Genomic DNA, 103,176 nt, shown 5'->3' on the forward strand with positions numbered 1-103,176 from the left:
TGGGTGTAAAACCTTTACTCTAAAACAAAGAGGCGTCCCACAGCCATTTCCATGGCTAGGGGCGCCCCTTTTTCATAAAATCTCAAGTCTTATAAAAAATCTGTCATTCAAAATCCTTACTGATAGTTTACTTCTTCTGCAAAGTAAATCTCCTTCAAACGATCCTTTACGCGCTGAATTTCATCTGCTGTTAACGGAGCTGTAGGATGCAGCTTAAAGTTCCTTCCAGTGACATAGCTTACATCCGTGTTCTTATCCAGATTGTATGCCATCTTCGGAATTGGACTTCGGGTATAGTCAGTAAAGTCAATAATGGACCATGCCGCATCTCCATCCTCCTTGGATAAAATAATCCGCTGTGAGGCGTTTTCAGTCCACAAGTAACGCAGATTGGCTGGTGAATTATTGGAGTCCATAACTGCCTTAAAGCCTGAGCCTCTAAACATGAGCGAAAACTCCGTATGATCATTACTCAATCCAGCTACCGATTCATAAATCTGTTTCAGCCCGTCCACGCCCACAATCTCAACCTCACGGTCAACAGGGAAGTGATTCACAAAGTTCTCCCATATTTGAGACATGTTATGGTTTTTGGCAAGCCAGTTGACATCCAAAATAATGGACATGTAGTTTACTGTATTCAAACGTTGATACGGGTTATCTAAATACTGCTGCGCTATATACAGTTGTGGTGCCGCATCCGTTTCGGTCACATATGGATCGCCCGGATGGAGAGTCCAGCGTGAGGAATCTTTGGTATAACGTGATCCAATCGGATCAATCGTAATCGAGTTCATAAATACGATACCGCTATTATTTGTAAGTCCCTGTGCCGGAACAATCGGATTATCCTTATGGGACCAGTAAGGCATCAAAGGTGAACCCTCACCATACATGTTGTTCACATTATACTGTGTAGCCGACCATCCCATCGCTGAGGTGATCTTAAAATGTTCCTTAAGCCATTGGGCCTGCTCAGGATTCACCGTAAAGCCAGTCAATGATTTAGGCAGATACTTCCGATATTGGTCTGTATCCATGCTTTCAAACACCGAAGGTGATCCTAACGAACCAGATTGGTGCAGCTCATTGAGTGCATTATAACGATACATATACAACCACTCGTTCATCTGTGCTTCCCATTCAGGGAGACCAAACAGATTATTCGGATACCCATCCAAAATCCCGACTTCATCGCCATACTGATCCACATATTCCAAAACCTTTTTAAGCTGCGGACGATTTGATTCCACAAAAATAAATCTATTTTCCATGGCCCACGTCACTTTTACGTTGGGACCAAAGTGATCCATCAGCAATTGACGTGACTGCTCAATTTGCTCTATCGTGGTCGTACTGCCCGCATCTTTTCCCTGCAGCATCATGGAAATAGCAAAATATTGCTTTTTGCGTGCTCCTGGTACTACAGTTAACTCGGCATCGGATATGAAGTGAATTCCCTGAGAGGGTGATTCAACCTCAATCTTGAATGGAATGACAGAGTTCAATGCAGGTATCAGATGCAGATTGGCAATATGTCCATCCTCGTCAAATATCCCTCTGGAATCCTCAATCCGAAGCTTCAAGTCTGACGGCAATAGACCGGACGGTATGACCTCTCCCTTTGCATTTTGAAATACATAGGGCATGCTCCAGGCATTAGGGTCTAGAGTCGCCCCCTGTGAAATGGAGTACGTCGCCAAGTATACGGACCTGATTACACTCGGTTCCTCTACCGGAGGAGTCTTCCCTTTCACGATCAGCTTGGTCTGTGCTTTAAGCACCTGATGGGGTTTAGCAATGATGACTTCCATTTCTACAGGAATGTAATCATCAGCAGCAGGTATATTTTCGGAATGCGCAATTTTCCCATGTTCATCAAATACACCTAATGTATCACTAAATGTGTAAGTAACACTTGTGACGCTAACATCGGGAATGCTTACCAAGTGCCCTTTATTGTAGAGATCAAAGGACAGCTGATACGAAGGATACGTTTCTGGTTGATTTACCAACTCGGGCGCCTTGATTACGACCTCATCCACTAGAAAATCCGAAGAATGGTCCGGTGGTTCTGACGGAGTCACTGGTGGTTTGAGCCCAGGATCTGGTCGTACAACTGGCGGTTCCGGGTTCGGCTGTGTAGGTGTTACCGGAGATACCGGTGGATCGGGCCTTGGACTGTGGCTTTTAGGCTCTTCGATTTCCGGATTCGCACGCTGGTGACTAATTTCTGGCGCCAGGTCGACCACGATCTTCTTCGCATCCGGTGGACTGGCTGGCTGATTCGTCGTTGCAGTTCCATTTCCTAATGACTCCAGCAAACGCTTGGCACGTTCTCTTAGACCGTCGCCACCTAGCCATATCCGATATGCTACCAGTGTAGCATCCTGCCGTCTCACAGACTCTTTGGGATGGAAATAATGGTTCGTGTCCCCCTCGATCAGCTCCAAACGTTCCATCAGCCATACGCTTGTTTGTGCATAGGCTGATACATCAGACTGATCCACAAAACTGGATTTATCGGAAGCACGAGTATCTTCAGTAACACCGAAATACCTGGCATACCACACTGCCATATCCTGACGAGTCATATTGTGTTTTGCACCGAATAACTGATCACTAATTCCTTTGGTAATGTTCTCTGCTTGCAAGGTCTGCACATAGGGTAGAGCCCATGGTGACACATCACTAAAAGGAGCAACGCTTTTGTTAACCGAAGTTCGCTTTAACGTTTTAGCGAAAATACTCGCCCACTCCTGTCGCGAAATAAAATGTACAGGTCGAAAACTACCATCCTGATAACCCGTAACATACCCTTGAGCAGCCATGGCTTCAATTGCATCAGCTGCGTAGGAATGTTCAATATCGTTAAAGGTCCTGTTTGCAAAAACAGGCACAGTATGTATACAGAACAACCAAACAGCCAGTATAGCAGCGATGTACTGCCTAATTTGTTTTAACTTTTTTTCACATTTCATATTATTTTGGATTCTTGCACCTCCTTTACAATATAGCATCAGGTTACTTGCACCTGGACTTCTGTGTGAATTTTGAAAATTATTTCTTTTGTTTTCAAACGGATTTCATTTCAATTAACACCAAACTGTATATACTTGAATTATCGGAATAATATCCCTAGGATTGAATAAAGACAGCAAAAAAAGTAGTTTTAGATTACGGTTCCATCCGTAAAATTGTCATTATTTTAAAGGCATATATCCCGATCTTTTAAAATGGTTTTCATTGGGAATTAACATTTACAGCATTTTTTCAATATTTAATTTCCTAATGCAAGCATCACAATAAAAAAGATAACATCATGTATAAAGCACCCTACACAATGTTATCTCTTCTTTTGTTTTTATTGGCTATCTCCATCAGCTGTTGATTCTTTGTTGCCAGCACCCTTAAAAACATAATAATAACCTTCTGAAATCCCATCTTGCGGATAAGCTGTAGGATCTTCGCTGGTTACTTGACCTACAAGCTCCCGATTGTTAAACGTGTGAGGACCTTCTTCTATTAACGATTCAGCAGACATCCCACTGATAAGTCTTACGGTACTGGACCAGAATGTAACTAAATATATATCGTTAGCATTAAATTGAAAGCGTCCTTCACTGGGTGTCCCCTCATAAAACAGCTCAGACAAAGAAGCCGCTTCTGACCCTCTCATAAAAATTTGAATATCACTAGTTCCATTCCATCTATGAGGAATTCCGCCTCTAGGATTTATATACTCTACAACCTCAGGCTCTTGATCGCGAAGAAAATCAGTAACTGTAAATTTGTACACATCATCCGTTATACTCTCGGTTACAACTCCAGTTGTTTTCCCCGTTTTATAGCCGCTGAAATCTCCATACACATTTGGGGTTTGGCTTAAAGCTGCAAAAAACCTTTCCTGATCCATATATTCGACTCTTCCAGGTACTGTAGTCAATCTATATGTCTTGACCTCAGTGCCCTTGTACTTATCCCAAGTATATTCTGTAGCTGCATAAGATACTCCACCGTTCCAGCCCACAGATGCCACCAGGAGAATACCTATCATCAATAATAATGGCCATTTTTTCAACAACATACCCTCAACCTCTTTCTCCAAATACACTCAAATCATTATTAGCATTATAGCTTTTCAATAATTCTATTAACAGTTAAATATTAGAAAAATATAAATTCAAACATAAACACTTGGACATGAAACGTATGCGCATTCTCTCTTGTAGCTTAGTCTGCAGTATTGCTCACAGTAGCATCATATTGGCCTGTCTCGTATTGTCCAAATTGGTGGACTAATTAGCGCCACACACAGTCGGATGGTTCTTCGCTTATCCAGTACCATCTCGCCTCCAACTTATGTATTTATTTGAAGTCCCACGGTCTAACCTTTAAAATATATAATGTACTAGGCGTTATATAGGATGGGGGAACTTATCTATGTTCAAGAAAATGGATATATACCGAATCCTCACTTTAATATTTGCTGTAGTTGTTATGATCTCTTCCTTTTTATCACTCGCATACCCAGACACCTACGAGGACTTATACAAAGTCTCACAATTTTTTTTAGCGTTTATGTTTTTATTTTCGGGAATTACAGAGTTTAAGGCCAATCGTAAGAGTGTAGCAATAATAAACTTCTCAGTTTTCGTTCTCACTTTTTTTGTATCTATATTTACACTTGTAGTGCGAACAGGATAACCACACGGTTCTATACCTCAGTAACAACCCTTCCGTAACCCCTCCCTCGTCATATAAAAGAAAAGCCGAGCGAACTCAGGATCATCTGAATTGCGCTCGGCAAGTGTTACATATTTAGCAATCTTTTAGTTTTCCTCTAATTCTTCAATTCTCTGCCGCGTTCCTATGCCAAAGACAAAATATCCAATAATGACGATCGCCATAAATGTTGCTCCGACAATCAACGACAAGCGTGTGTCTGGATTAAACCACATTCCAACGATCACCAGCAACAAAAAGACAATAGTGATGTAATTACTGATCGGAAAAAAACGAGACTTAAAGGTGTGATCCTTCATTTCGTCCTTCCACTTTTTCCTGAATTTAAATTGACTGATGGCTAATGCAAACCACGGTACCATGCCTGGAAGAACACTGGCGCTGTAAATATACAGAAACAGTTTGGAATCAGGCATTAAATAGTTAAATAACACCCCTACCAGCAGCAAGGAGATGGTCGTTATTATACTATTTCTAGGGACGCCGCTTGGAGAAACTTTCCCAAAGAACTTAGGAGCTTGTCCGTTCTTAGCCAATGTATATAACATTCTGCCCGCACTGTAAATACCACTGTTACAACCAGACATCGCAGCTGTAAGTACAACAAAGTTAATGATACCCGCAGCAGCCACAATTCCTACCTTGGCAAAAGTCAGAACAAATGGGCTACCGATCTCGCCTATTTGGTTCCAAGGATAAATCGTAACAATGACAAAGATTGCACCCACGTAGAAAATCAAAATACGCCAAATGATGTTTTTAATGGCTTTTCGCAGTGTCATCTTCGGATTTTCAGCTTCACCTGCCGTAATACCCACCATCTCTATCCCTTGGTAAGCCGCTGTTACAATGCAGAGTGCAAATAGGAACCCTTTCAAACCACCTGCAAAGAAGCCTCCCTGGCTGTACAGATTGGATAGCCCTATCGGTTGTCCACCGTTACCGAGTCCAAAGAAGATCATCCCCGTACCAACTACTAGCATGAAGATAATGGCGACAATTTTAATCATCGCAAACCAAAACTCAAACTCTCCATAAAATTTCACAGCCGCCAAATTGGCCAATGCAATAATAATTACACCTGCCAAAGCCGGCAACCATTGCGGGATATCTGGGAACCAGTAGCCCACATATACCCCAATCGCAGTGACTTCTGCCATCCCTACGGTAACCCATAAAAACCAATAGCTCCAGGCGGTCAAGAAACCGGCTAAAGGGCTGATATATTTATGAGCAAATGTAGCGAATGAGCCTGTCACCGGTTCAAGAATCAGCATTTCCCCCATGATCCGCATGACAAAAAACATAATAATCCCCGCTAAGAGATATGCCAACAGCACTGAGGGACCTGCCCATTTTATCGTACTTGCCGACCCCATAAACAAACCGACGCCAATCGTACCTCCAAGCGCAATCAACTCAACGTGCCGTGGCTTTAGCCCTCTCGTTAATTGTTTCGATTCCAAAAGAACGCTCCCCTTCGTATATGTTCATCATCAAACGCTAATGATCCGGAAAACTGTCCCCAAACATTATTAATTTTTCAGACTGACGTGGTCGTGAGTGAACGACTACAAAGTAGTTCCACGATTCGTAAATATACAAGGAAACCACGTCCTATTTACCGTCCAAACCTTACTGTTTCTAAGACCGAGTCCGTAGCATTAGATGCATTGTATGACAAAAAACGCCTAAATACAACTGCTAATTAGCAGACATTTTTAGGCATGAAATGGAAAGGAAGGCTATTCATATTTTCTGAACAATGGTCAATTTAATGCAATGCATTAGAGTGCTAAACATACATATTTCTTCAATGATAAATATCACGATATTAAGCCTATTTGAAATCTGTATTCATACAGCGAAAAACATGAAATCCGAATGAAAGAGCAACATTTCAAACATTACCTTGTGATATAACTAGGCATGAATTCCAAACAAGGAGATGAAGATCAGGGTTTTGAACCACTTATTCAGTGATGAATATGTATTCATTTGAGATTTTTTATAAAATTTTTTTGATCCTTGGTAAACATATAGCCACGTCGTTCGTAGAACCTGTGAGCCTGTATCCTACTTGGATGAGATAACAGTTTGATCCCGGAAAATCCATGGGACTTCCCCCACTGTTCAAGACGCTCAATCAACATGCTACCTACACCTTGATTTCTATACTTTTCTTTAACAACAAATCCTAGTACATTTACCAAAGATTCAGAAAAAAGTAATTCATGTGGGCTTCCATGAATATATCCTAACACCTCGTTATTTTCTTCATAAACAAAGATCACATCTTTTGATTTTTTTATAATCATTTCAATCTTCTCTTTTACTTTTTCTTCAGGAAATAGATATAGATTGGGGTTAAAATCTTGGTTCAACAAATAAATATCATGATAATCAGAGACTCTAATTTCCCTAACATTTTTTTCTTTCACTTTTAAAATGCCTCCTTTTTTCACCATACGAGACTTTATGTTGAATCATTAATCCTCGCAATCATACCCGTTAAAACACTTCAGCATCTCGATGAACGCTTCAAGTTTAGAATCCTCCCATGTTGAAATACGTTGATAAAACTCTTTTTCTTTTTCTTTTAAAGCTTCCAAGGCTTTTTCACGACCATTGGCTGTCAGGGATATCAACACTCCCCGACGATCCTCAGGATGAGTTTCACTTTTTACATAATTCAAGTGTTTAAGCTGAGTAACAAGACGGCTGACAGAGCTTCGATCCATAGCGGTGGATTCCGCCAAAAATGTAGCGCTTGCCGGACCGTATGACAGGAGACAACGTACAATCAGAAAAGCTGCAGGTTGTAATGATGGATCGAAAAGTGCCGCAGTTTTTACATTGAGTGCATGCGACGCGCTTATAAGTGCATTAAGTTGTTCACCAAGATTCAGTTCTAATTGCTCTCTTGTAGAATCTGGATGTTGAGTTTTATTATCCATATGTCTCCACCTTATTTGAATGAGTTCGAATATATATTTGACATATATCAATCAAAATACATATACTTGATATATATCAAATATATTTTCAACTTTGGTAAGTGTCAAGCAGAAGATCTACAGTATAAAGCATCCACAACCGTAAAGCGTAGACATGAATATGGATGTAATTGGATCAAGAATTTGGAGGATGATCTATATGTCGACATACCCGATTATTGTAATCACTGGTGCTACTAACGGTCTTGGACAATGGGTAGCAATTGAATTAGCCAAACGTGGGGCACATCTAGTCTTAACAGCCAGAAATGAAAAACGTGCTGAAACGACTAAAAATATTTTAAAAGATCTGGCGCCCAATACAAAGGTGGACTTTTTTTTCGGAGACCTGTCTCTTATGAAAGATGTCAAACGTATGGGGGATGAAATTAAAGCTAATTATCCAAAGATTGATGTATTAGTGAACAATGCTGGATTACATGGATTTGAACAGCGAATAACCTCAGAGGGTTTGGCAGAAATGATAGCCGTAAACTATCTTGCCCCGTGGCTTTTAACGCATACACTACTCAATTCACTCATGGAATCCACAAATGCTAGGATCGTCAATGTGGCTTCTGAAGCATCACGCAACCATGGTGAATTAAAATTACCGGAGGATTTAACAGATACATCTGCATTTACCGCAAGAGGTTCATCTAAAATATACGGAAAGACCAAGCTTCTTAATATCATGTTTACAGAAGAACTTGGACGTCAACTGGATGGAACTGGAATCGTAGTTAATGCACTTAATCCAGGCTTTAACGTTACCGGCCTTGGTCGCGAGTTAGGGTTTTCTTCGATACTTGCAAAAATATTGAACGCTTTGCATATCGGAGACCCACGGAAAGGAGCGGACATCATTATTCGTTTAGCAACAGAATCCCAATATCAAGAAGTGACAGGCGGATATTTTAATGTTGGTACTGGTAAGCCGATTGTGCCGACATATCCTGGTGGGAATACCAAGATGCAACACCTACTTTGGAGCACAACTACCGAATTGTTACGGCAAAAAGGCGTTATGGAATGAAATAGAATCTAAAATCGAACAATCTAGCCTCCAACGAATGGTTCATTTTGTAAACTAAATCTCTCTTTTAACCGATAAATACATATGTTGGTTCTGTACTTAAATATCTCCTCCCATCTTTACATATTCAAGTACAAACGCGTATTTTTCCTAAAAGGGGGCTTTCTATGAACTATCTAGACGGGCATATACTTAGCCTCAAAGCTAAAATGGTGGATCAGAAGACAGCTAATAACGATAATGTGAAATCCATCCCAGCTCAAACTCAGAAATCGGAACAGGACGGTTCCATGTTTGAAGAAACAAAGCTACTTCATATTGAAAATGATTATCTCACGTTGGAGCCCACTACAATCCTACACGGAGAGATTGGTTTTTACATTCCCAAGGCCTTTACTCCTATGCCAATGGAGCAAGCTATAATCAAATATCCTTCAGAGCATCGTCCAAAGGTCATTTATACCTCATCTGATGGGACGATCAATATCACTTTTAATCCTACAGATACCGCTCTGGAAGCGGAAGAACTGCCCGATTTTGTAGAGCAAATGGCGGATATTCTACGGTCTGTACAACCGATTCGCAACTGGTTAGGTACCGAAATGGTCACCAACTGTTCTGGACTTTCAGTTGGACAGATTCGTTTTGTGGCGGCGGGGATCGACGGTAATCTATACAACCAAATGCTGCTCTTCATCCACAAAGGACGAGTTGTCATAGGTTCCTTTAGCTGTCTGGAGGCAGATCTTGAAGTCTGGTTACCTGTAGCAGAATACTGGGTTCAATCCCTTTCCGTCCTTCCACCCTCCGCCTATTCTACAAATGAGAAAGGAATGATTACACCATGAGTCTGGGATACGATCAAATTCAAATTCACCCTTATGAACAAATTGATCTAGAAGAGCTCACCTTAACGAAAAAAGTTAACGAGCATACTCGGCTTTATTTTACAGGTGTTATCCCCGAAGACTTGCAAGACAGTTACGTGGAAACGACAGAAAAAAATACCATCATTGAAGTCAGCCAACAAGATGAATCTGGAGCAAGCAAGCCGCTATTTAGTGGGATTGCCCTCTCGGTCGAGGTAAAAGTCGTGCGAGGTGTGTACTATCTGGAGGTGGAGGCTATTTCCCATACGTACCGGATGGACATAAAGCAGCGTACTCGTTCTTTTCAATATACGAAAATGACGATTCCTCAAATGCTGGAGCACATTGGTAAGGACTATGAAGGGCTGGATGTGATCGACGGGGCTACTGGCGGAGAAGCCATCGGACGGCTTGCCATTCAGTATCAGGAGACAGACTGGGCGTTTTTAAGACGCATAGCCTCCCGTTATCATACGAGTCTGATGCCTGTAGCTCGTTTTGACAGTCCCAAATTTTATTTTGGTATTGAGGACAGCCCTGCACAGGCGATACTGGATCATACCCGTTATACCGTGCGTAAGCAATTGCTTCCTTTTCGTTATTTTCAGGAGAATGAACAGACCAAACTCAGTGAACATGATTTTATTTTTTATGAGGTAGAAACGGATGAGGTACTCGACTTGGGCGCTCAGTTGAATTTTCAGGGGCATAACCTGTATGTGATGGAAGCCTACACCGCCATGAGCCAAGGACTGCTGCGGCATCAGTATGTATTGGGTTCTTACCAGGGATTTCGGCAAAAAAGCTACTACCAGGATAAGCTGGCAGGAGCCTCATTAAGCGGTATTGTGCTGGACGTACGTCAGGATCAAGTGCGCATTCATTTGGATTGTGATGAACAACAGGACACAAACCAAGCACACTGGTTCAACTATTCTACCGTGTACAGTGGCGGTGGTCATACCGGTTGGTACGTCATGCCAGAAAAAGGCGATTCAGTTTCCCTCTATTTCCCCGGTAGTCGGGAAGAAGACGGCGTAGCAGGTAGTGCCGTGAGACGGGCAGATCGCAAGAGTACGCATAACCATTTTTCCAATCCGCAAATGAAAATATGGCGTACCCCGCATGGCAAGGAAATTCGGCTAGGACCGGATGAACTGGTCGTTACAGGTAAGGACGGCGCCATTTATATCAAACTGGACGATAAAGAAGGCATTCATATTGCGAGCAGCAAACAGGTGAATATTACGGCGGGAGGCAATCTCAGCCTATCTGCGGGGAAGACAATGAGCCTGTCCGCAGGTAGTCAGCTCCGTATGGATTGTAATGGCAGTCATATCGAATTAAGTGGGTCGGCAGACATGAAAGGCAGCGAAGTGAAGTCAAATTAAGGATGATTAGAAATGGAAAAGCAAACAGATGTGTTAGATCAGCAACAAACAGCTCTTCATCAGGCTTGGTCTTTCATCCGCAAAGAATGGGCGTTGAAATGTAAATCAACACAAACACAAAGATTACAGCATATAGTAGAACATTTTCGCGCCTTTTGTGAGCTGGTTCGGCAAAAACAACTCACAGGTCGTAAAGGTCATATTGGTTACATCACCTACTCTATGCTGCGCACCACATGGCTTGAACAGAAGCCCGTTTATCTTGTTGAAGCTTCGGATGCCTTATGGATGCTTGATGCTGAGCCCGTTCAGTTGGAGTACGATGCAAGTTGGATTTTTCTCTATTGGACTCAATTACGTGAACAGCTTGGGGCTGAAACTTTGAAGCAACAAGTCTCCCTTTCCGAACTTGAATTGGAACAGATCATGCTGGAAGCAGCGGGATATCTTCATACGATGATCGTTAGTCTGGTTCGTCAGGCTATGAAGCAAGCAGTCGCCCTACCAGAGTTTGAGACGTTGGATCGTGAAGAAGCTTTTGAGATTCGCGTCGGAGAGTATATAGATCATAGTGTCTCCGTGTACCGGGAAGATCGAAGACCTATGGATGCAAACATAATAAAGTCTTGGCTGGAGGAAAAAGAAGAATCGGCCTACAGCTACCAAGCACTGTCTCAAGTTCAACTGTCGGATGGAGATTACAGTTCCTTGGATTTTCGCTATACAGTCTTTCGCCAGATCGGGATGCAACAAAGTCGATTGCATCACTGTATCCTCGTAGGCACGGTATGGCAAGAAGCTCAGCTAGATGGAACCGACTTTTCGCACAGCCTGCTTCACGGAGCCGATTTTAGTGGCTGTTCCCTGCAAGAGGCTGTACTGGACGAAGTTTTAAGCAATAGCGAATATGGATCGGATGCTTGGCTGGATTGGGAACCGTTAGGATTGGATGGAGTGGATTTTACAAGAGCTAATTTACAGGGAGCTAGTTTTCAACATGCACAGCTTCAAGGAGCTACTTTCCAAGATGCCGCGCTGCAAAGAGCTTTATTTAACGGCGCGGATCTAACAGGTGCCTGCTTTGTAGGAGCTGATGTTACTGACGCTTCGTTTATAGGTGCACGTTTAGTAAAAGCTAATTTTACAGGAGCAAAACTACACCGGGCAATCTTTACAGATGACCAACTAAGCCAAGCTATTGGCCTTGCTGCTGTAGAAACGCCACTGGCTACACAGATAACAGATGCAGTGAGTAAAGGGGGGTGGATGTCATGAGGTATTACAGACTCATGGTGGACGAGCGCGTAAAGCATCGGGTGGAGACTGCGCCCCTAGCTCCCTTGCAGGTGGAAGATATCCTTTCGGGTCATACCATTCAGACAGAGGACACACCCCTATTTTTAGCAGTACATACAGATCCACGAACCGTATATCCGGATTTTCTGGAGTTCCCTTTGCCGCTGGTTTCAGACTCCATGAAAGCCCTGTTGGAAAAATACATGCCAGAGCTGGAATGGAAGGCCGCTATACTTACCGATTTTCAGCAAGCCAGGCAGGATGTGTACTGGGTACTGCGTCCACCTGTAGTGGATTGTCTTTCCTCACAAACCGAGTGGTATCCCGACCATACCTTAAAGCAACTGGTACTTAAGTACGGGAAAATCGAACCGTCTATATTTCGGATTGCCGGCTTGTTGGAAGCACATGTCTATATCAATCTCGCGGTAGCGGAAAGTCTGCTGCGTCGTCCATTTACAGGTGTTCGTGTGCAAAAAGTGGAGATGGCCACAAAGGAGGAATAAGCCGTATGGAAGAAGCAAGTGTGCAGCCTGGAACAGGTGCGAAAAAAAGCTATGTCGTGGCAGGTGCGATTTTAAGCTGTAGTTACGGTACACAGCCTACGCGTTTGAAGCGCCCTTTTAGCCACGGGGTGTATGTTAAAAATAAGGCACAGATGAATATTGGAGATTATGTACCTGGGGTGAACATAAAATCTTTTGGGAATTGCTCCAGTCCGCTGAATCCGGCTGTGCAAGCCAGTGAGATGGTCGATATTTATGGGGTGAAAAAGGCCCCGTGTATTCCTGTCCTTACGATGCCTTGGTTGAACGGAAAAAGCGACATGCGCATCGAAGGCCAGCCTGCTCTTACGCAGAACTGTACGCATCAATGTCTTTATTGCGGACACATACAGATCGAAAATGACGGTCAGGAGCTGGATTAATCAGTTGCAACCTACCCCTATAAAAACAAAATGCGCTGGTGAGAGAATGGCCATCTTCTCCACCAACGCATGATATAGGTTATCTTCAAATCGTTCGCTCCACATCAGGTACCACAAAAGGTTCGGTAAGGACAGGTGGATTCCTCAGGCAATGTAGAGTAAATTTCCTGTTCGGTAGAGTAAGCATAAGGGTTCGAAAGAACTTCAAGAAGCTTCTCCATCACACGGTAGTCTTCTCGTTCCACCGCAGCTTCTAGTGCTTCTTCTACCCGATGGTTGCGCGGAATGATTGCAGGATTACTGCTGCGCATCAGCTGACGCGAGGAGGCTTGTGATTCCTGCTGTCTGCCCAGCCTCGCCTGCCACTGCTCGTGCCACTGGGTGAATTCCGCAGTGCTGAACAGAACCGTATCTTCCAGCTGGTTCAAAGTTAGGGCACGGAAGGTATTGGTGTAGTCGGCACGATGCTTCTGCATGATACTCAGAAGCTCCTCAATAAGAGATTCATCCTCCTGCTCTTCGTTAAAGATCCCTAGCTTCGCCCGCATTCCTGCAAGCCAATGATGGTGAAACATTTTTACAAAATCTGAAATTGCATCCTCAGCCAGTGTGACAGCCTGCTCCCTGTTGTCATGCAGCAGTGGCAAGAGCGTCTCAGCAAATCTCGCGAGATTCCACGCAGCAATATGCGGCTGATTGGCATAAGCATAGCGTCCCTGCCTGTCGATGGAACTGAACACCGTCTCAGGATCATAGGTATCCATGAAGGCGCAAGGACCATAATCAATGGTTTCTCCGCTAAGGGTCATATTGTCGGTGTTCATCACCCCATGAATAAAACCAACTAGCTGCCATTTGGCAATCAGCTCGGCTTGACGCTTAATCACTTCCTGAAGCAGTGAAAGGTAACGATTTTCGTCATTGGCAACTTCCGGGTAGTGTCTTTCCAAGGTATAATCAGCCAGAGCACGGAGATCTTGGGACGTGCCCCATGCTGAGACGTATTGAAAGGTGCCGACGCGAAGATGACTGCCAGCCACACGGGTCAGAATGGCTCCGGGCTGCTCGGTTTCCCGGATGATCGACTCACCCGTGGATACCACCGCCAAGCTGCGGGTGGTAGCAATATCCAGCGCATGCATCGCCTCACTGATGATGTATTCGCGAAGCATCGGACCAAGTGCCGCCCGGCCGTCACCACCACGGGAGTATGGCGTTCTGCCTGAGCCCTTGAGCTGAATATCAACCCGTTCACCCAAGGGAGTGATCTGTTCGCCAAGCAGCAGTGCACGCCCGTCTCCTAACATGTTAAAATGCCCGAATTGATGCCCTGCGTAAGCTTGAGCAAGAGGTGCGGCTCCATCTGGAACCTGGTTACCGGCCATCTCCGCTACGCCATCATTGCTTTGCAGCGCCGTACCGTTCAACCCCAGTGATGCTGCCAACGGATGATTAAGAATGATCAGCTTGGGTGAGCGGACAGGAGTCAGGTTGAGCTTTGTAAACAATGATTCCGGCAAACGAGAATAACTGTTGTCGAAGTTCCACCCTATTTGATCTGCTATTTCTTTTTTCTCCGTCATAGTGTCTCCTTTTCTGCTGCGGTATCTTAGGTTTTCCCATTTTAGTTTTTACTTCTGCCCATTTATTATCCAATTATGAAACATCGAACATGCTTTTTTATTATAATCGATTATCAAACATTAATTGTATTTGAATACCGAACGGGTCTTCAATAATACCGTAGGCTTGGCTAAACACATTATTTGATAAAGGCACAATAGTTTTCACTCGATCATCCGTAATCAAGCTATTATAAAAACGTTTAATTTCTTCTAAATCAGCACTTTGAATACATAATGAAGTATTATTCCCTACTGTATATTCTTCACTGGGATTCATTGTATCTTCTGCTATCATAACTTTTGTTTTTCCGATGGATAAGACAGAATGAGAAATATAATTTTTATTTTCATCAGTAAGCTGTATGGAGCTGTCACGTTGGGCCATGTCTTGATAGGTAACAAGAAACAATTCCTCTGCGTTGAAGTGTTTTTTGTAGAAATGTATAGCTTCCTTTGCCTTTCCGTTCATGGATAAGAAAATAGCTACTTCCAGTGTTGTACTCATGGTATCAATCTCCTTTTATATGTGTAGATATCTTATGAATTTGATCTATTCCCTTGAACTTATTATCATATAAAAAGGTATCAAAATATGACACCTTTATAAGGAGATTTAGATGAAGAAATCAGAAAGATTAAATGATATGATCAGATACTTAAACAGTCGAGAGTTTTTTAATTTAAATGACCTAATGGATAAATACCATATCTCAAAAAGTACAGCTCTACGTGATATTAGTTCATTGGAACAATTAGGTATGCCTATTTTTTCGGAACATGGCAGACATGGACGATATGGTATCTTAAAAAATAGATTGTTATCCCCCATTATTTTTACGATGGATGAAGTGTATGCTCTGTACTTTGCAATGTTGACGTTAGAAGCTTATCAATCCACCCCCTTTCACTTAAGTGTTAATCAACTCAATGAAAAGTTTGAACACTGTCTTTCTAAAATACAAATAAACCAGATTCATAAAATGAAAAAGGTTCTACAATTTGAAATATATCAGCATAATCATGTTAGTCGCTATTTAGATAAAATTTTAACAAGCATTCTTAATGAGAGTATCTGTAAAGTTAAATATGTTAAAAATAATCAGAACAAAAGTTACTATGTTCAATTTTTCAAAATTTCCGCTAAGTTTGGTCAATGGTATGCTACTGGAATAGAGTTACATACGAATAAATATAGAGTTTTCAGATGTGATCGAATCACCTTTGTAGAAGAAGAGGAGAACAATTCTCGCTTTTCTATAGATGAACTCCTTAGTCGTTCATTAGAAATGTATCAATCTGAAAAGAGCATTGACTTTGAAGTCGAGATTGTAGAACAAGCCAAGGATATTTTTTATAAAGAACATTATCCTTCTATGAAAATAGAAAATGGTGATAAGACAGTCATTAAGGGATTTTATAATCCTGGAGAAGAGGAGTTTATCGCTAATTATTTTATGAGATATGGTCATTATGTACGATCAGTGAAGCCAGAATCTTTAAAACAGATTATTAAAGATAGATTTGAGCACCTCTTAAACCACTATCAAAAATTATAAGATCATCGAAGGTTTGTTCAAAATTCTCTCTCCATTTTAGCAAGGAAAAGAAGGCTCACGCTCCTTTTCCATGCTAACTATGACATTTGAATTATGGCTTCCGTTTGGCGATAACAGCATAGGATACCGTTCTTGTGAATCCAGTTGGATTCCATGCAGTAAAGAACCATCTGTCTTCCGCCGCAGAATAGTTATCGAGAAGATACCCTTGCTGATTTCCAGAGAAAATCCATGAACCGCTAATCAGATTGTAGTCGTTACCGTTAATCGTAGTGCTTCTAAAGCTATTTGGCGGAATAGTGACCGGAGAGAAGGTGAAACGTGCAAATCCATCTCCAAGTTGAGTTACACGAATGGCTTTTTTAAGATTCATAATCACGTGACTTCTTTTTTTTAGCTTTCTTCCCAACTTTGCTTCCGCATTTTTAATTTTCATTAAGGTTGCCTTTCTCAAAGAAATCATCTCCTTAATTGTTCTACTTATAGTTAATGATGGAGTAGATACTTTTGAATGGACAAAATCCCCGGTAAATTGGCTTGATTTTCTGGAGATGCTAAAACAAAAAGCCCTTCCTTAAAATAAAGGAGGGCTTGATACCGCTACTTCTCATATTTTCCGTTCCTATACCGATTTTGTTAAGCCGATATGGGTGATCATCGTGTCATACGGATCTAATTCCATGGTTTGTTTGCCATATTCCGTTTCAATCGTCGTTCTTTGAAGTTGATCGCTATTGTTAATAACAACCAATATTTTACTTTCTGGATAATAAGCACACTCTGTATATAGGTTATCTGTAATGTACTTCGTTTCATGTAACTCATTGCCTGCAAACCGAATTATATTCAGCAGCAACCTTGTGTTTTCCCAGCTGAATTCGAAAGAAGGAAGGTAGATCCCCTTTCCTTTACCAAAGGCATGAGTAGACAATGCTATCATACCACTCGTTTCCTCCACTACCGCAGCTAACCCATCAGTAAGATAAATGCTGTTCTTTGGCTTTATACTGGTTCCTTCAGGCACCAAACCATGCTCATCCCTAACCTCATAAGTCCATTTTCCATGACCTACCCTGGAGCCTGTATCCTCATCCAGACCGAGAACATGTGCCATTCTGAAAAAGCCGTCGTGGCCTTCGACCGCAGAGGGCTGGTTGATGCCAATAAAGGTACCACCCTCATAAACCCATTTCGTCAGTAAGTCCACACACTTGTTGTCATTCCAGTGCTCCCCACCACTCCATGCTGAACCAGCAGAGCCGGCATTGATCACTACATCACAATCCTGTAGAATTTCCTGACTGATATCTTCAAAATCAATGAATTGCACTTCAATCGGCAATCCGGATAAAGCTTCATTGACATGAATCAAATCATGCATATACGTTTCATGGAAATGGCCGGACAATGTCCACGATCTCAATTTTCCCCAGCTATGCAGAATAGCTACCTTCGTCTTGATGTGATAGGGTTTGCCTTCATGGTGCAGTTCTTTAATTTCTCTGAACTCATTGGCAATCTTTTCGATGTAATCGCAAAAATCCGGGTAAGGCTCTACAAGGTGCAAATATCCGCCCAATCCAATCCGGTCAATAGGCTCCCGCAGCAAGGCGCGCCGGATATTAATCCAATACTTTTTGGCATCCAGCGTGGGGTTTCCCCCTTCCATAAAGGTAGGAAGCCCGCCTAAGCCAACTGGAAATAAGTAAGGATGCAGCCGAATCTCATGCGTATTCACTTTTACACCTGAACAAAGCCTCGCCTCATAACCTGAGAATACACATTTAATCAATCCGTCAAATCCAAACTCTTGAAAACGGTCATTGTAAGGCTCCATGCCAACCCAACTGTCATCATAGAAAACATAGGCCAGCTTGTCGTGCCTATGCACAATGTCAATTAATTTCTTGCCAAATTCGATTACAAAATCATTGATAAATGCCATCCAATCCAGCTTGCGCTGCTCAGCCGGGATATGACTGACGCGGTATTTCCCGCCATTCACAAAATCCTCGGCAGTCATCGAATACCCGTATTTCTTGGCAAACAGATCAAGCGCTCTTGAACTTACCGTAAAATCGTATGAACCCCAGTCAGAGAACAGATGGCGATTGCGCTCATTACTGCCCCAGATCCAGGCGAAATTATAAAATAAGGAGGTAAACCGAACAACCGTGGTTTCCTTATGATGGAGACACCAATCTTCCATCCAATCCAGCAGATATTTTTGCGTTTCTGCATAGATGGGATCAATCTGCATCAAATGCTCTTTGTCCCAATGATTCGTTGTGTGATTGTACATGGAAATCTCTTCCCAGATCCGGTAGGCCATAAAGCTTACCGTGTATTTATGCCAAGGAACAATTCCGGTAATGACCACATTTCCGGATTCCCTTTCATAATTCCACTGTTCTCTTGGAACTTCCTCTCCGGTCGTTCTGTCAAAAACCTGCCAATAATTAAACGCCTCTTTGGAATCATTAACTTTGAATTGATCAGCAAAAAAATCCTCCATCAGATAGATGGATACATAATCTTGTACAGCTACCTTCGGATTTGTAATTAAAAAACACTGCTGCAGCTTATCCAGATGGTGGGACGCCCACTCATTATGATCTCTGATGATACAGATTGTCGAATATATGCCGTACCCAGCGTTAATAATCTCATCGGACAATTGCGTGCCGTCACTATCACGGATGACATCGGCACCCCACCGTTCAGCTAATTTCAGGGTCAGCGCCTCATAACCGGATTCTCCCGGTAGTGTAAAGGCCCCCGTGGTTTGTTTGGACAACTTGGTTCCCTCCTAATTCAACATATCAGACAGAAAGGCCAATGCCAGGCCTTGACCCCAGCCCTGAATCCAGTCTTTTGGAATATTGCGATACCCATCCCGATCTTTCATAACCGCTGTGCCGCCCGACACACCTAGTACCCGTCCGTCCTCGCTAATATGGTTCAAGATGCCCTCCAATGCCTTTTGCACGTATTTGGTATGCAGCGGATTGCCATTATTGATCATGGCCGCCGCGATTCCGCAAGATGCAGACACTTCTTCGTAGGACTCCTCGTCATCCAGTACCGTCCGCCACAGGCCGTTCTCCGTTTGAACCCCCTTCAGTGCCGCCAGTTGATCCCGAAGCGAACACTCCACGTCCATGCACTGCGGATATAAATACCAGTCTTTCAAATGAATTTTAACTTGCGACATGGTATATGCTCCCCAAGCATTCGCTCTCCCCCAGAAAAATCCGGACATATGGTCCTGCTTGACATTATTGTAGCCATGGTACCAGAAACCGCTACTAGGGTCTTGCAGGTATTTGATATGCCAGTAATATTGGTTTAAGGCGTCCTGGATCATTTCCTCATCCTTTAATTTGGTTCCTACACGGAGCAGAAAAAATGCCGCCATAAACAACGTATCCGCCCATGCCTGTTCTGGAAAATCATTAGCAACGGATACCGTATGCTGCAAAACATTGTCTCCAAACCTGAGAGCATGGTTCCGAATATAATCCACCTTGCTCATCACAATATCCCAATATTTCTGGTCCCCTGTTTCTTCATACAATGTGATCAGCATATGGCCCATAGCACATGTGTTTACCGTCCAGTGCGGCAGACCCAGATCGATATATTCATCCGCCCACTGCTTAAGCATATTCAAATAGTCTTTATTTCCTGTTTTTGTATAGGCCGTGGATACACCATAATAAGCCACACCGCAAGGCCAGTCCCACGTCAAATCCATCGCCATTGTTTTTCTGACGACTTTGTCGATAACTTTTAATATCTCTTCCTTGTCACAAATCAATTGAAGCATCTTTATTCCCCTCTCCTAGCGCACACGCCCCCAAAGGCGCTTAAGAGCTGTTTGTCGCCGTTTTGAAAACGCTTTACTTACTCCATTGTACGCAGTAAAATAGTCTCCATCTAAGCATATTCGCAACAAAACTGCGCAATTCTAATCATTTATGTATATCTGCTGGTTAAAATCAAATTCATGGGGGTATTGAATATGCCCAGAAAAAAGAAGCCCGTTATAGAATATCGGCACTACAGCTTGCCTATAAATTTCCCTGTCTTGCTATTAAGCGGTGAGCGTTGGAAGATTTCAGATATTAAAAGTGAGCATCTCCATTTCCATAACCATTTGGAGATTGGTATATGCTATTCAGATAGCGGCATCATGGAGATCAAAGGAGAATCTGTACCCTTCAAAGCGGGCGATGTGACCTTCATCCCCAGGTATCTTCCTCATACCACGTATAGTTCGCCAAATACAGCCAGTCTTTGGTCTTATATCTTTTTTTCGCCAGAGGACCTCTTTCAACATTCATTTAAAAGTGCTTACAGCAACTTCGAGCCGAATTTGTGGGTGGTGAAGGGAATGAACTGTATATTGAATAAGGAGCAACATCCCAAGGTTTATACACTTGCGACTTCAATCGTAGAGGAATTAAAGCAGCAGAATCCTTACTATCAGGAAAGTGCCTACGGCTTATTGCTATCCCTTTACATAGAACTCCTTAGAATTCATTCCAGGAATGAACTGTTGGCAGATCAAGAAACAGAGCATAGCCTGAAAAGCGATTTTGTTATTTCTCCGGTTCTGGAGTACATCACGAAAAACTATATGAACCCCATTACCATGGATTTTTTGGCCGATCTGTGCCATTTAAGTACAACTCATTTCCGAAGAAAATTCCATGAAATTATGGGGACGTCGCCTCTCGATTTCCTAAACAGCACCCGAATCGAAGAGGCTTGCAAGCAGTTAAAAAGCACGGAGGATTCTATTCTTTCGATCTCCGAACAAGTCGGTTTTCACTCCATTTCCAGCTTCAACCGTTGCTTTTCCAGGCTTATGGGAAAGCCTCCCAAAGAATGGCGTAAAGGGGCGCAATCCGAAGCCCAATCCGCAAAAGCGTCTATACTGGAGTTTACGGGGTGGGTTTAGCATTACAGCAGAAATAAACTTGATAAAACGAACTCAATATTCTGGATATCAAACTAGCCATTTTCTGCTTTATATGATTAATCACATTTTGCAATGGATCTAGAAAAAGCATAGAATTCAAATCTTTTAACAACTCCATTCCAGCAAGCCCCGTTGTATAGCCATCTTCGACCTTGAAAATTAATTTATGTAATAGCCAAGTGCCTAAAAATAAACGTAATGATGAAATCGGTGAATCTCACAATATGACAACAGATGTTATATTATACTTTGGTTGAAGTTAAACAAAGGAGATGGAGATGCTTATGATGAATCAAGAACCAAATCAGCAATTAGGCGAGATTATTGAGCAGTTCATACATTCATTTATAGCAGAAAATAATAACATTCGATCTCAAAAAGTAATCAACATTGCAGATGAGGATACGATAGCTCATTTAAGGGGAATTGGTTTTCCGAAAAAAGGAAGACAGATACAAGAGGTCGTCGATGAAATGAGGAAAAACGTCTATCCTCACCAAACCTTCATGCAACACCCTCGCTTTTTCGCATTGGTTCCTGGTCCAATGTCTCTTTACTCGTGGTTAGGAGATATCATGACCAGCGCCTATAATACCCATGCCGGAAGCTGGATGCTGAGTTCGAGCGCAAGCCTTTTAGAGGGGGAAATGATCCGGTGGATGTGTGACCAAGCAGGATATCCCAATACTGCTGGAGGCTTATTTCTGTCGGGCGGATCGCTGTCGAATTTGACCGCTTTAGCAGCTGCACGCAATGCAAAGTTATCCGAGCAGGAATATGCCATTGGAACTTCTTATGTTTCAGATCAAACTCATTCATCGGTCGCCAAAGGGTTACGCATCCTCGGATTCCGCAGTGATCAAATCAGGAAGGTTCCAAGTGATACAAATTTTCGTATGGATGTTTCAGCCTTAGAAAAAAAAATAATGGATGATCAAGCGGCTGGGATGAAGCCTTTTGCAATCATTGCCACGGCAGGCACAACCAATACGGGAAGCATTGACCCATTAAACGAAATTGCTGACCTATGTGAAAAACATAATATTTGGTTACACGTGGATGGAGCTTACGGTGCGTCGATTTTGGCTTCTTCGAAATATAAGCCCCTTTTGAGCGGAATATCGCGTTCAGATAGCATTACCTGGGATGCACACAAATGGCTAATGCAGACCTATTCCTGTAGCGTGGTTTTAGCCAAAGATAAGCAGCAACTCAAAAACTGCTTCAGCACACGCCCAGAATATTTGAAAGATGCCGAGACTGATGAAGAACATATTAATTATTGGGATCTGGGCCCTGAATTAACGCGGCCTGCTCGAAGTTTGAAACTATGGGTGACACTACAAGCTTTAGGAACTAATGCTGTCGGTGAAGCCATAGAGCATGGAGTTCAACTCGCAGAATGGGCTGAAGATGAAATCAAAAAACATAATCATTGGGAAATTGTATCCCCCGCTAAGTTAGCGATTGTTAATTTTCGATATGCGCCAACTGGATTATCTGAGCAAGAATTAGATTCACTGAATAGAAGGATCTCCCAAGAAATGACGACAAACGGATACGCCTCTGTGCTTACAACACAACTTAATGGAAAAACGGTTCTCCGAATCTGTGCAATTCACCCAGACACTACGGAACATGAGATAAGGAATACAATTCAGCTTTTATCGAATATAGCAAGATCATTAAATGAGAAAAAAGTTTTTTTATGATGTTCAATTGTGAAAATGAAATGCTACACTTTCTGTAAATAAACAAAAATGCTCAGCATCACGAAAATAAGAGGGGCACACCGCCCCTCTTTGCTGTTTTCCCAGACATCCAAATTATTTGCCATTGTGTAATGCAGTAACAATGAACAGCACCCAACCCTAAAGCATTTTTTTGAATGCAGAAACATATTCAAGTCGCTCTTAAACCCTCGTACATCAATGCTTCTTATCTCGATATATGACTATCACGCACTCCACATGTGTCGAGTGTTCAGTGAGGACAACCCTAACACGACGTGCCCCCATTAATGAAAGTTATTTATTTTCATAATGTACTACGTCGTAGTTCATAAAAATACTGCACAATGGGATGCTTTAACTTCATCTTCTCGGTCATGTTTAATATTCGCTTTTTTCCTACTCGTCTGTCCACTAAAGCTAGAATATTCAATAAGATATCATTACTCTCTAAGCTGTCCTCTATAGAAGTAGTTAAAAACTTATTAGCTACAACATTAAAATTAGACTTGCTTAATGAGGCCTGTGCTGACAAAAGCTCCTTTGCATGTTCTGATATTTTTCTACCTCTTGCAATTACTTGTAGACGATCCTCCGGAACATTCCCATTAGTATCTTTTCTGACCGTTTCAATTTCTTCATTGCTGATAGGAATTTGGATATTGGGATCATTCTTGATTTCCAACTCCGTCTGATACCATTTGATTGGACTAGTGATATCATTCATATTGAGTATGTTCTTCTTATCTACAGTTATATAACAAATTCCAGATTTATCAGGTAAATAACGGTAACTGGTCGCTCGGTATTCGACCCTTCCGTCTAACGCAGGACAAAGGAAACTCTCCAGTTGTTGCTTCAATTTACTCCAAGACATATATCCTCCTATGTTTTCAATGCCTACTAACAGCCCGTCCCCCACCTTGGCAATTTAATTTCCACGTTCCTCTACCTCATCATGATCCTTGCTTCCAAACTCATCAAGCAATGTACGCACTTCACTTGTTGATTTGGCGTTCATTAAGCTGTTTCTGAGTTCACTTGCCCCTCGGAATCCACGGACATATATTTTGAAGAAGCGGGCGAGAGGGCTGAACGAACGTGGCTCCTGCGCTGAATAATGATCATGGAGATCTAGATGAAGCCGCAGCAGTTCAAGCAATTCCTCACTGCTGTGTTCCTTCGGCTCCTTCTCAAACGCAAATGGATTCTGGAAAATACCACGCCCAATCATAATGCCATCCACTCCATATTGCTCAGCGAGCTTCAAGCCGGTCTGACGGTCCGGAATATCTCCGTTAATGGTCAGCAGTGTATCTGGTGCCACCTCATCACGAAGTTTCTTAATCTCCGGAATCAGTTCCCAGTGAGCGTCTACTTTGCTCATTTCCTCTCTTGTCCGCAGATGAATGGACAAATTCACAATGTCTTGTTTCAAAATATGGGTCAACCAGTCGCGCCATTCGTCTACGGCAGTGAAACCGAGCCTTGTTTTTACACTGACGGGCAGTCCCCCGGCTTTGGCGGCCTGAATGATATCCGCAGCGATTTCGGGACGGCAGATCAGGCCGCTTCCCTTCCCATTCTCGGCTACATTCGCTACAGGACAACCCATATTAATATCGATGCCTTTGAAGCCTTCTTTCGCCATACCGATGCTCATTTCACGGAAATATTCCGGCTTATCTCCCCAGATATGCGCCACCATGGGCTGTTCATCCTCTGTAAAAGTCAAACGCCCGCGTACACTTTTGTTCCCCTCCGGGTGACAATAACTCTCTGTATTCGCAAACTCCGTAAAAAACACATCCGGTCTGGCTGCTTCACTTACGACATGGCGAAACACAACATCCGTCACATCTTCCATCGGTGCCAGTATAAAAAAAGGTCGTGGTAAATCACGCCAAAAATTATTCGTCATATCAAAAACTCCTCTATAAATACCAGGACAAATCTTTGGTCCCAAAATGGTAAAGCTAACCTGCTCATGTCCTTGCTTCTTCTTCACATATAACATGTTTAAGCAACGTAGTTCAAACGGCAGTATATGTTAAGCATAGACATCTAAATGAGTATATCATACTCAATAGAGGAGTATACTCCCCAAAAGACTCGCAAAAAAAGGAAGAGCGTCGCCCCTTCTTGCCATCTTCTATACCGTACTGCGCTGCAGTTCATAGAAATACTGCACGGCATAACTTCCCCCAGCCTACGCCATTCCCAAGCGAATGGCTTAAAAAAAGAGCCGAGGAATAATATCCTTGACCCTTTTCGTCAATTTCTACACATGAATATCCAACATTTTCAGCTGTTCATTGATTTTGGCTTCAAGTTCCGCGATTTCTTGTTTATCTTGCTCTAGTAGCTTATTTACTTCATCAAGGTCAATAACTTGCTCTTCTTCAAACGTATCCACGTAGCGAGGAATATTTAAGTTAAACTCGTTTTCTTTGATTTCTTCAAGTGATGCCACGCGAGCATATTTATCAACATCTACACGATTTCGGTACGTTTCGATAATCTTATTGATGTTTTTATCAGTAAGTTTGTTTTGAATTTTACCTTTTTCAAATTCATTGCTTGCATCGATAAACAAGATATCTTTTGTTTTACGATTTTTCTTGAATACTAAAATCGTAGTTGGGATGGATACGCCGTAAAACAAGTTGTCAGGTAAGCCTATAACGGTATCAAGATAGTTTTTCTCAATGATCGTTTGGTGAATCGCACCTTCTGCTGCACCACGGAACAAGACACCATGCTATTTTAGATTTATTAAATCTTTCCGCCTACTCCTTTAAACTTATCTACAAAGGCAGAGATTTTCTGAAAAACGCTCTGCTTTTTTGTTAAATACTGAGGATTAAGAGGACTCATTTTAGGAAGAATTTCATTAAGCTCCGTTCCATTTTCACTAGCATATTCTTTTTTCAATGAATTTAAAATATATCTTTTTGCGGCCTCTTCACTAAGGCTTTCAGTAGTAATCAATTCTTCTGCTTCACGTTTTTGCTCCTTTTGAGCAAATGAGAAGAAGGCATCAATAATACTTGCTTTATCTTGAATATTATCCAAGTCTGTTTGATTAATAAAATCGATGATCAAACTTTCTTTCGCACGGTTCCCTACACTCGAACGAATTAAACGACGTACCTCTTCAACCAACGATTCTTTATCTTTTATTTTTTTGTTATTTTCAAAAATAAGTTCAAGAATATAATCTAAATTGATCTCTTGTGATTTTAGAAGATCTACTTCAAAGACAACCTCATCCCAATCAATAGAGGAATTGTCTTTTTGTTTTCCGTTTTTCTCACGACGAAGCCAATCACGAATATCATTATAGGATGAACGATAATCTTGAATCGTTCTTTCTTCTGGTACATTAATTTCTTGCATGGCAGCTATATCTTCATCACCCATATAGTGAGTAGATTTAAAATTTTCCAAAGCCTCAGAGTCATTGAGATCTACTGTTTGTAAAGCTTTTAGACTTGAAAACTCATCATAATTCTGCAAAATATTTTCAACACGCAAATATTCACCAAAAAGCTTGGCAAACTCTTTTTTATCTTTTTCAGTAGAAATATCTTCAACATCAGGAAAACGTTCTTGCAGCTCTTTTACTACGTCTACATAACCACGCCGGGCTTCCCCCGTTGCGATATCAGTAAACCCTTCCATATACTCTTTGTAGCTTTTTTCCAGCACTACATTTTTAGTGTTTGTATCCCCGAAAAGAGTAATAGCATCTATAGTGGCTTGTTCTAAATCTCTAAACGTAATGATATTTCCAAAGGTTTTAGTTGCATCATAGATACGATTTGTTCTCGAAAAGGCTTGCATCAAACCATGATACCTGAGATTTTTATCAACAAATAAAGTATTTAATGTAGGAGCATCGAACCCGGTTAAAAACATGCCTACAACAATCAATAAATCGATCTCTTTGTCTTTTACTCGTTTAGCAAGGTCACGATAATAATTTTGAAATTCCTTACTTTCAACGCCGTAATTGGTTTTAAACATAGCATTATAGTCTTTAATCGCTGAACTTAAAAACTCTTTTGCACTGCTATCCATTGCTGAAGGTTCAAATGTTTCATCTACAATTTCACCTATAGCATTTTGTTCTTCATTTGCAGCAAAGGAGAAGATTGTCGCAATCTTAAGAGGTTTACTGCTTTCCTTTTGCAACTTATTTAACGATTCATAGTAGAGTTTGGCTGCGGCAACACTACTCACAGCAAACATCGCATTAAATCCTTTTCCATTCGGATTTACACGATGGGTTTTTATTTTAAAATTATGAAGAATGTATTGAGAAATTTCTTTAATCCGTTCAGGATGTAGTAATGCTTGTTTGTTTTCTGCGGCCGATAGTTTTTTCTCGTCCTGTTCTTGTTCAATCGTTTTGAACATGGGACGTACATCGTTATAATCCACTTTGAACTTTAAAACTTTCTCATCTCGAATGGCATCCGTAATAACATAAGAGTGCAGCTCTCGACCAAAGACAGAAGCCGTCGTTCCAGAACCCAAAGCGTTTTGCGGAAAGATAGGCGTGCCGGTAAATCCAAATTGATAGAACTTCTTAAATTTTTTATTGATATTTTTTTGAGCTTCACCGAATTGTGATCGGTGAGCCTCGTCAAAAATAAATACCACTTGCTTATGATATATAGGTAAGTCTGTTTCGCTCTTAATTAGATTATTCAGTTTTTGAATCGTCGTCACAATGATTTTGTTATCTTCTTTTTCAATGTTACGCTTCAATCCAGCGGTATTTTCTGAACCGTTAACACTATCAGGAGAAAAACGCTGATACTCTTTGATCGTCTGAAAATCCAGGTCTTTGCGATCTACAACAAAAAATACTTTATCTATAAAATCCAGTTCAGTAGCCAAACGAGCTGCTTTAAAACTTGTAAGCGTCTTCCCTGAACCCGTTGTATGCCAAATATATCCGCCACTTTCAGTGGTTCTCCAATTTTTGGCTAAGTGTGAACTTTTAATTTTCCATAAAATTCTTTCTGTAGCCGCAATTTGATAAGGACGCATAATCAGTAGATTATCGCTTACATCAAAAACAGAATATTTCAGCAGTATACTCAATAAAGTATTTTTTTGAAAAAAGGTAGCGGTGAAATCTTTTAAATCTTTAATCAGGGTATTATCGGATCTCGCCCAATTCATCGTAAAATCAAAACTGTTTTTACCGCGTTTGGTCGTATTAGCAAAATAGCGGGTATCCGTCCCATTGGAAATTACGAAAATCTGTAAATATTTAAACAGAGAGTTTTCCGAATTAAAGCTCTCCTTACTATATCGATGAACCTGATTAAAAGCCTCACGTATAGCGATTCCGCGCTTTTTAAGCTCTATTTGTACCAAAGGCAAGCCATTGACTAAAATAGTTACATCATATCTATTGGCTTGTGTTCCTTTTTGTTCAAATTGGGAAATGACCTGCACTTTATTATTGGTGATATTCTTTTTGTCCACTAAATGAATATTTTGGATACGCCCGTCATCGAAAACAAAGTCGTAAATATAGTCGTTATGAATTTTACGGGTTTTATCGATATGGTTGTCGCTGGGTTTATCTAAAAACTGCTCGCAAAATCTTATCCATTCCGCTTCTGAAAATTGTACATTATTAAGTTCTTGTAGCTGCACTTGGATATTAGCAAGCATTTTTTCAGGAGTATTTAAGTTTGGGAGATATTTATAACCTTGATTGTCCAAATCTTGAATCAGTTCTCGTTCCAAATCAGCTTCTGTCTGATAATCAGCTCCTTGCTGATCGATCTTCGTATATTTATCTAGAACGATGAAGTTGTTTGATTCTACAATGGGTTTGAAATCGCTCATTCATTTCCCCCCTTAATTAATTTTTTAAACCTATATATCTCTTTAATTTCACTAATAAGATGCCTTAAAACATTCTTGTCATCATTTGTTAGCTCAACAATTTCTTCACCTGAATGCTTTGAATGACTGGATAAGTTTAGAATCCTTTTTTCATATGCAGTACGACTTCCTTCAACAGGTAATAACAAATCTCCCCAATCAGAATAACCTAAAAAAGTGGACATTTTCTCTAAAACATTTCGAAGAAAGTTAAAATGATATTTATATATTTGATTAGATTCAATAGCTTTATCGATTTCATTTATTAGAAAAAGATGATAAGAAAACGGCGAATCATTAGGCTGAGATATTAGTTCATAAGTGCCCTCTTCTTTCTTTTCTAACCTGTGCTTTTTAAAGTGTTTATTGTTGTTGTAACCTGTTTTTTTGTTAGAATTGTTAAATTCATTACAGAGTACATTATAAAAAAGAGGATTATGTGTAGTTATAATAAATTTAAGGTCTGATTCACTGTGTTTTATTAATTGTGCTAAATTTACTGCTAATTCAATCAAGTGGTTATCATCTAATGAACTTACAGGGTCATCTATAAATACATACTCCAGCTGATCAAACTGATTTGTTTCTCTATCACTTGGTTCGGCTACGTTTAATACAGCAATAACTTGTTTAAGTAGAGAATAAAAAACACACCATACAAAGTTACTCTCTTCACCTTTTGAAATTTTAATGTTATTTGAATGCTCTTCATTACCACGCTCATATGAAAAAGTTATTTCTGTAAAAGCTCCTACTGTTACATCTTTTCCATCCTTATCTGTAATAATATATTCTTCATTAAAACGTGGAGTTAATTTTTCGTCTGCATAATTTTGAAAATTTTCAATAATATTCCTGTCTTGTCCTTGCTCTTCAAATATCCATTTTGTAAAAGAATTCGGATAGATTTTCAGTTTTGGTTCAGTATCATTTTCTAGATCATTATCCCAATAAAATAAATCTTCCGTAAAGGCATTATAGTAAAGGAATTTTTTACCAAATGCCTCTAGTTCCTCAAACTCGGCCCCCCCCTCTACTTTCGGTGCAAATAACAATTTGAATTCCCGTGAAAGCCTTGTTTTACCCGTTCCATTAAAAGCATAAATCAGTTGAATTTTTTTAGTATTACCTTTTAATTGCTGTGCAATTTCAGTTAATGAAGCACCCATATTACTCCTCTACCTCCTCTTTTGGAAAGCTAAGAAGCATATTACGGTAATATTCGTATTGTTTCTGACGCAACTCTATTTCATGAGGCAAACCCTCAGTAATTGATGATGTCAAGGCATCGAATTTGTCTAAAATAGACACAATGCGTTGTTGCTCGGAAAGTGATGGAACAGGGATTTTTATTTTCTCAATTACTTCTCTTTTTTCTATATTAGTAATAGCTCCACCTGTACTACTAACTATTAGATTTGTAAAGCATTCAAGATAGTGTTTTATATACTTTATACTAACCTTTGATAAATCAAGTCTAAGTATTAATAACGCTTGGTTTATAACACCGATTTTATCTTGTTGTTTAATTATTGATATTTTACCAATAGTTCCTGAGCAACTTATTATTATATCGTTCGGTTGGACTGTAAATCTTTTCAAACTTTTTGCTCTATCATTATCAATAAAATATCTAAAATCTCGTTTATCATATATCGCATGCTGTTGCTCGTAAACAGGAACTCCTTCTGTAACAAAAAATTCTTTTTTCAACGCTGAACCAAATGGCCCACGAATATATCCTTTTGGTTTTAACACTTCCCCCAATGTCTTCCACTCAACTTCACCCTCTTCAAAAGTCAACAACTTATCACGGTAATAGATATATTGCTTTTTACGAGCTGTAAGCTCTGCTGTAAGCTCTGCTGTAAGCTCTGCTATACGCTCTGTGAAGCCGTCCAAAATACGGACTATTTCCTCTTGTACTTTAAGGGGTGGGATGGAGATTGGGTAATTTTTAACGATTTGTGCATTAATGTTCGTTTGTGAGCCAGAACCAAGTGATTTTATGTGATCATACTTGCTTGTAAGATAATGAAAAACATAGCGATAATCTGCGACTTTATCATCAAGTTGAATATTGGCACAAGCCTGGTTTGTAGCCAAAGGAATCTTATTAATACCTACTTTGCCAACTGTTGCCCCATACATTGCAATAATAACACAGTTTGCGGGAATCAATTTTGCACTGGAATTTTTCAAACCATAATCCGTAATTTTTACCCCAGTATCCCAAATTTCACAAAAATCAACTTCTTGAGTACGTAGCCAAGGAATCTCACCATTATAATATTCAGAAACACCCGTGCGGGGGGTTCCACCTGATGAAATCTTGACAGCCACCTCCCCCAACGTCTTCCACTCAACCTCAACCCCATCAAGCAATTTATCCATAAAATTCGGCTTAATCATGATTCGATCACCTCAATAATGTCATCAATTTCAGCACGTAGTTGGTCTATCTTTGCTACAGTCGTTTTTATTTGTGCATTCAGCTCATTTATATCAATGACTTCCCTAGTGTCTCTTGCTTTCACATAGGAGCTCACAGATAGATTGTAATCATTTTGAACGATTGCATCATAATCAACGGATTTTGCAACATAGTCAATATCTTCTTTACTGTCAAACAATTTTATAATTTGCTCAATATGTTCATCTGTAAGTATGTTATTATTGGTTTCTTTTTTATAGAAATCTACTCCACTTGCATCAATAAATTGAGTTTTATTATCGGTTTTATGCTTAGAAAGAACCAAGATATTAACCGCTATTGAAGTCCCGTAAAAAAGGTTAGGTGCTAATGAAATAACCGTTTCAACAAAGTTATTATCAATCAGATACTTTCTAATTTTTTGCTCTGCACCACCACGGTAAAAAATACCAGGAAAACAAACGATAGCAGCACGACCTTTACTTGAAAGGTAACTAAGCGTATGAAGTACAAAGGCAAAATCGGCTTTAGATTTTGGGGCTAATACGCCTGCAGGAGCAAATCTTTCATCATTAATAAGCGTAGGGTCATCACTACCAATCCAATTTACGGAATAAGGTGGATTAGATACAATGGCATCAAAAGGCTTTTCGTCACCAAAGTGAGGATCTAAAAGCGTATTTCCTAAAGCAATATTAAACTTATCGTAGTTTATATTGTGTAAAAACATATTCATACGTGCAAGGTTATAAGTTGTATGGTTAATCTCCTGTCCATAAAAACCATCTTCAATAATATGAGCATCAAACTGTTTTTTTGCTTGTAATAATAGTGAACCAGAACCAGCTGCCGGGTCATAAATTTTATTAATAGTTGCTTGCTTGTGTATCGCTAGTTGCGCAATAAGTTTAGACACAGACTGCGGTGTAAAGAACTCTCCTCCGGATTTACCCGCATTGGCAGCATAATTAGAGATCAAATACTCATAAGCATCTCCAAAAAGGTCGATATGATTGTCTTCAAATTTACCAAAATTAAGCCCTTCAACGCCTTTAATGACAGCAGCCAGACGACTATTTTTCTCTTTCACCGTATTCCCTAATCTATTGCTTGTCGTATCGAAATCAGCAAATAATCCTTTAATATCTAATTCGGAAGGATAACCGTTTGCCGAACTTTCTATAGAAGAAAATATAGTAGCTAAATCTGTATTCAAACTTTCATTTGTGTTGGCAGTTTTTGCAATATTAGCAAACAGCTGACTAGGATATATGAAATAACCTTTTGTTTTGATTGCATCCTCTTTAATTTCTTCAGTTATAATACTATCGTCAAGTTCTGCATAATTGATGCTTTCGTCGCCACCTTCAATATAACTAGAAAAATTCTCACTAATAAAACGATAAAAAAGAGTTCCCAAAACATATTGCTTAAAATCCCATCCGTCTACAGATCCACGAACATCATTGGCTATTTTCCAGATTTGAGATTGTAATCCTGCACGTTGTACTGCACTTGACATTTGTATACCTCCGATTTTTATAATGAGCACTCGCGAAACTCCGAAAGTCCAAGTTTGCTCTGTTTTTTCTGCTTTTCTTGACGCTTATCTTAATATTTTCTTCTTGTACATCTATTATCTCTTAGGTTCCCTAATTAGAATAGAGAATTCCATTCGAATTTATTATACCAAATGAAGCGAGATGTCTTCGGCCGTTCGATTGTGGGCTGCTAATGAGAGCCGTTGTGTACAGCTGCCATGGATCTGCGAAATGCTCCAAAAAACCTTGGACGCGGGATGCTACGTCCTACTGAATACGAGGCAGAACGCTTAGAAATTCGAATTGACAATAGCCCTGAATTCTTGAGCGGATGGAACGACTTGCAAAGAATAAGGGTGCAATACGAACAAATCCTACTAGCGACGACAAATTTGAATGCGTAATTCGAGTCGTTTCACAGCATTTTGGAGTACAACCTATTTCGCCGACGCGAGTATTCGTCATTGGATGACTAAATAAAGTTTTACAACCAACATGCATGCACGGCAAATTAAAACGAATAGCCCCTTATGCTTTAGCGAGTGGTTCATGACTTTACCTGAGTGCAAGGCATTTTAATGAAAAGCGTAAGTTAGAGCAAAACTGCCAACGCACGAGTTTAAGCGTAAAAGTCTTCAGTATTAAAGGCTAGCCGGTTGTACTTTCTTTTTTATTCAGCCGAGTGCAAAGCTCTTATAGAATTACCAGATATATGCGAATCCCTAATCTTGCTCATAAGTTCAATTTTTACTTATCAAAATACTAATCCAAGAAAAAAATAAGAATACAAAATTATACGCGTCCCCAATCCGTCCCCAACTCACCGATTCCCTTACTCCAACCCCCGCCGCTCCAACAAAGCCACAGCCTCCACATGAACCGTATGCGGAAACATATCTACGGGTTGCACTTCCACTGTACTATACCCGCCATCCTCTAATATCCTTAAATCCCGCGCCAGTGTGCTTGGATTACAGGATACATACACCACGCGTTCTGGCCTCATCTCCAGAATGGTGTCGAGCAGGCGTGGATCACAGCCCTTACGGGGCGGATCGACGACGATAACGTCGGCGGTGATGCCTTGCTCTTTCCATGCAGGAATGACGTCCTCGGACGCGCCTACCTCAAATTTCACATTGCGCATTTCGTTCAACAGCGCATTACTTCGTGCATCATCGATGGCTTCTTTGACGATCTCCACCCCGTACACCTGGTCCGCATGCTGAGCGAGGAACAAAGAGATCGTGCCGATGCCACAATACGCATCAATAACCGTTTCTTTGCCTGTGAGTCCAGCATATTCGACGGTTTTGCTATACAGCACTTCCGTTTGTACGGGATTCACCTGGTAAAAGGATCGCGCGGAAATCGCAAACTGTACGTTTCCAATGTAGTCGTAGATCACGTCACGACCCCACAGTACACGAGTCTCGTCGCCAAAAATAACGTTCGTTCGCTTCGTGTTCACATTCTGGCATATGCTTGCCACGTGTGGGATATGCTCACGGATACTGCCGATCCACGCATCTGCATGCGGAATATCTCGCCCATTCGTGACGAGGACCAGCATCATTTCACCTGTGCGAAAAGCGGTCTTCACAACGACATGGCGCAACAGCCCGCGTCCAGTTTCTTCATTATATGCGCTGATGCCCAGCATTCGGCCAATCTCTTTGACACGTGCGACAACTTCGTCGTTGCGCTCGTCCTGAATGAGACAGGTGTTCATATCCACAATTCGATGGCTACCACGTGCGTAGAAACCGCCCACAAGCCCGCCCTCGGTGACACCAATCGGCACCTGGGCCTTGTTGCGGTACCGCCACGGCTCACTCATACCGAGTGTAGGATGCACGACTACACCTTGTACACGCGACATGCGGTCTGCATTTCCATCCGCAGAGTCAGCCAAAACCTGTGCAGTATGCTCACTGGGCTCTGTAGCCACACTCAGCTTCCCGATACGCTCCAGCACATCCACCACGTGCTGCCGCTTCCAGCTAAGTTGCGCTTCGTAGCTCATATGCTGGATCTGGCAGCCACCGCATTGATCGTAGATGGCGCACGGAGCTGCGATCCGGTCAGGGCTAGCCTGCGCGATATCTAGCAGCTTGGCATACCCATACTGCTTTTTCGTTTTCAGCACCTTTACTCGAACCTTTTCACCCGGTAACGCACCTGGAACGAACAGCGTAAAACCCTCGACACGTCCTACGCCCTCACCATCGTGGTTCATGCCGATGATGTCAATCACGGCCTCATCATTCTTTTGCACAGGCAGATCGCTACGCTCTACACTAGACCGGTTACGATTGGAAGCTTCCTGACTTCGTCCACCGTTGGAAGAACGGCGAGTATCTCGTCCATTTTCCCTTTTCTTCTGAGCCACTTCATTCATATTTCCATTTTTATGTTTGATTTCGGCTTGAAGCAGCCCATTTCCAGCTCTAACTTGAGACTGCTCTGGTTCTCTCTCTCTTGTCGCCTTCATAGTCTTTTTGTGCTGATTTCCTTGAACAGGAGTTGCTGTTGCTGCATTCCGGCGGCTTTTTCCACGTCCGCTACGGTTATTCGTCATGATTGTCACTTCTTTCTGATCTTCTTTTTATGCGATATTTTCTTTCGGACGTCTAATTTGAACGGTTATCTAAACATACAAATATCAACTCGAAAATGCCGTTACTCCCCACGGAGAACGGCAAAAACCAATATGTTCACAAAAACAACTACCTACTCTTCATTCCATATACTATATTGCGGTTTCGCCCGGAAACAGAAGAATTCCCTACTTATTTCTCACCGGAAAACATTCAAATGATGAGGTAAATTCCGGAAAGTCGCTGGCAAAGTGCCCCCCAGTTCGCCATCCAGATTAAGCTGGACATAGCCGGGTGAGGTCACTTCCATGTAATCTGTTTTGAAATAAACAATCTTCTTGTCCTGCAAATGCTCACCACGCAGCGCAAGTGTTACCAATCGGATCATTTCCGCCAGATTGCATTTCCGTACAGCGATGACGTCGAGCAGTCCATCATCTATTGTCGCCCCAGGAGCAAGCTTTTCAAACCCGCCCACCGAATTCGTATTCGCAATCAGGAAGAGCATAAACTCGTCGTGAATCACTTCCTGACCCGATGCCTTGATGATCAGCTCCTGTGGAGCAAGGCTGACCATCTTCTCCATACCTTTAAAATAATATGCCAACTGGCCAATCATCGTTTTTAGCTTGCTCGGAACTTCATACGTAAGCTCGGTTAAAGTCCCCCCGCCTGCAATGTTGATAAAGTAGCGGTCGTTCGCTTTTCCGATATCCAGCGGCTTCGGATTTTGACGAATAACGAGGTCGCAATAATCCTCCCAGTGCTTGGGGATGCCCAGTGCTCTGGCGAAATCATTCGTCGTCCCCAGAGGAAACACACCTAGGGGCGGGCGGTTTTCTCTTTCAGCCATCCCATTAATGACCTCATACAATGTACCGTCGCCACCAGCGGCGATAATCATGTCATATCCACGCTCAATGGCCTCTATTGCGGCACGCGTTGCGTCCCCTTCACCCGTAGTTGCATGGCAAGAGGCTTCAATACCCCCTTCATCCAGGCGCTGCAAAACATCCGCAAGACGACGCTTCATTTCCTCACGCCCAGAGGTCGGATTATAGATTAATCTAGCTCTTTTCATTCCGTTACGCCACCCGTATATTTAATGATATTTATATTCACATAGCAGTTCATCACATTCAGTCTGTACAAAATATCATCATACTGGAAAAAGACCTCTTTTACAATAAAAGAAGCCAGACTTTGCCCAAATAAGGAAATTTAAGGCTAAGATGACGCTATAGCCGAACCAGACTACCTATGACTTGACCTTGCTTGCTTCTGCACACTTTGCAATAATTCACGAATTTGTCTATCCATCCAGCTTGTGAGCAAAGGATGCGGTAATAAAGGGTCTCCTGAATAACGGTATTCGAGTCCCTGCAAGCGTTTGGGAATCATACGACTTGTAAAATATCCCGAACTCAAAAATAGCGGTGCCACAATAACATCATGACCCCGCTCCTGATTCCAATACGCTGCCTTGTCGTACACACTCTCGGGATTTAGCAAAGCGTGGTCCGTGATGATACCGCTAACGCTTTGCACCGTACGGGCCAACGAAGAAATCCCCTGCTCCCAGCGCTGAAAAAAGCCGTTGTGCACACTGCCGTGACCTACGAGTAAAATAACCTCTCTCGCAGGGTCGGCTGATAGCGGGCGAACCTTGTCCCACACCATGCGGGCAACATCTTCTCCGTCATCCAGCGGGCTGCCAAAATGCACTTGCGCCTTCAGTCGAAACGGCTCCAAATCTGTTTCTTTTTCCGGCGCATCTTTGACACCCAGCGCATAGCTAATCTCATCTACATGCGTACTGCCTGATGACACAAACAAAGGTATAACCAATATATCTGTTACACCCAAAGCTTCCAAACGGTCAATACCATTTTGAATCAATCTTCCTTTAACCGTTTCCAAAAATGAAACCTCTATCGGCATTTCTTCCGACAAATGAAGCTTCGCAACTGCCTGATCCACCTGTTCCACCCAATATGGCTCCCTAGAGCCATGGCTGATTACCAGTATCCCAGGGCTCCGCATTAGCGTCCCAGACGTTCCAGAGTCATTTTGTACCCGTCATTACCATAGTTCAGACAACGTTTAACACGTGAAATGGTAGCTGTGCTGGCCCCCGTCTCTGCTTCAATCTGATTATATGTGCTGCCTTTGCCTAGCATACGGGCAACCTCTAGACGTTGGGAGAGGGATTGAATTTCATTAATCGTGCACAGATCATCAAAAAATACATAGCACTCTTCCAAATTTTTAAGAGTTAAAATAGCTTCGAACAATTGATCAATACTTTTATCATTAAGCTTTTTAAGCTGCATGGATTATCATCTCCCAAGGTTACGATCTCTCCTCATTGTACCCGAGGAATAGTCGGTTTTTCAAGCATTAACGGTTTCACGCATTACAGAACAACATTACATGACCATAGAAACGTACCGTACGAATGCCCAAATCCGCTTTTATACCTGATTTCGGGACACGCGCCTAAACCCACTGTGCGTTTGTAACATACAGTAGAGTATCAACCTGCAAAGGAATGTGATCTCATGCCTGGACACTACTATCATCGGAGGCCGCTACAGCGTTCCCTTTCCGATCCGTATAGTTCATCTCCTTATCCCGGACTCGATCCATACAACGAGGTTCCGCAAGCCGGTTCTTCCGGGCTGGTTCCTTACGAGGCGCCAGCGAGTATTACGGATTCTGCCGTGGTCACACCAGACCCGGTTCCAGCCAAAGGAGGACTACTTGGGGGTCTTGGCAACCTCGGTAATCTCAACGAAATCAAAGGCTTCATTGACCGTATGGGTGGCATTGATGGAATTGTTGCTACGGTCGGCAAGGTGCAGAAGGTTATGTCTAGTGTGCAGCAATTTGCTCCAATGGCGAAGCTGATTATGGGCTCGCTCCCAGCATTCGGCAAATCCGCGAACAAAAATTCTGCCACAGATATCACCGAGGAATTGGATGAATACACACCACCACGCCCACGCCGGAAAAAGACGCAGCGCAAAAGCACCACTACCCCGCGCAGACGTCCGCGCAAGCGCAAAAGAAAGTAGATTATACTATTTGAACCAGCCTCGGCGCATAAACCAGACCACCATTGCAACACTCAACAAAAACATGAAGAACAGTACGCCAAAATATCCATATTTCCAGTCCAACTCGGGCATATTCGAAAAATTCATACCATAAATTCCTGCAATCAGCGTCAAGGGCATAAAGACGGTCGTAATTACGGTCAGCGTCTTCATAATTGAATTCATGCGATTGGAATTGAGCGATATATAACTGTCCCTCAGGTCGGCTGTCATCTCGCGGTCGGCCTCCAGCATGTCTGTCAGCTTTAATAAATGATCATATATATCGGTAAAATAAGCCATATGATCTCCTTGGCCCTGCACATGCTGCGAATTCAAAACTCGGTACATCAGATCACGCATGGGTACGATGGTACGGCGTAGCTTGAGCAGCCTGCCACGCAGGTCAAACACCTGCTTCATTAATTCCTCTACGGATTCGCGACCGCCCAAGCCCTCCAGCTCGGCCAATTCATCCTCAATCATAAAAAGGCTCGGAAAATAGTTATCTACCAGCTTGTCCATCACCGTGTAGGCTGCAGACAACGGCCCTCGCGACCATATTTTACGTTCATTCGCATGCTGGACAATCCGCTCCCAGGCTTGATCCAGCTCCTCTAACTCATGATGGTGATATGTAACCAAAAAACGACTGCTAATAAACATATCCACTTCTTCCGCAGCTAACGTATCTACATCAAGCGCATGCACGACCAGAAACTGCACATCCTCGTAATAATCCAATTTGGGACGTTGCAGAACATGCATACAATCCTCCACAGCCAATGGGTGAAAATGAAAATAACTCGTCAGCAGCTCCGTCTCTCGATCTGTAGGCTCGCTAAAATCTACCCACATCCATATGTAATCCTCCATGACGATCTGATCCAATGGTTTTCCCACTGTTACCTGATGATCATGACCTATAGTCAATGTACGTATCACCGTACGTCCCCCTCGCTTACACTTCCGTCTGTTATGTTATTTATATTTTATATAAGCCAATTAACATTATACAAATCTCAAGTCCTGTATTCCTTTTAATAAAGAAAAGGATATCTCCGGGCCAACATGCCTCCCAAGATATCCTTATAAAATAATCAATTCATTATAAATTAAATCTTTTTTACAAATCCTGTGCTTGTCGCTTCATATCCTAATCGGCGATAAAAATGATGAGCATCCTGTCGCTCACTTCGATTACCACTGTTCAAAGCAATGGCAACCAACCCGTTCTCTTTACTCCAAGCTTCCGCTTCCTCATTTAACGCCTTCCCGATGCCTTTATTACGATGTTTTGAATCCATCACAAAAACGACGATACGCGCGTAATCTTCATTTCTTTCATAAAAGATGTCAGCATGTAGTCCAACCATCCCAACGACTTCCCCTTCATCTTCAGCCACCAGAGTATGGTAGTTAGGGTCAGAAGCGATACGATCATATCTCATCTTCATATCTTCTACAGTCGTAGGATAACCAAGCTCCTCCATTAGATAAGCCAAAGCCGGAATATCCTCATGATGAGCAGTCCTTATCTTCAAAAGCAAGCCCTCCACTTATGAAAATAAACATCAAAAATGAAAATCACTCGCGCCCTCTTCCCCTGCACCCACTCATTCAAAAGTGAGGCAGGCTCTTTGCACGAAAAGGGACTACTCAGCGAGCAGTAGCGTAGCGGTCCATTTGAATCTGTAGAAGCGGCAGCGTTCGCCTTTGCCTCTGAATTTTCACCTTATAAGGTCCTATACAATCCAAAAATTCAGGGGCAACAGCGATCGAAAGATCAAATGGAACGCGGAGCGGTCTCACACTACGTCCTCACCTGCACTCACGGCAAACCTTGCCCACTTACAATACTTTTTCTAAGAAACTAATGGTCCGCTCGTTTTTCGGATTACCAAATACCTCTTGTGGCGTTCCTTCTTCTACGATGTAACCACCGTCCATAAACACAACACGGTCGCTTACTTCGCGTGCAAAACCCATCTCATGCGTTACGATCATCATCGTCATGCCTTCACGCGCTAGATCTTTCATTACGCCCAGCACTTCGCCTACCATTTCAGGATCGAGCGCCGAGGTCGGCTCGTCGAACAGCATAATGTCTGGATTCATTGCCAGCGCACGTGCAATCGCCACACGCTGCTTCTGACCGCCGGAAAGCTGTCCTGGCAGTGCATCTGCCTTATCGGCCAAACCTACACGATCCAGCAGCTTCATAGCCGTTTCCCGGGCCTCTGCCTTGGACTGTTTCCCCAGTTCAGTCGGCGCGAACATAATGTTCTTGAGCACGGTCATATGCGGAAACAGATTAAAGTGTTGAAATACCATACCTATATTTTCACGGACTTTGTTAATGTCCACGTTTTTGTCACTCAAGTTGTAGTCATCGACAATGACCTCACCCGCGGTAATTTCTTCAAGCATGTTCATACAACGCAAAAACGTACTTTTCCCCGAACCAGAGGGGCCAATGACACATACAACCTCGCCTTCACGTACTTGCATGTCGATGCCCTTTAGCACTTGATTACTACCATAGCTTTTTTTCAGGTTTTTAACGATAATTTTACCCACGGCGAACTCTCCCTTCAAGACGGTTGGAAATTTTGGTCAGGACTGTAATGACGATAAGATACATCACCGCTACTACCAGCCAAATATCAAAGGATTGGAATGTCCGCGCAATAATGATCTTACCCGATTGGGTCAACTCGACCAGACCGATAACAGACAAAATGGACGTATCCTTCAACGTAATAACCAACTGATTGATAAACGACGGGATCATGATTTTCACAGCTTGTGGCAAAATGATTTTAAGCATAGCCGTCCGATAGGGTAGACCAAGCGAACGAGCTGCTTCCATTTGTCCCGGATCAATGGACTGAATACCACCACGGATAATCTCAGTTACATACGCACCCGCATTCAGGGATAACGTCAGTACAGCCGCAACAAAAAGCGGCATTTTGAAATCCAGTGCCTGTGGAATACCAAAGTAAATAAAGAAAGCAAGCACGATCAGCGGAATACCGCGGAATATATCGACGAATACAGTTGCAATACCACGGAACACCTTGTTATGGCTTACTTTCATAAAGCCAAACACCAACCCTAGGATAAAGGCTACGAGTAAAGATACAAGTGTGTACAGCAACGTATTTCCCATGCCCTTAATCAGCGAAGGCAGCGAAGCGGAAATCAGTCCCCAGCGGCTGGTCTCTACAGGCGCCACACCTTTGCCCGATTCGCCAAGGTATTTAGCCAAAATTTTATCGTATTCCCCGCTATTGCGCAGATTAACAAGCCCTGCATTAAATTTCTCCAGCAACTCCTGGTTCTTGCCTTGGTTAACAGCAAACCCGTAAGAAGCACCTTTTTCCTTATCTGTTACCAGCTTAAGGCCGTTATTTTGGTTTACACCGTATGCCAGTACCGGATAGTCATCAAAGCAGGCAACCGAATTACCTGTTTTAACTTCATCATACATTTGAGAAGAATCGTCGAACGGTACTGTAGTAAAGCCGTATTTGGCCTTAATCGATTCTGCGAATGTGTAACCTTCCGTTCCTGTTTTGACAGCGACACGCTGTCCTTTCAAGTCCTCATAGCGTTTAACCGTATCATTATCCTTGCGGACCGCCATGACGACGCCTGAATCAAAATAAGGCTCGGAAAAATCAAATTTCCGCTTACGTTCATCGGTAATACTCATCCCGGCAATGACACCATCCACTTGATTCGTTTCAAGGGCCTGCACTGCCGCGTTAAAGCCAAGAGGCTTAATCGTATATTCAAAATTCTGATCCTTGGCAATAGCTGCCAGCAAATCCATGTCGATTCCGACAAATTTACCATCTACATCTTCAAACTCAAAAGGCGCGAACGTTGTATCCGTGCCGATATCATACTTTGTTTTATTTTCTGCATGTGCCACTACACTGAAATTACCGGACAGGGCAACCACAAAAAACAAACAAATCATGAGTGCTATTAGTTTTCTAGATTTTTGCATAATTTCCTCCAGTCAGTTGAACGGTTCAAAGTTTTCTGTTTATTCTACAGGAGTTATTAAAAATTGACTACTTTGATGTCAGGTATTTTTGAAAAACATTTCATGGAACTATCTGGAGGTGTAAACTTTGAAAAAGCCGTTTTGCCCCAGAATGCCAATAAGCCCCTGCCGCAAAAAGCGGACGGAAGCTTATTGTGTATTCTATAGTGTGTACCTATTTTTCAAGAAATACTAATGAACTAGAAAAGAATTTTGAAAATCAATCCAGATAATAGCGCAGCAATCGGTATCGTTATAACCCAAGTAATAATAATTCGACCGGCCAGCGACCAACGCACAGCGGAAAAACGCTTCGCAGAACCCACACCCAAAATAGCCGAAGTAATGGCATGAGTGGTACTTACGGGCAAATGAAGCAATGTAGCTGTGAAAATAACAGAGGCTCCCGAAATGTCGGCTGCGAATCCGTTAATTGGCTCGATTTTAAAAATCTTGGTTCCCATCGTCTTGATGATTTTCCAGCCCCCGATAGACGTCCCCAGCGCCATGGCTGTTGCGGCTGAAATTTTCACCCACATGGGTACTTCCAAATGGTCCTGATACCCCGCCGAAACGAGTGCGAATGTAATAATCCCCATCGCCTTTTGAGCATCATTCGTACCATGCGTGAACGACTGAAGCGCTGCCGTAATGACCTGCATTGTACGAAACCCTTTGTTTACCGTATGCGGACTACGACGAGCGAAGATGTATTTTAAAATTATCATCACGATGTAACCGACAACAAAAGCAATCAACGGGGAGAAAATAAGTCCTTCGACAATCCCGATGAAGCCGCTCCAGTTTAATTTATCCGATCCCGCACCTACATACACCGCTCCAGCCAATGCACCAATTAGTGCATGAGAAGAGGATGAAGGAATACCGAACCACCAGGTTAAGAGGTTCCAGATAATCGCAGCGATCAGCGTCGCAATGACGATATCAATTCCATTCGTAAGCTTGGTTGGATCAGCGACACTTCCACCAATCGTCTTCGCAACGCCTGTAAACAATATTGCCCCGAGAAAGTTCATGACCGCAGCCATAATAATCGCACGTCGCGGGGTCAATGCACGGGTCGATACCGAAGTTGCAATCGCGTTCGCCGTATCATGAAAACCATTAATAAAATCAAATGCCAGAGCAAGAAAAATAACAATACCCAATACCAGTAAACTTGTATCCATGTAAAAGGACTCCCTTACGAGTTACGCATAATGATGGATTCCAGCATATTTGCAACATCCTCGCATGAATCCGTTGTCGTTTCAAGGCGTTCGTACAATTCTTTGCGTTTAATCAGTTCAATAGGGTCGGTTACAGTTGCAAACAGGTTTTTGATGCAAATACGCAATAATTCATCCCCCTGATTTTCCAAATCATTCAGGCGAATAGTGTATTCACGAATGGCCAGCAATTTTTTCTGTGAAAGCAAATGTACAGCTTTCTGAATTTCGTAAGCTGATTGACGCAGAATATCAGCGAACTGCACAATATACTCGTCCGGCTCCGTAATGTTGTACATATAAAAACGGGAAGCCGTCGCTTCAAGACCGTCCAACACATCATCCATGGTTGTTGTCAGTTCCATGATGTCGTCGCGTTCCAACGGCGTAATGAAGGTCTTGTTCAGCTCAGTAATAATCGTGTGTGTGTAATCATCACACTTATTTTCATACTTCTTCATTTCATTTGTAAACAAAGTCACATCCTGAAGATTTGAAGTATGTTGGGCAAAATAATCGGCTGCTTGCACGATCGTATCTGCCATATTTTCCAACGTCTCGAAGAATATATCCTTTTTCTTCAATCTCATAACGATTACCCCTTTACGAAAATATCCGCAACCTGTTTCGACTGCAATAGACAACCTTTGCTATCTTATCACACTCATCAATGTTTTTGTAATGTTTGTAAAAGCAAATTTCATGACATAGGTATACAGTGCCCGACATGGAAGGTCATTATCCGACAATTTTTTCCTAAAAAGGTGTATTTCGTTTTCTAATTTGCTGCTATGGTTACATGTTCCTTTAGTGAAGTATCTGCTGGTACCACATGTATATAGGATGTACCTGGCGTTAACGGGATTTCAACCCCATTTTTCATAAAACGAATCGCATCGCCTGGTGTATGCTGCCACTCAGCCTGTATTAACTGTCCTTGTTGAAACACCATGGCCTCTCCACTGCCGTCCAGCTCAACACTTAATCTGCCCACATCATCCAACGTTCGATGTCTAGCGCTCATTACAATAACATTGGCTGCTGAGAGCTGTTGGTTATTATTTTGATCCACATGTGACTTTTCGTTCACAAAACGCTTATATTGTTGATTCGCTGGATCATAGGTATAAGATACCCGATAGCTTTTAAGCAAAAACCGAATTTGCAAAGATGCTGCTGTCTCGTCCACCATAACTGGGGTTTCACCGGATTTAAGGTAAGAATATACTGGAACGTCCGTATGCTTGGCATACCCTTTACTATCGCTTCCTTTGCGCAGTCTGTTCATGTCTGTGTATAAATTATGTGGAGGACGACGATCTTTGCTTCGCCAGAAGTAAGCCCCTCCATTTGAAATCTCATCCAGATGTTCCTTCCGCTGCTGCTGTAAAATCGCATAGGCATCTGTGCTTCCCCCTGCGTGTATAGGCAACGCACCATAGGTTTCGCCCAGCTCAATCAAATACGGTCGAATGCTACGGACCGGTCCGATCTTTACATCTCCACCATGACTTTGGAAAAAAGCGACCAGACGGGTAATCCCGCCTTCTGCAAGAACTTCATATACCATGTCTGCCTGGCTAAGTCCTGCCTGTGGACGTGCAGCCGGAGCATTGTTAATCATGACAGCGAGCGGCCGCTCCAAAACAGGCTGCTCCACCGGAAGACCGGTAAGCGGAGCTGTAAATGCCGGAATAGACTGCTCCTTCGGCGGTTCAAGTGCCTCCTTCTCTGTTACTTGCTTGGTCGGTTGGGGAACGGAATCAGATTCACCCGTATTGGACATAGCAGTACAAGACATCAGCGTCATGCATAACAGAGCTGAGGCCATCACACGCAACCAATGATTTCGTTGGGAAATGGGCCCGGACAAGTTCATCCCTCCACTTAGTTATTTTTCTCATTATAAGCTTTATTTCCTGTTTTTGTCTTGATTGAAGCGTAACCACTCTATAGAATACTTATCTAAAGACATTAAAATTTAAAAAATATTCAGACTTTGTGATTTTTATCACAAATAACTGTAACTGAACCTACTACAATAAAGGTGTAGCAAAGATGATCATCCCCAACAAAATGAAATACAACCAACATTATAGATTAAGAAAGAGGAGTGGTTTGAATGTTTAACAGCTGGTTACGTGAAAACAAAGTCGCAATGTGGTTGCTGACTGTAGTACGGGTTTATCTAGGTTATGAATGGATGACCCACGGACTTGAAAAGCTGACAGGTGGATTCGATGCAGGCGGATTTATCTCGGGGGCCATTGCTAAAACAGGTGGAGACCATCCCGCTGTACAAGGCTGGTGGGGATCGTTCCTGGAAGCCTTTGCCCTGCCGAATGTAGGTTTGTTCAACGTCCTGATCCCATTGGGTGAGTTCTTGGTCGGGGTTGGCCTGCTTCTCGGTACATTGACTACACTGGCTGCTTTGATGGCTATGGTTATGAACTTCTCGTTCCTGTTCTCGGGTACAGTAAGCACCAATGCAATCTACCTGCTGTTTGAAATCTTCCTTGTAGTTGCTGGTGCAAATGCCGGAAGAATTGGCTTTGACCGTTGGGTACTGCCCTTCCTGCGTGGACTGTTTCGTAAAAATAAAGATACCTTTCCAGCGGACCCTAGTCGAAAAATAGCTTAAACTGGCTAAAAAAGAACGTGCCTTCTAATTAATCGAAGACGCAAAATACACAAAAGAACTTCCATTCCCACACACCATGTGGATTCGGAAGTTCTTTTTTTACATTTACGTATCACTTTCTTGACCAAAAGCCCAACAATTGAGACTTAACGAGCCAAGGACATACGATTGAAAAAGCTTACGAGCGGAGCGCTCATGATCCGCAGCCCCCATCGCATAAAACAAAGGTGAAAAATGCTCTATTCCATAAAAAGGTACCGCCTGTTTGGCATATGGAGCCTTCTTGTCATATTGGAATAGGTGACGCAAATTCCAGTCTTGAAGCTGCTGTGCAATCCAGTCATCATATTGAACGGCCCAATCGGCTGGCTCACTCGTCTGCTTGAGTGTCCGCAAGTTGTGGACCAATCCACCGCTACCGATAATCAAAATCCCTTGTTCTCGCAACGGCGCCAGCATCCGCCCAATCTCGTATTGCTCCTGGGGAGCGCGCCGAGAATCAATGGATAAGGGTACGACCGGTATGTCTGCATCAGGATATATATGCCGCAAAACCACCCATGCTCCATGATCCAGTCCTCGGTTCCGAACCGGCTGGTGGAACAGGTTATGCTGACTGAACAGATGCTCTATCTCCTCATACAGCTTTGGATCGCCTGGTGCAGGGTAATCGATTGAGTACATTTCTTCGGGAAAGCCATAGAAATCGTGCAACGCTGCATGCTGATCATCCGCGCCAATACATTGATCGGGGCTATCCCAATGCGCGGAAAAAATGACAATTCCTTTGGGTCGGGGCAGGCTCGCGCCCAGCTTTGCAAGAAAGCTGGTATATGCGTTATTTTCTACAGCCAGTGTCGGTGAACCATGCGCAACAAAAATTGAGGGTAATGTCATCGCTGCCAACCTCCACACGCCAGTATAGTGTTACTCTTCCATTTTACTCCGGCGGAGGCGCAATTTCCAATACAATCCGTTACACACTGAAATCAGATCATCCAGTGCTGCCAATCCCGTTGAATATTTTCCTGTTCATCCAGCCATTCAAGTGTTCGATCAATCAGCCGTTGCCGCTCTTTACCTGACGAGAAAGTGTGATCTCCCTGGAAAATAATCTCTTTATCACAGCGTCCCTCTGGACGCATCCAGAATATCTTTTGAAACAGAAATGCATAATCCACAGGAATAATATCATCCGAGGTGCCATGAACAACGAGCACATCTCCGTTAAATTTAACGGCCTCCTGGAACGGCTGAAATTGAGCTAACGACTCAAAATAAGCAGGCGTAAACTTATAGCCCAAATAGTCGGCATGACCGGTTTTAACAGACTCATCGTACACGCTTCGCTCCGTAATTTTGACGATGTCGTTGAACGGATAGCCCACTGCGGACCAAAGAACCAGATTTTGTACTCTCTTGTCCCGTACGGCTGTGAGAAGGGCAACTGCGCCCCCCAGACTGTGACCGATCAGCGTCACCTTGGTCGGGTCAATGTCCGCGCAATTGACGGCGTAATCCAACACGGTACGTGTCTGATTAATCATTGATTCTAACCCCTGCTTGCCATATTCCCCCGTGCTTTCCCCACAACCGGCAAAATCAAAGCGCAGGACAAAGTAACCCCCTTCGGCCAGTTCACGCGCAGTCTTGACGAATAATCGATCTACTCCGATACGATTGCCTACAAAACCGTGACATATAACAACGAGAGGAACCCTTCTCTGACGATCTCCCTCATTTGTACGGTTTGGATAATGAATTGTTGCGGCCAGCTCTTCATGTTCAAAGCGAATTCCAATTTGCCGTTCCATCCTGATTCCCCCTGTTTCAAGCTTCACTACACATTTATGAATTCAAACTCATATCGTAACGTGGAATATCCATCCAGGATATTCATTCACTTTAATTCCGATAAGTTTAATAAGTTTTATAGTAAAGTCAGTCTATCATCGCCCTGCTTCCTTGTCAACCTGTCAGTTCACATCGTTAAAAAAGTAAACAAATAGCGCTCCCCGATGCGATTCCGGAGAACGCTATACTACATTTATTAGAGTGAATCCACTACATTAAAGTAGACATTCGTTATTCGTAGCTGTTCCTAAACATTTGGTGGGTCTCCGTTCGTCCCTCCCACTCCAGCTTACAAGAGGCGCCGTTATGTTCATCCTCATGCCACAGGCTGCGGTAGTTCTGTGCACCTAGTTCACCCGCAAATTCTGTATCCTCAGCCACTTCGATCTCGTCCAGTACACGGTACGTTGGAGATGATCCCTGAACGCTCCGGTGACTCACATTTGTAGACGAGGCCACCCCGCTATTCCCGTTCGAAGCGTTTGCCAGTCGTTTTTGGACTGAATAATCTGCCTGGTTCTCCAGTTTCATGATGCCACACCCTCTTAACGTTTATATTCAGGTTGCTCTATGTGCTCACCCTGTATCCAGTTTGAGGAGAATGCAGCGGTAATATACATTTTATAGATAAAGTCTTTTGCCATCCGACGCTTCCTCACGTATACTGTCTTTGTTACGAAATGGCGGTTCCATCAGCCCGGGATACGCTCATAAAGCAGGAGGAAGAAATGAATAAAGCAAAAAATTACACGCTTATTGCATGGATTGCCTTATCTATGTTTTTCTTGACACAGGCAATTATCGGATGGTTTGTCACCTTTACAGGTGGGGATATCAAACCCTTTGAAAAAATCAGCCTATCCACCCTTATCATCATCGCTGCAGGAGCCATTCTACTCGTTGAAGCTCTGATGAATTTTATGGACCGTCCCGAAGAAGGCGAGGAGACACAACAGCCAGACCATGCCCCTGCAAAGCCCCAGATGAATCTTAAATCCATCTTGATGTATGTTGTGTTAGTTGTCGTGATTCTTGTCGCCGGACTGGCGCTACGCAGTGTACTGCCAGTATTCAGAATCTCACCTTGGGCGAATTTAATTCTCGCCGCCATTGGATTTATTGGACTCAAACCAATTTTTCTGCGTAAAAAACGTTCATAGCCCGCAATTCCCATTATATGGAGCTGCCTCATTTTGGATCGCAGCAGCTCCTTTTCATTTCGATCAGGCAACCGACTTACAGCTGGGGTGTGCGCCAAAAAGCCGTATTCCTGGCCTGCAAGAAGCGGCACGGGGGAATACGGCTTGATATACTTTAGAACTTATTTGGAAAATAGTTGTTCTGCATTATCCAGAGCAATTTTATGTCCCATCGCGGAATAGTCCAGCCAAGGTTGTCCATCCAACATGTAGACATGCCCTTGCTTCACCGCCTTGAGACCTTGCCATACTGTATTTCCTTCCAGCTGCTTGTATACCTTTTGGGCATCCGCGCCTTTACTAATGATAACAAGGATCGCATCAGCATCATAATCCGGTAAAACCTCTTGGGAAACAACCTGATAAGCCTTGTTGATCTTTTCTACACCTTTGGCTGGCTTCAAGCCCAAGTCCTGATACAACAGCGGCCCTACCGGACGCTTCATCCCCATAACACGGACCTCTTTCGCCGTCACACGTACAGCCATAACCGTTCCGTCCCCAATTTTTGAATGAATCAGCTTTTCGACTCGTTCCTTCTGTGTATCATAATCTTTTAGAAATGCGTCTGCCTGTGCTTCATGTTTGACCATAACGGCTATTTTTTTTAATTGATCCTTCCATGTGCCTTCATCCAGATCAAAAACTTCGGTTGGCGCAATTTTTTCAAATTTGGCCACATCGGTTCCCGAATATTTTTTATCCAAGAAAATATGATCAGGTTGAAGCTCCAGTACCGCTTCCATATCCGGGTCTGTGACAACACCTAGCTTACGGGTATTTTGAAGACGATCTTTTACATGGGGCAGAAAATCCTTCACATCTCCGCCAATGACCGAACCAGCCGGAGTAATGCCCAATGCCAGCAGGTTGTTCGTCAAATGAATAGACATCGAAGCAATACGCGAATCCGCACTAATGGTTGTCTGCGCACTGCCAGCCGCTTTCGTATCGGTAGCCTGTTTGTCGGCTGCTTGTCCGCAAGCGGACAGCATGATCATGCATACAACAAGAGTTGTGACTACCCATGAACGTTTAAAACCTGAACCCTCAAATTTGTGCTTTCTCATGATTACTCTCTCCTATGCCACAGAAACTCTACATTATAATGATCAATATAGAAGGCTTCTACTTAGTTATTAATTTCAGCGGGTTGTATCATTTACACCATATGATTTCATATGTACCTAATTCCTTCTGTCATTTTGTTCGGGACAGCAGGAATAAAAAATACGGAGCTCCTACCACAGCAACCACCACACCTGCGGGAATCGCATTCGGCTGAAACACCGAACGCCCAATCGTGTCTGCGGTGACCAGAATGACGACCCCGACCAAACAAGCTACTGGCAGCAAATGCTGGTACATCGGCCCAACCAGACGGCGAGCCAGATGAGGTGCAATCAGCCCAATAAAACCGATGCCTCCGGCCATGGATACGCTGGCACTGGATAGAGCCACGGCTGCGCCCAGCAGTAATAGGCGCTGGCGCTTCACACTTGTGCCGATTCCAGCTGCGGTCTCGTCGCCCAACGACAGGTTGTTCAGACTACGCGTCTGCGACAGAACGTAGGGTAAAACAATGACTATCCAAGGCAGCAAAGCCGCTGCATGTATCCAGTCCCGGCCCCAAACGCTGCCAGCCAACCAACGTGCAGTAAATGCGTACGTATCCTCATCCAACCGCAACGACCAATACAGCGTTATGGCGCTAAGACCCGAGGCTACACCGATGCCGGACAAAATCAGACGCACGGGCACGATTCCTCTGCTGCGGCTATAGGACAACAAAACAATCAGCACGGCCGCAATGACACCTCCTGCAAAGGTAAACAAGGGGATCAGAACGGCGGCTGATCCGTCCAGATCGCGAAAAAAGCTAATGAACATTACCAGCCCCAACGCAGCCCCTGCGTGAAGTCCCAGAACTCCGGGATCAGCGAGTGCGTTCCGTGACAAGCCTTGCATGACCGCCCCGGCTGCACCTAGTCCCGCTCCAGCCAGCACCGTTACAGCAATACGAGGCAGACGATACTCGAACAGAACGATATGATCACGTCCACTGCCACCGCCAAACAACGTATCCAGCACGCGTAGCGGTGGAATACGAATCGTTCCGGTATTCAAACCCAAAACAAGGACGGCAAAGCTGATCCCCGCCAATACCAAACAAACGAGCCAAGCCTTTGTCGTCCTTGTATCCCCGGTCCCTAAAGAGCGTCTCACTATAAATCCCTCCTTTCCTTACGGGCGAGAAAGAGGAAAAAGGGTACTCCGATAAAAGACACCATAATTCCGATTGCTAGCTCCTCTGGTGGATTTGCCATTCTCGCTCCCAAATCTGCTAGCACCAGTAGCACGGCTCCCAATAACGCAGACAGCGGCACGATCTGGCGATAATCCACACCGATTAGCTTGCGAGCGATATGTGGGATAACCAAACCTACAAAGCCGATGGCTCCGGCAGCCGATACAGAGAGTCCAGCCAGTACTACTACAGTCAGCAGACCCAAAAGCCGGATACGCCTGAGATTCAACCCAAGGTTTAACGCCACCTCATCGCCCATCGAAATCAGCGAAATGGAACGTGCCAGCCCCATAGACCAGGCGATCACCATAAGTAAAATCGGTGCAAGAATCTCAAGCTGCGACCATTTAATCCCGGCTACACCACCCGCATACCAGAAGGCTAAATCCTGACTTAGATCAAAATAAATCGCAATCCCCGAAGTCATGGAACCTAACAAGGCAGCCGTCACAGCTCCAGACACCGTCAATCTCATAGGTGTCAATCCTCCCGGTGCAGATGCTCCCAGACCAAATACTAGTAAGGTACTCATCAGCGCCCCCAGGAACGACAATACAATTAACGTCCCATAAGGTAGATTGGGGAAAAAGGCAAAACTCACAGCAACTACAAACATCGCTCCTGCGTTAATGCCCAGCACACCTGTATCTCCCAGCGGGTTGCGTGTAATACCCTGAATCAGAGAGCCTGCCACCGCCAGCGCAGCTCCAATAATAGCTGCACCCAGTACACGCGGTAATCTCAGCTCGTGAATGATCTGATGTGTCATTAGCGAACGATCATAGTGAAATACTGCCGACCACACGGTGCTTACGGTCAAGTCCTTGGCTCCAAAAGAAATGGCGGCGAATATGGCCAAAGCCAACAATACAGCCGAAGCTGTGAACAACAACGCCTGCCGAATCCTACCCGCTCGAAGAACTGGAGGTGCTATTATGACTACTTTAGGAACTTCCCTCTCTGTCAGATCTGTATGTTTGTCCATGCTGTCTTTAGACTGCATTTGGTGAGGTCACTCCCTCCGTACCTGAAAATCATCACATCTTTCATAACGATAATGATAATTATTATCAACTTGATACATAATAGCATGTTTTTATGACATTGCAAGCCAAAAACTGTTCCCCCTGAGGAGGAACAGTTTTTAGATATATCTATGTGAGATCGCTACACGGATGACTCCAAGTAACTCTCCGTTTAGTACGTAGGCCAGCCTGCCGAATCCCATTTCAAATCACTAATCAGAAGCTTTGGATTTCCACCGTCAGTGGCATCATAGGCATGACGTGCAATCACACTGTTGTTATAGACAGATTGTCCACCCGGTCCCTTCCAACGGTCATTCCCCGCATCCAGTATCGTTCCACCGCCATCCATCAAGCTTTTTCCGCTCTTGTCCACATACGGTCCGGTAATACTAGTAGAGCGACCGTAAATAATCTTATAATTACTGTCTACGCCTTTGCAGCAGTTATCAATGGAAGCAAATAGATAATAATAGCCGTCGCGGTATGTAACATGTGGCGCTTCCAAACCACCAGCCGTACGCTTGGCGATAGAATAGATCTGGCCCGTAGGCTTCATCGTATTTTTGTCCAGTCGAGTCACTTTCAAGCCTGAATTCCATGAACCAAAGGAAAGCCACGGGTTACCTGAAGCGTCAATGACGAGATTCGGGTCAATGGCATTGTAATCGTTAGCATCCGTCGTACGCAGCACTAGTCCATCATCTCTCCAGCTCCCCGCGCCAATACTCGTTGCGGAGGCTAGTCCGATAGCCGAGGTCCGGGCACCAAAAGTAGAAATGGAATAGTACAGCCATACCCGTCCATTATACTTTTGAGCATCCGGTGCCCATACATCGTTAGGCTTTTGCTTAGGTACATACGATTTCCACCATGATGGCGGCGACAGGAATATTTGCGGCAATCTGTAAAAATTGCGTCCGTCGTCCGATCTTTGAACCTGTATCCCCTGCCCTGTGGAGAAAATATACCATGCGTTGCCTTCCTTCGTAATAGACGGATCATGCACTGCCACATCGCCAGTTAACGCCCAATGCTCTGCAGATGCAGATGGCATCACTGACAGCATTAAAGCAGCCGAGGTTACAGCAGCAAACGCCGTTCGGGTCAATTTACTCTGTACTGATTTTTTCCATGCTTTCAACATTCTTTCGCACCTCCGAATGAGTATCTTATAATGAAATTCAGGTGACACACCTATTACATTAGTGTTTATACTTATGAAGTTACCCATATATTAACCTATCATATTCACTTTTGTAAACGCTTTATTTTAAATAAAAAGAAATTTATAAACTATGTATTATACATAAAAAGGAGCCCGTAGGCTCCTTTTCAAATTAACATATTAAATAGATTTTCGTTTTTGTTCAGTTCCGTATATTTAAGCCCCTTGCGGTTCATTCGTTCAATTAAAGGAAGATAGTCTTCCTTGTGGAACAGCTCAATGCCGACAAGAGCTGGTCCATTTTCCTTATCATTCTTTTTCGTATATTCAAACCTAGTAATATCGTCGTCCGGTCCAAGCACATCCTGTAGAAACTCACGCAGTGCCCCGGCTCTTTGCGGGAAATTCACCATAAAATAATGCTTCAGTCCTTCGTAAATTAGGGACCGTTCCTTAATCTCCTGCATACGATCTATATCGTTGTTACCACCGCTGACGATACAGACAACCGTTTTGCCTTGAATTTGCTCGCGATACAGATCAAGTGCTGCCACAGGCAGTGAACCCGCAGGCTCCACAACAATCGCATTTTCATTATACAACTCCAGAATCGCGGTACATGCTTTGCCTTCCGGTACCTTCACAATATCGTCCAAGGTGTGTTTACAAATATCGTATGTCAGCTGACCCACACGCTTCACCGCAGCTCCGTCAACAAACTTGTCTATTTGATCCAGTGTAACGACCTTGCGCAAACGCATCGCTTCCGTCATCGACGCCGCGCCGAGGGGCTCCACGCCAATTACCTTGGTGGACGGACTCACGGTTTTAACATACGTACCTACGCCTGCCGCCAAACCGCCGCCGCCAATCGTTACGAACACATAGTCCATAGGTGTATCTAGGCTCTCCATCACTTCCATCGCAATCGTACCATTGCCCGCAATAATTTTCGGCTGATCGAACGGATGGATGAAGGTCATTGCCTGCTCGCTGCACACCTTCATGGCCTCATCATAAGCATCGTCAAACGTGTCTCCGGTCAGAATGACCTCTACACTGTTACCGCCAAAGCGACGAACCTGCTTCACCTTCTGATTAGGCGTTGTACTCGGCATAAATATTTTACCGTGGATACCAAGTGCATTACATGAAAAAGCCACACCTTGCGCATGATTCCCCGCACTCGCACACACGATGCCTTTTTCCATTTGCTCAGGGGTCAAGCTGCGGATCATGTTGTAAGCTCCACGGATTTTAAAGGACCGCACGACTTGGAGATCCTCTCTTTTCAGATACACATTACAGTTATATTTGGCCGATAGGACGGCATCCCTCTGTAAAGGTGTACGTACAATCACCTCACGCAGCATATGATGCGCTCGTACAATATCCTCCATGCCAACGGCTGACGCCATGGCCGGGTCAGTTTTCTGGGTTTCTGTTGGTTCCATAGGTTCTCCACGCTCCGCCTGAATATTTCTGTATTTGAAATCTTTCAAATATCATACCACGTTTACCCATAGCTTGTGCAGATGATAGTCATGAAAATGAGAATGAAAATCAATCGAATCTAAAAAAAAGGCAGACCGGGACAATGCCCGATCAGCCTTTTCTGACGTTGCACATTTCTTGTACTCCATTGCTCTATTTAATACCTTTCCGATTATCCTTTTACTCCGCCTGCCGTCATCCCTTCAATAAAATAACGCTGGAAGAACAGGAACACGACGAGAATCGGTAAAATAGCCAAAACGGACCCCGCGATCAGCACATCATAATTGTTGCCATATGGCGTCAGCAGACTGGACAGTCCAATTGGCAGTGTCAGCATGTCGTTGGTACGCAATACAATCATCGGCCAGAGGAAGTTATTCCAACTGTTCATCGCCTGCAAAATAGCCATTGCTGCAAATGCAGGCGCCATCAGAGGCATCATAATCCGTACGAAAATGCCATATTCTGAACAGCCGTCAACCCGCGCAGCATCCATGAAGTCCTTGGGAACACCACTCAAATATTGACGGAAGAAAAAGATCGGGATCGGCGCGACGACGAATGGTAGAATTACACCCCATACCGTATTGATCAGCTTCATGCCGATCATTAGCTTGTAGAGCGGCAGCATGATAATTTCTACCGGGATCATCATCACGACCAGCACCAGTGTGAAAATCACATTTTTCAATCTAAAACGGTACATCTCCAGACCATAGCCTACCATCGCGGACAATATCAGACATAACACCGTAAACAAGACGGTAATGACAATACTGTTCCAATACCATTGAAAATAATCCGTCGTCCCCTGAAAGATGAACGCATAGTTTTTCAGGGACATGATGTCCCACTCCAGCTTAAGATTCAATCCGTAGCGCAATAGCTCCGTCGATGGCTTGAACGAGGCAAGCGTCACAGCAAATAGCGGAAACAGGGCAAACCCGGCAAATAGAATAAACAGGACAACGAGCAATGCGGATAACGAGCCTTTTTGTTTCTGAGCCATCGCTTAATCCTCCTTCCGGAACATGCCGAAAAATTTGAGCTGGATCAGGTTCAGCACTAGTGTAAATACGAGCAATACAATGCCCACCGCAGCTCCGAAGCCCATACTGTTCTGCTCTAGACCTTGGCGATAGAGATAGCCAACAATTGTTAAACCAATATCGTTCGGGGAGTTATTTCCGTTCCACAACATGTAGCTCTCCGTGAACATGGACAACCCCGCATAAATGCTAATCGTAAATACGTAGATCGTTACTGGTTTCAGCATAGGAATCGTAATCCGCCAAAATGAATCAAAACGACTGGCTCCATCAATCTGCGCAGCCTCATACAACTCAGGAGGAATGTTCTGGAGTCCCGACATGTAGTACAACATATTTACGCCCAACCATCTCCACAAGGCCAGCACAATCAACGCTAAAAAGCCGGTGTTCGCATTCATTAGCCATTTGTAAGGCTCCAGACCGAATACCCCCAACAGGGAGTTCATCAGCGAACCATCCAACTCCCCGAACATGAGGCGGAAGATCGTTCCTGCTACCACCACCGAGGTTAGTGCAGGTATAAACATCACGGAGCGAAACAACCCTCTGCCCGGCATTTTAGGCGAATTCAGCAATACTGCCAATACCAGCGGCAGAGGAATCAGCACGACTAGTGTAAGCAGCGTATACAGGACGCTATTCAATATCGCCTTTCCAAACGTAGGATTGATTAAGTCCTTATAATTTTCCAGTCCAACATAAGTTGTTATCCCTGGCAGGACTTCCTGAAAGCTCATAATGACCGTCGAGATGACTGGATAGGCAAAAAATAGCGCAAAGGACAGTAAAAATGGAAGGACAAACACATACGGTGCCGTACGGCTAGAATGAATAAAGCGACTCCATCGGCTTCTGGTCGGACGCTGAGGTTGTGGCGGCTGACCTGTCGGTACATTAGCGTTCGTATGAACGGGCGTTGCCATGAATCTCACTCCCTTTCCTGTTGGGGTCTATCTCAGTTCATCTGCCAGCTCATGTAGCACCGTGGCTGGATCTTCGCCATTCTGTAGTGTCCGATAAAGTATTTTATTGCGCACAGCACTGGCAATATCAGGTGTTTTCGGTCCGATATGCACTGCATTGATTTCATCTTTGACTTCGATGAGCGTGTCAAAAATATTCGTTCCGAAATACTCCGTAAATTTATTCTTGGCTTTGGCTTCCGGCATGGTCCACACTTCACTGCGGATGGGATCAAAACCAAGCTGCTTCCAGATCTCCACATTCCCTTGCTTGGATAGCTTGGCAAAAGCTAGAAAGCGCATCGCCAGATCCTGGTGCTCTGATTGGTTCGTGACTACTGTTCCGGTTCCGCCCATACCCGCTGAGCGAAAACCGCCTTTTTCCCACGCTGGCATGGGTCTGATGATAATTTTGCCTTTTAGGTCAGGCATGTAATCCGTAAAACGTCCCATATACCACATCGGCATCCATACCGAAGCGGCCCCACCTTTGTTCATAAATCCGTAGTATTCCTCCATGTGATGCCCGCCGCCCGGTGCGGGAATAGCGATTTTGTCTTTTATCATCTGTTGAAGAAACTCGAGTGTTTTAATATTGGTTTCGTTATCCAACGTCAACTCGCCCTTGTCATCCAGAAAATCTGAATTTTGCTGGGAGATCATCGGCCAATAGCTCCACAGGTCATTCGTTTCTAAGGTCGCCATTGGCTTGCCTGTTTTCGCCAGTACTTGCTTGCCTGCAGCAGCATAGTCTGCCCAGGTGACGATGGAATCCGGGTTTACCCCCGCTTGATCCATTATCTCTTTATTGTAATACATCACTTCGGCCCCAACGTGGAAGTCAATGCCGTAGTACTTACCGTCTTTGCCGTAAATCTGTACTCTGGAAGGCACAATGTTATTGATCTCGGGGTCAATCACCGGATTGAGCGGGACCAGCTGCGGTATTCCTTTGAGGAAATTACCGATCTTGTTCACCTCGATATCCGCGATATCCGGCGCTCCCACCCCCGATTGCAGCGCAATCGACAGCTTGCTGTGATGGTTATCATAGGGGAATGTATTCGCTTTCAAATTAATCAGTTCATCAGGGTGCTGTTGGTTCCATTGGTCAGCCATTTGCAGAAAAAACTTCTCATGCAGTTCATTGAACGTCCATAATACAAGTTCTGTTCCCGGCCCATCCTTTTCATCGGTCTTGAAAGAACAGCCTTGCAGCAGTCCAGCCATCAAAACCACCGCCATAAGCATCAAAGCCATGCTTTTTCTTCGCAGCAGCATATCCTTCCCCCTTCGCATGATGAAATCCTAATTCATAAATGATTGCGCTTTCTTTTATTATTTAACATCAATACAAATTAGTTTACAACAACATTATTTATAAAATATTTATTTTCAATGCAGATTAGCGTCCCCCTTGCATTATAGGGGGAAAATGAATTGTATGAGGCTATGATGATTTTTGCATAAAAAAACGACCCAATTCCAATTGAAACTCGGAATTAGGTCGCGCTTTTTAAATTATTCTTGCGAATGTGCTGCTTCGTCCTTTACTTCTTCCCGAAATGATCTAATACTTTCTTTACGACGATTATTTTTTTCTTCGATCTGCTTACGCTCCTCGTTGCTGATTTCAGAGGAAAATTCGTTTAGATATCCTTCAGCTTCATGCAGGTTCTGCTGTGTGTTCTGAATACTTTGTTGCAAATGTTCAACATTGTCGGCTCGATTATCTGGTTTTGCCATTCGTTTGTCGCCTCCTAATAATGGGGTCGCTCAGTAGAGCGCTAATCCGTAGCTTGATCGCTATCGAATGATTTTATGCATTCTTGTAGCAATTAATAAAATAGAGTAACTTAGATTACATTATTCAGTTATATTGAAGTTGGAAAAAAGAAAAGGGAGCAACCTGTTATATGGAAACGAGTAAGCTAGACCCGCTAGAAGATATTCCAAAGGGACGATTAGCTACTCTTCTTGAAGTGCTGGGGGTGTCTACAAAGTTAGGTCTAACCTCCTTTGGAGGGCCGGTTGCACATCTAGGGTACTTTCATAATGAGTACATACGCCGTCGAAAGTGGATAGATGAACAAAGTTACGCCGATCTTGTAGCGCTCTGCCAGTTCCTCCCCGGTCCGGCCAGCAGTCAGGTTGGCATTGGAATTGGAGTTGTAAGAGCAGGATTACTTGGCGGATTGTTAGCCTGGATTGGTTTTACACTGCCGTCGCTCCTTCTGTTGGTTGCGTTTGCTTTCCTGCTTCAAGGATACGATATAGCGAGTGCGGGGTGGATTCATGGACTGAAGATCGTAGCAGTAGCGATTGTGGCCCATGCTATTCTGGGGATGGGACACAAGTTGACGCCTGATCGGGATAGAGCAACAATCGCCGTGATTGCCGCCGTGATTACATTGTCCTGGCATACAGCTTACAGCCAAATTCTCATCATTGTTGCTGCCGGTATCGTTGGCTTATGGCTCTATCGAAAGAAAAAGGCAGAGATTACGTCTAATCTTCAAATTGCGGTTAGTCGTACTTTTGCGGTCTGTTCCTTGGTTCTATTTTGTGCACTGCTTGTGGCACTTCCGCTTGTCACACCCTCGGAGGAAGTGGGATGGTTAACGCTGTTTGATAGCTTTTATCGTTCAGGCTCTCTGGTATTTGGCGGGGGGCACGTCGTACTGCCGCTTCTGGAACGAGAAGTTGTTCCAACAGGATGGGTTAGCCAAGAGGATTTCTTGGCAGGTTACGGAGCTACGCAAGCAGTGCCAGGGCCGTTGTTCACATTTGCAGGTTACCTTGGAGCTATCGCTGGGGGAGTACCAGGAGCAGTGGTTGCCACTCTCGCCATTTTCTTACCGGCATTTCTTCTTGTTGTCGGTGCACTCCCGTTTTGGAATGGATTAAGAAACAACCCGAAAATCCAAGGAGCTTTAGTGGGGATTAATGCAGCCGTGGTTGGTATTTTGATGGCTGCGCTGTATGATCCACTTTGGACTACCGCCATCTTGAAACCGATGGATTTTGCCCTGGCGATCATTTTGTTTATGATGCTGGTCTTTTGGAAGCTTCCGCCTTGGGTGGTTGTTCTTGCGGGCGCAGCGGGAGGAATATTACTGGGGTAAGTGTAAGCCCAATAGGAGACATGGCGGGCAAAAGCATCCGGGTCAATAGATCCGACCTTCTATGTGCGAGTGAAAAAGCCGACTGCTTGAAAGCAATCGGCTCTCTGTAGAGAAACCTTAGCCAGGTCACTCGCCCTATTCCTCACATTTTTAAATTTAGTGCTTATACCTGCTCTCCACTCGGGTTAAAATGCTCCCCAAACCAACGTCCTGCGGCTTCGGCCTCAGTACGGGTCAATTGATGACCATTGCGTTCCCAATACGCATTCACCTGCGCACCAGCACCTTCCAGTAAAGCTTGCAGCTCACGGGATTCCGTGACCGGAACGATCGGGTCATTTTCACCGGAAGACAGAAATACAGGGATACCGTTTAAATCAGGCAAATTCAGCCCACGCAGCGGCACCATCGCATGATGCAGAATAGCTCCACGCAGCGCTTTTGCATCGTGAAAGAGCATACTGGCCGCTATGTTTGCTCCATTGGAATAGCCAAGAGCCACAACGTTGTTACGGTCAAAATCGTATTGCTCCGCAGCTGAATCCACGAATTCGCTCAGCTCCTTGGTACGGAATACAAGATCCTCAATATCGAACACGCCTTCTGCCAAACGGCGAAAGAAACGTGGCATCCCATTTTCCAGCACATTTCCTCTTACGCCTAACACAGACGCTCCCGGTGCTACCATCTCAGCCAATGGAATCAGATCCTGTTCGTTCCCGCCAGTACCATGCAACAGCAAAATAACCGGGGCTTGCGGATGAGTTCCTTTACGAAATACGTGTTTCATATCTATTCTCTCCTTTAAATTAACTTTAAATTAAGAATCTTATTTTTGTATAAATTGATTATAGCCCATTTCACTGCTTTATACAAACATAATTGACCTCGTTAATTTTTTCTAAAATGATGTCTTGTTCCATTGACATGTAGTATAGCTGTATTTTACTATGGTGTTAGATATTTAGAATATTATCTAAATATCTAAAGGAGGAAATGTATTTTGAACGATGCCTTCAAAGCTTTGGCTGATCCGACCCGGCGTACAATCTTGCAGCTTTTAAAGGAAAAAAGCATGAGCGCAGGCGAAGTAGCTGAACATTTTCAAATTAGCAAACCCAGCATCTCCCACCATCTCAATATCCTGAAGCAGGCTGGGCTGGTGCTGGATGAACGACAGGGGCAAAACATTATCTACACCCTGCATACAACGGTTGTGGCGGATGTGATCGGTTGGATGTTCAGTATCGCCCACTCCGATACCCCTGCGAAAAAAAATAGGAACCATATTAAGGATGGGGAGGAATCTGAATGAAATTTCGAACACCTTGGAGCTTGACGGATGTTTTGACAACTTTGATTGCCTTATCACCCGCCATAGGCGCTATACTGCTGTACGACCGACTTCCCAATGTTCTAGCCTCGCATATTAACTTTAACAATACAGCAGACGGGTATACGAGCAAAAGTGGTTCTATTATCATGCTCGTGTTGTTGGGCCTAGTCCCGCTGGTCATTCGATTGGCTCGCCACATGGACCCCAACAGAGCTAATTATGAGAAATTTTCAAAAGCCTATGAAGTTACGCGTATAGGTACTTCCCTGATCCTCGCTATAGCTGGTTGGGGAATGCTGCTGTATAACCTGAACATACGACTGCAAATGAATACTATAATTTTGGGGATAATAGGCCTGCTGCTGATGGTGATGGGTAATTTTCTGACTCAGGTACAGCCGAACTATACCTTCGGTATCCGCACGCCGTGGACTCTGTCTAACCCCGAGGTGTGGCGTAAAACGCACCGTTTCGGCGGACCTATGATGATGCTCGGTGGTGCTTCGGGTTTGGTAGCGGCATGGGTCGGTGGAGTGGCCGGGACGGTCATTTTTCTCACCGGGCTGGGTATATCCGTCGTCACCCCCATCCTCTACTCCTTCCTCCTGCATCGCAAATTAAATCAACAGTAGGATACAGGACGTGGTAACTCTGTCCAAACGGACAAAAGCGTATGAGATGATCCCAATGCATAAATAAAAAAAGAACCTCCCATCCACGATTAACGTAGAATAGGAGGTTCTTTGTACATTTAATCTTTAATATTAGAACAGCAGCTTATCGGGATGCGTGCCTACACGCTCATCCAGATGAAGACCATTGATTCGTTCAATATCCTCAGCCGTCAATTCAAAGTCGAATAAATCAGCATTTTCGCGAATACGATGCGGGGTTACAGATTTGGGAATCGTCACAATCCCCCGATCCAGATGCCAACGCAAAATAACCTGCGAAGAGGTTTTACCGTATTTGGCAGCAATCTCAACGATGTCCGCTTGCTCGGTTAATTTCCCCTTCATCAGTGGACTCCACGATTCAAGCTGAATCTGGTGCTCCCGGCAGTATTGATGCAGTTCTTGTTGAGTCAGACGAGGGTGAAGCTCCACTTGGTTGATGACAGGAACCATGTTGCTGTCTTTGAGGAGGTCTTCGAGATGGTGAACTTGGAAGTTACTAACTCCGATAGCGCGTACGCTTCCTTCTTCATACAGTCGTTCGAATGCCTTCCAGGTTTCCTTGTACTTATCCTTGCCAGGCCAATGAATGAGATACAGATCAATAATATCCAGACCCAGCCGCTTACGGCTTTCCTCAAAGGCGCGCAGTGTTGAATCGTAGCCCTGATCCTGATTCCATAGCTTGGTGGTTACAAACAGATTTTCTCTAGACGTCCCACTATCACGAATGGCTTGTCCAACCAGTTCCTCGTTACCGTAGATCGCCGCTGTATCAATGTGACGGTAACCGACCTCAATAGCTGTTTTGACCGCTTCGTAGACCTCATTGCCTTCCGCCTTGTAAGTACCAAAACCGAGCCAAGGCATCTGAACTCCGTTATTCAGTACAGTTGTATCCGCAATGTTCCCCATGTCTATTCCTCCTGTTCCTGATTATGAAGTATCCAACGGGATGATTACAGTTTAGTTGCATCCTGAAAAGCATTCACTTGAAGCGGAGCAGCCAACAATTCTTTAGCCGCGGCAACAAATGCCTGGAAATGGGCAGAATTATTATGGAAATCTACAGCAGCAGCATCTTTCCACTCTTCAACCATCGTAAATGCGTTGGGATCATTCAGATCCTGCATTAACGTGTAGCGTACATTGCCTTCTTCAGCTTGGGATGCGCTGATCAGCCCTTCGGTTTGTTGCAAAAAAGCCTCTCTTTTTTCAGGTAAAACTTTCATATCGGCATGAATAATAATCATTTTATGTTCCTCCTCGTATTATGTAACTATTTCTATTATAGACCATTCTTTCGAAAGAATAAAAGTGCGGGCGTTTCTGTAATACAGTAAAATAGATCGTATGGGGGAGAAGATCAGCAGATCCGTTCCTCCTATATTTTGTTTAACGGCGGTGAAGGCATGTGCGTTTTCAGACAAAACTAATGGTATTTATATCCCTTTTAGTACTGGTAGTTACCGGGCTGTTGGGATTATCCTTTCGATATATGATTACCTCCGCTCTATATGATGAAATCGGAGAAAGGGCGCTCACCGTCGCCAATACCCTCGCCGTAGATGCGCAGGTCAGAGACGCTCTGGAGCAGACTGAGACGACGCAATTGCGTTCGCGTATCAACGAGGTCATAAAACCTGTCCAAGCCAGCAGCGGCGCTGATTTTATTACTATTGCTGATCGTCATCTCATCCGGCAGTGGCATGTAAACCCGGAGCGCATCGGCACGCCTATGATTGACCCCATGAATGATAAGGTACTGCAAGGGCAGTCCTTTATCACTGAATCGACGGGCTCTCTCGGACCGTCAATACGCGCCAAAACAGCCGTTTATGATACGCAAGGTAAGGCCATCGGGCTCGTCTCTGTAGGTTTTTTAATGACAGATGTGCAGCAAAATATTCGTACATACACATATGCATGGCTCTGGTTTATGGTGGGCGCGCTGATGATCGGCATATTGGGAAGCCTGGTTATAGCGCAACGGGTACGCCGCGCACTGCATGGACTGGAGCCAGTGGAGATCGGACGGCTGTACCAGGAAAAGCAAGCTATTATTGAGTCCATCGGCGAAGGGATTATCGCGGTTAATAGTAACGGACAAATCACACTTGCCAATCCACAGGCAGCTCGCTTGATCGGACTCCCGCCGGAAACCTCTATCTACGGATGCGACCTTCGTCACTTGACAGGTGTTCCGGATGTACTGATTGATATGCTTGTTGCCGATTACACAGTAGAGCATTCAACGATGGGGCCAGATCAGGGACAGGACATATGGAATAAGGAAATTGAGGTCCAGCAGCGAATTGTAGTCGTCAGCCGTGTGCCGATCCAGGATCGTTCCGGTCGCATCATGGGCACGGTTGCCAGTCTGCGTGACAAGACCGAACTGCTCCACATGACACAACAGTTGACAGAGGTCAAAGATTACGCGGAAGTACTGCGATCACAAACACACGAATACGCCAATCGGCTGTATCTCATATCCGGCCTGATTCAGTTGGAGTGTTATGACGAAGCGGTGGACTTTATCACCCAGGAATCTGAGGAATATCGTGTACACAGGCCGATTGCCACAGCTCTCCTGCCCGATTCAATTATCGCCAGCCTACTGATCGGTAAGAAGAAACAGGCGCTGGAAAAAGGGGTTTTACTCCATTCTGATATTAAAGGAGCATTCTCAACCCAGTCCCCTACGTTGGAGTGGTCCTTTCTCGCTTCCATAGCCGGAAACCTGCTGGACAATGCCATGGAAGCTGTTGCGATGTCCTCCATCTCTGACGGACAGGTCTGGTTTCGGCTTGAAGAAACGACTGAAGCCATCATCGTCGAAGTTGCGGATAACGGATCGGGAATTTCGGACGATATCCAAGAAAAGTTGTTTGTCAGAGGAGCTTCGACCAAAGCAAAAGCAGGACATGGATATGGCCTTGCTCTCGTGCTGGAGTACACTGAACGAATGGGCGGCTCTATAGAAGTGCACAAACGTCCTGGTGGAGGAAGTATTTTTGAGGTATACATTCCTTTACATAGAACAGATACGAGTAATGATGCAAAAGGAGGTTATGCCCATGAATGAGCGGGTTTTATCGGACATTGAGGTTCTTATTATTGAAGACGATCCGCGAATTGCGGAGATTAACCGCCGATTTATTGAAAAGGTGGACGGGTTCACCGTATGTGCAATCGCGACGAACGAATTTGAGGCAAAACTTCAACTGGACGTGCTCCGTCCTCCTCTAGTCGTGCTGGATGTTTATTTTCCTGATACGGATGGTCTAACCCTGCTATCGTTCATCAAGCAACACTATCCGGGTACAGATGTTATTATGCTGACTGCCGCCAAAGAAGCTGAAACAGTGGTACAAGCCGTTCGAGCAGGCGTGTTTGATTTTATCGTAAAGCCGCTTATATTCGAGAGATTGCGTGCGACCTTGGAGGAATATGCCCGGTTTCGGCGACAAATCACAACATGGCAAGAGGAACAATCCACAGTCGAGCAATCTGAAATTGACAGTTTGCTTCAAAGCGCGGGCACCGGTCGGATGGCGGGGAACGGAGTCGGAGAACTATGGGCCAAAGGCATCGATAAAGTAACTTGCGACAAAGTGCTAGATCTCCTGAATCGACGGGGTGAGGTGACTACAGGTACAGTGGGAATCGAGCTGGGTATGAGCCGTTCTACAGCCAGAAGGTATCTGGAGTATTTAGTGGAAAGTGGCGACGCGCACCACGATCAGGTGTACGGAACCGTCGGCAGACCGGAGCGTATCTATCGCCGACAGCGGAGGGATGCATAAACCATCCAACTCTGATGTCCTGGTACTTCCCCCTCCTCCTATTCATAATTTTATTGAATTTAATTCACTTAATCGATCAAAACGGTTTAAATAACCACATTATTTACGTCCTCCTTCCCGATTGCTAGAATGATCAACAGTTAGTTGATTGATAATGATTATCAGTTTCTCTGATAATCATACTGGAACGGGGGATAACATATGGCAACACCGAAACAACCACTGCGCACAGGTATGCTGCTTGCAGCGGTCCTGGCACTACTGACGGTCATTATGGCGGGATGTGGAAGCCAGTCACAAGATAACAGCGCAGTAGCACCTCAAGCAACAGGCGACACTCGAATCATTAAACATGAGATGGGAGAAACCAAAGTTACAGGTACACCCAAAAGAATCGTAACCCTGGAATTCTCTTTTGTCGATGCCACAACCCAACTGGGCGTAACTCCTGTCGGTATAGCTCAGGAAAATGACGATGATATTGATGGGCTGCTCGGCAAGAAAATCGACTTCACACCAGTAGGCACACGCAAACAGCCAAACCTGGAAACGATCAGCTCCTTGAAGCCGGATTTGATTATTGCTGATCTGAATCGTCATAAAAGCATATACAAAGAACTTAGTGAGATTGCTCCGACCATTGTTCTAAAGAGCCGCAATTCCTCCTATGAACAAAACTTGGCATCCTTCGGTGTCATCGCCGATGCGTTGGGTGAGAAGGAAAAAGGCGAGCAAATTCTCGCTACGCATAAAGCTACAATGGAAAAGTTGAAAGAAGGCATCAAAGCTGGTGAGCCACGCAGCGTATTGCTAGGGGTATTCCGTTCTGATTCACTATCGGCTCACGGCGCTTCATCCTTTGATGGACAACTACTGGAGCAAGCGGGTATCCACAATGCCCTTCAAAATACAAGCGAGCCTACCGTCAAGCTGACGCTGGAGCAAATTTCACAAGCGGATCCTGATGTGATCTTTTTGGTGGAAGCCGATGAGAAGCTGATTGCGGAATGGAAGCAAAACCCGCTTTGGCAAAACATTACGGCCGTCAAAAAAGGGGAAGTTTACGAAGTAAACCGGGCACTGTGGACCCGGTACCGTGGACTCGGCTCAGCCGAAAAAATACTGGAGCAAGCCATTTCGCTTCTGTATCCCGCGCAAAGTAAAGGAGACGGCTCCCGTTGATCGGACAAGCCTCACGCGACCGGCTGAATAAGCCGGTCTTCTTTGCACTTATCGCTGCGTTGCTGGCTGGATTGCTGCTTAGCGTGGCGATTGGCCCAGTCAGGATGGACATCCCCACCATGCTGACTGCGCTGTTCACTGAGCATCCGTCTAAGGATCAGCTCATTGTCTTGACGGTACGCCTACCGCGTGCCGTTATTGGCCTAATCGTCGGGGCCGGGCTTGCCGTGGCTGGAGCCCTGATGCAGGCCATCACACGCAACCCGCTGGCTTCGCCGCAGGTATTCGGGGTCAGCTCAGGCGCTTCGCTGGCTGTCGTGCTGTCCATCGTGCTGCTGCCGAATATCGGATCGTCCGGCAGCATTTATTTTGCTTTTGCCGGGGCCATCGCAGGCGGCTCCTTCGTATACGCGCTGGCCGGAACGGCGGGCATGACGCCGGTCAAGCTGGCCCTTGCCGGGATGGCCGTGCATCTGTTGCTGGCCTCCATCACCCAAGGACTGCTCGTGTTCAACGAGCAAATATCTGATGTGCTGTATTGGCTCGCCGGAGCCATCGACGGGTCCACTTGGGCCGACACGCGTCTGGTGCTACCATGGTTCGCCGTGGGTATGATTCTTGCGCTGGCGCTGGCCCCCTCGCTATCTGTGCTGAGCCTCGGGACGGAGGTCGCACAGGGATTGGGACAAAACGTACGTCTTGTCCGTCTACTGGCCTCGGCCTCAGTGATTATGCTGGCAGGCTCTGCCATAGCGGTAGCCGGGTCCATCGGCTTTGTGGGCCTGATGGTACCGAATATCATCAAGATGTTTACAGGCGACAATTACAAACGGGTCATTCCCCTGTCTGCAATCTGCGGAGCTCTGCTGCTGACATATGCAGACATGCTTGGACGATTTATTGCATTTCCTTATGAATCACCCGTTGGCATTGTAACCGCGCTGGTGGGTGCGCCCTTCTTTTTATATCTGGCGCATAAGAACGGGAGGGCTTCACGATGAAAAAACTGTGGATTTTACTCGCGCTCATGCTGGGTGTTGCTTTTATAGCTATAGGCGTGGGCAGCACCTACATTACGCCCTCTGAGCTGATCAAGGCTCTGACAGACCGGAGTGCCTCTTCCTGGTTCATCGTTCATCATTATCGGCTGCCACGCGGTCTGCTGGCCATCATGGCCGGAGCTGGGCTGGCAGTAGCCGGTGTTCTGCTGCAAGGCATGATCCGCAACCCGCTAGCCTCGCCAGATGTGGTAGGTGTATCCAAGGGGGCCGGCTTTGCGGCGGTTCTCGTCATCGTGCTGCTTCCCTCATCCCCAGTGGCACTGCTGCCTGTAGCCGCCTTTGTCGGGGCTGGGCTAGCTGCACTGTTGCTCGTACAGCTTTCGATGAAGGGAGGCATGCGTCCCAATATGCTAGCCTTGACCGGACTGGCGGTGGGCGCTATTTTTCAGGCTGCGACCGATTATATACTGGTCAAGTATCCACTCGAAGCCAGCGACACGCTCACTTGGCTAGCTGGAAGTCTGTGGGGCAAAGGCTGGGACGAAGTGTATGGGCTACTGCCGTGGTTAATCGTGTTGCTGCCTCTCGCCTATACACTACAGCGCAAGCTGGACATTATGAGCCTAGATGAGGAAAGCTCCGCTGGGCTGGGACTTAGCGTGAAGCGTGTGCGTACAGGACTGCTAGCCGTGTCAGTCGCCTTGGCTGCCTCCTGTGTCGCTGCCATCGGCTCCATCGGATTTATTGGACTGCTGGCACCGCATCTGGCACGGCGGTTATTTGGCAATCGCCACCGCTATCTATTGCCCGGTTCGGCGATGATCGGCGCCCTGATTCTCGTCCTTGCTGACGCGCTGGGACGAGGTCTGAAGCCGCCGCTCGAAATTCCCGCTGGCATCGTGACAGCCGTCATTGGCGCGCCATATTTTCTGTATCTATTGCTGCGGGAACGCAAACAAAAAGACAGCGGATAGGATGAGGATAAGAAATTGCGCAGCGCAGCTAAACGCAGTACTATACCCTAGCGTTTAGCAGCGCTACCTGTACACCGATACGCCGATTAACTTCTTTTCTAAACGATTCATCATGCAGTAGCCTCTTTTTAAAATCATTTATCATTTCGGGAAAGCTGGCATTTGTGCTTGGGTCCAAATCGTTAAAAAAGACAGCTAGCTCTGTCGTATGCCCTTCCTTATCTGTCGCATACATGGCCAGTGTCAAAACATAAGCCGTGGAGCCACCTTTTTGCCCAGTATGTTTCAGAGATTGCTGGTTTTCAGGAAGAACCATAAATGGTTCCTCCAACACCTCGGACAATAACTTTTGCTCAGCTTTTGTGAACCCTTGACGGCGATTGAGCTTACTCATTAAAGAGGCATAATCGGCTGTCGTTGAAGCTATAAAGCGATCCGTATTGATACGATCATAATCCTGATCATACCAAGTCGTAATATCTGCGTTTCTCTTGTAAGAACCACTCACGTCACGGCGCAGCTTGTTATGAATCACGCGGGCATATCGGCGAAATTCCGTATCAGACATCGCCTGAATGGCTTCTTTAACAGAAATATTATTCTTTGTATTATTCCAATTCTCACCTTGTCTCTCCTTCATCCATTCGTAGGGAATCAAAATGGAGGATACAAACGGATAAATGGGATCATGATTTTGCAGCCCCATTTTGGCTCTCGTCCGATTGATCGCATCCACCCCCAGTTTGTCCATTAAATACTCCGCATTGGCGTTGGAACTGAATTGAATCATCCCCTTGGCGACGTCTCGTACAGATACAGTTTCATTCTGTATCCGCCCTTTAGCCTCCATATTCTGTAGCCACGCCGTATGAGCACCCCCATCCAAACCCGGCAAATAAAACCTTTCCAGCGAAATCAGCTTCACTCTCCCGTCCGGGTTAATCTTCCCCACCATCGCTTGCTTGGCATATTCGATCGCAATGATTGTTTTGACGGTGCTCGCCAAAGGCATCATCCGATTTTCTTCTTGGCCTGCCAGCTTTTTTCCATCTCTCAGAATCGTAATCGAAACTTTTTCTGCATTCGCTTCCACAAAATGAAGTAAACGGCGGGCAGCATCCTGTTCCTTCGTTTCTTCCTTAACGTCAGCTGCAATCGCAGATGTGGGCCGGACGGTATTCGGGGGATTAGCCACTTGATTCTGCATGAAAGATAGTAAGCCTGCCGCTACACCCATAACGATGAGTACTGTAGCCAAACTAGTTGCTACCACGATAAGGCGCTTTCGTTTCACTATTACCTCCCCCCGTATGCACTTCACACACAGGTTTATTTTCCCATTTTTATATTTCAATTTCTATTTTAAACGAAAACACAGTACAAAAAGTTTCATTACGTGTCATATTTTCAAATAACATAAAAAAGAGAGCCTCCTGTATATAACACAGGCTGACTCTCTTTCACTATCCTTTAACACTTATGCTGGATAGGGTACTTCGGTTCCATTCAATATGAGGTGCATCCGAATTTCCGCTTTTAAGGAGTCGGATACCGCACAATATTTTTCCTTCCCCATCTGAATCGCTTTCCATACGCGGTAATCTGGAATATCTCCATCTACGTGGAATGTCAGATCAATCGCTGTAAAGCCTGTCGGCATTTCTTCCTTGCGCGTACCTTCTGCGTCAATATCAATGCGAGTAATGTCCGACAAGAAACGATCCAAAATCATTGTGATATCGATACCCATACATCCTGCCAGACCTGCCAACAGCAGTTCCATGGGTGTCATCCCTTTACCATCACCGCCATAAGCCGCCGTAGCATCCATCCCTACAGAATAACCGGATGGTCCCTCCGAAGTAAACGCGCGTTTGCCGTGCCAAGTTGTAGATACTTTCATGTTCAAAGTCCTTCTTTCCATCTTAATAATCTATGATTTATCCTCGATCTTACTTTAAAATTCACTGATTTGGCGTAAAAATTTCTGTGTTCTCTCATGCTGGGGAGTGTCAAAAAACGCCTGTGGCGCTGCCTCCTCCAAAATGATACCATCTGCCATAAATACGACCTTGTCCGCCACCTCGCGAGCAAATTTCATCTCATGAGTAACGACGACCATCGTCATTCCGTCTTGAGCCAGCTCTCGCATAACACCCAGCACTTCCCCTACCAGCTCGGGATCAAGCGCCGATGTCGGCTCGTCGAACAGCATAATCGCTGGGTCCATCGCCAGCGCACGCGCAATGGCTACTCGTTGCTGTTGTCCACCGGACAGACGTGAAGGATGTACATCCTGCTTGTCCGATAACCCCACCCGCTCCAACAACCGTTGTCCGATGGACATAGCCTTGTCGCGCGGCATTTTTTTTACTGTCAGCAGTCCTTCAATGACATTGCCGATTGCGGTTTTGTGCGGATACAGATTGAATTGCTGGAACACCATCCCTGTCTGTTTGCGAATCTCACGAATGGCTGCTTGGCGGACACGAACGGGAGCCGTAGCATCGACCTCAACCCCATTCACCTCAAACTTGCCGGAAGACAGCTCTTCCAGACCGTTCAGGCAGCGCAGCAAGGTACTTTTACCTGAACCGCTCGGGCCGAGTAATACGACGATTTCACGAGCGGCAACCTGAAAATCAATGCTTTTCAGAACCTCTACCTGTCCGAATCGTTTACCTAATCCGTTAGTTGTTATCATCATCTATCATCTCCACCTTAATAAGCTCGAGCCAGACGCTTTTCCACCCGCTCCAGTATAGCGGAGAATCCAATGCTCATAATCCAGTACATCAGGCCAATTTCGAGCAGAAACGGCATGTAAAGCAAATACTGCGCCTGTAAAAGCTGTGCCTGCCGCATCAATTCACTGACCCCGATAACCGACACCAGAGACGTTTCCTTAAGCATACCTACAAATGTATTCCCCATCGGTGCAATTGCGATCCGTACCGCCTGAGGAAGAATAATACGCCACATCGTTTGACCGGGCGACATTCCCGTTGCATAAGCTGCCTCGGTCTGTCCCTGGGGTACGGCTAAAATAGCTCCACGGAACGTCTCCGATAAGTACGCCCCTGTATTAATGCTAAGTGCCAGACAAGCAGCTGTCAGCGATCCGAATGATATTCCATAATCATCCAGTCCATAATAAATGACCGCAATCTGCACCAAAACCGGCGTCCCCCGAATGATCGATACATACATGCGCGCCAGCCATCGAACAGGTCGATTCCCCTTCAACCGGGCCACAGCAACAATCAAACCAATGATTAGGCCAAAAAACATAGAGACAATCGTAATATATAGCGTATAATAAGCACCCTTTAATAAAAAAGGGACGTTCTCCCACATTAATTCAAGCATTGGTTATATTCCCTTCTTTCAGACGAGTGGCCCCATGTCAGCATGAAAGCCAAGACTGGAGCCAGACGCCTCTAACAGGCTTACGTTATTCTTTTGGCTCCTCGCCAAACCATTTTTTGAAAATTGTTTTGTAAGTGCCGTCTTCCTTCATTTCCTTCAAAGCCTTGTTCAAGGCTTCTTTGAGCTCAGGAGTTTTCTGGTTAATGGCTACACCCGCTTGATCCGATTTAATCGGCTCGCCTACGGCTTTAATTTGGAACCCGTTTTTATCGATAATAGGCTTGAGAGCATACAGATTGTTGATTGTTGCGTCAATACGACCAGAGTTTAGATCCTTTAAGGAAGTAATGACATCATCATACGTTTTAATCTCAAAATCGCCTACCTTCGGCAGTACTTCATTCCGCAGATAAGATTCATCATTCGTTCCCAAGCCGACACCAATGGTTTTGCCTTTAAAGTCCTCCAGCTTGGTAATATCATTTGTTTTGCTGTTTACGATAATGTTTACATTGTTTGTGATATAAGGCTCTGTGAAGTCAATAGCCTTCTTACGATCCTCTGTAATCGTCACCTGACTAATCACTGCATCGAATTTTTTCTTTTGCAAACTTGGAACCAGTCCCGAGAATTCTTGTGCCGTGAACTCTGGTTTCACTCCAATCCGCTTCGCCAATTCTTTGGCGATATCCACATCAAATCCGTCCAATTCCTTGTTATCGTTCAAGAAATTGTACGGCGGATAGGTGCCCATCATGCCTACCTTAATTACACCAGCCTTCTTGATTGCTTCGAGCTGGTTACTCGCTGCCACATTACTGCTACCCGCTCCATTGCTAGTATTAGAAGCTTCTGGCTTAGTACCGCAAGCGCTTAGCACAAGGCTGAACAATGCCACAGCCATGAGTGTAGTTACCAAGAACCCTTTTTTACGTGTTTTCATGTATCCTTCTCTCCTGTCTGGATGTAAATGATTGAGTTCATATATGTGATTTGGCTATATTATTTGTTGCCAACTACCCATTCATGCGATGTTGACCCTCTAGCTTTGACCTAATAGTCCATAAAACTCAAAATTAGCCGCCTCTGCTGCCAATCTTTTAGCAGTTATCTGCGTGATGTGGTCATATGTTCCCTCTGAACCGAATAGCCAGCGTGTAATGACACCTTCGATCATACTCATGAGTAGTGCCGCCCTTAATTCGACATCCAATTCAGCAGGCAACATGTTCAGCTCGATCGCTCTTTCCATATTGCGCCGGAATGCCAGCTCCATCGCGGCCCTTGTCTCTCGGATACTCTGGCGCACCGGTTCATCGACACCACTACCGATCAGCAGCAAACCCATCAGATAGCGGTTCTCCAATGCAAAATCAAATAACCGAACAAACAGCGCCTCCGATGCCTTAACCATATCAGCCAGCGTTCCCGCATCACGGCGATATCCCTGTCCAATCGCTGACAGTAGTTGTTCACGACCGGTAGCGATAATCTCCAGCGCCAGTGCCTCTTTGCTTTTAAAATGCCAATAAAACGTGCCTTGGGCTACTCCCGCCTCTACCACGATATCTGAAATCTTCGTTTGATGGTAACCCTGCTCGGCGAACCGCTTCAATGCAATGTGAAGAAGCTGTGTTCTGCGGTCTGTTTCTTCCCCCGCGTGCTCAGCAGGTTGGTCATTTGAGACGGTCTCGGACTGCTTCGCCTTTCGTGGCTGCATGGGTTCCCTCCTCCCGATTGATCAGTCAGTCAGTTTTGTATTTTTAATCCTATAGGATAAGTATACTTTTGTCAAAGAAAAAAGTGTCAGAAGAAAATAAACTTTTGCTGCTCCAAGCGGCTTTTGAATTTTAAAAACTGACAGATCCCATAAAATAAGTATTAGACTGGCGCCAACAAAAAAGACAGCGGCAGTCTTAGACTACTGCTGTTTTATTAAACTAACGTTCTCCTTTAGCGTAATCAGCCAAATGCTACGAAGCGTGAATTGGTGTTATGCCAAGGCACCTTTCGAGCGTATTTCCAAAATTCATATATCCTCTCCTTAAAAGGTTACTATCACTTTTCCTTCGGAGTGGCCAGTAGAAACTTTATTTAATGCCATGTTAATGTCATCAAAATTATAAACTGAATCTATAGCGGGCTTAATATCTTCATCCTCAACTAGTTTCGTCAGTTTTTGTAATTGCCTGCCATTAGCGGACACGAATAAGAAGCGATATTCTTTATTCTGTTTAACTGCTAATCGATCTAAACGAGCACCTACTAAACCAAACAATAGCCTTTTCCATATTGGAAAGTTATTTTCAGCAGCAAAGCGGTAATTGGGTAAAGCCTTCAATGATACCAATTTCCCTTGGGGTTTGAGAATAGCAAGTTCCGTTTTAATTTCTTTTGCTCCCAATGTATCGATAACATAATCGATATTAGATAGCAAATCAAAATAATTTTCCTCTTTATAGTTAATGAATTGATCAGCGCCGATGGACAGTGTTCGTGATCTCCCTCTTTCACTGCCGCTCGTAATCACATATAACCCCATCGATTTGGCAATCGGGATAGCCATCGTACCAAAGCCGCCGGTTCCTCCAGAAATAAATAGTTTTTTATCGGGTTGAACATGAAGTACATCATGCAAGGCTTGATATGCAGTCAAAGCCGTGAGGGGTACCGCGGCGGCCTCAATAAAAGAAAGATTTTTAGGCATAACGGAAATCGCACCCTCATGGACTGCCGCATACTCAGCAAAAGCTCCGATTTTATTTATTGGCAGCCTCGTATAAACGGGATCTCCAACCTTGAATTTCACAACATCTTTTCCAACAGCCTCAATAACGCCGGATAGTTCGTTTCCTAAAGTTAAAGGGAAGTCATAATCGGCAATCATGCGAATACTACCATTTAAAATAAGAATGTCTAAGGGATTTACACCTGCAGCTTTTACTTTGATAAGAACCTCATGGTTATTGATTTCCGGTATTTTTATATTGTTTATCTCTAATTGGATTTGTTTTGAATATTTTTGCATTTGCGCAGCTTTCAATTCTTCATATTCTCCTTTTCTCATTTATCTTAATTCCACATTCGTTTATTGGAAAAATTGATGGCGTACTTTAACTTGTACGCCATCATAAAGCAATATCCATGTTATTCTTTACTGATGTTGAGATTGAAGTTCTTTCATCGTAGGATAATCTGTGTAACCCTCGCTTCCGTTACCAGAGTACAACGTTTTACGATCTGCTTCATTCAAAGGAAAGCCTTCTTTAAGACGTTCAACTAAGTCCGGATTAGCTAATGACCATACCCCGACTGGTGCCATATCAGCAAGGCCATTATCAATATCTACACTAAGATCTTCTAGAGCCCGTCCAGCTCTATTGACTAATAATGGATTTGGCCAGATGTTGCGAATTTCACGGAGCAGTGTTTCGTTCCCTAAATGCATAACATGGAGGTAAGCTAGATCATATTGAGCAAATTCTTTTACAAGGTGAAGATAAACTTCAAGACCGTGTTCGCCCTCATCAATTCCGTTAAGAGGTGTTCCCGGCGAAATACGGAAGCCTGTTCGTTCTGCTCCAATTTCTTCAACGATTGCTTTCGTTACTTCAATTGCAAAGCGAGCACGGTTCTCTATCGATCCACCGTATTTATCCGATCGTATATTAGAATTCTCCCCAATAAATTGATTAATCAGATAACCATTTGCTCCATGAATTTCAACGCCGTCGGCTCCTGCTTTAATAGCTGCCGCTGCTGCTTTCCGGAAGTCTGCAATTGTCGTCTGGATATTTTCTTCACTTAACTCTCTTGGAACGGGTATTTCCTGCATCCCTTTAGCCGTAAACATTTCTACACCGGGTGCGATCGCAGATGGTGCAACGGGTTGACGATGATGTGGTGTATTGTCGGGGTGCGAAACACGACCGACATGCATTAATTGGATAAATATAAATCTACCTTCTTCATGTACCGCATCCGTAACCTTTTTCCAACCTTCAATATGCTTTTCCGTATAGATGCCCGGTGACCTTAAGTAACCTTGACCATCATCAGAAGGTTGTGTGCCTTCAGTAATAATTAAACCCATCGATGCTCTTTGAGCATAATAATGGGAAGTTAGCTCTCCCGGCGTACCATCCTCTTGTGCTCTACTACGTGTCATTGGTGCCATCGCTAACCGATGGGGTAATTCCAGGTTGCCAATTTTCGTTTTGCTCCACAGTTTTTCCATTTTAAAACCCCCTCTTTGAATTGAGTTTATTAACTCCAATGTCTTTCGATTATCGCTCCACTTTAGCCTGTGCGGATCTGACCGCATTCGTCATGAGCTTGCGAGGCAGCAACCGCGGCAAGAACGCCATGAACTTGTTGCGCCCCCCTGTTATGATTAAAGTCTTGCCCCGCAAGAATTCGCGATATCCTATGTCAGCCACCTGCCCAACCTCCATGACGCCGCTTCTAAACAGCTTTGAGGTGGCTAGCCCAGCACGATCGACAAAGCCAGTCGCTGTCGCTCCCGGACAGAGTGCGGACACAGTCACGCCTGTGCCGCGCAGCTCATTCTCCAAAGCCTCAGTGAACGATAGTACGTACGCTTTTGTCGCATAGTAAACTGCCATCAGTGGTCCAGGAAAAAAAGCCACCAACGAAGCCACATTCAGCACGCCCCCTTGCTGCCTTTTGACCATATCCGGTAAAAACACCTTAGTCATTACAGTCAGAGCCTTGATATTAATGTCGATCATATTCATCTCTTGCTCCAACTGTGTCTCCAAGAATTCCCCGTACAAGCCGAAGCCCGCATTATTAACAAGAAAGTCGACGGTGATCCCTTTTTCTTTAAGCTCCCTGTAGATTTCCTCTGCCACGCCAGGTAATGCAACATCTTTGGCGATGTATGTCGTTTGGACACGGTACTTTTTCCGATATTCCCTCGCGAGATCCACGAGCTTGTCCTCGCTGCGTGCGACCAGCACCAAATCGTATCCGTCTTTGGCGAAACGATCCGCCAGCTCTTTTCCAATTCCGCCCGACGCTCCGGTAATTAGTACAGTTTTGCTCATCATTTAAGCTGTGGGTAAATAGCAGCTACACCGCCAGCGAGAGCACGCTGGAGTTGACGGCTCGGTTCATCAGCAAGAATTTCAAAGCTATCGGACTCTATTCCATCAATTGCAATTTTTGCAATATCAGCAGGGTTGGACTTCGGAGCTTCAACGCCTGACGTCATGTCTGTATCCATAAAGCCCACATGCAAGCCAGCTACTCTCACATTTTGAGGATACAGATTTAAGCGCAACTCGTTCGTCATTGCCCACGCAGCCGCCTTTGCAGCCGAATAAGCGCCTTCACTCCCGCCACTACTGAACCATGATAATGCGGAAAGGATATTCAGTATGGATCCCCCACCATTATTAATAAGAATAGGTGCGAAATTGCGAATCATGGATAATGTGCCAAAGAAGTGCGTATTAAATTCCAACTGTATTTGATCGAGATCACCGTCAAGCAAAGTAGCTCCTGTAGCCGAGCCTGCATTGTTGATCAGAAGCGTAACATCTTGAGCGGCCATAGCAGCTGCCGCTACCTCTTGAGGGTTCGTAATATCAAGCTTTACAGGAATTGCACCGGGAATGTCAATGGACTGCGGATTTCTTGCTCCGGCATACACCTTAGCCCCTCTGGATAGAAGTTCAAGGGCAAGATGGCGACCAAAACCTCGGTTCGCGCCAGTGACAAATGCAACTTGTTGAGAAATATTCATTTTCATGTGCTCCTTTTATTGTATTTTGTTTATGAAATTGTTTTCTTGAAGCTATTTGGTCTGCGTTTTGATACGTAGTAATTACGGTAAGCGAGTTTTACTCGATACTTGTTTTCTAACGAGAACGTTCATTCCCAATGTCGCAAAAAAAACTACTTGCCTTATCCTGTTGTTTTTGTGTGTTGTGTTGTTTGTTGTTTTAACTGCGCTGATAAACTTCATTGTAAACTATGCTTTAGAGCTTCTTTCGGCGTTTTTAGAATGTTCATTCTAAATTAGGCATAAGATAACTCGATCGCAAAGAGCATGGATTAGCAGAAGGGACACTTCACATCTGAACTGACTACCACAACTACCCTTATTCTTCCAGGAGCTTCATCGAAATATGAGTAATACGGTGAAGCTTTTCTCTGGAAGCCGAGGTTCTTGCCATTACCCTTAACCCAATCCATACATTATGCAGGTATTCCGCCAATTCCTCAGCATTGTATGTGGAGGTGAATTCACCTTCACGCTGTCCCCAAAGAATAATCTCCTTGAGCAATTGCTCTGCTGTCGTGAATGCTTTCGTGGACTTGTTGTCCACCTCGACGTCACGCGCCGCCAATTCTACGGCCGAATTCACCATTAAGCAGCCGGCTGGCGAGTCCTCATCCCCGTCGATCATGAAACCAAAAATAAACTGTAATGCCTCCGATGCGGTCTTGGATCCTTTAACCCCTCCTGCAAGCGCGGCGATGATTTTGTCGTCAAACCGATCCATCGCTTTCAGGAACAGACTATGCTTATCTCCAAAAGTATCATACAAGCTTCTTCGATGAATACCCATATGCTCAACCAACTCGGTCATGGACGTTTTCTCGTACCCCTGCTCCCAAAAGAGCCGCATCGCCTTATCCAAGACTTCTTTCTCTTCAAACTCCTTGCTTCTCGCCATTCCCATCTCCCTCCCTCAATTAATATAACATATTGAGAACGATCAGTAAAGAATCGTTATGCTCTTTTTGAATGACATAATATTTCCATCGAGTTGGTTATCCTACAATTCTACATATTGTAACTCCCCTGCCCGTTAGCTTAAACAAGTACCAGCAGTCTAATGTAGTGCTTATGAAAAGTAAATAAGCCCATAACCGTATTTGGAAGCAAATTAATTTTCCAATTTATAAGGGTATGGGCTCTCTTTGATCCTAAATAAGGCAGTGTAGGTTCTTATCACTTATAAAATATCATCGTCTGCTAAGCTATCGTACCCGTCGTTCAATGCCAATCCCATTCCGAGTAATGGTGATTATTAGGCTCTGTTAGAGCCTCGCGAACGTGATGTAATCGATTTGGACAGGCTCTGCCGATTCGATCCGAAGCGCCCGGTTGATCTGTCCCCGGTGATATTGCCCATGTAAGAGGACCTGCGACAGGATGTCCCGGACGGACGTTCGGAACGGAACCCCGCTCTGGTTCGCATAGTCGATCATCTCGTCCAACTCGGATTCCTCGAGCCTTTCGATATAGACGCGATATTGCTCGGCGTTTTCTTCGAATATCGTCCGGATCGCCGTCAGGTCTTCTGCTTCCTCCCACAACGAATATTTCGCGCTGCCCTTGCCCTGCAATCGGGACAGCCAGACTCGTTCCGCGACCGCGACGTGCCGAACCAGCTTCAGAAGGTCCTTGTTCTTCGTCTCACTCTCCTCGAGCGCGTCCAAGATGCGTCCGTCCGCCCAGTACAGGTGGTCCATCATGCACTTGATCGTCTTCATTTCGGTTTCCCCCTCTTCGTCTCATCGATTACTTGAACCTACTATTAACCGTTAGTTTAATCATTTGAATGAACTAAAACAACCTTTTTAGGGGGAATTCCTTGTTGCTGTAATCTAAGCACTAAGAAAACGCTTTATTTTCTCAGTCTACAACTTTATTTCCTTTGAACAAAAAGAGAACCTCCACAGAGGCTCTCTTTTTCCTTTATATCGCTGCTACAGCAATGCTTTTGTCGCAATGTCCGTACGGTTTTGTTTACCTTCAAAGGTAATACGATCCGCCTGTTCGTAAGCTTTGTTCCGTGCCCCGGCAATATCACGTCCCAAGCCGACCACACCTAATACACGTCCGCCGTTCGTTACCCACTCACCCTGTTCGTTGATGCCCGTTCCAGCATGGAACACGATAGCTTCGTCTACCTGTTCCAATCCGTGGATAAGTACACCTTTGGCGTAAGCTCCAGGATAACCTCCAGATGCCAGCACCAAACATACCGCCGCTTCATCCTTCCACTCGATCTCCACCTGATCCAGCGTGCCATTTACAGCAGCAAGAAAAATATCGAGCAGATCGGATTTTAAACGAGGCAGAACCACTTGAGTTTCCGGATCACCGAAACGTGCATTAAACTCAATAGTCTTTGGCTTGCCGTCCGGCGAAATCATCAATCCGGCAAATAATACACCTCGGAACGGGCGCCCTTCAGCAACCATAGCCTTGGCCGTCGGCTTGATGATCGTCTCAATTGCTTCCTCAATAATAGAATTGGCTATGTGAGGCAACGGAGAATACGTACCCATGCCACCTGTATTCGGCCCTTTGTCACCATCAAAAATGGGCTTGTGGTCTTGGGCCGCGGCCATCGGACGAACCGTTTCACCGTCGACAAAGGAGAGAATCGACATTTCCTGACCAGCCAGAAACTCCTCGATCACGACCTGTGCCCCGGCTTCACCAAACACCTTGGTCACCATAATGTCAGAGAGAGCCTTTTCCGCTTCCTCCATCGAGTAAGCGACCGTTACCCCTTTACCTGCCGCGAGTCCGTCTGCCTTAATGACAACCGGAATCGGTTGTTCCTTCAAGTATGCATGTGCTTCCTCATAAGTATAAAACTTGCGATAGGTTGCTGTCGGAATATGATATTTATGGAGCAAATCCTTCATGAAGATTTTGCTACCTTCAATTTCCGCTGCATTTTTACGCGGTCCGAATACTGGAATGCCTTTCGCTTCAAAAGCATCCACAATACCATCTGCCAGCGGATCATCGGGACCAACCACGACAAGTCCTACCTTTTTGGATTCCGCCAGCTCTGTCAGCGCGTCAAAGTCATTCACCGGAATCGGCACGCACTCCGCTAACTGTCCGATACCAGCATTGCCTGGTGCGCAATAGATTTGCCCAGCCTTGGGGCTTTTCTTCAGCGCCCATACAATTGCATGTTCGCGGCCGCCCCCTCCAACAACCAAAATATCCATTCAGGTGATTCCTCCGCTCCCATTAAGATTGTTCAGGTGAAAATGCTGCTGCATCCTCAACTCATGCAAGTTAGTGCTTGAAATGACGTACGCCCGTAAAGACCATGGCAATGCCGTATTCGTTAGCAACCTTGATGGACTCTTCGTCTTTAATGGAGCCACCCGGTTGAATGACTGCTGTGATGCCTGCTTTAGCTGCCAACTCCAACGTATCGCCCATCGGGAAAAATGCATCGGATGCCAGTACGGCACCTTTTGCTTTGTCACCGGCCTGCTCGATAGCAATCTTGGCCGCACCGACACGGTTCATTTGTCCTGCGCCTACGCCAATGGTCATATTATCTGCCGCCAGTACGATGGCGTTGGATTTCACATGCTTAACCACTTTCCAGCTAAACAAAAGCTGTTTCAGTTCTTCCTCGGATGGTGCCCGCTCCGTTACAACTGTAAGTGCATCCGAGTCTACAGCGTGAATGTCATTTTGCTGAACTACCATACCGCCTTCAATGGAAGTCACGACGAAACGGCTCTCTGCCTGTTCAGACCGGGAAAGCTCACCCAGATCAAGCAAACGAATATTTTTCTTTTTCGTTAAAATCTCCAATGCTTCTTTCGTAAAGCCCGGTGCCAGTACAATTTCCAAAAAGATCTCACTCAGTTTATTCGCTGTATCACCATCAATAATCCGGTTAGCCGCTACGATGCCACCGAAAATCGAGGTTGGATCAGCTGCATACGCCTTGCTGTACGCTTCATAAATACTTCCGCCAATTCCCACACCACAAGGATTCATATGCTTAACTGCTACTACGGTAGGTTCGCTGAATTCTTTGACGATTTGCAAAGCGGCATTAGCATCATTGATGTTATTGTAAGACAGCTCTTTGCCGTGAAGTTGTTTCGCAGTTGTCAGCGTACCCTTTGCCGCCAATGGCTCACGGTAAAATGCCGCCTGCTGATGTGGATTTTCGCCATAACGCAAATCCTGAATTTTTTCATAGGTTACAGTGTAACGCTCAGGCAACGGCTCGCCTGTCACATTCGACAAATAATCGGATATCAAAGCGTCGTATGCAGCCGTATGACGGAAAACCTTTGCTGCCAAGCGCTTGCGGGTATTCAGCTCGGTATCGCCATCCTTACGGATTTCCTCCAACACTGTGCTATAATCATCAGCATCGACTACCACACTTACAAAAGCATGATTTTTTGCCGCAGAACGAAGCATCGTTGGACCGCCGATGTCGATATTTTCAATCGCGTCCTCATAAGTTACACCGGGTTTGGCGATCGTTTCCGCAAAAGGATACAGATTCACAACGACCAGATCAATATAACCCAATCCAAGTTCTTTCATCTGACGCTGATGCTCTTCATTATCCCGAACAGCCAGCAAGCCGCTGTGTACTGCAGGGTGGAGTGTTTTAACACGTCCATCCATAATTTCAGGAAAACCCGTTACCTCTGAAATGCCGATGACGGGAATGCCCTCCTTCGACAATAAGCTGCTCGTTCCCCCTGTCGAAACGATCTCCACACCCAATTTGGACAACTCGCGGCAAAATTCCACGATCCCCCGCTTATCCGATACGCTGACGAGCGCTCTTTTAATACTCACCCTGTCTCCTCCTTTAGCTCTTTCAGAATTTTGCAAAATTCTCTTTTATCATTTTATTTCCCGAGAAATATCGGAAAATGCCTGTACAGCATCCTTGATATGACAAATTACAATCATTCTTAGAGAAGTGAAATCACTTTGCGACCATTTAATTGGATTTTACCTTGGGCCAATTTGCCAACTACCTCTGGATATAGCTGACGTTCCACGGATTGAATGGCTGCGGATAAGGATTCCGCTGTATCATGGTCGTCAACTTCCACGACACGCTGGGCAATAATGGCTCCCGTGTCCATGCCCCCGTCCACAAAATGAACGGTGACGCCACTTACCTTGACCCCATAGGTCAATGCCTGTCCAACAGCATCTTTCCCTGGAAATGCCGGAAGTAGTGACGGATGAATATTAATAATTTTTCCTGCGTAGGCATCGACCATGACGCTGGATAGCAAACGCATGTAGCCAGCTAACACGATGAGATCAATCGATTTCTGCTCCAGTAAAGCCACCAATTCACGCTCATAGTCTTCTCGAGAAGGATATTCCTTGGGTCGAAAAGTATGGCACGCAATTCCAGCTTTCTGTGCTCTAGCTACGGCAGGAGCCGCAGGCTTGTCACAGATGAGCAATTCTACCGAGGCGCCGCCCAGTTCTCCTCGCGCAGCCGCATCCACCAATGACTGAAAATTCGTCCCTTCGCCTGATGCAAAAACAGCAATCCGGTACTCGTTCATTACACCTCTGCTCCCGTAAAGGTCACGATAGAACTGCCTTCCGTTACTTTTCCGATCACATATGCGGCTTCGCCCTGTTCCTTCAGAACTTCCAGTGCAGTCTGTGCATGCTCTTCGCCTACAACGATAACCATCCCAATTCCCATATTAAAGGTTGTGAACATGTCTTTGTTGGAGATTGCGCCTTTTTCCTGCATGAGCTGGAAGATTGGCAAAATCGGCCAAGTGCCGTATTCTATATCCACATTGACGTGATCCGGTAACACTCTAGGGATATTTTCAATAAAACCGCCACCTGTGATATGCGCCATGCCTTTTACTTTTACCTTGTCCAGCAATGCCAAAACGGATTTCACGTAAATTTTCGTCGGCTCCAGCAGTACATCGCCCAGTTTGCCGTTCAAGCCTTCGATTTCATCATGCAAATCATAGCCCTGCTGTTCCAATAACAGCTTGCGCACCAGTGAGAAGCCGTTACTGTGAACTCCACTGGAGGCCAGACCGATCACTGTATCTCCGGGAGCAATGGAGCTACCGTTGATAATTTTGCTTTTATCTACAATCCCTACCGTGAATCCGGCAATATCATATTCACCCTCGCTATACATCCCTGGCATTTCTGCGGTTTCACCGCCGACCAGCGCACAGCCCGATTGATGGCATCCCTCTGCGATTCCAGCGACTATAGCTTCAATTTTCTCGGGCACAACCTTGTCACAAGCGAGGTAATCCAGAAAAAAGAGTGGCTCCGCTCCCCCGACGACAATGTCGTTTACACACATCGCAACCGCGTCAATACCAATGGTGTCATGACGATCCATTGCGAAAGCAAGCTTCAGCTTCGTGCCGACACCATCGGTACCGGAAACGAGTACAGGCTCCTCGTACTTATCCTTATTCAGGCCGAACAATGCACCGAATCCGCCCAAGTCCGTCAGCACTTCGGGACGGAAGGTACGTTTAACGTGCTTTTTCATCCGTTCTACTGCTTCATTACCGGCAGCGATATCTACCCCTGCGTTTTTGTATGCTTCTGACATTCATGAACACTCCTTCAAATGATTGACCCTCCTAAGTCCTCCCTAATAGGGAGGATTCCATGGGGCTACTCCCCCTGGACCCCTCAAGAATCGGTCAGATGTGTAGGGTTGGGTGCTGCTTGGTGGTTGGTTCGTGCTGTGAGTCGCGTGTTGTCCTTTGTGAATTGCGGGTCATTCCCGCAATTCACAAAGACACGCTTTGGTGCGTGGCCGCCTTCACGGCGGCGGGCACGTCCCGGGTGTTTGCTTCGCAAAGGCGGGGACGTGCCAGGCAAAGAAGTGAACGGCGCCTACGAGCGGCTCACTTCTTTGCCCTTTGAGGCAGGCAGCTTCGCCTTGCCTGCTGTTGAGCTTCGCTGGCTCAACCTTATAAGAGCAGGGTGACTTTTTATGAGTCACCGCTCCGTTAAAAACTCATGGCATGAAATAATTATGCCATGAGTTTTTAACGACCTTACCTATCCTCTTCCCCATAGGGAACAGAAGAGAGACAGGTACTGCTGCAAAATGGTGTACATCTGAGGAACGGAGCGGGTGGAAGGATTCTGGAGAAGCGAAGCGTTCGCCTTTGCCGCTGGATTCCAACCCTCTAAGGGGTTATTCCAATCCAGGAATCCAGCGGCAACAGCGATCGGAAGAACCTTCCACACGCGGAGGTGGCCCGCTCAGAACCGCTTCACCTGCGCCATGCACCACCTGTATCTCTTTTGTTCCCGTTTCTTCAACAACTACATCCGAACTTTTCTTCACCTTTGAAATCTACCTGAGTCGGGTAATCATTATCAAAACAGGCTAGGCACAAGCCGCCTTTGTAATCCTGTTCGTTATATCCACCTACAGCGGCAATCAAACCTTCGGCGCTCATAAAGTAGAGCGAGTCAGCGTTAATTTCCTCACGAATTTCCTCGACGGTTTTGGATGAAGCAATCAGCTCCCGGCGATCCGGCGTGTCAATACCGTAGAAGCACGGGTTTTTGAAAGGCGGTGAGGTAATACGTACATGTACCTCCAACGCGCCCGCATCACGCAGCATATTCACAATTCGACGGGACGTAGTACCCCGTACGATAGAATCGTCGATCATAATGACACGTTTACCTTCAACAACACGTCGTACAGCGCTCAGCTTCATTTTCACACCCTGCTCGCGTAGCTCCTGACTCGGCTGAATGAAGGTACGTCCAGTGTATTTATTTTTAATCATACCCAGCTCATAAGGAATACCTGTCTGCTCAGCATAACCAATCGCAGCCGAAATACTGGAATCTGGCACTCCTGTCACCAAATCCGCATCGACAAAAGCTTCCAGCGCCATCTGGCTACCCATTCTTTTGCGCGCAGCATGAAGATTGGAACCATTCAAATCACTGTCAGGACGGGCAAAATAAATATATTCCATCGCGCACAGTGCTTTACGATGCTTACCTTCACTGTAACGATCTTCGTGCAGACCATTTTTGTCCAATACCAACAGTTCACCCGGCTCGATATCGCGCAATAGCTCTGCTCCAATCGTTTCCAAAGCACAGGTTTCAGAAGCAAACAAATATGCATCACCTAATCTGCCCATCGTCAACGGACGCAAGCCATTGGGATCAGAAGCGACCAGCAGTTTATCGTTGGTCATAATCAGAAAGGCAAATCCGCCGACAATCCGCTTCAATGCATCTTTCGCGGCCTCCACTAAATCCTTGGATGATCGTGCGATCAAATGCGCCACTACTTCTGTATCGCTGGTCGTTTGAAAAATAGACCCGCCCTGCTCCAGCTCATGCCGGATTTGCAAAGCATTCACAATATTCCCGTTCGTAGCTACCGCTAGATCGCCATCACGATACTTGAACACCAAAGGCTGTGCATTCGTTAGCTTACTGTCTCCACTTGTCGAGTAGCGCACATGTCCTATGGCAATATCGCCTGTCAGCGAAGCCATCAAATCTTTATTGAATACTTCTTTTACAAGCCCCATTCCACGATGATAATGGAACTCGTCGCCACTGCTCACACAGATGCCTGCACTTTCCTCCCCGCGATGCTGGAGTGCATGCAATCCGTAATATGCTAGGGAAGCGGCATCGGAGTGCCTATATACTCCAAACACGCCGCATTCCTCTTTTAATTTATCAAACAGCCCCTCTTTACCAGAGCCTTCATTATAATAATCTCCAGTCCACAACGTCCGTGCTGTTATTTCATCAGACATGGAATGACATCCTCCCAGATTTGCTTCAAACTGGCGACTGCCTCATTCAAAGCGGGTTGTCCGTTCACCTCAACTGTCAATTGTGATCCTTCAACTTTTCCTAATACAGTAACGGGCACTTCCAAACTACGCAGATGTGCTTCCAGAGCAGACGCTTTATCCGGCGATGCAGATAACAAAATACGGGATTGGCTTTCGCTAAACAAAGCATGGTCAGGACGCAAAGTCGTTTCTACGTTGACCTGTGCTCCCAATCCGCTGCTAATCCCAGATTCCGCAAGCGCTACAGCCAATCCGCCCTCTGCTAAATCATGCGCAGATTGTACCAATCCGGCCTGAATCGCTCCCAGTACCGCAGTCAGCAGTCTTTTCTCTACGTTCAAATCCAGCTCAGGAGGGCGTCCCTCGGATACACCGTGTACGACAGCTTGGAACTCACTGCCTCCCAGCTCGGCCTTCGTTTCCCCCACCAGAAAAATCACATCGCCTTCAGCTTTGAAGCCTTGTGTCGTAATATGATCTGTATCATGTACCAAACCTACCATACCGACAACAGGCGTCGGATAGATGGAGCCTTTAGCATTTTCATTGTACAAGCTGACATTGCCCCCGATGACAGGTGTATCCAGTACACGGCAAGCTTCTGCCATACCATCCACGGCTTTTTCCATTTGCCAAAAAATGTCCGGCTTTTCAGGGTTACCGAAGTTCAGGTTATCCGTAATTGCCAACGGCTCGCCGCCGGAGCATACAATGTTACGCGCTGCTTCGCTGACTGCAATCCGTCCGCCTACCTCTGGATCAAGGTATACATAACGTCCGTTACAATCTGTCGTCATGGCGAGTCCCTTACGAGTTCCGCGCACAGTCACAACAGCTGCATCCGATCCCGGACGAACGGCTGTACTCGTGCGTACCATGTAGTCATACTGCTCATATACCCATTTCTTACTGGCTACACTTGGTGATGACAGCACCTTTTTCAACGCACCGTTCAAATCCGTCACTTCTGCATAACGAAGTGTGTCAATAGCAGCATTTTGCTCATAATAAGCAGGGACTTCGGAAGGCTTGTCATAAATCGGACACTCGTCAACCAGCGCCGTCACTGGCATATCTCCGACCACTTCATTGTGATGGAACAAACGCAAACGACCGTCATCCGTCACTTTACCGACCTTTGCACAAATAACACCCCAGCGCTCGAAAATTTCCAGTGCCTGTGCTTCATCCTTAGGCTCTACTACGAACAGCATCCGTTCCTGTGATTCAGACAGCATCATTTCATAAGGTGTCATGCCCTCTTCACGCTGCGGTACCTGATCCAGATACAGCTCCAGACCGTTGCCAGCCTTACTCGCCATCTCCGCGCTGGAGCAGGTAAGTCCCGCGGCACCCATATCCTGAATACCCAGCACAATACCGCTGTCGATCAATTCCAGACATGATTCCATAACCAGCTTCTCCATAAAAGGATCGCCTACTTGAACCGCAGTCCGGTTCGCTTCAGATTCCTCTGTCAGCTCAACCGATGCGAATGTCGCTCCATGAATCCCATCACGACCTGTCGGCGGGCCCACATAGAACACCGGGTTACCGACCCCTTTAGCCACACCACGCTGGATTTTATCATGGTCAATCAGTCCGACACACATTGCATTGACGAGCGGATTGCCTTCGTAACTTTCATCAAATACGACCTCGCCGCCTACAGTCGGAATACCGATACAGTTCCCGTATCCCGCAATACCGGATACCACATGCTCAAACAAATATTTCACACGGTCGCTCTCCAGCTTGCCAAAACGCAGAGAGTTTAACACCGCAACTGGTCTTGCACCCATGGAGAAAATATCACGGATGATACCGCCTACCCCAGTCGCTGCCCCTTGAAAAGGCTCCACAGCCGACGGATGGTTATGGCTTTCGATTTTAAATACAACCGCTTGGTTGTCACCGATATCTACAATGCCTGCGCCCTCGCCCGGTCCCATTAAAACTCGCGGACCGCTCGTTGGAAAACGACGCAGCAGCGGCTTGGAGTTTTTGTAAGCACAATGCTCTGACCACATGACACTGAACACGCCTATCTCCGTATAATTGGGCTGACGTCCCATGAATTCACAGATCAACGCATATTCACTGTCCGATACACCCATCTGCTGATACAGTTTATGTTCGGCAACCTGCTCTGCCGTCGGTTCCTTAGCGGACACTTGCTGCGCCATGTCGATCCCTCCAAGCGTTCAAAGTAGATGTAAACATACGTTTGCCATCATCCGTCCCGAGCAATGCGTCCACCGCGCGTTCCGGGTGGGGCATCATGCCCAGCACATTACCTTGCTCATTACAAATCCCTGCAATATCCGTCATGGAACCATTAGGATTATCTTTATACTTAAATACAATCTGATTGTTCGCCTGCAAACGAGCCAGCGTCTCATCATCACAGTAATAGTTGCCTTCGCCGTGGGCGATCGGAACAATGATCTCTTCACCAGCAGCATAGTCCCTTGTAAAAGGTGTTTGGTTATTCGCAACCTGCAACACCGTATCCCGGCATAGGAATTTCATCGACAGATTGCGGCGTAAAGCCCCTGGCAACAACCCGGCTTCGGTCAGAATTTGAAATCCGTTGCAAATCCCTAAAATATATTTTCCCTCGGCAGCCGCTTTGGCAACTTCCTTCATCACCGGAGCAAACCGGGAAATCGCACCGCAACGCAGGTAATCCCCGTAGGAGAAGCCTCCTGGAACAAGAATACAATCATAAGGCGACAAATCCGTCGCAGTATGCCAAACATAATCGACAGGTTCACCGACCGTGTCCTCTACCGCCTTATAGCAGTCAATATCACAGTTGGAGCCCGGAAAAACCAGAACTGCAAATTTCATGGAATCAGCCCTCCAGTTCGTAGCGGTAGTCTTCAATGACCGTGTTGGCCAACAGCTTTTCGCACATCTCAATGATGCGCTTTTCAGCACTCTCGCGGTCTGTTGTATCCAGATTCAATTCCATATACTTACCAATTCTGACGCTGTCCACTTCTCCGAAACCCATAGAATGTAGTGCGCCTTGCACCGCAACCCCCTGCGGGTCCAAAACGCTTTGCTTAATCGTGACATAGACTGTTGCTTTCATCATGTTCCTTCAGTTCCTCCTCCGAATGAGTGAATCCTATTGGTTGAATTATGATTACTATTTACTGTGCCGTCAGACGCCGCCAAATATCCGTATATCTTGCAGTTGTTTCTTCTACGACCTCAGCAGGCAATGGATCGGGCTTGCTATTCTTGTCCCAACCGGATGATGCCAAATAGCTTCGTACCGGCTCCTTGTCCATGCTGTCAATCTCAACATCCAGCTCATACTTTTCCTGCGCCCAAAAACGGGATGAATCTGGAGTGAAAATTTCGTCAATCAAAATCACCTTACCGTTAACAAGACCAAACTCAAACTTGCAATCGGCTAAAATAATCCCCCGCTTCTCGCAGAAAGCACGTGCAAATTCGTACAACGCCAAGCTCTTTTCCTCAAGCTCACCTGTTAGTTCAACCCCGACCAGTTCTTTCATTTGGTGAAGGGAAATGTCCTCGTCGTGTCCAACATCATTTTTTGCAGCCGGTGTAAATAATGGCTTGGGAAAGCGCTCGTTTTTACGCAGCCCCTCTGGCAATGGAATGCCGTTCACCTCACCGTTCTGCTCATACTGACGCCAGCCGCCTCCAGTAATATATCCGCGCACCACACACTCAATGTCGATGCGTTCAGCCTTCAGCGTGACCATGATCCGGTCCTTCAGCAACTCTTTATTCTGTTCGTCGATCACATGCCCGAGCTTGTTCACATCAGTGTGCACGACATGGTTTTCCAACAAGTCTTTCGTCTGCTCAAACCAGAAAGCGCTGAGCTTATTCAGCACATTCCCCTTTTCGGGCACGGGTGGCTCTAACACATAATCAAAAGCCGAAATTCGGTCTGTCACCACAATCAGAAAATGCTCTCCGAGATCATACAGTTCACGCACCTTGCCTTTATACAAGAGCGGCGCATGGATCAGACCTTCGGCAGTAGACAATGACATTTCATTACACCTCTTCCAAAAGAGTATTCCCCCTCCTAAATCCTCCCCTCGGGGAGGACCCCCAGGGTTGCTGCCCTCGGGACTCCCGCAAGGGTTGGCTGGTGAGCGGGATGGGGGCGTTTATTACGTGGCTAGAGTGATGTGAGCGCGTTCCGCTGGATGAAGGCTTGTTCGCACAAGCTTTCATCCAAAAACGCTTTTACGTTGGTACAAAACAACGTTTTTACGCGCATGTCGCCGCAATACCATTCGGCCCGTGGCCGTAGCACGGCATGCCGTGCAGCGAGCATTGGGCTTTGCCCTGTTGTGCGCATGTGCTACGCTGCGCACGGATACGGTGGCTCAAGGCTTCGCTTCTTGAGCCTGCGCGTTCTCGGGAGGGCAGCGGGCTGTTTGCTGCGCAAATTCGGCAGCCCTCACGAGAACGTGGCCTGCGATAGAAAGCAGTGGAACACGCTTTTCCATCGCCTTTGGGAAGGTGCGGCATCTTATGTGCCGCACCTTCCCTAGTTCTGCTCCCTCACGAAGGTTGGTGCTGGGTGCAGCGGAGCGGACGGAATCGTTCTGGAGAAGCGTCAGCGCTTGCCTTTGCCTCTGGATTCCAACCAATATCTGGTCTTATACAATCACAGGAATCCAGGGGCAACAGCAATCGAAAGAATGATCCGTTGGCGCAGCGGCCTCACCACGCAGCAACCTTCCCTCCTACTCCCCTAATCCCAGCTTTTTGAAGATCGTATCCACGTTCTTCAGATGCCAGGCTGGGTTGAACGCATCCTCGATTTCCTCTGCGCTGAGCACGGCAGTAATTTCCGGGGTCGCCTCGACGATTTCGCGGAATTGGCGTTGCTCTTCCCACGCCTGCATAGCACGCGGCTGCACGGTATCGTAGGCTTTTTCACGACTAAAGCCTTTGTCGATCAGCTTCGTCATAATACGACCGGAGAACGGTACGCCGTACGTACGGGCCATATTGCGCTTCATATTTTCAGGGAAGACCGTCAGATTTTTTACGATATTGCCAAAACGGTTCAGCATGTAGTTCAACAGCATTGTTGCATCCGGCAGAATAATACGTTCTACGGAAGAATGCGAAATGTCGCGTTCATGCCACAGGGTTACGTTCTCATACGCCGATACCATATGCCCACGAATCACGCGTGCCAGGCCAGAGATGTTTTCACTGCCGATCGGATTGCGTTTATGCGGCATCGCAGAAGAACCTTTTTGACCTTTGGCAAAAGCTTCTTCCACCTCACGGAACTCACTCTTTTGCAAAGCACGGACTTCTGTAGCAAATTTGTCCAACGATGTGGCGATCAACGCTAATGTTGCCATGTATTCGGCATGACGGTCGCGCTGAAGCGTCTGTGTAGAAATGGGTGCAGGCTTGGTGCCCAGCTTGCGGCATACAAATTCTTCTACAGCCGGGTCAATGTTGGCATATGTCCCAACTGCACCGGACATTTTACCGTATTGTACTTGGTCAGCCGCAAAACGAAAGCGTTCCAGATTGCGCTTCATTTCCTCGTACCACAATCCCATTTTCAGTCCAAACGTTGTTGGCTCAGCATGCACTCCGTGTGTACGTCCCATCATCGGTGTATGTTTGTAAGCCAATGCCTTTTCCTTCAAAATTTCAATAAAATTCAAGATATCGCGCTCCAGGATTTCATTCGCCTGCTTTAACAGGTAGCCTAGTGCCGTATCAACTACATCTGTGGAGGTCAAGCCATAATGTACCCATTTGCGCTCGTCTCCAAGACTTTCGGATACCGTGCGGGTAAATGCAATGACATCATGTCTTGTCTCCTGCTCAATTTCATAGATCCGTTCAATATCAAAACTTGCATTCTTACGCAGAGCCACAGTATCCTCTTTTGGGATAACCCCTAATTCCGCCCAAGCTTCACATGCACACAGCTCTACTTCCAGCCACGCTTTAAATTTATTTTCTTCCGTCCAAATCGCTCTCATTTCCGGTCTGCTATAGCGTTCGATCATGACTATTTATTCCCCCAAATATTGGTTTGTTCAATCCATTCCAGCGCTTGTTCCGCATCCTGGCACAATAGATTAATATGTCCCATCTTTCGGCCTGGCTTGGCTTCACTTTTTCCATACAAATGCAGCTTGGGTACAACATCCAATCTTTCAGCTTCAACATCCGCTTGCGCAAACCGTCGAACCACATCCTCCAAATGCTCACCTAGCACATTGACCATCACGACGGAAGTCAGCAGCTTCGTGCTGCCCAAGGGTAAACCGCAAATCGCACGTATGTGCTGCTCGAATTGCGACGTCGCGCACCCCTCCATCGTGTAATGACCAGAGTTATGCGGTCGTGGTGCTAACTCATTAACGTACAATTGTCCGTCTTCGGTGACAAACATCTCCACAGCGAGCAGTCCCACCGCACCCAGCGACTCTGCCACAGCCAGCGCCAACTTGCGTGCTTCCTCCTGAACAGGTTCTGGCACACGTGCAGGCACAACCGACGTGTGCAAAATATTGTTCACGTGAATGTTTTCGGCAGGTGGAAAGGCTTTGGCTTCACCGTTCGTGCTGCGAGCTACAATCACCGAGATTTCGCAGCGAAAATGGATGAACTGTTCCAATACCAGTTCCGCACCGCCTCCTGCCAGTTGTTCGTAGGCAGCCGTGGCTTGCTCCGGTTGGCGAATGACCACTTGTCCCTTGCCATCATAACCACCGACTGCTGTCTTGAGCACACACGGTACACCCAGTTCAGCTACCGCTTGAACCATATCCGCAGAACTACTGATTTCACGATACGGAGCGACAGGGACACCAGCAGCTTCAATAGAACGCTTTTCTCTCAGACGATGCTGTGTTGTGTACAAAAGACTGCTGCCTTGCGGCACGCTGGATTCCTGTTCCAAAAGTGCAGCCACACCTGCGTCCACATTTTCAAACTCATACGTGATCACATCGCACCGCTCAGCCAGTTCTCTGGCCGCATGCTCATCATCATAGGCAGCGCGGATTTGTTCCGACACCTGTCCACAGGGGCTATCCGGTGCAGGGTCCAGTGTCACAAAGCGATATCCTAGATTGGTTCCGGCCAGTACAAGCATTCTTCCTAATTGCCCGCCTCCTAAAAGTCCAATCGTTGTACCAGGAGGTCGGATACGGCCTGCGGGTTCACTTGTCTCATTCATAGCGAGTCACTGCCTTCCAGCACCTCATCACGAATACGGTCGCGTCTCGCCAAAACCCGCTGGCTTATCTTTTCGTCAAAAGCGCCTAATATTTGTGCTGCCAGCAGCCCTGCATTTGTAGCGCCTGCCTTACCAATTGCCACAGTGGCAACCGGAATACCACCCGGCATCTGCACAATGGAGAGCAGGGAGTCCAGACCGTTCAGAGCCTTCGACTGAACAGGCACACCAATGACCGGCAATGCTGTCTTCGCAGCCACCATTCCTGGCAGATGCGCAGCCCCACCCGCTCCAGCAATAATGACCTTTAGTCCACGCCCAGCGGCCTCTTCTGCAAAACGAAACATTAAATCCGGTGTACGATGGGCTGAAACTACTTTTTTCTCATATCCGATTTCAAGCTCGTCCAGCACAGCACATGCATGCTGCATGGTGTCCCAGTCTGATGTGCTGCCCATAATGACAGCGACCTGCACTGACATGTCCTTCACTCCCTGTTTATCAATAAGCGCCAAAAATCCGGCACTCGAAAATAACGTTATTTTCAAGACACCGGACTACGAAAAAACAAACGACAGAGCCTCTTAAAGGCATGCCAAAAGCAAGCCTCTTCCACCGCATCCAATGCGGCTTCAGCCGTATGTCTCCCGTAGTCCGGAAATTTAAGGTTTCCAGGTAGAAACTTCCGGGCCATATCCCCGGCATTATACGAGTTAGCATTGTTCCTATTCCATCCCAATCGATATTCTTTACAAGTATGATCGTGGTTTGTTTCGGCTCAAACATGTGTACCTTATTAAATTGCACCTTAAGTTCATTTTTTATCGACAATACACTTCCTAGTTTAACAATTCCCTACACCTTATGTCAACTTGAAAACGAACATTAGAATAATCATACAATAGAATGTTCGTGTTTAGTGAAATCAGTACCCTTATATACCCACAGGTCAGGACTATTGTATTACATTTAGCTATCGCTCCCCTCCCCTGATAACAGCGAGCGCAACGCATCCCACTGAAAAAAATAAAAGTCGGCACTCCCTATACAGGCAGTAAACCGACTTTTACTTTTTTATTCAGTTATTTTACGACCAGCACAGGAATGCGCGCATGCTGCACCACATTGTGACTCACGCTACCTAATACAAATTCACGAATACCGCCCAAGCCGCGGCTGCCGATCACAATCGCATCGAAGCCATTCTCATTGGCATAATCCAAAATGACTTCGGCTGGAGAACCTTGAATCAGTTCCACCTTGGCATCTACACCCTGCTCAGCAAGTCGTTTTTTAACTTCATCCGTAGTTTGTTCGGCCAAATCGTAATATTCTTTATTTATTGAAGCCGGAATTGGAGCCAAACCTTCGCCCATAAAGATCCGAGGAAAATCGAATGCCGTTACCACCTCAAGCTTCGAGGAGGGTGATGCCTTGACCAATTCAGCCGCCTTTAACAAAGCCTTGTTGGATGCATCCGAACCGTCATAAGCAAGCAATACTTTTGAAAATATCATAATATGCACCTCTTCCTCATTCAGTTTATTGATTCAAAACCTGAAATATGTATTCCTGTGGTTGTTCATTCCATGTCACCGGATGGCTGGAATAGTCTTCTCACTCATCATTAAACTTCCCTATGAGAACCTAAACTCCTCCCCTTTACCGTAAAAAATACCCATACAGCAATGCGTTCATGAATAGCAACGCAGGAATACCTAATCTGAAGCTCATATGCCGTGTTTTATGGCGTTTACGGTACATGGCAATTAGAACGCCTAATGCTCCCCCGATCAGGGCCAGGAAAAACAACGTCCGCTCAGGTACACGATCACGATGTTTACGTGCTCTCTTTTTATCCTCCGACATTACCAGATAGCCTACTGCATTGATAAACAGCAGCCATACCAACAAGCCTGTCTGCAATGTCTCTCCTCCTTTACACCGTACCAAGTTCAGGTATTAGGCCTTATATAGCGATCTCCCCCTCATTATAACCCCACCCCTTTTACAGAAACAACGCCTCTTCTGACTTGGATAGCGCTTTTGCGGAAATAGTAAGGTGGCATAAGGGCGATCCCCGAGTGCATCTATTTCGTCTTAAAGGAGGAACTGCGATGGAAAGCACCCATGAATACGTTGAAAAGCTGCGAGAAAATGCAAAAAAGGCAGAACGCAACCGTAAACGAGGAAAAGGAACTCCCAGCGCCAGCTTGCCAACAAAACAGCATTCCAACAATCCTTGATCAACGAATCTGCATTAAGCTGTATAGCCGCGTTATTAACCTAAAGTATCAACTTAACCTTGCAGCCTTTTATGTGAATTGATTACAGGGTAAAATCTGTTGTTTAGCTTCCACAATAACAGCAAGCAGACTCCTTATGAGATATCTGCTTGTTGTTTTGTTTTGCACATGTCTTTTTTGAAATCGATTACATTATAATAAATAAGTTCTAAAGTCATATTTCCTAACATAAGTGTTGACTAAAAGCAATTTTACACCCTATAATTCGTGATATTAACGTAATTCGACAAAATATTTGTCAGTTAATCTATCATTTATATTTGAGGTTTAAGATTGGAGAGGAGCTTTATATGACTAACATGAAAAAAATGACGATGATTCCCCTGTTGGCTAGCTTTATTCTCGGTAGTACCTTATGGAGTGGTGGATTTACCGCCAACGCTGCGGCTGCGGCAGCAGCTACAACCAGCACAACTGCACCTACTTCTACCACTACAACGTCGGACAAATCCGAAAATCCTCAAACCAATCATTTACCCAATATTAAAATACTTGCCACAGGAGGGACCATCGCAGGATCATCTTCCGTCAATACGGATACAACCGGCTACAAAGCAGGCGCGTTGGGTGTGGAAACTCTGATCAATGCCGTTCCTGAGATGAAAAGTATTGCAAATGTCAGTGGTGAGCAAGTTGTTAATGTAGGTAGCCCCGACGTTAATAATGAGATCCTCTTAAAACTTGCCAAACGCACCAATGAACTGCTTGCCAGAGACGATGTAGATGGCATTGTCATTACACATGGTACAGATACATTAGAAGAAACAGCTTATTTCCTCAATCTTGTTATCAAAAGCGATAAGCCAGTAGTTGTCGTTGGCTCTATGCGTCCAGCTACTGCCATCAGTGCTGATGGTCCCTTCAACCTTTATAATGCAGTGAAAGTCGCCGGGGCTTCGGCCTCTAAAGGTCAGGGTGTACTCGTCCTGTTGAACGACCGTATCGGTGCAGCAAGATACATCACCAAAACGAACACAACAGCAGTCGATACGTTCAAGTCTGTGGAGCAGGGATACCTTGGAGCTGTTGTGGGCGATCAAGTGTACTACTACAACAAATCCACACACAAGCATACGACTTCTTCTGTATTCGACATCTCTAACCTGACTCAACTGCCACAAGTAGATATTTTATACGAATATCAAAACAATGGTCGCTATCTGTATGATGCAGCCGTAGCAGCTGGTGCCAAGGGTATTGTCGTAGCTGGTTCCGGTAATGGTTCCTTGTCCAAGACCTCCTCAGAAGGCGCAGAGGCCGCAGGTAAAAAAGGAGTGATCATTGCCCGCTCCAGCCGCGTGGGAAGTGGAGTGGTGTCCCCGTCAACAAAAGACGCGGCATCGAACTTTGTATCGACCGATTCGCTTAATCCGCAAAAAGCACGGATTTTGCTCATGCTTGCTTTGACCCAAACACACGATGTTAACCAAATTCAATCCTTTTTCAATGAATACTAAAAGTAGTCATCCAAATCAAATAAATCAACATTCTATTATGAAAAAGAAGCAGCGATTACGGTTGACCACCGTAACTGCTGCTTTCTTTTTTTGCGAGACAGGTCTAGCATTAGTAACTACTTCATCTGATATCCAATCGTCTTGGTTCTATACAGTAATTCGTTGTCCCTCCCACGCAGCATCAAGACTGCTGTTTGGGAATCCCATTCAAGCTTGGAGGATATTTCGCTTGCTTCTCTGGATGAGCAGCAATTTCCTCCTCCAGTATGCTTGATTTATTTTGCTGATTATTGATTTTAAGCGGTTTATGTTTGGGCATAAATACTCACCTCCTCGGCTTACCATGCCAAGGAGTGATCTTTTTTATACCGACGTATACCTGCTGATTATGTTGACTGTAGCACTTTTGGTCATCCGTTATTTGCCCTGCTTTTGTTCCATCGCTGCTTTAAGCAAATCACCCAAACTGGAGCCAAAAGATTCCTGCTTTTCAAATTGTCTTACTAGCTTTTGCTGTTCCCGTTTGTTTACCCGTTGCTTGTCCTTATCCAACGTCTCGGTAATGCCACAGGGCAGGCATCTTACATACAATCCTGCTTTGCCCTCTTTCATTTCCATTTTCTTATGACACTGCGGGCAACGTCGATTGGACAAACGTTTTTCCCCTGAACGACGGTAACCGCAATCCGCACTTGGACATACAAGGAACTTGCCTTTCTTGCCCTTCTTCTCCAATAGCTTTGTACCACAATCTGGACAATGACTATTCGTCACATTATGGGGCTTGTACTCCGCATTGCTATTTTTCACAGTGGAAACTAGCTCTTTTGCCATAGCACGAATAGAATTCAAAAACGGTTCCGGTTGTCCTTGACCACGAGCAATCCGTTCCAGCTCCGCTTCCCAACGTGCCGTCAATTCGGGCGTTCGAAGCTGTGGAGCCGCCAGTTCAATCAGTTGCTTACCTTTCCCAGTTGGATGCATCACGTTCCCCTGACGCTCAATCGTATCCGAGCTGACAAGCTTCTCAATCAGATCGGCACGGGTAGCAGGAGTACCCAGTCCATGTTTTTCCATCTGAGCGAGCAGGGCAGCTTCTGTATACCGCTTCGGCGGCATCGTTCGCCCAGCTCGTACAAGACAACGCTGTAACCGGACAGAATCTCCTTTTTGCAGCTCAGGTAAAATAACGCCTCGTCCATTGTTTTCCCGATCCTCTGCTTCTTCATCATCCATATCATAATGGTTCGCGTCATATACAGCACGCCATCCGCTATCTTTTACCGTTGTACCTTTTACCTGAAACGTCTCCTGCTCCACCGTTACTGATACGGCTACAGCATCATAACGTGCAGGTGGATAGAATAGACTGATAAAACGTCGTGCAATCAGATCATACAGCTTACGTTCCTCAGGGCTCAACTGATTAAGCAATAATGTCTGCTCAGTAGGAATAATCGCATGATGATCCGTGACTTTACTGTCATCCACAATTCGCTTTGTGATTGGTAGGTTGTTACGCAATAGCGGACGTGCCAAGGAAGCATACGGACCTACTGCTACACTACTGAGTCTTTCCTTAAGTGTATCCACCATATCGGATGTCAGATAACGGCTGTCTGTACGTGGATAGGTCACCAGCTTATGCTGCTCATACAGACGCTGAAGCAGATTAGAAGTCTGTTTAGCCGAAAAGCCATAGCGTTGGTTAGCATCTCTTTGCAGCTCCGTTAAATCATACGCCAGCGGGTGAGGCTCGTTCTTTTCGCTCTTTTTAACACTCGCAACTGTGCCTTTGGCCCCCTCAAGTCTGCGGCGCAAAGCCTCTGCTTGAGTGCGGTCAAACATGCGTGAATCCCCGCTTTCTGCCCGCCAAGTTGCCTGAAAATCGCCAAATTCCGCCGTCAGAGTATCATATTCCTGAGAACGGAATTCGGTAATTTCCTTCTCACGCTCCATAATCATCCCCAGCGTTGGTGTCTGCACTCTTCCAGCCGAAAGTTGGGCGTTATAACGACAAGTCAATGCGCGAGTTACATTGAGACCAATCATCCAGTCTGCTTCAGCTCTACAGCGAGCCGATTCATATAAACGATCAAACTGCTGACCAGGCAATAGCTTTGCGAAACCTGCCTTAATCGCCTTGTCCGTCTGCGAGGAGATCCATAAGCGCCGGAAGGGCTTTTTCCAGTTTGCCATTTGGATGATCCAGCGTGCCAACAATTCTCCTTCGCGGGCAGCATCGGTTGCCACGATAAGCTCTCCAATGTCCTGCCGCTTCATGAGCTGCTGCACAGCTTTGAACTGATGATTACTTTCGCGAAGCACCTTTAACTTTGAACTCTTCGGAAGAATAGGCAAGTCCTCCAAATTCCAGGTCGCATACTTAGAATCGTAATCCTCTGGCTCTGCTAAGCCAACCAAATGTCCCAGTGCCCACGTCACCACGTACTGGGGTCCTTCTATATAACTTTTATGCTTCTCGCGGCTACCCATCACACGTGCAATCTCTCTGGCCACGGACGGTTTTTCTGCCAATACCAATACCTTCATGTTACGCTCCTTTCTCTCATAGTGTTAATTATAGCATCCTGCCAACTTACGATAAATTCTAATGCCAGCAGCTCTTATTAACATGATCGTACATACTAGTGCTATTGCTTCTCCATGGGTTAGGTAACTTACAAATCAGGCACACTCCATTTTAATAGCAGACCCGCATAGGTGAGGCCTCCCCCGAATCCATATAACAACACATGTTGTCCATACCGTAAACGTCCATCATCCAAACCACACTGCAAAGCCAACGGGATGGATGCCGCCGATGTATTACCATACAATTCTACACTTGTCAGCGTTTTTTCCAAAGGTACTGTACTTCTTTCACATATGGACTCGATCATTCTCAAATTAGCACTATGAGGTACAAACCAATCAAGATCCGCCTTCTTCATATTAGCCTTATCCAATAATCGTTCGATTCCCGTTGGAACAGAGCGAACAGCCCATTTATAAACCTCACGTCCATTTTGAGCAATAAATCCATGGTCTTGCAGCTTCTCTCCATCCAAATGATCAGATAATCCCACACGGTAAAGATGTGCTCCCCCTTGCCCATAGGTACCTATATCTGAAGTTAAAAATGATCCTTCATCCTCGTCATATTCAACAAGTGCAACTCCTGCACCATCTCCAAAAAGTATGCACGTCGTCCGATCCGTATAATCTGTAATTTTGGACAACGTTTCGGCTCCCACTACCAGCACCTTACGATGCAGACCACTCGTAATAAGGCCATTTGCCAAATGAAGTCCATAGGAAAAACCTGCACATGCTGCACTAACATCTATTGACCCTGTGTTTGGAATATCAAAATGAGCCTGAATACGTGAAGCCGTGCTTGGAAAATAGTAATCAGGTGTACTCGTCGCTACAATGATCATCTCAACATCGTTTATATTTACGTCATACAGGTTAATCATACGAGTAATAGCTTGTATACATAAATCAGATACATATTGATCTTCAGCCGCAATGCGTCTTTCATGCATACCCGTTCTCTGTACAATCCACTCGTTACTCGTATCCACAAGCTTCTCCAAGTCAGCGTTCGTCAAAATCCGTTCAGGTACATAAGTGCTAAAGGCCGTAAGCTTAGCTTTTGAATTCAACAATCTGATCACTCTCCTTTGTAATCCTTATTCATATTATAACACCAGATACTAATACCTGGTACTAAATTATTTTAAAACCGTCTTCTTATTTATTAGTTAATATCCACTTATCCAGTTGAACTTATAACAAACTCACTTTAAATAAAATCCCAGTGCCTTATAACGTAAAAAAGAGACCAAGATCTTCAGAAGATCTTGGTCTCTTTTACTTTTTGCTTGGCGACGTCCTACTCTCCCAGGACCCTGCGGTCCAAGTACCATCGGCGCTGGAGGGCTTAACGGTCGTGTTCGGGATGGGTACGTGTGGAACCCCTCCGCTATCGCCACCAAACATGAACTTACATCGTAAATTCTTTTTCAGGAATCAGCATCGCCAAATGCTGTGTGTTCGCTTGTTTTATATAAGTCACTTGAGCTTATACAATACAAAACTTACACCCTGAAAACTGGATCCGAAACTCATTTGCGTTTTATTTTAGGATAAGCCCTCGACCGATTAGTATTGGTCAGCTCCATGCATTACTGCACTTCCACCCCCAACCTATCTACCTCGTCGTCTTCAAGGGGTCTTACATACTGGGAAATCTCATCTTGAGGGGGGCTTCACGCTTAGATGCTTTCAGCGCTTATCCCTTCCGTACATAGCTACCCAGC

At 45.1% G+C, this 103,176-nt stretch carries 97 protein-coding genes, 2 rRNA genes, 1 pseudogene and 1 riboswitch (1 of these 101 running past the window's edge); of the genes and pseudogenes, 25 read left to right on the forward strand and 75 right to left on the reverse strand.

Translation table 11 applies throughout. The annotated features are described in order from the left end of the window. Positions 1–9 carry the end of an NAD(P)H-dependent oxidoreductase gene (locus NLX73_RS20475; RefSeq protein WP_061831600.1) on the forward strand. It extends 666 nt beyond the left edge of the window, so 9 of the gene's 675 nt are visible here — the last part of the coding sequence; its start codon lies off the left edge, out of view; its stop codon occupies positions 7–9. A 107-nt stretch (positions 10–116) separates the two neighbouring features. On the opposite strand, the gene NLX73_RS20480 is transcribed toward NLX73_RS20475, so the two are convergent. The 5 genes from NLX73_RS20480 to NLX73_RS20505 all read right to left on the reverse strand — a co-directional run bounded on the left by NLX73_RS20480 (position 117) and on the right by NLX73_RS20505 (position 7,703). Next, positions 117–2,981 (reverse strand): S-layer homology domain-containing protein, encoded by a 2,865-nt coding sequence (locus tag NLX73_RS20480; RefSeq protein ID WP_254327179.1) that lies wholly within the window; start codon positions 2,979–2,981, stop codon positions 117–119. Between the two features lie 383 nt (positions 2,982–3,364). Beyond that, the gene (locus NLX73_RS20485; RefSeq protein ID WP_254327180.1) at positions 3,365–4,087 is read right to left on the reverse strand and encodes a hypothetical protein; all 723 of its coding nucleotides are present in this window, start codon (positions 4,085–4,087) and stop codon (positions 3,365–3,367) included. Positions 4,088–4,832: 745 nt separating this feature from the next. Then, positions 4,833–6,212, reverse strand: coding sequence for an amino acid permease (locus NLX73_RS20495; RefSeq protein ID WP_254327181.1), 1,380 nt, complete (start codon positions 6,210–6,212; stop codon positions 4,833–4,835). Between the two features lie 528 nt (positions 6,213–6,740). Further along, on the reverse strand, positions 6,741–7,187 hold the full coding sequence (locus NLX73_RS20500) for a GNAT family N-acetyltransferase (RefSeq protein WP_165179459.1): 447 nt from the start codon (positions 7,185–7,187) through the stop codon (positions 6,741–6,743). A 48-nt stretch (positions 7,188–7,235) separates the two neighbouring features. Then, positions 7,236–7,703, reverse strand: coding sequence for a MarR family winged helix-turn-helix transcriptional regulator (locus NLX73_RS20505; RefSeq protein WP_061831604.1), 468 nt, complete (start codon positions 7,701–7,703; stop codon positions 7,236–7,238). A gap of 199 nt (positions 7,704–7,902) precedes the next feature. Between NLX73_RS20505 and NLX73_RS20510 the strand changes: the two genes are divergently transcribed. The 6 genes from NLX73_RS20510 (at position 7,903) to NLX73_RS20535 (ending at position 13,262) form a co-directional block, all read left to right on the forward strand. Continuing rightward, the gene (locus NLX73_RS20510; protein ID WP_254327182.1) at positions 7,903–8,778 is read left to right on the forward strand and encodes an SDR family NAD(P)-dependent oxidoreductase; all 876 of its coding nucleotides are present in this window, start codon (positions 7,903–7,905) and stop codon (positions 8,776–8,778) included. Between the two features lie 167 nt (positions 8,779–8,945). Beyond that, positions 8,946–9,626 carry a hypothetical protein gene (locus NLX73_RS20515; RefSeq protein WP_254327183.1) on the forward strand — a complete coding sequence of 227 codons (681 nt, stop codon included), beginning with the start codon at positions 8,946–8,948 and terminating at the stop codon, positions 9,624–9,626. After that, positions 9,623–11,038 (forward strand): phage baseplate assembly protein V, encoded by a 1,416-nt coding sequence (locus tag NLX73_RS20520; protein ID WP_254327184.1) that lies wholly within the window; start codon positions 9,623–9,625, stop codon positions 11,036–11,038. Before NLX73_RS20515 ends, NLX73_RS20520 begins: the two co-directional genes overlap by 4 nt. A gap of 12 nt (positions 11,039–11,050) precedes the next feature. Then, positions 11,051–12,313: a pentapeptide repeat-containing protein gene (locus NLX73_RS20525; RefSeq protein ID WP_254327185.1), complete on the forward strand. Its 1,263-nt coding sequence runs from the start codon at positions 11,051–11,053 to the stop codon at positions 12,311–12,313. Beyond that, on the forward strand, positions 12,310–12,840 hold the full coding sequence (locus tag NLX73_RS20530; RefSeq protein ID WP_196765479.1) for a hypothetical protein: 531 nt from the start codon (positions 12,310–12,312) through the stop codon (positions 12,838–12,840). Before NLX73_RS20525 ends, NLX73_RS20530 begins: the two co-directional genes overlap by 4 nt. A 5-nt stretch (positions 12,841–12,845) precedes the next feature. Then, positions 12,846–13,262, forward strand: coding sequence for a DUF4280 domain-containing protein (locus NLX73_RS20535; RefSeq protein ID WP_013308879.1), 417 nt, complete (start codon positions 12,846–12,848; stop codon positions 13,260–13,262). 104 nt (positions 13,263–13,366) lie between these two features. On the opposite strand, the gene NLX73_RS20540 is transcribed toward NLX73_RS20535, so the two are convergent. Both NLX73_RS20540 and NLX73_RS20545 read right to left on the reverse strand, forming a co-directional pair. Beyond that, positions 13,367–14,845, reverse strand: a complete 1,479-nt coding sequence (locus tag NLX73_RS20540) for a protein adenylyltransferase SelO (protein ID WP_254327186.1) — start codon at positions 14,843–14,845, stop codon at positions 13,367–13,369. 100 nt (positions 14,846–14,945) lie between these two features. Then, entirely contained in the window at positions 14,946–15,392 is a 447-nt protein-coding gene (locus NLX73_RS20545; RefSeq protein WP_254327187.1) for a VOC family protein, read from the reverse strand. Positions 15,393–15,504: 112 nt separating this feature from the next. Between NLX73_RS20545 and NLX73_RS20550 the strand changes: the two genes are divergently transcribed. Beyond that, positions 15,505–16,443 carry a helix-turn-helix transcriptional regulator gene (locus tag NLX73_RS20550; protein WP_254327188.1) on the forward strand — a complete coding sequence of 313 codons (939 nt, stop codon included), beginning with the start codon at positions 15,505–15,507 and terminating at the stop codon, positions 16,441–16,443. A 91-nt stretch (positions 16,444–16,534) separates the two neighbouring features. Here the strand turns inward: NLX73_RS20550 and NLX73_RS20555 are convergent, their stop codons facing one another. The 3 genes from NLX73_RS20555 to NLX73_RS20565 form a co-directional block, all read right to left on the reverse strand. Continuing rightward, positions 16,535–16,906 (reverse strand): hypothetical protein, encoded by a 372-nt coding sequence (locus NLX73_RS20555; RefSeq protein WP_254327189.1) that lies wholly within the window; start codon positions 16,904–16,906, stop codon positions 16,535–16,537. 159 nt (positions 16,907–17,065) lie between these two features. Beyond that, a complete protein-coding gene (gene gnpA / locus NLX73_RS20560; RefSeq protein WP_254327190.1) occupies positions 17,066–19,240 on the reverse strand; it encodes a 1,3-beta-galactosyl-N-acetylhexosamine phosphorylase in 2,175 nt (724 codons plus the stop codon). Between the two features lie 12 nt (positions 19,241–19,252). Continuing rightward, complete coding sequence (locus tag NLX73_RS20565) at positions 19,253–20,272, reverse strand: glycoside hydrolase family 88/105 protein (RefSeq protein ID WP_254327191.1); 1,020 nt, start codon at positions 20,270–20,272, stop codon at positions 19,253–19,255. Between the two features lie 195 nt (positions 20,273–20,467). Between NLX73_RS20565 and NLX73_RS20570 the strand changes: the two genes are divergently transcribed. Together NLX73_RS20570 and NLX73_RS20575 are read left to right on the forward strand one after the other, a co-directional pair. Then, on the forward strand, positions 20,468–21,409 hold the full coding sequence (locus NLX73_RS20570) for an AraC family transcriptional regulator (RefSeq protein WP_023987100.1): 942 nt from the start codon (positions 20,468–20,470) through the stop codon (positions 21,407–21,409). Positions 21,410–21,714: 305 nt separating this feature from the next. Then, entirely contained in the window at positions 21,715–23,142 is a 1,428-nt protein-coding gene (locus tag NLX73_RS20575) for a pyridoxal phosphate-dependent decarboxylase family protein (RefSeq protein ID WP_254327192.1), read from the forward strand. Positions 23,143–23,467: 325 nt separating this feature from the next. Here NLX73_RS20575 and NLX73_RS20580 read toward each other — a convergent pair whose 3' ends face one another. The 11 genes and pseudogenes from NLX73_RS20580 to NLX73_RS20630 form a co-directional block, all read right to left on the reverse strand. Next, positions 23,468–24,037 (reverse strand): SF0329 family protein, encoded by a 570-nt coding sequence (locus NLX73_RS20580; protein WP_254327193.1) that lies wholly within the window; start codon positions 24,035–24,037, stop codon positions 23,468–23,470. A gap of 54 nt (positions 24,038–24,091) precedes the next feature. After that, positions 24,092–25,081 (reverse strand): tRNA dihydrouridine synthase, encoded by a 990-nt coding sequence (locus NLX73_RS20585; protein WP_254327194.1) that lies wholly within the window; start codon positions 25,079–25,081, stop codon positions 24,092–24,094. A 360-nt stretch (positions 25,082–25,441) separates the two neighbouring features. After that, positions 25,442–25,921, reverse strand: a pseudogene (locus NLX73_RS20590) (N-6 DNA methylase); the annotation flags it as partial. A gap of 14 nt (positions 25,922–25,935) precedes the next feature. Next, positions 25,936–29,034, reverse strand: a complete 3,099-nt coding sequence (locus tag NLX73_RS20595; protein WP_254327195.1) for a type I restriction endonuclease subunit R — start codon at positions 29,032–29,034, stop codon at positions 25,936–25,938. Continuing rightward, a complete protein-coding gene (locus NLX73_RS20600) occupies positions 29,031–30,242 on the reverse strand; it encodes an AAA family ATPase (protein ID WP_254327196.1) in 1,212 nt (403 codons plus the stop codon). Before NLX73_RS20600 ends, NLX73_RS20595 begins: the two co-directional genes overlap by 4 nt. A 1-nt stretch (position 30,243) precedes the next feature. Beyond that, a complete protein-coding gene (locus NLX73_RS20605) occupies positions 30,244–31,485 on the reverse strand; it encodes a restriction endonuclease subunit S (RefSeq protein WP_254327197.1) in 1,242 nt (413 codons plus the stop codon). Beyond that, on the reverse strand, positions 31,482–33,029 hold the full coding sequence (locus NLX73_RS20610; protein WP_254327198.1) for a type I restriction-modification system subunit M: 1,548 nt from the start codon (positions 33,027–33,029) through the stop codon (positions 31,482–31,484). Before NLX73_RS20610 ends, NLX73_RS20605 begins: the two co-directional genes overlap by 4 nt. A gap of 851 nt (positions 33,030–33,880) precedes the next feature. Next, positions 33,881–35,629 carry a 23S rRNA (uracil(1939)-C(5))-methyltransferase RlmD gene (rlmD, locus tag NLX73_RS20615; RefSeq protein ID WP_254327199.1) on the reverse strand — a complete coding sequence of 583 codons (1,749 nt, stop codon included), beginning with the start codon at positions 35,627–35,629 and terminating at the stop codon, positions 33,881–33,883. A 218-nt stretch (positions 35,630–35,847) separates the two neighbouring features. Next, on the reverse strand, positions 35,848–36,729 hold the full coding sequence (locus NLX73_RS20620) for a diacylglycerol kinase (RefSeq protein WP_013308843.1): 882 nt from the start codon (positions 36,727–36,729) through the stop codon (positions 35,848–35,850). Positions 36,730–36,902: 173 nt separating this feature from the next. After that, positions 36,903–37,691, reverse strand: a complete 789-nt coding sequence (locus NLX73_RS20625) for a sirohydrochlorin chelatase (protein ID WP_254327200.1) — start codon at positions 37,689–37,691, stop codon at positions 36,903–36,905. Then, positions 37,691–37,981 carry a YerC/YecD family TrpR-related protein gene (locus NLX73_RS20630; protein ID WP_007428885.1) on the reverse strand — a complete coding sequence of 97 codons (291 nt, stop codon included), beginning with the start codon at positions 37,979–37,981 and terminating at the stop codon, positions 37,691–37,693. The genes NLX73_RS20625 and NLX73_RS20630 overlap by 1 nt, the downstream gene beginning before the upstream one ends. A gap of 228 nt (positions 37,982–38,209) precedes the next feature. Here NLX73_RS20630 and NLX73_RS20635 point away from each other — a divergent pair, with 228 nt between their 5' ends. Beyond that, a complete protein-coding gene (locus NLX73_RS20635) occupies positions 38,210–38,725 on the forward strand; it encodes a tyrosine protein kinase (protein ID WP_254327201.1) in 516 nt (171 codons plus the stop codon). A gap of 6 nt (positions 38,726–38,731) precedes the next feature. Here NLX73_RS20635 and corA read toward each other — a convergent pair whose 3' ends face one another. The 4 genes from corA to NLX73_RS20655 form a co-directional block, all read right to left on the reverse strand. Continuing rightward, on the reverse strand, positions 38,732–39,691 hold the full coding sequence (gene corA, locus NLX73_RS20640) for a magnesium/cobalt transporter CorA (protein ID WP_254327202.1): 960 nt from the start codon (positions 39,689–39,691) through the stop codon (positions 38,732–38,734). 170 nt (positions 39,692–39,861) lie between these two features. Next, positions 39,862–40,290 (reverse strand): GNAT family N-acetyltransferase, encoded by a 429-nt coding sequence (locus tag NLX73_RS20645; RefSeq protein ID WP_254327203.1) that lies wholly within the window; start codon positions 40,288–40,290, stop codon positions 39,862–39,864. A 307-nt stretch (positions 40,291–40,597) separates the two neighbouring features. Next, positions 40,598–41,326, reverse strand: a complete 729-nt coding sequence (locus NLX73_RS20650; RefSeq protein WP_061830844.1) for an amino acid ABC transporter ATP-binding protein — start codon at positions 41,324–41,326, stop codon at positions 40,598–40,600. Beyond that, the gene (locus NLX73_RS20655) at positions 41,319–42,767 is read right to left on the reverse strand and encodes an amino acid ABC transporter substrate-binding protein/permease (RefSeq protein WP_254327204.1); all 1,449 of its coding nucleotides are present in this window, start codon (positions 42,765–42,767) and stop codon (positions 41,319–41,321) included. Before NLX73_RS20655 ends, NLX73_RS20650 begins: the two co-directional genes overlap by 8 nt. A 63-nt stretch (positions 42,768–42,830) precedes the next feature. Here NLX73_RS20655 and NLX73_RS20660 point away from each other — a divergent pair, with 63 nt between their 5' ends. Continuing rightward, complete coding sequence (locus tag NLX73_RS20660) at positions 42,831–42,974, forward strand: hypothetical protein (RefSeq protein ID WP_254327205.1); 144 nt, start codon at positions 42,831–42,833, stop codon at positions 42,972–42,974. A gap of 32 nt (positions 42,975–43,006) precedes the next feature. Here NLX73_RS20660 and NLX73_RS20665 read toward each other — a convergent pair whose 3' ends face one another. The 3 genes from NLX73_RS20665 to NLX73_RS20675 form a co-directional block, all read right to left on the reverse strand. Continuing rightward, a complete protein-coding gene (locus NLX73_RS20665) occupies positions 43,007–43,996 on the reverse strand; it encodes an inorganic phosphate transporter (protein ID WP_039272398.1) in 990 nt (329 codons plus the stop codon). Between the two features lie 14 nt (positions 43,997–44,010). Continuing rightward, positions 44,011–44,625, reverse strand: a complete 615-nt coding sequence (locus tag NLX73_RS20670; RefSeq protein ID WP_007428879.1) for a DUF47 domain-containing protein — start codon at positions 44,623–44,625, stop codon at positions 44,011–44,013. 188 nt (positions 44,626–44,813) lie between these two features. Next, entirely contained in the window at positions 44,814–45,908 is a 1,095-nt protein-coding gene (locus NLX73_RS20675) for a DUF3048 domain-containing protein (protein WP_254327206.1), read from the reverse strand. A 249-nt stretch (positions 45,909–46,157) separates the two neighbouring features. On the opposite strand from NLX73_RS20675, the gene NLX73_RS20680 reads away from it, so the two are divergent. Further along, on the forward strand, positions 46,158–46,676 hold the full coding sequence (locus NLX73_RS20680) for a DoxX family membrane protein (protein WP_023987083.1): 519 nt from the start codon (positions 46,158–46,160) through the stop codon (positions 46,674–46,676). A gap of 105 nt (positions 46,677–46,781) precedes the next feature. Here the strand turns inward: NLX73_RS20680 and NLX73_RS20685 are convergent, their stop codons facing one another. From NLX73_RS20685 to NLX73_RS20695, 3 genes are all read right to left on the reverse strand, one after another. Next, the gene (locus tag NLX73_RS20685; RefSeq protein ID WP_254327207.1) at positions 46,782–47,573 is read right to left on the reverse strand and encodes a dioxygenase family protein; all 792 of its coding nucleotides are present in this window, start codon (positions 47,571–47,573) and stop codon (positions 46,782–46,784) included. A gap of 92 nt (positions 47,574–47,665) precedes the next feature. After that, a complete protein-coding gene (locus NLX73_RS20690) occupies positions 47,666–48,490 on the reverse strand; it encodes an alpha/beta hydrolase (RefSeq protein ID WP_068938549.1) in 825 nt (274 codons plus the stop codon). Between the two features lie 271 nt (positions 48,491–48,761). Further along, positions 48,762–49,061 (reverse strand): hypothetical protein, encoded by a 300-nt coding sequence (locus tag NLX73_RS20695; protein WP_254327208.1) that lies wholly within the window; start codon positions 49,059–49,061, stop codon positions 48,762–48,764. Positions 49,062–49,258: 197 nt separating this feature from the next. Here NLX73_RS20695 and NLX73_RS20700 point away from each other — a divergent pair, with 197 nt between their 5' ends. Continuing rightward, positions 49,259–49,690 (forward strand): hypothetical protein, encoded by a 432-nt coding sequence (locus NLX73_RS20700; protein WP_254327209.1) that lies wholly within the window; start codon positions 49,259–49,261, stop codon positions 49,688–49,690. A 161-nt stretch (positions 49,691–49,851) separates the two neighbouring features. On the opposite strand, the gene NLX73_RS20705 is transcribed toward NLX73_RS20700, so the two are convergent. The 9 genes from NLX73_RS20705 to tlp form a co-directional block, all read right to left on the reverse strand. After that, on the reverse strand, positions 49,852–50,799 hold the full coding sequence (locus NLX73_RS20705) for an ABC transporter substrate-binding protein (RefSeq protein WP_254327210.1): 948 nt from the start codon (positions 50,797–50,799) through the stop codon (positions 49,852–49,854). Between the two features lie 130 nt (positions 50,800–50,929). After that, entirely contained in the window at positions 50,930–51,955 is a 1,026-nt protein-coding gene (locus NLX73_RS20710; RefSeq protein WP_254327211.1) for a FecCD family ABC transporter permease, read from the reverse strand. Further along, positions 51,955–52,974 carry a FecCD family ABC transporter permease gene (locus tag NLX73_RS20715; RefSeq protein ID WP_483311711.1) on the reverse strand — a complete coding sequence of 340 codons (1,020 nt, stop codon included), beginning with the start codon at positions 52,972–52,974 and terminating at the stop codon, positions 51,955–51,957. The genes NLX73_RS20710 and NLX73_RS20715 overlap by 1 nt, the downstream gene beginning before the upstream one ends. 260 nt (positions 52,975–53,234) lie before the next feature. Then, a complete protein-coding gene (abnA, locus tag NLX73_RS20720) occupies positions 53,235–54,209 on the reverse strand; it encodes an arabinan endo-1,5-alpha-L-arabinosidase AbnA (protein WP_250259370.1) in 975 nt (324 codons plus the stop codon). A 188-nt stretch (positions 54,210–54,397) separates the two neighbouring features. Beyond that, positions 54,398–55,684, reverse strand: a complete 1,287-nt coding sequence (ilvA, locus tag NLX73_RS20725) for a threonine ammonia-lyase IlvA (protein WP_061830889.1) — start codon at positions 55,682–55,684, stop codon at positions 54,398–54,400. Between the two features lie 212 nt (positions 55,685–55,896). After that, positions 55,897–56,736, reverse strand: a complete 840-nt coding sequence (locus NLX73_RS20730; RefSeq protein ID WP_029517136.1) for a carbohydrate ABC transporter permease — start codon at positions 56,734–56,736, stop codon at positions 55,897–55,899. A 3-nt stretch (positions 56,737–56,739) separates the two neighbouring features. Continuing rightward, on the reverse strand, positions 56,740–57,702 hold the full coding sequence (locus NLX73_RS20735; RefSeq protein WP_023987071.1) for a carbohydrate ABC transporter permease: 963 nt from the start codon (positions 57,700–57,702) through the stop codon (positions 56,740–56,742). A 27-nt stretch (positions 57,703–57,729) separates the two neighbouring features. After that, entirely contained in the window at positions 57,730–59,022 is a 1,293-nt protein-coding gene (locus NLX73_RS20740) for an ABC transporter substrate-binding protein (RefSeq protein ID WP_254327213.1), read from the reverse strand. A gap of 240 nt (positions 59,023–59,262) precedes the next feature. Continuing rightward, the gene (gene tlp / locus NLX73_RS20745; RefSeq protein WP_013308822.1) at positions 59,263–59,487 is read right to left on the reverse strand and encodes a small acid-soluble spore protein Tlp; all 225 of its coding nucleotides are present in this window, start codon (positions 59,485–59,487) and stop codon (positions 59,263–59,265) included. 170 nt (positions 59,488–59,657) lie between these two features. On the opposite strand from tlp, the gene NLX73_RS20750 reads away from it, so the two are divergent. Next, a complete protein-coding gene (locus NLX73_RS20750) occupies positions 59,658–60,866 on the forward strand; it encodes a chromate transporter (RefSeq protein ID WP_254327214.1) in 1,209 nt (402 codons plus the stop codon). Between the two features lie 163 nt (positions 60,867–61,029). On the opposite strand, the gene NLX73_RS20755 is transcribed toward NLX73_RS20750, so the two are convergent. After that, positions 61,030–61,656: an alpha/beta hydrolase gene (locus NLX73_RS20755; RefSeq protein WP_254327215.1), complete on the reverse strand. Its 627-nt coding sequence runs from the start codon at positions 61,654–61,656 to the stop codon at positions 61,030–61,032. Positions 61,657–61,869: 213 nt separating this feature from the next. Here NLX73_RS20755 and NLX73_RS20760 point away from each other — a divergent pair, with 213 nt between their 5' ends. Both NLX73_RS20760 and NLX73_RS20765 read left to right on the forward strand, forming a co-directional pair. Then, a complete protein-coding gene (locus NLX73_RS20760; protein ID WP_025676831.1) occupies positions 61,870–62,181 on the forward strand; it encodes an autorepressor SdpR family transcription factor in 312 nt (103 codons plus the stop codon). Further along, the gene (locus NLX73_RS20765) at positions 62,178–62,834 is read left to right on the forward strand and encodes an SdpI family protein (RefSeq protein ID WP_254327216.1); all 657 of its coding nucleotides are present in this window, start codon (positions 62,178–62,180) and stop codon (positions 62,832–62,834) included. The genes NLX73_RS20760 and NLX73_RS20765 overlap by 4 nt, the downstream gene beginning before the upstream one ends. Before the next feature lie 132 nt (positions 62,835–62,966). On the opposite strand, the gene NLX73_RS20770 is transcribed toward NLX73_RS20765, so the two are convergent. Both NLX73_RS20770 and NLX73_RS20775 read right to left on the reverse strand, forming a co-directional pair. Next, positions 62,967–63,791, reverse strand: a complete 825-nt coding sequence (locus tag NLX73_RS20770) for an aldo/keto reductase (protein WP_235307288.1) — start codon at positions 63,789–63,791, stop codon at positions 62,967–62,969. Positions 63,792–63,835: 44 nt separating this feature from the next. Next, on the reverse strand, positions 63,836–64,129 hold the full coding sequence (locus NLX73_RS20775; protein WP_250259376.1) for a putative quinol monooxygenase: 294 nt from the start codon (positions 64,127–64,129) through the stop codon (positions 63,836–63,838). A 161-nt stretch (positions 64,130–64,290) separates the two neighbouring features. Here NLX73_RS20775 and NLX73_RS20780 point away from each other — a divergent pair, with 161 nt between their 5' ends. The 5 genes from NLX73_RS20780 (at position 64,291) to NLX73_RS20800 (ending at position 69,842) form a co-directional block, all read left to right on the forward strand. Beyond that, the gene (locus tag NLX73_RS20780) at positions 64,291–65,964 is read left to right on the forward strand and encodes an ATP-binding protein (protein WP_254327217.1); all 1,674 of its coding nucleotides are present in this window, start codon (positions 64,291–64,293) and stop codon (positions 65,962–65,964) included. Further along, complete coding sequence (locus tag NLX73_RS20785; protein WP_023987065.1) at positions 65,957–66,685, forward strand: response regulator; 729 nt, start codon at positions 65,957–65,959, stop codon at positions 66,683–66,685. Before NLX73_RS20780 ends, NLX73_RS20785 begins: the two co-directional genes overlap by 8 nt. A 201-nt stretch (positions 66,686–66,886) precedes the next feature. Continuing rightward, the gene (locus tag NLX73_RS20790) at positions 66,887–67,867 is read left to right on the forward strand and encodes an ABC transporter substrate-binding protein (RefSeq protein WP_069291128.1); all 981 of its coding nucleotides are present in this window, start codon (positions 66,887–66,889) and stop codon (positions 67,865–67,867) included. Further along, the gene (locus NLX73_RS20795; protein ID WP_254327218.1) at positions 67,864–68,868 is read left to right on the forward strand and encodes a FecCD family ABC transporter permease; all 1,005 of its coding nucleotides are present in this window, start codon (positions 67,864–67,866) and stop codon (positions 68,866–68,868) included. Before NLX73_RS20790 ends, NLX73_RS20795 begins: the two co-directional genes overlap by 4 nt. Next, entirely contained in the window at positions 68,865–69,842 is a 978-nt protein-coding gene (locus tag NLX73_RS20800) for a FecCD family ABC transporter permease (protein WP_069291126.1), read from the forward strand. The genes NLX73_RS20795 and NLX73_RS20800 overlap by 4 nt, the downstream gene beginning before the upstream one ends. Positions 69,843–69,882: 40 nt before the next feature. Here NLX73_RS20800 and NLX73_RS20805 read toward each other — a convergent pair whose 3' ends face one another. From NLX73_RS20805 to purM, 16 genes are all read right to left on the reverse strand, one after another. Further along, a complete protein-coding gene (locus tag NLX73_RS20805) occupies positions 69,883–71,136 on the reverse strand; it encodes a serine hydrolase (RefSeq protein WP_254327219.1) in 1,254 nt (417 codons plus the stop codon). A gap of 183 nt (positions 71,137–71,319) precedes the next feature. Continuing rightward, positions 71,320–71,745 (reverse strand): OsmC family protein, encoded by a 426-nt coding sequence (locus NLX73_RS20810; RefSeq protein WP_023987060.1) that lies wholly within the window; start codon positions 71,743–71,745, stop codon positions 71,320–71,322. A 54-nt stretch (positions 71,746–71,799) separates the two neighbouring features. Continuing rightward, complete coding sequence (locus NLX73_RS20815; RefSeq protein WP_302055497.1) at positions 71,800–72,549, reverse strand: amino acid ABC transporter ATP-binding protein; 750 nt, start codon at positions 72,547–72,549, stop codon at positions 71,800–71,802. Between the two features lie 14 nt (positions 72,550–72,563). Beyond that, positions 72,564–73,211 (reverse strand): amino acid ABC transporter permease, encoded by a 648-nt coding sequence (locus tag NLX73_RS20820; protein WP_039272371.1) that lies wholly within the window; start codon positions 73,209–73,211, stop codon positions 72,564–72,566. 85 nt (positions 73,212–73,296) lie between these two features. Next, complete coding sequence (locus tag NLX73_RS20825; RefSeq protein WP_061832077.1) at positions 73,297–74,154, reverse strand: substrate-binding periplasmic protein; 858 nt, start codon at positions 74,152–74,154, stop codon at positions 73,297–73,299. Positions 74,155–74,253: 99 nt separating this feature from the next. Continuing rightward, on the reverse strand, positions 74,254–74,931 hold the full coding sequence (locus NLX73_RS20830) for a TetR/AcrR family transcriptional regulator (protein ID WP_061832076.1): 678 nt from the start codon (positions 74,929–74,931) through the stop codon (positions 74,254–74,256). A gap of 324 nt (positions 74,932–75,255) precedes the next feature. Further along, a complete protein-coding gene (locus tag NLX73_RS20835; protein ID WP_254327220.1) occupies positions 75,256–76,278 on the reverse strand; it encodes an NADP-dependent oxidoreductase in 1,023 nt (340 codons plus the stop codon). 87 nt (positions 76,279–76,365) lie between these two features. After that, positions 76,366–77,448 carry an alkene reductase gene (locus NLX73_RS20840; protein WP_254327221.1) on the reverse strand — a complete coding sequence of 361 codons (1,083 nt, stop codon included), beginning with the start codon at positions 77,446–77,448 and terminating at the stop codon, positions 76,366–76,368. Positions 77,449–77,497: 49 nt separating this feature from the next. Beyond that, positions 77,498–78,283, reverse strand: coding sequence for an SDR family NAD(P)-dependent oxidoreductase (locus NLX73_RS20845; protein ID WP_254327222.1), 786 nt, complete (start codon positions 78,281–78,283; stop codon positions 77,498–77,500). Then, a complete protein-coding gene (locus NLX73_RS20850) occupies positions 78,280–78,981 on the reverse strand; it encodes an SDR family oxidoreductase (RefSeq protein ID WP_025723270.1) in 702 nt (233 codons plus the stop codon). Before NLX73_RS20850 ends, NLX73_RS20845 begins: the two co-directional genes overlap by 4 nt. Before the next feature lie 358 nt (positions 78,982–79,339). Continuing rightward, positions 79,340–79,918, reverse strand: coding sequence for a TetR/AcrR family transcriptional regulator (locus NLX73_RS20855; protein WP_254327223.1), 579 nt, complete (start codon positions 79,916–79,918; stop codon positions 79,340–79,342). A 367-nt stretch (positions 79,919–80,285) separates the two neighbouring features. Further along, on the reverse strand, positions 80,286–80,741 hold the full coding sequence (locus NLX73_RS20860; RefSeq protein ID WP_254327224.1) for a DinB family protein: 456 nt from the start codon (positions 80,739–80,741) through the stop codon (positions 80,286–80,288). Between the two features lie 216 nt (positions 80,742–80,957). Continuing rightward, positions 80,958–82,223 (reverse strand): phosphoribosylamine--glycine ligase, encoded by a 1,266-nt coding sequence (purD, locus tag NLX73_RS20865; protein ID WP_254327225.1) that lies wholly within the window; start codon positions 82,221–82,223, stop codon positions 80,958–80,960. A gap of 70 nt (positions 82,224–82,293) precedes the next feature. Further along, positions 82,294–83,841: a bifunctional phosphoribosylaminoimidazolecarboxamide formyltransferase/IMP cyclohydrolase gene (gene purH / locus NLX73_RS20870; protein WP_254327226.1), complete on the reverse strand. Its 1,548-nt coding sequence runs from the start codon at positions 83,839–83,841 to the stop codon at positions 82,294–82,296. 119 nt (positions 83,842–83,960) lie between these two features. Continuing rightward, positions 83,961–84,575, reverse strand: a complete 615-nt coding sequence (gene purN, locus NLX73_RS20875; protein WP_069012413.1) for a phosphoribosylglycinamide formyltransferase — start codon at positions 84,573–84,575, stop codon at positions 83,961–83,963. Next, positions 84,575–85,615 (reverse strand): phosphoribosylformylglycinamidine cyclo-ligase, encoded by a 1,041-nt coding sequence (gene purM / locus NLX73_RS20880; protein ID WP_061832069.1) that lies wholly within the window; start codon positions 85,613–85,615, stop codon positions 84,575–84,577. The genes purN and purM overlap by 1 nt, the downstream gene beginning before the upstream one ends. 138 nt (positions 85,616–85,753) lie before the next feature. On the opposite strand from purM, the gene NLX73_RS20885 reads away from it, so the two are divergent. Then, the gene (locus NLX73_RS20885; RefSeq protein ID WP_254327227.1) at positions 85,754–85,999 is read left to right on the forward strand and encodes a hypothetical protein; all 246 of its coding nucleotides are present in this window, start codon (positions 85,754–85,756) and stop codon (positions 85,997–85,999) included. A 213-nt stretch (positions 86,000–86,212) separates the two neighbouring features. Here NLX73_RS20885 and NLX73_RS20890 read toward each other — a convergent pair whose 3' ends face one another. From NLX73_RS20890 to NLX73_RS20940, 11 genes are all read right to left on the reverse strand, one after another. Next, positions 86,213–86,365: a hypothetical protein gene (locus NLX73_RS20890; RefSeq protein WP_254327228.1), complete on the reverse strand. Its 153-nt coding sequence runs from the start codon at positions 86,363–86,365 to the stop codon at positions 86,213–86,215. Next, positions 86,337–87,818: an amidophosphoribosyltransferase gene (gene purF, locus NLX73_RS20895; RefSeq protein WP_023987052.1), complete on the reverse strand. Its 1,482-nt coding sequence runs from the start codon at positions 87,816–87,818 to the stop codon at positions 86,337–86,339. Before purF ends, NLX73_RS20890 begins: the two co-directional genes overlap by 29 nt. Then, the gene (gene purL, locus NLX73_RS20900; protein ID WP_254327229.1) at positions 87,803–90,046 is read right to left on the reverse strand and encodes a phosphoribosylformylglycinamidine synthase subunit PurL; all 2,244 of its coding nucleotides are present in this window, start codon (positions 90,044–90,046) and stop codon (positions 87,803–87,805) included. The genes purF and purL overlap by 16 nt, the downstream gene beginning before the upstream one ends. Beyond that, entirely contained in the window at positions 90,024–90,713 is a 690-nt protein-coding gene (purQ, locus tag NLX73_RS20905; protein WP_254327230.1) for a phosphoribosylformylglycinamidine synthase subunit PurQ, read from the reverse strand. The genes purL and purQ overlap by 23 nt, the downstream gene beginning before the upstream one ends. Positions 90,714–90,717: 4 nt before the next feature. Continuing rightward, complete coding sequence (gene purS, locus NLX73_RS20910) at positions 90,718–90,963, reverse strand: phosphoribosylformylglycinamidine synthase subunit PurS (protein ID WP_013308797.1); 246 nt, start codon at positions 90,961–90,963, stop codon at positions 90,718–90,720. Positions 90,964–91,021: 58 nt separating this feature from the next. After that, positions 91,022–91,903 (reverse strand): phosphoribosylaminoimidazolesuccinocarboxamide synthase, encoded by an 882-nt coding sequence (locus NLX73_RS20915; RefSeq protein WP_025719826.1) that lies wholly within the window; start codon positions 91,901–91,903, stop codon positions 91,022–91,024. A 705-nt stretch (positions 91,904–92,608) separates the two neighbouring features. Next, the gene (gene purB / locus NLX73_RS20920) at positions 92,609–93,907 is read right to left on the reverse strand and encodes an adenylosuccinate lyase (RefSeq protein WP_254327231.1); all 1,299 of its coding nucleotides are present in this window, start codon (positions 93,905–93,907) and stop codon (positions 92,609–92,611) included. 2 nt (positions 93,908–93,909) lie between these two features. Next, positions 93,910–95,085 (reverse strand): 5-(carboxyamino)imidazole ribonucleotide synthase, encoded by a 1,176-nt coding sequence (purK, locus tag NLX73_RS20925; protein ID WP_254327232.1) that lies wholly within the window; start codon positions 95,083–95,085, stop codon positions 93,910–93,912. Then, positions 95,082–95,567 carry a 5-(carboxyamino)imidazole ribonucleotide mutase gene (gene purE / locus NLX73_RS20930; protein ID WP_013308792.1) on the reverse strand — a complete coding sequence of 162 codons (486 nt, stop codon included), beginning with the start codon at positions 95,565–95,567 and terminating at the stop codon, positions 95,082–95,084. The genes purK and purE overlap by 4 nt, the downstream gene beginning before the upstream one ends. A 148-nt stretch (positions 95,568–95,715) precedes the next feature. Then, a riboswitch (purine riboswitch) is annotated at positions 95,716–95,817 on the reverse strand. A 350-nt stretch (positions 95,818–96,167) separates the two neighbouring features. Continuing rightward, on the reverse strand, positions 96,168–96,602 hold the full coding sequence (locus NLX73_RS20935; protein WP_061832065.1) for a universal stress protein: 435 nt from the start codon (positions 96,600–96,602) through the stop codon (positions 96,168–96,170). Positions 96,603–96,747: 145 nt separating this feature from the next. After that, positions 96,748–97,011 (reverse strand): DUF1294 domain-containing protein, encoded by a 264-nt coding sequence (locus NLX73_RS20940; RefSeq protein ID WP_025719814.1) that lies wholly within the window; start codon positions 97,009–97,011, stop codon positions 96,748–96,750. A gap of 191 nt (positions 97,012–97,202) precedes the next feature. Here NLX73_RS20940 and NLX73_RS20945 point away from each other — a divergent pair, with 191 nt between their 5' ends. Both NLX73_RS20945 and NLX73_RS20950 read left to right on the forward strand, forming a co-directional pair. Then, complete coding sequence (locus NLX73_RS20945) at positions 97,203–97,331, forward strand: DUF4023 family protein (RefSeq protein WP_081112528.1); 129 nt, start codon at positions 97,203–97,205, stop codon at positions 97,329–97,331. 350 nt (positions 97,332–97,681) lie between these two features. Further along, the gene (locus NLX73_RS20950; protein ID WP_069291116.1) at positions 97,682–98,848 is read left to right on the forward strand and encodes a type II asparaginase; all 1,167 of its coding nucleotides are present in this window, start codon (positions 97,682–97,684) and stop codon (positions 98,846–98,848) included. 181 nt (positions 98,849–99,029) lie between these two features. On the opposite strand, the gene NLX73_RS20955 is transcribed toward NLX73_RS20950, so the two are convergent. The 5 genes from NLX73_RS20955 to NLX73_RS20975 form a co-directional block, all read right to left on the reverse strand. After that, positions 99,030–99,167, reverse strand: a complete 138-nt coding sequence (locus tag NLX73_RS20955) for a hypothetical protein (RefSeq protein WP_016819760.1) — start codon at positions 99,165–99,167, stop codon at positions 99,030–99,032. Positions 99,168–99,265: 98 nt separating this feature from the next. Then, positions 99,266–101,401: a DNA topoisomerase III gene (locus NLX73_RS20960; protein ID WP_254327233.1), complete on the reverse strand. Its 2,136-nt coding sequence runs from the start codon at positions 101,399–101,401 to the stop codon at positions 99,266–99,268. Positions 101,402–101,529: 128 nt separating this feature from the next. Next, positions 101,530–102,522 carry a ketoacyl-ACP synthase III gene (locus NLX73_RS20965; protein WP_254327234.1) on the reverse strand — a complete coding sequence of 331 codons (993 nt, stop codon included), beginning with the start codon at positions 102,520–102,522 and terminating at the stop codon, positions 101,530–101,532. Positions 102,523–102,736: 214 nt separating this feature from the next. Then, positions 102,737–102,853 (reverse strand): 5S ribosomal RNA (gene rrf, locus NLX73_RS20970). Between the two features lie 145 nt (positions 102,854–102,998). Continuing rightward, positions 102,999–103,176: ribosomal RNA gene (locus tag NLX73_RS20975) — 23S ribosomal RNA — on the reverse strand; the annotation flags it as partial.

The sequence above is a fragment of the Paenibacillus sp. CH40 genome, from assembly GCF_024213605.1.
GTDB lineage: Bacteria > Bacillota > Bacilli > Paenibacillales > Paenibacillaceae > Paenibacillus > Paenibacillus polymyxa_B.

Excerpts from the sequence above, each read along its gene's own strand:
- NLX73_RS20480 (WP_254327179.1), bottom strand. The coding sequence starts at position 2,981 with ATGAAATGTGAAAAAAAGTTAAAACAAATTAGGCAGTACATCGCTGCT.
- NLX73_RS20485 (WP_254327180.1), bottom strand. The coding sequence starts at position 4,087 with ATGTTGTTGAAAAAATGGCCATTATTATTGATGATAGGTATTCTCCTG.
- NLX73_RS20505 (WP_061831604.1), bottom strand. The coding sequence starts at position 7,703 with ATGGATAATAAAACTCAACATCCAGATTCTACAAGAGAGCAATTAGAA.
- NLX73_RS20510 (WP_254327182.1), top strand. The coding sequence starts at position 7,903 with ATGTCGACATACCCGATTATTGTAATCACTGGTGCTACTAACGGTCTT.
- NLX73_RS20515 (WP_254327183.1), top strand. The coding sequence starts at position 8,946 with ATGAACTATCTAGACGGGCATATACTTAGCCTCAAAGCTAAAATGGTG.
- NLX73_RS20520 (WP_254327184.1), top strand. The coding sequence starts at position 9,623 with ATGAGTCTGGGATACGATCAAATTCAAATTCACCCTTATGAACAAATT.
- NLX73_RS20525 (WP_254327185.1), top strand. The coding sequence starts at position 11,051 with ATGGAAAAGCAAACAGATGTGTTAGATCAGCAACAAACAGCTCTTCAT.
- NLX73_RS20530 (WP_196765479.1), top strand. The coding sequence starts at position 12,310 with ATGAGGTATTACAGACTCATGGTGGACGAGCGCGTAAAGCATCGGGTG.
- NLX73_RS20535 (WP_013308879.1), top strand. The coding sequence starts at position 12,846 with ATGGAAGAAGCAAGTGTGCAGCCTGGAACAGGTGCGAAAAAAAGCTAT.
- NLX73_RS20540 (WP_254327186.1), bottom strand. The coding sequence starts at position 14,845 with ATGACGGAGAAAAAAGAAATAGCAGATCAAATAGGGTGGAACTTCGAC.
- NLX73_RS20545 (WP_254327187.1), bottom strand. The coding sequence starts at position 15,392 with ATGAGTACAACACTGGAAGTAGCTATTTTCTTATCCATGAACGGAAAG.
- NLX73_RS20550 (WP_254327188.1), top strand. The coding sequence starts at position 15,505 with ATGAAGAAATCAGAAAGATTAAATGATATGATCAGATACTTAAACAGT.
- NLX73_RS20555 (WP_254327189.1), bottom strand. The coding sequence starts at position 16,906 with ATGATTTCTTTGAGAAAGGCAACCTTAATGAAAATTAAAAATGCGGAA.
- NLX73_RS20565 (WP_254327191.1), bottom strand. The coding sequence starts at position 20,272 with ATGCTTCAATTGATTTGTGACAAGGAAGAGATATTAAAAGTTATCGAC.
- NLX73_RS20570 (WP_023987100.1), top strand. The coding sequence starts at position 20,468 with ATGCCCAGAAAAAAGAAGCCCGTTATAGAATATCGGCACTACAGCTTG.
- NLX73_RS20575 (WP_254327192.1), top strand. The coding sequence starts at position 21,715 with ATGATGAATCAAGAACCAAATCAGCAATTAGGCGAGATTATTGAGCAG.
- NLX73_RS20580 (WP_254327193.1), bottom strand. The coding sequence starts at position 24,037 with ATGTCTTGGAGTAAATTGAAGCAACAACTGGAGAGTTTCCTTTGTCCT.
- NLX73_RS20585 (WP_254327194.1), bottom strand. The coding sequence starts at position 25,081 with ATGACGAATAATTTTTGGCGTGATTTACCACGACCTTTTTTTATACTG.
- NLX73_RS20595 (WP_254327195.1), bottom strand. The coding sequence starts at position 29,034 with ATGAGCGATTTCAAACCCATTGTAGAATCAAACAACTTCATCGTTCTA.
- NLX73_RS20600 (WP_254327196.1), bottom strand. The coding sequence starts at position 30,242 with ATGGGTGCTTCATTAACTGAAATTGCACAGCAATTAAAAGGTAATACT.
- NLX73_RS20605 (WP_254327197.1), bottom strand. The coding sequence starts at position 31,485 with ATGATTAAGCCGAATTTTATGGATAAATTGCTTGATGGGGTTGAGGTT.
- NLX73_RS20610 (WP_254327198.1), bottom strand. The coding sequence starts at position 33,029 with ATGTCAAGTGCAGTACAACGTGCAGGATTACAATCTCAAATCTGGAAA.
- rlmD (WP_254327199.1), bottom strand. The coding sequence starts at position 35,629 with ATGACGAATAACCGTAGCGGACGTGGAAAAAGCCGCCGGAATGCAGCA.
- NLX73_RS20620 (WP_013308843.1), bottom strand. The coding sequence starts at position 36,729 with ATGAAAAGAGCTAGATTAATCTATAATCCGACCTCTGGGCGTGAGGAA.
- NLX73_RS20625 (WP_254327200.1), bottom strand. The coding sequence starts at position 37,691 with ATGCGGAGCCCTGGGATACTGGTAATCAGCCATGGCTCTAGGGAGCCA.
- NLX73_RS20630 (WP_007428885.1), bottom strand. The coding sequence starts at position 37,981 with ATGCAGCTTAAAAAGCTTAATGATAAAAGTATTGATCAATTGTTCGAA.
- NLX73_RS20635 (WP_254327201.1), top strand. The coding sequence starts at position 38,210 with ATGCCTGGACACTACTATCATCGGAGGCCGCTACAGCGTTCCCTTTCC.
- NLX73_RS20655 (WP_254327204.1), bottom strand. The coding sequence starts at position 42,767 with ATGCAAAAATCTAGAAAACTAATAGCACTCATGATTTGTTTGTTTTTT.
- NLX73_RS20665 (WP_039272398.1), bottom strand. The coding sequence starts at position 43,996 with ATGGATACAAGTTTACTGGTATTGGGTATTGTTATTTTTCTTGCTCTG.
- NLX73_RS20670 (WP_007428879.1), bottom strand. The coding sequence starts at position 44,625 with ATGAGATTGAAGAAAAAGGATATATTCTTCGAGACGTTGGAAAATATG.
- NLX73_RS20680 (WP_023987083.1), top strand. The coding sequence starts at position 46,158 with ATGTTTAACAGCTGGTTACGTGAAAACAAAGTCGCAATGTGGTTGCTG.
- NLX73_RS20685 (WP_254327207.1), bottom strand. The coding sequence starts at position 47,573 with ATGACATTACCCTCAATTTTTGTTGCGCATGGTTCACCGACACTGGCT.
- NLX73_RS20690 (WP_068938549.1), bottom strand. The coding sequence starts at position 48,490 with ATGGAACGGCAAATTGGAATTCGCTTTGAACATGAAGAGCTGGCCGCA.
- NLX73_RS20695 (WP_254327208.1), bottom strand. The coding sequence starts at position 49,061 with ATGAAACTGGAGAACCAGGCAGATTATTCAGTCCAAAAACGACTGGCA.
- NLX73_RS20700 (WP_254327209.1), top strand. The coding sequence starts at position 49,259 with ATGAATAAAGCAAAAAATTACACGCTTATTGCATGGATTGCCTTATCT.
- NLX73_RS20705 (WP_254327210.1), bottom strand. The coding sequence starts at position 50,799 with ATGAGAAAGCACAAATTTGAGGGTTCAGGTTTTAAACGTTCATGGGTA.
- abnA (WP_250259370.1), bottom strand. The coding sequence starts at position 54,209 with ATGTTGAAAGCATGGAAAAAATCAGTACAGAGTAAATTGACCCGAACG.
- ilvA (WP_061830889.1), bottom strand. The coding sequence starts at position 55,684 with ATGGAACCAACAGAAACCCAGAAAACTGACCCGGCCATGGCGTCAGCC.
- NLX73_RS20730 (WP_029517136.1), bottom strand. The coding sequence starts at position 56,736 with ATGGCTCAGAAACAAAAAGGCTCGTTATCCGCATTGCTCGTTGTCCTG.
- NLX73_RS20735 (WP_023987071.1), bottom strand. The coding sequence starts at position 57,702 with ATGGCAACGCCCGTTCATACGAACGCTAATGTACCGACAGGTCAGCCG.
- NLX73_RS20740 (WP_254327213.1), bottom strand. The coding sequence starts at position 59,022 with ATGCTGCTGCGAAGAAAAAGCATGGCTTTGATGCTTATGGCGGTGGTT.
- tlp (WP_013308822.1), bottom strand. The coding sequence starts at position 59,487 with ATGGCAAAACCAGATAATCGAGCCGACAATGTTGAACATTTGCAACAA.
- NLX73_RS20750 (WP_254327214.1), top strand. The coding sequence starts at position 59,658 with ATGGAAACGAGTAAGCTAGACCCGCTAGAAGATATTCCAAAGGGACGA.
- NLX73_RS20755 (WP_254327215.1), bottom strand. The coding sequence starts at position 61,656 with ATGAAACACGTATTTCGTAAAGGAACTCATCCGCAAGCCCCGGTTATT.
- NLX73_RS20765 (WP_254327216.1), top strand. The coding sequence starts at position 62,178 with ATGAAATTTCGAACACCTTGGAGCTTGACGGATGTTTTGACAACTTTG.
- NLX73_RS20770 (WP_235307288.1), bottom strand. The coding sequence starts at position 63,791 with ATGGGGAACATTGCGGATACAACTGTACTGAATAACGGAGTTCAGATG.
- NLX73_RS20775 (WP_250259376.1), bottom strand. The coding sequence starts at position 64,129 with ATGATTATTATTCATGCCGATATGAAAGTTTTACCTGAAAAAAGAGAG.
- NLX73_RS20785 (WP_023987065.1), top strand. The coding sequence starts at position 65,957 with ATGAATGAGCGGGTTTTATCGGACATTGAGGTTCTTATTATTGAAGAC.
- NLX73_RS20790 (WP_069291128.1), top strand. The coding sequence starts at position 66,887 with ATGGCAACACCGAAACAACCACTGCGCACAGGTATGCTGCTTGCAGCG.
- NLX73_RS20800 (WP_069291126.1), top strand. The coding sequence starts at position 68,865 with ATGAAAAAACTGTGGATTTTACTCGCGCTCATGCTGGGTGTTGCTTTT.
- NLX73_RS20810 (WP_023987060.1), bottom strand. The coding sequence starts at position 71,745 with ATGAAAGTATCTACAACTTGGCACGGCAAACGCGCGTTTACTTCGGAG.
- NLX73_RS20815 (WP_302055497.1), bottom strand. The coding sequence starts at position 72,549 with ATGATGATAACAACTAACGGATTAGGTAAACGATTCGGACAGGTAGAG.
- NLX73_RS20820 (WP_039272371.1), bottom strand. The coding sequence starts at position 73,211 with ATGCTTGAATTAATGTGGGAGAACGTCCCTTTTTTATTAAAGGGTGCT.
- NLX73_RS20825 (WP_061832077.1), bottom strand. The coding sequence starts at position 74,154 with ATGAAAACACGTAAAAAAGGGTTCTTGGTAACTACACTCATGGCTGTG.
- NLX73_RS20830 (WP_061832076.1), bottom strand. The coding sequence starts at position 74,931 with ATGCAGCCACGAAAGGCGAAGCAGTCCGAGACCGTCTCAAATGACCAA.
- NLX73_RS20835 (WP_254327220.1), bottom strand. The coding sequence starts at position 76,278 with ATGAGAAAAGGAGAATATGAAGAATTGAAAGCTGCGCAAATGCAAAAA.
- NLX73_RS20840 (WP_254327221.1), bottom strand. The coding sequence starts at position 77,448 with ATGGAAAAACTGTGGAGCAAAACGAAAATTGGCAACCTGGAATTACCC.
- NLX73_RS20845 (WP_254327222.1), bottom strand. The coding sequence starts at position 78,283 with ATGATGAGCAAAACTGTACTAATTACCGGAGCGTCGGGCGGAATTGGA.
- NLX73_RS20850 (WP_025723270.1), bottom strand. The coding sequence starts at position 78,981 with ATGAATATTTCTCAACAAGTTGCATTTGTCACTGGCGCGAACCGAGGT.
- NLX73_RS20855 (WP_254327223.1), bottom strand. The coding sequence starts at position 79,918 with ATGGCGAGAAGCAAGGAGTTTGAAGAGAAAGAAGTCTTGGATAAGGCG.
- NLX73_RS20860 (WP_254327224.1), bottom strand. The coding sequence starts at position 80,741 with ATGAAGACGATCAAGTGCATGATGGACCACCTGTACTGGGCGGACGGA.
- purD (WP_254327225.1), bottom strand. The coding sequence starts at position 82,223 with ATGGATATTTTGGTTGTTGGAGGGGGCGGCCGCGAACATGCAATTGTA.
- purN (WP_069012413.1), bottom strand. The coding sequence starts at position 84,575 with ATGAACGAGTACCGGATTGCTGTTTTTGCATCAGGCGAAGGGACGAAT.
- purM (WP_061832069.1), bottom strand. The coding sequence starts at position 85,615 with ATGTCAGAAGCATACAAAAACGCAGGGGTAGATATCGCTGCCGGTAAT.
- purF (WP_023987052.1), bottom strand. The coding sequence starts at position 87,818 with ATGTCTGATGAAATAACAGCACGGACGTTGTGGACTGGAGATTATTAT.
- purL (WP_254327229.1), bottom strand. The coding sequence starts at position 90,046 with ATGGCGCAGCAAGTGTCCGCTAAGGAACCGACGGCAGAGCAGGTTGCC.
- purQ (WP_254327230.1), bottom strand. The coding sequence starts at position 90,713 with ATGAAATTTGCAGTTCTGGTTTTTCCGGGCTCCAACTGTGATATTGAC.
- purS (WP_013308797.1), bottom strand. The coding sequence starts at position 90,963 with ATGATGAAAGCAACAGTCTATGTCACGATTAAGCAAAGCGTTTTGGAC.
- NLX73_RS20915 (WP_025719826.1), bottom strand. The coding sequence starts at position 91,903 with ATGTCATTGTCTACTGCCGAAGGTCTGATCCATGCGCCGCTCTTGTAT.
- purB (WP_254327231.1), bottom strand. The coding sequence starts at position 93,907 with ATGATCGAACGCTATAGCAGACCGGAAATGAGAGCGATTTGGACGGAA.
- purK (WP_254327232.1), bottom strand. The coding sequence starts at position 95,085 with ATGAATGAGACAAGTGAACCCGCAGGCCGTATCCGACCTCCTGGTACA.
- purE (WP_013308792.1), bottom strand. The coding sequence starts at position 95,567 with ATGTCAGTGCAGGTCGCTGTCATTATGGGCAGCACATCAGACTGGGAC.
- NLX73_RS20935 (WP_061832065.1), bottom strand. The coding sequence starts at position 96,602 with ATGATATTTTCAAAAGTATTGCTTGCTTATGACGGTTCGGATGCATCC.
- NLX73_RS20945 (WP_081112528.1), top strand. The coding sequence starts at position 97,203 with ATGGAAAGCACCCATGAATACGTTGAAAAGCTGCGAGAAAATGCAAAA.
- NLX73_RS20950 (WP_069291116.1), top strand. The coding sequence starts at position 97,682 with ATGACTAACATGAAAAAAATGACGATGATTCCCCTGTTGGCTAGCTTT.
- NLX73_RS20955 (WP_016819760.1), bottom strand. The coding sequence starts at position 99,167 with ATGCCCAAACATAAACCGCTTAAAATCAATAATCAGCAAAATAAATCA.
- NLX73_RS20960 (WP_254327233.1), bottom strand. The coding sequence starts at position 101,401 with ATGAAGGTATTGGTATTGGCAGAAAAACCGTCCGTGGCCAGAGAGATT.